General features: G+C 65.5%; 107 protein-coding genes and 1 riboswitch (2 of these 108 cut by a window edge). Of the genes, 58 read left to right on the plus strand and 49 right to left on the minus strand.

Annotated elements, in window-relative coordinates:
* From L6D89_RS08110 to L6D89_RS08125, 4 genes are all read right to left on the minus strand, one after another.
* Positions 1–2,042, minus strand: the 5' portion of a protein-coding gene (locus L6D89_RS08110; RefSeq protein WP_236199320.1) for a putative bifunctional diguanylate cyclase/phosphodiesterase. The gene continues 40 nt to the left of window position 1, outside the view; the window shows 2,042 of its 2,082 coding nt (coding positions 1–2,042); the start codon lies at positions 2,040–2,042; its stop codon lies off the left edge, out of view.
* 194 nt (positions 2,043–2,236) lie between these two features.
* Positions 2,237–2,818 carry a superoxide dismutase gene (locus L6D89_RS08115; protein WP_045211147.1) on the minus strand — a complete coding sequence of 194 codons (582 nt, stop codon included), beginning with the start codon at positions 2,816–2,818 and terminating at the stop codon, positions 2,237–2,239.
* Between the two features lie 321 nt (positions 2,819–3,139).
* Positions 3,140–3,742 (minus strand): LysE/ArgO family amino acid transporter, encoded by a 603-nt coding sequence (locus tag L6D89_RS08120; protein ID WP_236172958.1) that lies wholly within the window; start codon positions 3,740–3,742, stop codon positions 3,140–3,142.
* Positions 3,743–3,745: 3 nt separating this feature from the next.
* Positions 3,746–4,168, minus strand: a complete 423-nt coding sequence (locus L6D89_RS08125; RefSeq protein ID WP_236199321.1) for an ACT domain-containing protein — start codon at positions 4,166–4,168, stop codon at positions 3,746–3,748.
* Positions 4,169–4,260: 92 nt separating this feature from the next.
* On the opposite strand from L6D89_RS08125, the gene L6D89_RS08130 reads away from it, so the two are divergent.
* The gene (locus tag L6D89_RS08130; RefSeq protein WP_236199637.1) at positions 4,261–5,166 is read left to right on the plus strand and encodes a LysR family transcriptional regulator ArgP; all 906 of its coding nucleotides are present in this window, start codon (positions 4,261–4,263) and stop codon (positions 5,164–5,166) included.
* On the opposite strand, the gene L6D89_RS08135 is transcribed toward L6D89_RS08130, so the two are convergent.
* Positions 5,153–6,214, minus strand: coding sequence for a saccharopine dehydrogenase family protein (locus L6D89_RS08135; protein ID WP_236199322.1), 1,062 nt, complete (start codon positions 6,212–6,214; stop codon positions 5,153–5,155). The two genes, L6D89_RS08130 and L6D89_RS08135, sit on opposite strands and share 14 nt — an antisense overlap.
* 203 nt (positions 6,215–6,417) lie before the next feature.
* Between L6D89_RS08135 and L6D89_RS08140 the strand changes: the two genes are divergently transcribed.
* The gene (locus L6D89_RS08140) at positions 6,418–7,407 is read left to right on the plus strand and encodes an NAD-dependent epimerase/dehydratase family protein (RefSeq protein WP_236199323.1); all 990 of its coding nucleotides are present in this window, start codon (positions 6,418–6,420) and stop codon (positions 7,405–7,407) included.
* Between the two features lie 108 nt (positions 7,408–7,515).
* On the opposite strand, the gene L6D89_RS08145 is transcribed toward L6D89_RS08140, so the two are convergent.
* Complete coding sequence (locus tag L6D89_RS08145; protein ID WP_236199638.1) at positions 7,516–7,806, minus strand: hypothetical protein; 291 nt, start codon at positions 7,804–7,806, stop codon at positions 7,516–7,518.
* A 254-nt stretch (positions 7,807–8,060) separates the two neighbouring features.
* On the opposite strand from L6D89_RS08145, the gene L6D89_RS08150 reads away from it, so the two are divergent.
* From L6D89_RS08150 to L6D89_RS08165, 4 genes are all read left to right on the plus strand, one after another.
* On the plus strand, positions 8,061–8,900 hold the full coding sequence (locus L6D89_RS08150) for an ATPase (protein ID WP_236172954.1): 840 nt from the start codon (positions 8,061–8,063) through the stop codon (positions 8,898–8,900).
* Between the two features lie 190 nt (positions 8,901–9,090).
* Positions 9,091–9,318, plus strand: coding sequence for a ferrous iron transporter A (feoA, locus tag L6D89_RS08155; RefSeq protein ID WP_024762599.1), 228 nt, complete (start codon positions 9,091–9,093; stop codon positions 9,316–9,318).
* Positions 9,319–9,324: 6 nt separating this feature from the next.
* Positions 9,325–11,619 (plus strand): Fe(2+) transporter permease subunit FeoB, encoded by a 2,295-nt coding sequence (gene feoB, locus L6D89_RS08160; RefSeq protein WP_236199324.1) that lies wholly within the window; start codon positions 9,325–9,327, stop codon positions 11,617–11,619.
* A complete protein-coding gene (locus L6D89_RS08165; RefSeq protein ID WP_236172952.1) occupies positions 11,619–11,888 on the plus strand; it encodes a FeoC-like transcriptional regulator in 270 nt (89 codons plus the stop codon). Before feoB ends, L6D89_RS08165 begins: the two co-directional genes overlap by 1 nt.
* 326 nt (positions 11,889–12,214) lie before the next feature.
* Here L6D89_RS08165 and L6D89_RS08170 read toward each other — a convergent pair whose 3' ends face one another.
* The 3 genes from L6D89_RS08170 to L6D89_RS08180 all read right to left on the minus strand — a co-directional run bounded on the left by L6D89_RS08170 (position 12,215) and on the right by L6D89_RS08180 (position 14,981).
* On the minus strand, positions 12,215–13,264 hold the full coding sequence (locus tag L6D89_RS08170; protein WP_236199325.1) for an alkene reductase: 1,050 nt from the start codon (positions 13,262–13,264) through the stop codon (positions 12,215–12,217).
* Positions 13,265–13,297: 33 nt separating this feature from the next.
* Positions 13,298–14,461, minus strand: a complete 1,164-nt coding sequence (locus L6D89_RS08175) for an MFS transporter (RefSeq protein WP_236199326.1) — start codon at positions 14,459–14,461, stop codon at positions 13,298–13,300.
* A 190-nt stretch (positions 14,462–14,651) separates the two neighbouring features.
* Positions 14,652–14,981, minus strand: coding sequence for an ArsR/SmtB family transcription factor (locus tag L6D89_RS08180; protein ID WP_236172949.1), 330 nt, complete (start codon positions 14,979–14,981; stop codon positions 14,652–14,654).
* 265 nt (positions 14,982–15,246) lie between these two features.
* Between L6D89_RS08180 and L6D89_RS08185 the strand changes: the two genes are divergently transcribed.
* Positions 15,247–15,840: an acyl carrier protein phosphodiesterase gene (locus tag L6D89_RS08185; RefSeq protein WP_236172948.1), complete on the plus strand. Its 594-nt coding sequence runs from the start codon at positions 15,247–15,249 to the stop codon at positions 15,838–15,840.
* 78 nt (positions 15,841–15,918) lie between these two features.
* Positions 15,919–16,776: a universal stress protein gene (locus tag L6D89_RS08190; RefSeq protein WP_064979869.1), complete on the plus strand. Its 858-nt coding sequence runs from the start codon at positions 15,919–15,921 to the stop codon at positions 16,774–16,776.
* 163 nt (positions 16,777–16,939) lie between these two features.
* Here L6D89_RS08190 and L6D89_RS08195 read toward each other — a convergent pair whose 3' ends face one another.
* Both L6D89_RS08195 and olsB read right to left on the minus strand, forming a co-directional pair.
* On the minus strand, positions 16,940–17,710 hold the full coding sequence (locus L6D89_RS08195; protein WP_236199327.1) for a lysophospholipid acyltransferase family protein: 771 nt from the start codon (positions 17,708–17,710) through the stop codon (positions 16,940–16,942).
* Entirely contained in the window at positions 17,710–18,465 is a 756-nt protein-coding gene (gene olsB / locus L6D89_RS08200) for an L-ornithine N(alpha)-acyltransferase (protein ID WP_236172946.1), read from the minus strand. The genes L6D89_RS08195 and olsB overlap by 1 nt, the downstream gene beginning before the upstream one ends.
* Before the next feature lie 148 nt (positions 18,466–18,613).
* On the opposite strand from olsB, the gene L6D89_RS08205 reads away from it, so the two are divergent.
* From L6D89_RS08205 to L6D89_RS08230, 6 genes are all read left to right on the plus strand, one after another.
* Positions 18,614–19,510, plus strand: a complete 897-nt coding sequence (locus L6D89_RS08205; protein ID WP_236199328.1) for an acyl-CoA dehydrogenase middle domain-containing protein — start codon at positions 18,614–18,616, stop codon at positions 19,508–19,510.
* A gap of 105 nt (positions 19,511–19,615) precedes the next feature.
* Positions 19,616–20,401 (plus strand): oxygen-binding di-iron domain-containing protein, encoded by a 786-nt coding sequence (locus L6D89_RS08210; RefSeq protein ID WP_024762609.1) that lies wholly within the window; start codon positions 19,616–19,618, stop codon positions 20,399–20,401.
* A gap of 116 nt (positions 20,402–20,517) precedes the next feature.
* The gene (locus tag L6D89_RS08215; protein WP_236199329.1) at positions 20,518–21,645 is read left to right on the plus strand and encodes a serine hydrolase domain-containing protein; all 1,128 of its coding nucleotides are present in this window, start codon (positions 20,518–20,520) and stop codon (positions 21,643–21,645) included.
* A complete protein-coding gene (locus tag L6D89_RS08220; protein WP_236172942.1) occupies positions 21,642–21,989 on the plus strand; it encodes an amidase in 348 nt (115 codons plus the stop codon). The genes L6D89_RS08215 and L6D89_RS08220 overlap by 4 nt, the downstream gene beginning before the upstream one ends.
* A 43-nt stretch (positions 21,990–22,032) precedes the next feature.
* Positions 22,033–22,632 (plus strand): YceI family protein, encoded by a 600-nt coding sequence (locus L6D89_RS08225; RefSeq protein ID WP_236199330.1) that lies wholly within the window; start codon positions 22,033–22,035, stop codon positions 22,630–22,632.
* A 166-nt stretch (positions 22,633–22,798) separates the two neighbouring features.
* A complete protein-coding gene (locus tag L6D89_RS08230) occupies positions 22,799–23,443 on the plus strand; it encodes a hypothetical protein (protein WP_236199331.1) in 645 nt (214 codons plus the stop codon).
* A gap of 78 nt (positions 23,444–23,521) precedes the next feature.
* Here L6D89_RS08230 and L6D89_RS08235 read toward each other — a convergent pair whose 3' ends face one another.
* The gene (locus L6D89_RS08235; RefSeq protein ID WP_236199332.1) at positions 23,522–25,021 is read right to left on the minus strand and encodes an MFS transporter; all 1,500 of its coding nucleotides are present in this window, start codon (positions 25,019–25,021) and stop codon (positions 23,522–23,524) included.
* A 109-nt stretch (positions 25,022–25,130) separates the two neighbouring features.
* On the opposite strand from L6D89_RS08235, the gene L6D89_RS08240 reads away from it, so the two are divergent.
* The 10 genes from L6D89_RS08240 (at position 25,131) to L6D89_RS08285 (ending at position 35,513) form a co-directional block, all read left to right on the plus strand.
* Positions 25,131–26,036, plus strand: a complete 906-nt coding sequence (locus L6D89_RS08240; protein WP_236172938.1) for a LysR family transcriptional regulator — start codon at positions 25,131–25,133, stop codon at positions 26,034–26,036.
* 110 nt (positions 26,037–26,146) lie between these two features.
* On the plus strand, positions 26,147–26,722 hold the full coding sequence (locus L6D89_RS08245; protein ID WP_236199333.1) for a YceI family protein: 576 nt from the start codon (positions 26,147–26,149) through the stop codon (positions 26,720–26,722).
* Positions 26,719–27,876 carry a phospholipase D-like domain-containing protein gene (locus L6D89_RS08250; RefSeq protein WP_236199334.1) on the plus strand — a complete coding sequence of 386 codons (1,158 nt, stop codon included), beginning with the start codon at positions 26,719–26,721 and terminating at the stop codon, positions 27,874–27,876. The genes L6D89_RS08245 and L6D89_RS08250 overlap by 4 nt, the downstream gene beginning before the upstream one ends.
* A gap of 50 nt (positions 27,877–27,926) precedes the next feature.
* Positions 27,927–29,222 (plus strand): acyltransferase family protein, encoded by a 1,296-nt coding sequence (locus tag L6D89_RS08255; RefSeq protein ID WP_276574783.1) that lies wholly within the window; start codon positions 27,927–27,929, stop codon positions 29,220–29,222.
* A gap of 191 nt (positions 29,223–29,413) precedes the next feature.
* Positions 29,414–30,007 (plus strand): HMG-box domain-containing protein, encoded by a 594-nt coding sequence (locus L6D89_RS08260; protein WP_236199335.1) that lies wholly within the window; start codon positions 29,414–29,416, stop codon positions 30,005–30,007.
* A 149-nt stretch (positions 30,008–30,156) separates the two neighbouring features.
* Positions 30,157–30,735, plus strand: coding sequence for a DUF2846 domain-containing protein (locus L6D89_RS08265; RefSeq protein ID WP_236172934.1), 579 nt, complete (start codon positions 30,157–30,159; stop codon positions 30,733–30,735).
* A gap of 326 nt (positions 30,736–31,061) precedes the next feature.
* On the plus strand, positions 31,062–31,574 hold the full coding sequence (gene fae / locus L6D89_RS08270; RefSeq protein ID WP_236199336.1) for a formaldehyde-activating enzyme: 513 nt from the start codon (positions 31,062–31,064) through the stop codon (positions 31,572–31,574).
* A gap of 10 nt (positions 31,575–31,584) precedes the next feature.
* Positions 31,585–32,619: an aldo/keto reductase gene (locus L6D89_RS08275; RefSeq protein WP_236199337.1), complete on the plus strand. Its 1,035-nt coding sequence runs from the start codon at positions 31,585–31,587 to the stop codon at positions 32,617–32,619.
* Positions 32,616–34,055, plus strand: a complete 1,440-nt coding sequence (locus tag L6D89_RS08280) for an NAD-dependent succinate-semialdehyde dehydrogenase (protein WP_236199338.1) — start codon at positions 32,616–32,618, stop codon at positions 34,053–34,055. Before L6D89_RS08275 ends, L6D89_RS08280 begins: the two co-directional genes overlap by 4 nt.
* 96 nt (positions 34,056–34,151) lie before the next feature.
* The gene (locus L6D89_RS08285) at positions 34,152–35,513 is read left to right on the plus strand and encodes an MFS transporter (protein WP_236199339.1); all 1,362 of its coding nucleotides are present in this window, start codon (positions 34,152–34,154) and stop codon (positions 35,511–35,513) included.
* Positions 35,514–35,547: 34 nt separating this feature from the next.
* Here the strand turns inward: L6D89_RS08285 and L6D89_RS08290 are convergent, their stop codons facing one another.
* Positions 35,548–36,423 carry a LysR substrate-binding domain-containing protein gene (locus L6D89_RS08290; RefSeq protein WP_236172929.1) on the minus strand — a complete coding sequence of 292 codons (876 nt, stop codon included), beginning with the start codon at positions 36,421–36,423 and terminating at the stop codon, positions 35,548–35,550.
* Between the two features lie 337 nt (positions 36,424–36,760).
* On the opposite strand from L6D89_RS08290, the gene L6D89_RS08295 reads away from it, so the two are divergent.
* On the plus strand, positions 36,761–37,342 hold the full coding sequence (locus tag L6D89_RS08295) for a DJ-1/PfpI family protein (RefSeq protein ID WP_236199340.1): 582 nt from the start codon (positions 36,761–36,763) through the stop codon (positions 37,340–37,342).
* A 33-nt stretch (positions 37,343–37,375) separates the two neighbouring features.
* Entirely contained in the window at positions 37,376–37,678 is a 303-nt protein-coding gene (locus tag L6D89_RS08300) for a ribbon-helix-helix domain-containing protein (RefSeq protein ID WP_017519692.1), read from the plus strand.
* A gap of 436 nt (positions 37,679–38,114) precedes the next feature.
* Here the strand turns inward: L6D89_RS08300 and L6D89_RS08305 are convergent, their stop codons facing one another.
* Positions 38,115–39,638 (minus strand): fumarate hydratase, encoded by a 1,524-nt coding sequence (locus L6D89_RS08305; RefSeq protein WP_054908611.1) that lies wholly within the window; start codon positions 39,636–39,638, stop codon positions 38,115–38,117.
* A gap of 262 nt (positions 39,639–39,900) precedes the next feature.
* Here L6D89_RS08305 and L6D89_RS08310 point away from each other — a divergent pair, with 262 nt between their 5' ends.
* The 3 genes from L6D89_RS08310 to L6D89_RS08320 all read left to right on the plus strand — a co-directional run bounded on the left by L6D89_RS08310 (position 39,901) and on the right by L6D89_RS08320 (position 42,915).
* Positions 39,901–41,028, plus strand: a complete 1,128-nt coding sequence (locus L6D89_RS08310) for a GGDEF domain-containing protein (protein ID WP_236172927.1) — start codon at positions 39,901–39,903, stop codon at positions 41,026–41,028.
* Positions 41,021–41,959, plus strand: coding sequence for an iron-sulfur-binding ferredoxin reductase (locus L6D89_RS08315; RefSeq protein ID WP_236199341.1), 939 nt, complete (start codon positions 41,021–41,023; stop codon positions 41,957–41,959). Before L6D89_RS08310 ends, L6D89_RS08315 begins: the two co-directional genes overlap by 8 nt.
* A gap of 182 nt (positions 41,960–42,141) precedes the next feature.
* On the plus strand, positions 42,142–42,915 hold the full coding sequence (locus L6D89_RS08320) for an enoyl-CoA hydratase-related protein (protein ID WP_236172925.1): 774 nt from the start codon (positions 42,142–42,144) through the stop codon (positions 42,913–42,915).
* 677 nt (positions 42,916–43,592) lie between these two features.
* On the opposite strand, the gene pyk is transcribed toward L6D89_RS08320, so the two are convergent.
* The 3 genes from pyk to L6D89_RS08335 form a co-directional block, all read right to left on the minus strand.
* Positions 43,593–45,044, minus strand: a complete 1,452-nt coding sequence (gene pyk / locus L6D89_RS08325; RefSeq protein ID WP_045211036.1) for a pyruvate kinase — start codon at positions 45,042–45,044, stop codon at positions 43,593–43,595.
* Between the two features lie 106 nt (positions 45,045–45,150).
* Positions 45,151–46,059, minus strand: coding sequence for a universal stress protein (locus tag L6D89_RS08330; protein WP_236199342.1), 909 nt, complete (start codon positions 46,057–46,059; stop codon positions 45,151–45,153).
* Between the two features lie 102 nt (positions 46,060–46,161).
* Complete coding sequence (locus tag L6D89_RS08335) at positions 46,162–46,974, minus strand: outer membrane protein assembly factor BamD (RefSeq protein WP_236172923.1); 813 nt, start codon at positions 46,972–46,974, stop codon at positions 46,162–46,164.
* A 99-nt stretch (positions 46,975–47,073) separates the two neighbouring features.
* Between L6D89_RS08335 and L6D89_RS08340 the strand changes: the two genes are divergently transcribed.
* The 3 genes from L6D89_RS08340 (at position 47,074) to L6D89_RS08350 (ending at position 48,360) form a co-directional block, all read left to right on the plus strand.
* Positions 47,074–47,442, plus strand: a complete 369-nt coding sequence (locus L6D89_RS08340) for a hypothetical protein (protein ID WP_236199343.1) — start codon at positions 47,074–47,076, stop codon at positions 47,440–47,442.
* Between the two features lie 75 nt (positions 47,443–47,517).
* Positions 47,518–47,940 (plus strand): DUF4124 domain-containing protein, encoded by a 423-nt coding sequence (locus tag L6D89_RS08345; RefSeq protein ID WP_236172921.1) that lies wholly within the window; start codon positions 47,518–47,520, stop codon positions 47,938–47,940.
* Positions 47,941–48,000: 60 nt separating this feature from the next.
* Complete coding sequence (locus tag L6D89_RS08350) at positions 48,001–48,360, plus strand: PilZ domain-containing protein (RefSeq protein WP_024762632.1); 360 nt, start codon at positions 48,001–48,003, stop codon at positions 48,358–48,360.
* Positions 48,361–48,499: 139 nt separating this feature from the next.
* On the opposite strand, the gene L6D89_RS08355 is transcribed toward L6D89_RS08350, so the two are convergent.
* From L6D89_RS08355 to L6D89_RS08390, 8 genes are all read right to left on the minus strand, one after another.
* The gene (locus tag L6D89_RS08355; RefSeq protein ID WP_236172919.1) at positions 48,500–49,828 is read right to left on the minus strand and encodes a DUF58 domain-containing protein; all 1,329 of its coding nucleotides are present in this window, start codon (positions 49,826–49,828) and stop codon (positions 48,500–48,502) included.
* A complete protein-coding gene (locus L6D89_RS08360) occupies positions 49,825–50,835 on the minus strand; it encodes an AAA family ATPase (RefSeq protein WP_236199344.1) in 1,011 nt (336 codons plus the stop codon). The genes L6D89_RS08355 and L6D89_RS08360 overlap by 4 nt, the downstream gene beginning before the upstream one ends.
* On the minus strand, positions 50,832–52,121 hold the full coding sequence (locus L6D89_RS08365) for a DUF4350 domain-containing protein (protein WP_236199345.1): 1,290 nt from the start codon (positions 52,119–52,121) through the stop codon (positions 50,832–50,834). Before L6D89_RS08365 ends, L6D89_RS08360 begins: the two co-directional genes overlap by 4 nt.
* Positions 52,118–53,713 (minus strand): DUF4129 domain-containing protein, encoded by a 1,596-nt coding sequence (locus L6D89_RS08370; protein WP_236199346.1) that lies wholly within the window; start codon positions 53,711–53,713, stop codon positions 52,118–52,120. The genes L6D89_RS08365 and L6D89_RS08370 overlap by 4 nt, the downstream gene beginning before the upstream one ends.
* Positions 53,700–54,686 carry a stage II sporulation protein M gene (locus L6D89_RS08375; protein WP_236172915.1) on the minus strand — a complete coding sequence of 329 codons (987 nt, stop codon included), beginning with the start codon at positions 54,684–54,686 and terminating at the stop codon, positions 53,700–53,702. Before L6D89_RS08375 ends, L6D89_RS08370 begins: the two co-directional genes overlap by 14 nt.
* Positions 54,683–55,354, minus strand: coding sequence for an RDD family protein (locus L6D89_RS08380; protein WP_373874942.1), 672 nt, complete (start codon positions 55,352–55,354; stop codon positions 54,683–54,685). The genes L6D89_RS08375 and L6D89_RS08380 overlap by 4 nt, the downstream gene beginning before the upstream one ends.
* 141 nt (positions 55,355–55,495) lie before the next feature.
* Entirely contained in the window at positions 55,496–56,263 is a 768-nt protein-coding gene (locus tag L6D89_RS08385) for a hypothetical protein (protein ID WP_236199348.1), read from the minus strand.
* A 149-nt stretch (positions 56,264–56,412) separates the two neighbouring features.
* Positions 56,413–57,228 (minus strand): DUF975 family protein, encoded by an 816-nt coding sequence (locus L6D89_RS08390; RefSeq protein ID WP_236199349.1) that lies wholly within the window; start codon positions 57,226–57,228, stop codon positions 56,413–56,415.
* A gap of 142 nt (positions 57,229–57,370) precedes the next feature.
* Between L6D89_RS08390 and sbcB the strand changes: the two genes are divergently transcribed.
* A complete protein-coding gene (sbcB, locus tag L6D89_RS08395) occupies positions 57,371–58,801 on the plus strand; it encodes an exodeoxyribonuclease I (protein ID WP_236199350.1) in 1,431 nt (476 codons plus the stop codon).
* A 69-nt stretch (positions 58,802–58,870) separates the two neighbouring features.
* Here sbcB and mvaT read toward each other — a convergent pair whose 3' ends face one another.
* Positions 58,871–59,245 (minus strand): histone-like nucleoid-structuring protein MvaT, encoded by a 375-nt coding sequence (gene mvaT, locus L6D89_RS08400; protein ID WP_236172910.1) that lies wholly within the window; start codon positions 59,243–59,245, stop codon positions 58,871–58,873.
* Positions 59,246–59,504: 259 nt separating this feature from the next.
* Between mvaT and purU the strand changes: the two genes are divergently transcribed.
* Both purU and L6D89_RS08410 read left to right on the plus strand, forming a co-directional pair.
* A complete protein-coding gene (purU, locus tag L6D89_RS08405) occupies positions 59,505–60,356 on the plus strand; it encodes a formyltetrahydrofolate deformylase (protein ID WP_017519713.1) in 852 nt (283 codons plus the stop codon).
* An 88-nt stretch (positions 60,357–60,444) separates the two neighbouring features.
* A complete protein-coding gene (locus L6D89_RS08410; protein WP_236199351.1) occupies positions 60,445–60,624 on the plus strand; it encodes a hypothetical protein in 180 nt (59 codons plus the stop codon).
* Between the two features lie 3 nt (positions 60,625–60,627).
* Here the strand turns inward: L6D89_RS08410 and L6D89_RS08415 are convergent, their stop codons facing one another.
* From L6D89_RS08415 to upp, 3 genes are all read right to left on the minus strand, one after another.
* Positions 60,628–61,626, minus strand: a complete 999-nt coding sequence (locus L6D89_RS08415) for a glucosaminyl phosphatidylglycerol flippase (RefSeq protein WP_236199352.1) — start codon at positions 61,624–61,626, stop codon at positions 60,628–60,630.
* A 162-nt stretch (positions 61,627–61,788) separates the two neighbouring features.
* A complete protein-coding gene (locus tag L6D89_RS08420) occupies positions 61,789–63,081 on the minus strand; it encodes a uracil-xanthine permease family protein (protein WP_236199353.1) in 1,293 nt (430 codons plus the stop codon).
* A gap of 3 nt (positions 63,082–63,084) precedes the next feature.
* Entirely contained in the window at positions 63,085–63,723 is a 639-nt protein-coding gene (upp, locus tag L6D89_RS08425; protein ID WP_236172906.1) for a uracil phosphoribosyltransferase, read from the minus strand.
* Between the two features lie 155 nt (positions 63,724–63,878).
* Between upp and L6D89_RS08430 the strand changes: the two genes are divergently transcribed.
* The 3 genes from L6D89_RS08430 to L6D89_RS08440 all read left to right on the plus strand — a co-directional run bounded on the left by L6D89_RS08430 (position 63,879) and on the right by L6D89_RS08440 (position 66,555).
* The gene (locus L6D89_RS08430) at positions 63,879–64,436 is read left to right on the plus strand and encodes a hypoxanthine-guanine phosphoribosyltransferase (RefSeq protein WP_236172905.1); all 558 of its coding nucleotides are present in this window, start codon (positions 63,879–63,881) and stop codon (positions 64,434–64,436) included.
* A gap of 2 nt (positions 64,437–64,438) precedes the next feature.
* On the plus strand, positions 64,439–64,915 hold the full coding sequence (locus L6D89_RS08435; RefSeq protein ID WP_236199354.1) for a WbuC family cupin fold metalloprotein: 477 nt from the start codon (positions 64,439–64,441) through the stop codon (positions 64,913–64,915).
* A 215-nt stretch (positions 64,916–65,130) separates the two neighbouring features.
* On the plus strand, positions 65,131–66,555 hold the full coding sequence (locus L6D89_RS08440; protein WP_236199355.1) for an aldehyde dehydrogenase family protein: 1,425 nt from the start codon (positions 65,131–65,133) through the stop codon (positions 66,553–66,555).
* Here L6D89_RS08440 and L6D89_RS08445 read toward each other — a convergent pair.
* Positions 66,539–67,456, minus strand: a complete 918-nt coding sequence (locus L6D89_RS08445) for a LysR family transcriptional regulator (RefSeq protein WP_236199356.1) — start codon at positions 67,454–67,456, stop codon at positions 66,539–66,541. The two genes, L6D89_RS08440 and L6D89_RS08445, sit on opposite strands and share 17 nt — an antisense overlap.
* A gap of 141 nt (positions 67,457–67,597) precedes the next feature.
* On the opposite strand from L6D89_RS08445, the gene L6D89_RS08450 reads away from it, so the two are divergent.
* The 3 genes from L6D89_RS08450 (at position 67,598) to L6D89_RS08460 (ending at position 69,104) form a co-directional block, all read left to right on the plus strand.
* A complete protein-coding gene (locus L6D89_RS08450) occupies positions 67,598–68,080 on the plus strand; it encodes a hypothetical protein (protein WP_373873580.1) in 483 nt (160 codons plus the stop codon).
* A gap of 98 nt (positions 68,081–68,178) precedes the next feature.
* Positions 68,179–68,466, plus strand: coding sequence for a PA4642 family protein (locus tag L6D89_RS08455; protein WP_236199357.1), 288 nt, complete (start codon positions 68,179–68,181; stop codon positions 68,464–68,466).
* A gap of 233 nt (positions 68,467–68,699) precedes the next feature.
* Positions 68,700–69,104 (plus strand): VOC family protein, encoded by a 405-nt coding sequence (locus L6D89_RS08460; RefSeq protein ID WP_236172900.1) that lies wholly within the window; start codon positions 68,700–68,702, stop codon positions 69,102–69,104.
* Between the two features lie 54 nt (positions 69,105–69,158).
* Here L6D89_RS08460 and mqo read toward each other — a convergent pair whose 3' ends face one another.
* A complete protein-coding gene (gene mqo / locus L6D89_RS08465; protein WP_236199358.1) occupies positions 69,159–70,652 on the minus strand; it encodes a malate dehydrogenase (quinone) in 1,494 nt (497 codons plus the stop codon).
* A gap of 802 nt (positions 70,653–71,454) precedes the next feature.
* Here mqo and L6D89_RS08470 point away from each other — a divergent pair.
* Entirely contained in the window at positions 71,455–72,042 is a 588-nt protein-coding gene (locus tag L6D89_RS08470; RefSeq protein ID WP_054908637.1) for a YajG family lipoprotein, read from the plus strand.
* A gap of 63 nt (positions 72,043–72,105) precedes the next feature.
* Here L6D89_RS08470 and L6D89_RS08475 read toward each other — a convergent pair whose 3' ends face one another.
* The gene (locus L6D89_RS08475) at positions 72,106–72,312 is read right to left on the minus strand and encodes a hypothetical protein (RefSeq protein ID WP_236172898.1); all 207 of its coding nucleotides are present in this window, start codon (positions 72,310–72,312) and stop codon (positions 72,106–72,108) included.
* A gap of 263 nt (positions 72,313–72,575) precedes the next feature.
* Here L6D89_RS08475 and L6D89_RS08480 point away from each other — a divergent pair, with 263 nt between their 5' ends.
* Positions 72,576–72,860 (plus strand): hypothetical protein, encoded by a 285-nt coding sequence (locus tag L6D89_RS08480; RefSeq protein WP_236172897.1) that lies wholly within the window; start codon positions 72,576–72,578, stop codon positions 72,858–72,860.
* A 37-nt stretch (positions 72,861–72,897) separates the two neighbouring features.
* Here the strand turns inward: L6D89_RS08480 and L6D89_RS08485 are convergent, their stop codons facing one another.
* On the minus strand, positions 72,898–74,058 hold the full coding sequence (locus L6D89_RS08485; RefSeq protein WP_236172896.1) for a 1-acyl-sn-glycerol-3-phosphate acyltransferase: 1,161 nt from the start codon (positions 74,056–74,058) through the stop codon (positions 72,898–72,900).
* A gap of 137 nt (positions 74,059–74,195) precedes the next feature.
* Here L6D89_RS08485 and L6D89_RS08490 point away from each other — a divergent pair, with 137 nt between their 5' ends.
* Genes L6D89_RS08490 through L6D89_RS08500 form a run of 3 tightly spaced genes read left to right on the plus strand, consistent with a single transcriptional unit; the run spans position 74,196 to position 75,275 of the window.
* A complete protein-coding gene (locus L6D89_RS08490; RefSeq protein ID WP_236199359.1) occupies positions 74,196–74,378 on the plus strand; it encodes a CPXCG motif-containing cysteine-rich protein in 183 nt (60 codons plus the stop codon).
* Positions 74,378–74,644: a putative signal transducing protein gene (locus L6D89_RS08495; protein WP_236172895.1), complete on the plus strand. Its 267-nt coding sequence runs from the start codon at positions 74,378–74,380 to the stop codon at positions 74,642–74,644. Before L6D89_RS08490 ends, L6D89_RS08495 begins: the two co-directional genes overlap by 1 nt.
* 19 nt (positions 74,645–74,663) lie before the next feature.
* Positions 74,664–75,275, plus strand: coding sequence for an SOS response-associated peptidase (locus L6D89_RS08500; protein WP_236199360.1), 612 nt, complete (start codon positions 74,664–74,666; stop codon positions 75,273–75,275).
* Positions 75,276–75,589: 314 nt separating this feature from the next.
* Here L6D89_RS08500 and L6D89_RS08505 read toward each other — a convergent pair whose 3' ends face one another.
* The gene (locus L6D89_RS08505) at positions 75,590–77,722 is read right to left on the minus strand and encodes a methyl-accepting chemotaxis protein (protein WP_236199361.1); all 2,133 of its coding nucleotides are present in this window, start codon (positions 77,720–77,722) and stop codon (positions 75,590–75,592) included.
* A 427-nt stretch (positions 77,723–78,149) separates the two neighbouring features.
* Between L6D89_RS08505 and L6D89_RS08510 the strand changes: the two genes are divergently transcribed.
* Together L6D89_RS08510 and L6D89_RS08515 are read left to right on the plus strand one after the other, a co-directional pair.
* Positions 78,150–78,968: a M48 family metallopeptidase gene (locus tag L6D89_RS08510; protein WP_236172892.1), complete on the plus strand. Its 819-nt coding sequence runs from the start codon at positions 78,150–78,152 to the stop codon at positions 78,966–78,968.
* A 91-nt stretch (positions 78,969–79,059) separates the two neighbouring features.
* On the plus strand, positions 79,060–80,043 hold the full coding sequence (locus L6D89_RS08515; RefSeq protein WP_236199362.1) for an NAD-dependent epimerase/dehydratase family protein: 984 nt from the start codon (positions 79,060–79,062) through the stop codon (positions 80,041–80,043).
* A 166-nt stretch (positions 80,044–80,209) separates the two neighbouring features.
* On the opposite strand, the gene L6D89_RS08520 is transcribed toward L6D89_RS08515, so the two are convergent.
* The 6 genes from L6D89_RS08520 to L6D89_RS08545 all read right to left on the minus strand — a co-directional run bounded on the left by L6D89_RS08520 (position 80,210) and on the right by L6D89_RS08545 (position 85,947).
* Entirely contained in the window at positions 80,210–80,653 is a 444-nt protein-coding gene (locus tag L6D89_RS08520) for a ketosteroid isomerase-related protein (RefSeq protein ID WP_138522167.1), read from the minus strand.
* Between the two features lie 100 nt (positions 80,654–80,753).
* The gene (locus L6D89_RS08525; protein ID WP_236172890.1) at positions 80,754–81,335 is read right to left on the minus strand and encodes a TMEM165/GDT1 family protein; all 582 of its coding nucleotides are present in this window, start codon (positions 81,333–81,335) and stop codon (positions 80,754–80,756) included.
* 89 nt (positions 81,336–81,424) lie between these two features.
* A riboswitch (yybP-ykoY riboswitch) is annotated at positions 81,425–81,544 on the minus strand.
* 44 nt (positions 81,545–81,588) lie between these two features.
* Positions 81,589–83,046 carry an amino acid permease gene (locus L6D89_RS08530; RefSeq protein ID WP_236173005.1) on the minus strand — a complete coding sequence of 486 codons (1,458 nt, stop codon included), beginning with the start codon at positions 83,044–83,046 and terminating at the stop codon, positions 81,589–81,591.
* 120 nt (positions 83,047–83,166) lie between these two features.
* Complete coding sequence (locus tag L6D89_RS08535) at positions 83,167–84,168, minus strand: class I SAM-dependent methyltransferase (protein ID WP_236199363.1); 1,002 nt, start codon at positions 84,166–84,168, stop codon at positions 83,167–83,169.
* A gap of 52 nt (positions 84,169–84,220) precedes the next feature.
* Entirely contained in the window at positions 84,221–84,985 is a 765-nt protein-coding gene (locus L6D89_RS08540) for a DUF1835 domain-containing protein (protein WP_236199364.1), read from the minus strand.
* On the minus strand, positions 84,982–85,947 hold the full coding sequence (locus tag L6D89_RS08545; protein ID WP_236199365.1) for a 2-hydroxyacid dehydrogenase: 966 nt from the start codon (positions 85,945–85,947) through the stop codon (positions 84,982–84,984). The genes L6D89_RS08540 and L6D89_RS08545 overlap by 4 nt, the downstream gene beginning before the upstream one ends.
* A gap of 222 nt (positions 85,948–86,169) precedes the next feature.
* On the opposite strand from L6D89_RS08545, the gene L6D89_RS08550 reads away from it, so the two are divergent.
* Positions 86,170–87,615: a DUF1266 domain-containing protein gene (locus L6D89_RS08550; protein ID WP_236199366.1), complete on the plus strand. Its 1,446-nt coding sequence runs from the start codon at positions 86,170–86,172 to the stop codon at positions 87,613–87,615.
* Between the two features lie 28 nt (positions 87,616–87,643).
* Positions 87,644–88,273, plus strand: coding sequence for a LysE family transporter (locus L6D89_RS08555; RefSeq protein WP_236199367.1), 630 nt, complete (start codon positions 87,644–87,646; stop codon positions 88,271–88,273).
* Positions 88,274–88,426: 153 nt separating this feature from the next.
* Here the strand turns inward: L6D89_RS08555 and L6D89_RS08560 are convergent, their stop codons facing one another.
* Positions 88,427–89,602 (minus strand): thiolase family protein, encoded by a 1,176-nt coding sequence (locus L6D89_RS08560; protein WP_236199368.1) that lies wholly within the window; start codon positions 89,600–89,602, stop codon positions 88,427–88,429.
* A 336-nt stretch (positions 89,603–89,938) separates the two neighbouring features.
* On the opposite strand from L6D89_RS08560, the gene L6D89_RS08565 reads away from it, so the two are divergent.
* The 4 genes from L6D89_RS08565 to L6D89_RS08580 all read left to right on the plus strand — a co-directional run bounded on the left by L6D89_RS08565 (position 89,939) and on the right by L6D89_RS08580 (position 98,232).
* Positions 89,939–91,621: a fatty acid--CoA ligase gene (locus tag L6D89_RS08565; RefSeq protein WP_236199369.1), complete on the plus strand. Its 1,683-nt coding sequence runs from the start codon at positions 89,939–89,941 to the stop codon at positions 91,619–91,621.
* 208 nt (positions 91,622–91,829) lie between these two features.
* Positions 91,830–93,752, plus strand: a complete 1,923-nt coding sequence (locus L6D89_RS08570; RefSeq protein WP_236199370.1) for a DUF1302 domain-containing protein — start codon at positions 91,830–91,832, stop codon at positions 93,750–93,752.
* Positions 93,753–93,905: 153 nt separating this feature from the next.
* Positions 93,906–95,273 carry a DUF1329 domain-containing protein gene (locus L6D89_RS08575; protein WP_236172881.1) on the plus strand — a complete coding sequence of 456 codons (1,368 nt, stop codon included), beginning with the start codon at positions 93,906–93,908 and terminating at the stop codon, positions 95,271–95,273.
* A gap of 232 nt (positions 95,274–95,505) precedes the next feature.
* Positions 95,506–98,232 (plus strand): winged helix-turn-helix domain-containing protein, encoded by a 2,727-nt coding sequence (locus tag L6D89_RS08580; protein WP_236199371.1) that lies wholly within the window; start codon positions 95,506–95,508, stop codon positions 98,230–98,232.
* Between the two features lie 322 nt (positions 98,233–98,554).
* Here L6D89_RS08580 and L6D89_RS08585 read toward each other — a convergent pair whose 3' ends face one another.
* The gene (locus L6D89_RS08585; protein WP_236199372.1) at positions 98,555–99,424 is read right to left on the minus strand and encodes a hypothetical protein; all 870 of its coding nucleotides are present in this window, start codon (positions 99,422–99,424) and stop codon (positions 98,555–98,557) included.
* A gap of 162 nt (positions 99,425–99,586) precedes the next feature.
* Between L6D89_RS08585 and L6D89_RS08590 the strand changes: the two genes are divergently transcribed.
* A complete protein-coding gene (locus L6D89_RS08590; RefSeq protein ID WP_236199373.1) occupies positions 99,587–100,525 on the plus strand; it encodes an alpha/beta fold hydrolase in 939 nt (312 codons plus the stop codon).
* Between the two features lie 319 nt (positions 100,526–100,844).
* Here the strand turns inward: L6D89_RS08590 and L6D89_RS08595 are convergent, their stop codons facing one another.
* Complete coding sequence (locus tag L6D89_RS08595; RefSeq protein ID WP_236173004.1) at positions 100,845–101,684, minus strand: metal-dependent hydrolase; 840 nt, start codon at positions 101,682–101,684, stop codon at positions 100,845–100,847.
* Positions 101,685–101,805: 121 nt separating this feature from the next.
* On the opposite strand from L6D89_RS08595, the gene L6D89_RS08600 reads away from it, so the two are divergent.
* Entirely contained in the window at positions 101,806–102,822 is a 1,017-nt protein-coding gene (locus L6D89_RS08600; RefSeq protein WP_236172877.1) for an AraC family transcriptional regulator, read from the plus strand.
* A gap of 61 nt (positions 102,823–102,883) precedes the next feature.
* On the opposite strand, the gene L6D89_RS08605 is transcribed toward L6D89_RS08600, so the two are convergent.
* From L6D89_RS08605 to L6D89_RS08625, 5 genes are all read right to left on the minus strand, one after another.
* The gene (locus tag L6D89_RS08605; protein WP_236199374.1) at positions 102,884–104,206 is read right to left on the minus strand and encodes an alginate export family protein; all 1,323 of its coding nucleotides are present in this window, start codon (positions 104,204–104,206) and stop codon (positions 102,884–102,886) included.
* Between the two features lie 109 nt (positions 104,207–104,315).
* Entirely contained in the window at positions 104,316–105,302 is a 987-nt protein-coding gene (locus L6D89_RS08610; protein ID WP_236199375.1) for an MFS transporter, read from the minus strand.
* A complete protein-coding gene (locus L6D89_RS08615) occupies positions 105,233–105,493 on the minus strand; it encodes a hypothetical protein (RefSeq protein ID WP_236199376.1) in 261 nt (86 codons plus the stop codon). Before L6D89_RS08615 ends, L6D89_RS08610 begins: the two co-directional genes overlap by 70 nt.
* Positions 105,490–106,620 (minus strand): class II histone deacetylase, encoded by a 1,131-nt coding sequence (locus tag L6D89_RS08620; protein ID WP_236199377.1) that lies wholly within the window; start codon positions 106,618–106,620, stop codon positions 105,490–105,492. The genes L6D89_RS08615 and L6D89_RS08620 overlap by 4 nt, the downstream gene beginning before the upstream one ends.
* A 181-nt stretch (positions 106,621–106,801) precedes the next feature.
* Complete coding sequence (locus L6D89_RS08625; protein WP_236199378.1) at positions 106,802–107,614, minus strand: helix-turn-helix transcriptional regulator; 813 nt, start codon at positions 107,612–107,614, stop codon at positions 106,802–106,804.
* Positions 107,615–107,733: 119 nt separating this feature from the next.
* Between L6D89_RS08625 and L6D89_RS08630 the strand changes: the two genes are divergently transcribed.
* Positions 107,734–108,375: an MBL fold metallo-hydrolase gene (locus L6D89_RS08630; protein WP_236199379.1), complete on the plus strand. Its 642-nt coding sequence runs from the start codon at positions 107,734–107,736 to the stop codon at positions 108,373–108,375.
* An 85-nt stretch (positions 108,376–108,460) separates the two neighbouring features.
* Positions 108,461–109,171, plus strand: a complete 711-nt coding sequence (locus L6D89_RS08635; RefSeq protein ID WP_236172871.1) for a YiaD family glycine zipper/OmpA-like lipoprotein — start codon at positions 108,461–108,463, stop codon at positions 109,169–109,171.
* A 140-nt stretch (positions 109,172–109,311) separates the two neighbouring features.
* Here L6D89_RS08635 and L6D89_RS08640 read toward each other — a convergent pair whose 3' ends face one another.
* Positions 109,312–110,205 carry the 3' portion of an acyltransferase gene (locus L6D89_RS08640; protein ID WP_236199380.1) on the minus strand. It continues 15 nt past the right edge of the window, so the window shows 894 of its 909 coding nt (coding positions 16–909); its start codon lies off the right edge, out of view — the gene reads right to left on this strand; its stop codon occupies positions 109,312–109,314.

The raw sequence follows: 110,205 nt of genomic DNA on the forward strand, positions 1-110,205 counted from the left end.
GCTTCGGCCAGACGCCGTGCCTGCTTGAGGTAGAGCGTCAGCTCGCGCGCCGGCAGCGGCTTGCTGTAGAGGTAGCCCTGACCTTCATGGCAGCCCTGGGCGATGATGTAGGCCTCCTGCTCGACGGTCTCCACGCCCTCGGCGATCACCTGCATGCCCAGGCTCTTGCCCAGCTGGATGATGGCGCGAACGATGGTGGCGTCATCGTCGTCCAGCAGCAGGTCCTGGACGAAGCTCTTGTCGATCTTGATCTTGTCCAGCGGCAGGCTCTTCAGGTAGCTCAGCGACGAGTAGCCGGTGCCGAAGTCGTCGATGGCGATCAGCGCGCCGGCGCGACGCAGGCTGAGCAGGTGCTGGGCGGCGGTGGAAATGTCTTCCATCAGGCCGGTCTCGGTGACCTCCAGTTCCAGCGAACGCGGCGGCAGGCGGTGCATCTGCAACAGGTTGCTGACCACTCGCGGCAGGGCGTTGTGGCGCAACTGCACGGTGGACAGGTTGACCGCCAGGCGCAGGTCGTCGAAGCCCTGGTCGTGCCATTCGCGCAGTTGGCGGCAGGACTGGTCGAGCACCCATTCGCCGATGCTGAAGATGCTGCCGTTCTGCTCCGCCAGCGGGATGAACAGGTCCGGCGCGACCCAGCCCTGGGTCGGGTGCTGCCAGCGCAGCAGCGCCTCGACGCCGACCACGCGGTGATCGCGGTAGTCCACCTGTGGTTGATACACGAGGTGCAGTTCGTTGCGTGCCAGGGCTTCGCGCAGGTCCTTCTCCAATTCGCGGCGGCGGCGCATCTCGCTGTCGACGCTGGCGATGTAGAACTGGTAGCGGTTGCGCGAGCGACTCTTGGCCAGGGTCATGGTCTGCTCGGCTTTCTGCAGCAGCTTCTCGGTGGTCTCGCCGTCCTCGGGGAACAGGGTGATGCCGATGGTGGCGCGCAGGTGTACCAGGTGCTGGTCCAGTTCGAAGGGCGCTTCCAGGTCGTCGAGGATCTGCTGGGCCAGTTCCGCCGCTTCGTAAGGCTGCTCGATGTCGGCCTGGACCAGGGCGAACTGGTCGCTACCCAGCCGCGCCAGGGCGCCGAGGTGCGCGCTGCGGGTGCGCAGGCGGTCGGCGAGGGCGATCAGCAACTGGTCGCCGAACTGGTAGCTGTACTGCTCGTTGATGCCCTTGAAGTCATCCAGGCCCAGGCAGAGCACGGCGACGCGGCGCTGCAGACGCGAGGCGCCCTCGAGAATCTGGTCCAGGCGTTGTTGCAGCAGCTTGCGGTTGGGCAGGCCGGTGAGGAAGTCGTACTGGGAGATGCGCAGCAGGCTGTCTTCGGCCTCCCTGCGCAAATGGCCGTTGCGCTCGATGGAGGCCAGCAACTGGTTGGCGGTGTTCACCCACAGGCCCAGTTCGTCCTTCTCGTGGCCGTCGGGCATCGGCAGCTTGTGCTGGCTGGGGCGGTCCGGGTTGATCGAGGCCAGGTGCTCGATGATCTTCGACAGCGGCTTGGTCAGCAGCCAGTGGTAGACCATGAACAGCACCAGGCTCAGGGCCATGGCGCGGAGGATGCCGGAGATGAAGATGATCACCGAGGTGGCGACGAAGTCGTCGCCGTAGGGCGCGGTGTCGAGGGTGATCTTCAGGTCGCCGTAGTACTCGTTGGAGCCGCCACGGCCGGCAAGGCGGATGGAGTAGTTCTGCTCGGCGCCGAGGATCGGGTCGGTCAGCCAGCGGGTGGAGGAGTCCAGCAGCGGGCGGGATTTCTCCGCCAGCATGGGTTCGTCGGGGTGGCCGATGGCGGCGTAGCGCACGGCTTCGTGCTGGAACAGGCCTTCGAGGACCTGCATCGCCATGTCGCGGTCCAGGCTGTAGACGGCCTGGGTAGAAGGGTCGCGGACCATCGCCAGGATGCGCTGGGCATCGTTGTGCACGTTCTGGCGGGCCTTGTGGGCGTCGTAGACGATCTGGGCACAGCTGAGTACCACCCCGACCACGAGGGCCGCGAGCAATACCATACGCAGCAGCTTGAGGGAGAGGCTGTGCCGGGGATCCAGTTTCAAGGTCTTTCCTTGTTTCTCGCCAGGGGCGAACGACTGGGGCTGAGTATTGGCAATTGGCGCAATGACGTCAAAGGGCCATCGTTGTGTTTCGTGACTGTACCGGCCTTTCAGGTTAGCCGACACGAAGGTGTTACGCGCCCCTAACGAAAAAACCCGGCACGAGGCCGGGTTCTTTCAGATCATGTGGGGTGCGATCAGGCAGCGAACTGCTCGGCCACGAAGTCCCAGTTGACCAGGTTCCAGAACGCCTCGACGTACTTCGGACGCAGGTTGCGGTAGTCGATGTAGTAGGCGTGTTCCCAGACGTCGCAGGTCAGCAGCGGGGTGTCGCCGCTGGTCAGCGGGCAGCCGGCGCCGATGGTGCTGGCCAGGGCCAGGGAGCCGTCGGCTTTCTTCACCAGCCAGCCCCAGCCGGAGCCGAAGGTGCCGATGGAGGTCTTGCTGAACTCTTCCTTGAACTTGTCGAAGGAACCGAAGGCAGCGTTGATGGCGTCAGCCAGGGCGCCGGTGGGCTGGCCACCGCCGTTGGGGCTCAGGCAGTTCCAGTAGAAGGTGTGGTTCCACACCTGGGCTGCGTTGTTGAAGATGCCGCCGGAAGAGGTCTTGACGATGTCTTCCAGGCTTTTGCCTTCGAACTCGGTACCCGGAACCAGGTTGTTCAGGTTCACGACGTAGGTGTTGTGGTGCTTGTCGTGGTGGAATTCCAGAGTCTCCGCGGAAATGTGCGGCTCAAGGGCATTCTTCGCGTAGGGCAGCGGAGGCAATTCGAAAGCCATGGTGTCTCTCCTATCTCACTCAGTCTGGGCTAGCGCGGCGAACGCGCGACCGGTACACGGGGCCGGTATCGTAGGTGTCGCGGCATCCGGGCGTAGCTGCAAGGCGTCCCGCAAGGGGACAGGCAGCGCGCCAGTTGCGTCTGACAGCCTTGGCCGTCAGCGCCGCGAAGGTCGGATCATAGCACCCGACCTGTGGCATATCCACGCAGCAACTGTAGGGGCAAAGGCCCTGCCAGGCGGCTTGCGTCGGCGCCCGGCCCTCACTCTATACCGACCGGGATGACGGAACGTGGTTCGGACTGATTTCCCGCACGGCCTGAATCAGTTGGCGAACACCAGTTGCGCCGCCATCCCCAGCATCATCACGGCGACCATCAGGTCCACCAGGCGCCACGTCGCCGGCCTTGCCAGCCAGGGCGCGAGCCACGCGGCGCCGAAGGCCAGGGTGAAGAACCAGATCAGCGAGGCACTGGCCGCGCCCATGGCGTAGGCGCCGGGGGCAGCCTGCTGGGCACCGAGGGAGCCGATCAGCAGCACGGTGTCGAGGTAGACGTGGGGGTTGAGCAGGGTCACCGCCAGCGCAGCCATCAGAACGGTGCGGCGCGAACGCGGGCCGGTTTCCCCTGCGTCTGCCATGGCCTCGGGTGCGACTGCACGACGCAGCGCCTTGAGGCCGTACCAGACCAGGAAGGTGACGCCGCCCCAGCGGGCGATGGCCAGCAGCGTCGGGTTCTCGGCAAGGATCTTCGCCAGGCCGAACACCCCGGCGCTGACCAGGATGGCGTCACAGGCCACGCACAGCGCGGCCACCGACAGGTGATGCTCGCGGCGCAGGCTCTGGGCGAGGACGAAGGCGTTCTGCGCGCCGATGGCGATGATCAGCCCGGCGGCCACCAGGATGCCATTGAGATAGCTTTGCCACATGATTCAGACCCCCTCTTTATCGAGGGCGGGGGGATCGAGCGCGAGCGCGCGCAGGACATCCAGCGCGCGCGGGCCGTCGGCGTGGGCGACGAACAGATGGTCGTGGTACCAGGCGGCGACCACGTTGCAGCTGATCCCGGCCCTGGCCAGCGCAGTCGCCACGGCGGCGGTGAGGCCGACGGCCTGCAGCGCCGAGTGCACTTCGAGGGTCAGCCAGGCGGCAACGTAATCGAAGCTCAGCCCGGCTTGTTCGGCTTCGGCGCGCGGCAGGATCAGCGTCAGCCCTTCGCTTTCGCGGAAGGTGCCCAGTGGCTGCAGGCCGGCGGGCAGCTTTCCGTCGGGCAGGGTGCAGTAGACATATTCGCCGTCATTGAGCACCGGGGTCATGCCGCGCAGCAGCGCGGCCAGGGAAGTTTCGCCAGCCATGGGTAGATTCGTCCGAAGTGGGGAATGCTGGCGATTGTCCGGCTTTGGCCTGTATAAGAAAAACCAATACTGCTGATATCTCATTAGGGAAACTGATCATGTTCGACTACAAGCTGCTCGCCGCCCTGGCCGCCGTGGTGGAGCAGGGCGGTTTCGAGCGTGGCGCCCAGGTACTGGGGCTGTCGCAGTCGGCGATTTCCCAGCGCATCAAGCTGCTCGAGGCGCGGGTCGGCCAACCGGTGCTGGTGCGCGCGGCGCGGCCGCAGCCGACCGATCTCGGCCAGCGCCTGCTCAACCACGTGCAGCAGGTGCGCCTGCTGGAGGGCGACCTGCAGCAATGGGTGCCCGCGCTGGACGATGGCGCCGCGCCCGAGCGCCTGCGCCTGGCGCTCAACGCCGACAGCCTGGCGACCTGGTGGGCTCACGCAGTCGGTGACTTCTGCGGCGAGCGCCACGTGCTGCTGGACCTGGTGGTGGAAGATCAGGAGGTCGGCCTCAAGCGCATGCGCGCCGGTGAGGTGGCCGGCTGCGTCTGCGCCAGTCCGCGCCCGGTGGCCGGCGGGCGCTGCGAGCCATTGGGCGCGATGCGCTATCGCGGGCTGGCCAGCCCGGAGTTCATCGCCCGGCATTTTCCCAAGGGCGTCACGCCGGCGGGATTGGTGCGCGCGCCGGCGATCGTCTACGGCCCCGACGATCAACTGCAGCATCGCTACCTGAAGGACCTGGGCGTCGACGGCCACTTCAGCTACCACCTGTGCCCGTCTTCCGAGGGCTTCGTACGCATGACCAGCGGCGGCCTGGGCTGGGGCCTGGTGCCTGAGCAGCAGGTGCGCGGCGAACTGCAGCGCGGTGAGCTGGTGGACATGTTGCCGGGGCGGGTGATCGACGTGCCGCTGTATTGGCACCACTGGCGCAACGGCGGCGAACTGCTCGCCGCGCTGACCCGGCACCTGCTGGCGAAGGCGCCGGGGCTGATGGTGCCGATCAGCCGCGAATGACGATGCTGCCGCTGCCCGGCAACTGCTCGATGCAGCGCGCGCCGAAGAGTTTCGACGGCGTGAAGTAGCCGACGCTGTTCGGGTTGGCCAGCAGATGGCGCACGGCGAACAGCACGCCGTGGATGGTCACGTCGTAGCCGTTGGCGGTTTCCAGGCGCGCCGTGCGGCGCTCGCCACGGGCGTTGCGCACTTCACCCCAGACCCAGGTGCGCAGCTTGCTGCGGGCCAGCTCGTCAGGGCCCTGGACGCGCTTGTCCACCTGTTCCTTGAGCCAGTCCTGCACGCGCTCGCGGCCCAGCAGCGGGCGCAAGGAATCCATCACCCGCATGCCGATGGCGGCGGCCGGCGGCACCGGCAGGTAGACCTCGATGTCGCCGATGCCGGTGGAGTAGTAAGCGGTCGCCACGTCGCCCCAGGGAATGGTCACGGCGTGCTTGAGGCCGCGGCCGAAGTCGATGTCGCGGCGCTTGTAGCCCAGCGGCACGTCGCGCAGGCGCCCGGCTTCGCGCACCTTGCCGCCCAGCTTGATGCCTTCCACGGTGGTCTTGGCGGTGCCCGGTGAGAGCCCGCTGCCACTGTCGAAACCCAGCGCCAGGTGCGCGGCGTCAGGCATGGCTTCCTTGAGGCAGGCGGCGACGCAGTCGGTGGGAATCACGTCGAAACCGACGCCGGGGCAGAGCACCACGCCCGCCGTGCGTGCCACGTCGTCGAGGCCGTGGGCGTACTCGAAGACGGAAATTTCCCCGGTGATATCGACGTAGTGCGCGCCGCTGGCGATGCAGGCCTCGATCATCGGCGCGGCGGTGGCGGAGAACGGCCCGGCGCAGTTGGCGACCACCGCGACATCCTCCAGGGCGGCCAGGGCGGCGGCGCTGTCGTTCAGGTCGAATACCCGGCATTCCAGTCCCAGTGAACTGCCCAGCGCATGCAGGCTGGCCGGGTTGCGAGCGCCGAGGATCGGTGTCAGGCCCTCGCGCTGCGCCTGCTCGGCCACCAGCCGGCCGGTGTAGCCGTTGGCGCCGTAGATCATCCAGTGGGGCTTGCTCATGCTGTGGCCTCGCGCGGTTCAGAGAGGATCGATGGAATGCCTCTAGGGTAGTCGCAACTGCCGTGTACCTGTCGCCGATCGCAAGTCGTGCAACCCTGGTGGGCGGCTGCGGTCTGCAAGGATTCGTTTCTGGCGTGCAAGGCCAGAGTGGTAGCGTGCGGTGGCTGGTAGAGTCGCCGGAAATAAAAACAGGAGTGGCGTGCATGAAGATTCTGGTCACCGGAGCCAGCGGGTTCATTGGCGGGCGTTTCGCTCGCTTCGCCCTGGAGCAGGGCCTGGCGGTACGGGTGAACGGACGCCGCGAGGAGGCGCTGCAACCGTTGGTGGCGCGCGGCGCCGAGTTCATGGCCGGCGACCTGGCGGACCCGGCGCTGGTGCGCGCGCTGTGCAGCGGCGTCGATGCCGTGGTGCATTGCGCCGGCGCGGTGGGTGTGTGGGGCAGCCATGAGTACTTCCACCAGGCCAACGTGGTGATGACCGAGTCCATCGTCGAGGCGTGCCTGAAACAGAAGGTGCGGCGCCTGGTGCACCTGTCGTCGCCGTCGATCTACTTCGATGGCCAGTCCCATGTGTGCATCAGCGAGCAGCAGGTGCCCAAGCGCTTCGCCAACCACTACGGCTCGACCAAGTACCAGTCCGAACTGGTTGCCCTCGGCGCGCAGGAATTCGGCCTGGAGGTGCTGGCGCTGCGCCCGCGCTTCGTCACCGGCGCCGGCGACACCAGCATCTTCCCGCGGATGATCGCCGCACACCGCAAGGGCCGCCTGCGCATCATCGGCAAGGGCCTGAACAAGGTGGACTTCACCAGCATCCAGAACCTCAACGATGCCCTGTTCGCCAGCCTGATGGCCGGCGACGAGGCGCTCGGCCACGCCTACAACATCAGCAACGGCCAGCCGCTGCCGCTGTGGGACGTGGTGAACTACGTGCTGCGTCGGCTCGACATGCAGCCGGTGGAGCGGCACATGCCCTACGGATTGGCCTACAACCTGGCGCTGCTCAACGAGGGCGTGTGCAAGGTGCTGCCCGGCCGGCCGGAGCCGACCTTGCATCGCCTGGGCATGGCGGTGATGGCCAAGGATTTCTCCCTGGATATCTCCCGCGCCCGCGAGTACCTCCACTACGACCCGCAGAACAGCCTGTGGGATGCGCTGGATGAGTTTTGCGACTGGTGGAGATTGCGCGGCGTGTAAAGGCTCGCTCCGACGCTGAACTGTAGGAGCGGACTTCGTCCGCGATATCGTCCAGCGCGATGCGGATCAATCGCGGACGGAGTCCGCTCCTACGAGAGCATTCTCTGCCTAGCGTGGTGCGCGAGCACCGCCCCGCAGCGGGCCGGAGTACTGCTGGTCGCCTCCGCCCTGCATCGGCAGGAAGCTCGGCTCCTGTACCACGCGCGGCAGTTGCACGCCGCTCAACTGGCTGAGGCGTTCGCCCATCTGGCGCGTCTCCTCGCAGATGGAGGCGGCGCAGGCGCGCAGCATCCGCTCGATGGCGTCGCTCTGCTGGTACTGGATTTCCACGGCCTGTTCTTCACGCAGACGACGGCGCAATTCGCGCATGCAATCCAGGATGGCCTTGTTGAGTTCGATCACCCGACTTCCTCCCCCGCGAAGGGCGCCAAAGCGGCGCCAAGTAACGGGAGCGGGAGCAAGGGGCGTGCCACGATGTCGCAAAGCCACTATTGGCGGCCTGTCTGGGGAACTGTGACCTCCGGCACGGGTCTTCTATGCGCCGACGAGGTGCGTGACGCCCTGTGATGGCACGCTGCTCTGAAGTGTCACGCGAACGGATATACTGCGCCCTGCGCAGGCAACACGCCGCTTTATCCCCACAGGTTCATTCCATGCGTAACGACACGTTCGACGAATTCGATGATGTGCCCCACCTGTCCACCGACGCCGCCGACCGCGACGAGTTCGGTCATCACCCGCGCCGCGTGGTCGAGCCCAACGGCCGCCCGCTGCCGCAGCCGGTGAAGCGTGGCGGCGGTACCGGTGCGCTGTGGGCGCTGGTCGCGGCCATGGCCATCGCCCTGGCCGGCGTCGGCTGGTGGAGCCACCAGCAGTTGTTGCTGATGGAACAGCAACTGATCGCCACCCAGGAAAGCTTCGCCAAGATCAGCGAGGAGGCCGCCGGTCGCCTGGACGACATTCGCGGCAAGTTCGTTGCCAACGAATCCAACGGCATGAGCGACCGCGAAGCGCTGAAGCTGCAGGTCAAGCAGTTGCAGGGCCGCCTGGCCGAACAGGCCAAGGCCCAGCAGACTTCCCTGTCGGAGTTCGATGGCGCCCAGGGCAAGCGCCTGGCGCAGATCAGCGACGACCTCAAGGCGCAACAGGAAAATGCCGCGCAACTGGTGGCCCAGCTGGATGGCAAGCTCAAGACCATTTCCGATGAACAGGCCAAGTTCAAGAACGTGCAGGCCGACCTCGCCACTGCCAACCAGCAGATCCAGGCGCTGAACACCGAGATCGCCAACCTGAAGAAGCAGGGCAACCAGAGCCAGGCGATCAAGAGCATCCAGGATGACCTGATGCTGCTGCGCGCCGAGGTCGATGGCCGCCAGGGCCAGGCCAGCAGCGATACCAAGGAGTTCGACGTGTTCCGCATCCAGGTGATGCGCAACATCAACACCCTGCAACAGCAGATGCAGAACCTCCAGCAGCAGATCAGCACCCGCTGATCGGCCTGCAACCGCAAAGCCCCCGCACCGAAAGGTCCGGGGGCTTTTTATTAGCCATCCCTCTTTGGGGGTAGTGACGGTAATTCTTGTCTTGAATCAGTTTCAGCGCCGGCTTCGAGGCGAATAATCGCTAACAAATGAGAGTCATTCTGATTCTCCCCTTGTTCGATCTTTCGCCCGGAGGCTTCCCATGCACGATCTTCAAGCGCAACGCCGGTACCGCATCGCCGGCTACCGGCCCGGGATCGGCGCCGCCTTCCGCCAGCGGCTGTTCTCCATGGGGCTGCTGCCGGGCGCCGAACTGAAGGTACGCCGCGTGGCGCCGCTGGGCGACCCGGTGCAGGTGGACACCCGCCAGTGCAGCCTGGTGCTGCGCCGTCGCGACCTGGCCTTTCTCCAGCTCGAAGCGCAGGACTGATCCAGCATGGACGAACTGCGCATCGGCCTGATCGGCAACCCCAATGCGGGCAAGACCACCCTGTTCAACCAGCTCACCGGCTCGCGCCAGCGCGTCGGCAACTGGGCCGGCGTTACCGTGGAGCGCAAGGAAGGCAACTTCCGCACCGCGCGCCATAACGTGCGCCTGGTGGACCTGCCCGGCACCTACTCGCTGACCACGCTGTCGACCCAGGCTTCGCTGGACGAACAGATCGCCCGGCGCTGCATCGTCGATGGCGAAGTGGACGTGCTGGTCAACGTGGTGGACGCCACCAACCTGGAACGCAACCTCTACCTCACTGTGCAACTGCGCGAGATGGGGCTGCCCTGCGTGGTGGCGCTGAACATGCTCGATATCGCCCGCAGCCAGGGCTTGAACATCGACCGTGAGGCGCTGGCGCGGGAATTGGGTTGCCCGGTGGTGCCGCTGGTATCGACCCGCGGCGAAGGCATCGATGCGCTGAAGGACGCCATCGATGGCGTGACGGCACAGCCGCCGCTGCAAGTGCCCTATCCCGCTGCACTGCGCAACGCCATCAGCCAATTGCTGCCCGCCGACGCGCCACCGGCCCACGCCTGGATGGTCCTGCTGGCGCTGGAAGGCGACCTGCACAGCGCCCGGCAGCTCAAGCTCGACCCGGCGAGCCTGCTGGCTGCCCGGGACGCGATCCGCTGCGCCTGCGGCGAAGACCCGGAACTGCTGTTGGTGGACGCGCGCTACCGGCTGATCGGCGAACTCTGCGAGCGCGCCAGCAACCATCGCGAGGCAGCACCGCATCGCCTGACACAGATGCTCGACCGTATCGCGCTGAACCGCTGGCTGGGTATCCCGGTGTTCCTCTTCGTGATGTACCTGATGTTCTTCTTCGCCATTACCCTGGGGGGAGCGCTGCAGCCGATCTTCGATCAGGGTTCCTCGGCGCTGTTCATCGACGGCATCCAGTGGCTGGGCGCTCGCACGGGCGCACCGGACTGGCTGACTGCGCTGCTGGCGCAGGGCCTGGGCGGCGGTATCAACGCGGTGCTGCCGCTGATCCCGCAGATCGGCCTGATGTACCTGTTCCTCGCGTTGCTGGAAGACTCCGGCTACATGGCCCGCGCGGCCTTCGTCATGGACCGCCTGATGCAGGCCCTCGGCCTGCCGGGCAAGTCCTTCGTGCCGCTGATCGTCGGCTTCGGCTGCAACGTGCCGTCGATCATGGGCACCCGCACCCTGGACAACCCGCGCGAGCGCCTGATGACTTCGATGATGGCGCCGTTCATGTCGTGCGGCGCGCGACTGGCGATCTTCGCCGTGTTCGCCGCGGCCTTCTTCGGCCAGAACGGCGCGCTGGCGATCTTCTCGCTGTACCTGCTGGGTATCGTCGTCGCGGTGCTCACCGGGCTGCTGCTAAAGCACACGCTGATGCGCGGCGAAGCCTCGCCCTTCGTCATGGAACTGCCGCTGTACCACGTGCCGCACCTGCGCAGCCTGCTGCTGCAGACCTGGATGCGCCTGCGCGCCTTCATCGTCCGCGCCGGCACCGTGATCATCCTGGTCAGCCTGGTGATCGGCGGCCTCAACAGCGTCACCCTCGACGGCCGCCCGGTACAGGGCGACATCGCCGATTCGGCGCTCTCCAGCCTCAGCCACAAGGTCACGCCACTGCTCAAACCCATGGGCGTGCATGAGGACAACTGGCAGGCCACGGTCGGCCTGGTTACCGGCGCGCTGGCCAAGGAAGTGGTGGTCGGTACGCTGAATACCCTGTACACCGCCGAGCACATCCAGGGCGAAGCCTTCGACGCCGACGGCTATGACCTCTGGGGCCAACTGAAGCAGGCCGGGGCGGATACGCTGGATGGCCTGCGTGACTCCTTCAGCCTCAGTGTGCTGGCCAACCCGGTTGCCGCGAGCATGGCCGACGGCGAGATGGAGCAGGGCTCCATGGGCACCTTCGCCGCCAAGTTCGGCAGCCCGCTGGCCGCTTACAGCTACCTCGTCTTCGTGCTGCTCTACGTGCCCTGTGTAGCGACCCTCGGCGCGCTGACCCGGGAAAGCGGCCGTGGCTGGATGACCTTCGCGGTGTTCTGGGGCCTCAACGTCGCCTACTCGCTGGCGACCCTCTGCTACCAGGTGTTCAGCTTCGCCGAACATCCGCAGTACAGCGCGGTGGCGATCGGTGTGGTGCTGGTGTTCAACCTCGTACTGTTCCTGATCCTGCGCTGGATTGGTCGGCGTGGGCTGGAACTGGATGGCGAGCGCGAGTTGCGCGCGGCCCCGGCGGGGAGCTGCCACTGATGGCCACGGCAATCGCGCTGCGCAACCTGCTGGGCGAGTTGGGCGAGGCCGATGTACCGACCCTCGCGCAGCGCCTCGGCGCTTCCAGGGCGTTGCTCGAGGCGCTGCTGGAGCGGCTGCTGGCGCTGGGCGTGGTGGAAAAAGTCGCGCCCGAACCGGCGGCCTGCGGGAGTTGCAAGGGTTGCGCGGAGGCGACGCGGTGCGCGACCACGGGGTATCGCCTTTCCAGTCGCAACGATCCCGCCCCCTTGCGCTGGATCACCCCCTGACTCCGGACCGTAGGATGGTGTGGGGCGAAGCGATACCCATCACGCATCGCGCCGGCAGCATGGGTATCGCTGCGCTCCACCCATCCTACGAAGCGCTCCGACGCAGAATCTGGCGCGTTTGTGTAGGAGCGAGCTTGCTCGCGAACAGCCCCGGGTGGACCAGCGTAGGAGCGGACTCTGTCCGCGATGTGAGAAAGGCGTACTCGGAGTCGCCGGTAATCGATCGCGGACGGAGTCCGCTCCTACGCAGGGTTGTTGCCTTGCGCAGAAATGAAAAGGGCGCCTTCGCAGGAAGGCGCCCTTTTCGTTGGCGCTGGAGCCGGCCCTTACAGGCGCGGGTAGTCCAGGTAGCCGACCGGGCCCTTGGCGTAGAAGGTTTCCGGGTGCGGCTCGTTCCAGGCGGCGCCTTTCTGCAGGCGGGCCACCAGGTCCGGGTTGGCGATGAACGGGATGCCGAAGGCGACCGCGTCGGCCTTGCCGCTTTGCAGCCACTCGGTCGCGGTTTCCTTGGTGAAGCGCTCATTGGCGATGTACACGCCACCGAAGATTTCCTTCAGTTTCGGGCCGATGCTGTCGTCAGCAGCCTTCTCGCGGGTGCAGATGAACGCCACGCCGCGCTGGCCCAGCTCGCGGGCCACGTAGCCGAAGGTGGCCAGCGGGTCGGCATCGCCCATGTCGTGGGAGTCCATGCGCGGCGCCAGGTGTACGCCGACGCGGCCGGCACCCCACACACCGATCACCGCGTCAGTGACTTCCAGCAGCAGGCGTGCGCGGTTCTCCACCGAGCCGCCGTACTGGTCGGTGCGCTGGTTGGTGCTGCTCTGCAGGAACTGGTCGAGCAGGTAGCCGTTGGCACCGTGCACTTCCACGCCGTCGAAGCCGGCGGCCTTGGCGTTCTCGGCACCGATGCGGTAGGCCTCGACGATGTCGGCGATCTCTTCGGTTTCCAGGGCGCGCGGGGTGACGAACTCCTTGATCGGACGCACCAGGCTGACGTGGCCGGCGGGCTTGATGGCGCTCGGTGCCACCGGGGTATCACCGTTCAGGTACAGCGGGTCGGAGATGCGGCCCACGTGCCACAGTTGCAGGAAGATGCGACCGCCGTTGGCATGCACGGCCTTGGTGATGTTGGTCCAGCCGCGGACCTGGTCGTCGGACCAGATGCCGGGGGTATCCGGGTAACCCACGCCCATCGGGGTCACCGAGGTGGCTTCGCTGAGGATCAGGCCGGCGTCGGCGCGTTGGGTGTAGTACTCGGCCATCAGGGCGTTGGGCACACGGCCTTCGTCGGCGCGGCAGCGGGTCAGCGGGGCCATGATGATGCGATTGGGCAGTTCCAGGTCACCGATGACGATGGGATCGAAAAGCGTGGTCATTGCGTTACTCCAATACGGGGTGAGGGTGGAGGATCAATCGAGGACGGTTTGGGTCTGGTTGGGCTTGCCGCTGAACGCGATCATCACCGCGATCAGGGCGAGTACGGAGAGCACGGCGCCGGCCAGGGGCACGCGGGTCAGGCCCAGGCCGTGGTCGATGACGCTGCCGCCGACCCAGGCGCCGATGGCGTTGCCGACGTTGAAGGCGCCGATGTTCAGGGTGGCGACGAGGTTCGGTGCGGCGCCGCCGACGCGGACCACGTTGACCTGCAGGGCGGGCACTGCGGCGAAGGCGGCAGCGGCCCAGATGAACAGGGTGATTTCGGCCGGGATCAGCGCAGCGCTGGTCCAGCTCAGCACGGTGGAAACCACCGCCATGGTGGCGAACACGCCGGCCAGGGTCGTGCCCAGGCGCCAGTCGGCCAGGCGGCCGCCGATGATGTTGCCCAGGGTCAGGCCGAGGCCGATCAGTACCAGGCTCCAGGTGATGCCGCGCGGCGAGACCCGGGTGACTTCGCCCAGCAGCGGCGCGACATAGGTGAACAGTGCGAAGACCGCGGCGGAGAACAGCACGGTGGTGCCCAGCGCCAGCCACAGCGGGCCGTTGCGCAGCGCGGAGACTTCCTTGCGCATGTCCACCGCTTCTTCATCGTGTTGCTTGGGCAGAACTCGCCACAGGCTGATCAGTGCGAAGACGCCGATCAGGGTCACCGCCCAGAACGGCGAGCGCCAGCCAGCGACCTGGCCCAGCGCGGTGCCGGCCGGAACGCCGAGCACGTTGGCCAGGGTCAGGCCGGTGAACATCAGGGCTACGGCTGAAGCCTTGCGGTTGGCCGGTACCAGGCTGGCGGCGACCACCGAGCCGATGCCGAAGAAGGCGCCGTGGCACAGCGCGGTGATGATCCGCGCCAGCATCAGCAGGCCGTAATTGGCAGCCACCGCGCAGAGCAGATTACCGAGGATGAAGATGCCCATGAGCATCAGCAGGGCAGTCTTGCGCGGCAGTCGGGCTGTCAGCAGGGCCATGATCGGCGCGCCGATGGCGACGCTGAAGGCGTAGCCGCTGACCAGCCAGCCGGCGGCCGGAATGGTTACGGACAAGTCGCTCGCAACCTCGGGCAACAGGCCCATGATCACGAATTCCGTGGTGCCGATGGCAAACGCGGACAAAGCGAGGACGAGAAGCGAAGTGGGCATGCGCCTGCTCCTGGAGAGTTGAAATTGTCTTGGCTGGCAGTAGCCGGTCAAACCCGTCCTGAATCTGCTGCGCGTCGGCATAGCTGCGTTGAAAACAGACTCGGAATGCTCATTTACCGCTTGTAAACTGCGCTTCCTCGTCTGTTTTCGCCTTGCTCTGCTCTAGCTCGCAAGATTCTGAACGGGTTTGTTACAGCGCTTCGCTCAGGTGGCGAACAAAGGCCTGGATGGTTTCTTCATTACGTTTGAAGAAATTCCACTGGCCGACTTTTCGACTGGTCACCAGTCCCGCGCGCTGGAGGGTGGCCAGATGCGCGGAAACGGTGGATTGCGACAGACCGGTGCGCTGGTCGAACTTGCCGGCGCAGACGCCGATCTCGAAGGATTGGTGTTCCTGCTCGACGAAGAATTGCTCCGGGTCCTTGAGCCAGTGCAGCATGTCGCGCCGCACCGGGTGGGCCAGGGCCTTGAAGATTTCGTCGAGGTCGATACCAGGATCGAGAGGGAGTTGTTCAGTCATGGGGCACATCGGTATATCGCGTTGAGACGAACTATATATCGGTCAAAAACGATATGAATTCGTTTGGCGCGATAGTAATGATCAACACCGATGATATTACCCAGCTGACGCAGGAGCGGACTCGGTCCACGATGATTCCGCCTCCGCTCCGAGCCTGCTCTTCGTAGGAACGAGCTTGCTCGCGAACCCCTTGGCTCCGAGCTTTCTCGGTTCGCGAGCAAGCTTGCTCCTACAGAAGAGCATCGGTCCGCGCTAAGCTCAGCTCATGAACTACCTCGCGCATCTCCACCTGGGCGGCGACCGGCCCGCCCAACTGCTCGGCAGCCTGTATGGCGATTTCGTCAAAGGCCCGCTCGCCGGGCAATGGCCCGCCGAGATCGAGGCGGGTATCCGCCTGCACCGGCGCATCGACGCCTTCACCGACAGTCATCCCTTGATACACAGTGCCAAGTCGCGCTTCCCCAGTGAGCGCCGGCGCATGGCTGGCGTGCTGTTGGACGTGTTCTACGACCACTGCCTGGCGCGTGACTGGGAGCGTTTCTCCGGTGAGCCGCTGGAGCACTTCACCCAACGGGTCTACGGTGTACTGGGCCGCACGCCCGGCCTGCCCGAGCGTCTGGCGCGCATTGCACCGCGCATGGCCGCGCAGGACTGGCTCGGCAGCTATCGGCAGTTCGAGGTATTGCAGGATGTGGTCGCCGGCATGTCCCGGCGCCTGTCGCGGCCGTCCCTGCTGGATGGCGCCTGGGAGGAGCTGGATCGTCTTTACCAGCCGCTGAGCGAGGACTTCCGTGAGTTCTATCCCGAACTTCAGGAGTTCGTCAGAAATCCGCCGAAATCGATGGACGGTCCGGCCTGACTTGATATGCGTCAACCGCCCGGCGGCCCATAGCGTGTGCAATAGACACATCTGAAGGACGACGAGAGGAGCAGCATGATGAAGTCGCTAATGGTCGCAACGGATCTGTCCGGCCGTTCCGAAAAGGCTTTGCACCGTGCGGCAGCGCTGGCCAAGCGCTACGCCTGCCCCTGGACCGTGCTTTACGTGGTCGATGAGGACCAGCCGTCGGCGCTGGTCGAGCAGGAAGTTACCCAGGTGCGCATGATGCTCGAAGCGCGTCTGGTCGAACTCACCGAAATGGGTGGCACCTGTCCGAAACTGCTGGTGGAGCGCGGCGATCCGAACCAGAAGATCCTCGCCGCAGCGAAGAACCTGAACTGCGAAATGCTGGTGATGGGTGCGCACCGCAAGAGCGTGCTGCGCGACATCTTCGTTGGTACCACCGTCGAGCGAGTGCTGCGCGCCGGGCAATTGCCGGTGCTGGTGGTCAACCAGCCGGCCGGCGGCCAGTACCGCGACCTGCTGATCGCCCTGGACACCTCGCCGGCCTCGGCCCACGCGGTGGAAGTGGCCAATGACCTGGGCCTGCTGGAAGGCGCCGTGCGCCGCGGCGTCTACGCCTTCAGCCCGCTGGCCAAGGGCATGATGCAGTACTCCGGAGTCAGCGAGGAGCGCATCGACGAATTTGTCAGCAGCGAATCGCGCCAGGCGGTGGAGGAGTTGAAGACGTTCCTCCACGACCAGCACCTGGAAGAGCGCATCGATGAACAACTGGTGGCCGTCGGGCTGCCGGGCAACGTGTTGCAGCGGATGGTCGACAAGCATCGGCCGGATCTGCTGGTCATGGGTACTCGGGGTATGGGGGGGATCAAGCGTGCCCTGATCGGCAGTGTTGCCGACTACGCTCTGCGCGAACTGGATTGTGACATCCTGGTCGTGCCGCCGGAGGCTTGAGCCTGCGGCGTCTGGAGACTGTTTTCAGGCTTCACCGGGCTGCTCGAGGGTGCCGCCCGGCGCAGTTTGAAAGCTGTTTCGTCAGAGTGGGAACCCGCCGGCCGTAGGTTACGGCGGGCTCCAAACCCTTCTTCGCTTTCTTCCGCTGCCTTGCCAGCGGGCCTCAGGCCGCGATGGCCGATTCTCCCTGACGCTCGCACACCACCGCGTGGATCGCGGCGTGAGCCTGCCTGGCCAGCAGGTTGCGGTCCTGGTGGGCACTGGAGAGTGCCGGCAGCAGATGGACTTCCACGATTCCCCGATCATTGTCGAACAGGCGCTTCAGGTGACTGACCAGATCATCGTCGCCGATGAAGGGCGCCAGCTCGCACGCCTGCCCGTTGCGCCGGTAGCGCAGCGCCACTGGCTGCACCGGCACGCCGGCCTCGATGGCGCTGGCCATCAGCCGGCCGTGGAAGGTGCGCAGGCCCTGGCCGTCGGTGGTGGTGCCTTCGGGGAAAACCAGGAGTGAACGGCCGCGCGACAGTTGGGTGGCGAGCTGTGCATTGATCATTCGCGAATCGCCAGAACCCCGGCGGATGAACAATGTGCCGGCCTTTTCCGCCAGCCAGCCGGCGACGGGCCATTGGCGCACTTCGGCTTTGGACAGGAAGGTCAGCGGCAGCAGGCCGCCCAGCAGCGGGATATCGACCCAGGACACATGATTCGACACCCACAGCATCGGTTGCTCGGGCATCTCGCCGTGCACCTGTAGCTCAAAGGGCAGGGCGCCGGACAAGCGCGCCAGGAACCAGCGCGTCAGGCGCTGGCGCAAGGGCATCCGGTCACCGCCGGGCAGGCGCTCCAGCAGGCTGACGAAGCTGGCCAGCGCAAGGCCTACCAGCAACAGCATCAGCAAGCGGGAGACGCGCAGCCAGGCACGCAGGCGGCGCATCAGACCGCCGCCTTGAAGTGGCGGGCGTAGCGCGGGCAGAGCTCGTCGCGCTTGAGCAGGATGAACACGTCGGCGACGCCGAAGTCCGGGTCCCAGCAGGGCTCGCCGCAGATCTTCGCGCCCAGGCGCATGTAGGCCTTGAGCAGCGGCGGCAGCTCGGCGGTGAGGTTGTCCGGCACGTCCAGTTGCGGCAACGGGGTTTTCGGCTCGGCGCGCAGGTTCTGCTGGCACAGGTAGCGGTCACGCAGGCGCTGCATCACCGCGCGGGCCTGGATGCCGCCGTCGCGCATCGGGATGCTGGCGCAGCCCATCAGGTAGCGGTAGCCGCCTTCATTCAGCACTTCGGCCAGCTCGCTCCAGAGCACGGCGATGGTGCCGCCATTGCGGTAGTCCGGGTCGACGCAGGTACGGCCGATTTCCAGCACCGGGCCCTGCAGGTTGTCCAGGCCGTCGAGGGCGAACTCCTCTTCGCTGTAGAAGCGCCCCAGGCGCTGGGCGGCGCGGTGGTCGAGCAGGCGGGTGGTGGCCACCAGCGCTCCAGTGTTGAGGTCGCGCACGCCGATGTGGGCGCAGTGACGGTCGTAGTCGTCCATGTCCAGCCCCTGGTCCGCACCTTTGAGCTGGGCATCGAACTCGCTGCTGAACACGCGGTAACGCAGGGCCTGGGCTTCGCGCAGGGCGCGGGCGCCGCGCAGACGCACGGCCTTGAGACGGCGTTCTGCCGGGGTGTCACAGGAGAGGGCGATCTGACTCATGCGAGTGCCTCCGTGAACCGGCCATGCGGGTTGCGGCCGGTCGGCTTTGTTGTGCAAGCTCAGGCTAGGAATGACCGGTGTCACGCCCATGACGGTGCGGTGATGCTTGTATGACAAGAACAACGACCTCGAAGGAAGGAGCGCCGCGATGACCTGGAAATGCCTGCTCGGCCCACAGGACCGGCTGCCGCCGGGCCTTGCCCTGGAGGACTGGTACGCCGAACTCCTGGAGCGCGCCGCTCATGCCGGCAGCTTTGAGCTGGCAGTGCTCGGCGGCCGCATGGCGACTTCGCCGGGGCTGGCCTTCCTCGCCGGTTACCAGGCCGCCCTGCGCGCGCTCTGGCCAGCGGCCCCGCGCAGCCTCGGCGCGCTCTGCGTGACCGAGAAGAAGAGCGTGCGCCCCGCCGACCTGCAGACCCGCCTCGACGGTCTGGTGCTGCACGGTCGCAAGGACTTCGCCACCGCTGCCGACAGCGCCGCCTGGTGGCTGGTCGCCGCGCGTGACGAGGACGAGGGACAGCCTCCGCGCATCGCCATGACCGTCGTCCAGTCCGGTTCTCCGGGCGCGAAGCTCGAGGCGTTGCCGGCCCTGCCGCTGATGCCGGACATCCCCCACGCTCGCCTGCTGCTCGACGGCGCCCACTGCGAGCGCTTGCCCGGTGATGGCTGGGAGGCCTACAGCAAGCCCTTCCGCACCCTGGAGGACACCCATGTGCTGGCGGCGGTCTGCGCCTGGCTTTATGGCCTGGCGCTGGAGCACCAGTGGCCGGCGGAGCTGGCGTTGCGCCTGACCGGTGTACTGGCCGGCTGTGCGGAAGTCAGCCGGCAGCCGGCTTCTCAGCCGGAAACCCACCTGCTGCTGGCCGGTGTGTTCAGCCAGTTCGAAGGCCTCGCCGCGACACTGGATGCCGCCTTCGCCTCGGGCGACCCGGAGCTGGCGGCGGTCTGGAGACGCGACAAGGGCGTGCTCGCCATCGCCGGCGCCGCACGGGCCAAGCGCCTGGAGAAAGCGAGGGTGGCAATAGGCCTTGACCCACGTCAGTGAGGGCTGGGGGAGGGGACGTTAGCCTTACAGAGGTTTCTGAATACCTAGAAATTTCCGCAGGGCTACCCACTGTTTTCCCTCCCACTGCTTTAGGAAATCCCCCTCATGCGACGCGAACCCATCGTGCTGTTCGACGACGGTAAACACCAATGCCTGTGTTTCGACGATCTGGTCAGCGGCGACGGTGTGCAATCCAACCAGTTCCTCATCGTCGACCACGACAAGCGCCTGCTGCTCGATCCGGGCGGTGACCTGACCTATACGCCGTTGTCCCTGGAACTCTCGAAACTGTTCTCGCTGCAGGACCTGGACTACATCTTCGCCTCGCACCAGGACCCGGACATCATCGCCGCGCTGGACAAATGGCTGCTGCACACACGCGCCAAGGTCATCTGCTCCAAGCTCTGGGCGCGCTTCCTGCCGCACCTGACGGCCAACTACCTGGCGGTCAGCCATGGCATCTCCACCTATGACCGTGTCATTCCGCTGCCGGACCGGGGCGAATCGGTACAACTGGGTCGCTGCCAACTGAAGATGATCCCTGCGCACTTCCTGCACTCGGTGGGCAACTTCCAGATCTACGATCCGGTCAGCAAGATCCTCTTCTCCGGCGACATGGGCGCCTCCCTGGTGGACGACGCCAGCCCGGTGCAGGACTTCGCAGCGCACGTACCGCACATGGAAGGCTTCCACCGCCGCTACATGGCGTCGAACAAGGTCGCGCGCCTCTGGGCATCGATGGTGCGCGGCATGGACATCGAGATGATCGTCCCGCAACACGGCCGCCCCTTCGTGGGCAAGGCCATGATCGGAGCCTTCCTCGACTGGATCAGTGACCTGCAATGCGGCATGGACCTCATGGGGCCGGAGGATTACCAGGTGCCACGCTGACAGGCCCCATGCTGACCGATTGCGCCAATCGTCCTTGATTACGGCACGATCGGCGCTTAATCCGTCATCTTCACCGTGCTAGGGTGCGGGCCGACCTGATAACAAGAGGCCCGCCGATGCCCTTTGCCCCCTTCCGCCCAGCGCTGCGTGCGCTGACGCTGGCCACCTGCCTGCTCAGCAGCCACGCTCACGGTAGCGAAACCTGGCCCGAGGCCGACTGGCCCCACGGTGCCACGCCCAGCGGCGCCGCCGTGCAGGAGTTCGAGAGCTACGCCTTCCCCGCCCGCGACGACGGCACCCGCAAGGGCGTACGTACCGATGCAGTGGTGGTGATCCGCGACGGCCAGCTGATCTACGAACGCTACGCCGGCCCGACCAGCGCGCAGACGCCGCACCTGGCCTGGTCGATGAGCAAGAGCGTGATGGCCAGCGTGCTCGGCGTGGCCTTCGGCGAGGGCAAGTTCCAGCTCGACGACCCGGTCGCCCGGCATTACCCGGCCTTCGCCGACCATCCCGATATCAAAATGCGCGACCTGCTGCACTGGGCCTCCGGCCTGGCCTGGCAGGAGGAGTACGAATACGCGCCGGTGCGTTCCTCGGTGGTGGCGATGCTCTACACCCGTGGTCGTGACGACATGGCTAAATTCACCGCCGGCTTCCCCGCCGATGCCGAGCCGGGCAAGCGCTTCCGCTACTCCAGCGGCGACAGCAACGTGCTCTCGGCCACGCTCAAGCAGATGGTCGGCAAGGACTACGCGAACTACCCATGGACCGCGCTGTTCGAGCCGCTGGGTATCCAGTCCGCCGTCTGGGAGCGTGATGCCAGCGGTACCTTCGTCGGTTCTTCCTACGCCTACATGACTGCCCGCGACATGGCGCGCATCGGCCTGCTGATGGAACGCGACGGGCGCTGGAAGGATCGCCAGTTGTTGCCGCAGGACTGGATGAAATTCGTCCTCGCGCCGTTCCCCGAGTACCAGCCCGATCCGAAGAAGCCCAACGAGGCGGTACCCGGCGGCCAGTGGTGGCTCAACCGCCCGGTGGCCGGCGCGCTCGCGCCCTGGCCGGATGCCCCCGAGGACACCTTCGCGGCGCTCGGCCACTGGGGCCAGGCGCTCTACGTGATTCCCGAACAGAAGCTGGTGATCGTCCGCTATGCCGACGACCGTGACGGCAGCTACCAGCACGATACCTTCCTCAAGCTTGCCCAGGCGGCCTTCGCCCACGGGGAGGTGCAGCCATGATCCGCCGCCATCCGATCCTCACTGCCCTGGTCCTGCTGCTGCTCGCACTGGTGACCACGGCCTGGCAGAACCGCGTCCACCTCGCCGCCTTCCCTGGCATCATCGGCGCCTACACCGCCAAGGAGTACTGCTCCTGCCGCTACGTTATGGGGAACTCGGCGGACTATTGCCGGGCCTATACCAAGCAGTACGTGCCGACCAGCGGCTTCCTCGACGACGAAGCGCGCAAGCGGGTGACCGCCCGCGGCCTTGGCAGTACGCAGACAGCCGCCTGGCTCGGTGCGCGCGAAGGATGCCAACTGATGCCCCAGGCGGATGAATTGCCCGAATCGGGCAACCACTGACGGGCGCGTTCCACGGAGCGGGACGACCCGCTTCGGAGGATCGATGCATTCTTTTGTAACAGGCGCTGTGTGCGCGTTGCTGGTACTGGCCAGCCCGCTGGCCCTGGCCGAATGGCAACTGGACGGTGACACCTCGCGGATCAGCTTTGTCTCGGTCAAACGCGGCAAGATGGCGGAAGTGCAGCGCTTCGACCGCCTCTCCGGGCAGATCGACGACCAGGGCGCGGTGCGCGTCGTGGTGCCGCTGGAGTCCATCGACAGCGGCCTGGCGCTGCGCGACGAGCGCATGCGCAATTCCTTCTTCGAGATCGAGCGCTTCCCCGAGGCGATCGTCAGCAGCCAGCTGGACCTGAGCCGTTACGACGACCTGCAGGTCGGCCAGTCGCGCCAGGAAACCGTGGACTTCAACCTCGACCTGCATGGCCAGCAGCGCCGGCTCAAGTCCGAGGTACTGGTCAGCCGCCCCAGCGAGACGCGTATCGAAGTGACGACCCTGGAGCCGCTGGTACTCAAGCTGATCGACTTCGACCTGGAGGAAAAGCTCGAGCCGCTCAAGGAAGTCGCCAACGTGCCTTCGATCACTCCCGAAGTGCCAGTGTTCGCGGTGCTGGGGTTCAGCCAGGTGATCAAGCAGAGCCCCTGATAGTGCGGGAATGGGAACGGGCTGGCGCAGGGCTGCGGCGGGTATGACGTTGCGAGGCCAGTCGGCGCCAGCCAACAGCGGCTAGACTTCGGCGCTGACAGCTTGCCGATGCCCGACTTGGCGTGCCCGGCAACTCCGCAGCTCAATAACAAGGACAGTTGAGAATATGTGCAAGGCGACTGAACTCCAGACTTTCCGAGGATATGCGATCAAAAATGCCTTCAGGCTGGCATGGGAAATGAATTTCACCGGCGATAGTTCAATTGAGGAGGCTGGGCAGGTGGCCGCGCAGGAAATGAACTTCACGGTTCTATTGTCGATCATCGAGTCCTTGGGCCTGGCACATCTAACGCCGGAGGACGCGCTTGCTACGCTGAACGATGCAGTCAAGTCCCATGGCCAGTCATTCACTCTCTCGAAACCGGCTCATTTCGATCAGGCGGTACTGGATATAAAAGACCTCAGGGGTAGTGCGTCCCATGTAAGTCTCATGGAAGGCAACGTAACCGTTTACCTGGATAACGATCAGCTAAAGCATCAGCACAAGAGCCATCCGATTGGCACCCGGGTAACTCACGGCGGTAACAAGTTCAACAGCACCTGCGACGTGGCGTGGCACCGTGCGAACACGTTGCCGGAGATGCTGGAGTGGGCCAAGGGCCTCCCTTATGTTGAAGGGAGCAAGCAACCAACCGGTCAGGCGGAACCACGCAACGGTATTCACTACGAGGGGCATTGTCTGATGGCCAACAGCGGGAAGTATGTCCTTTTCCACTGTTACCCGAGTGATGGCTCCAAGTTGCTAGGTTGACGGAGAGTGCTTCCGATGCGGGTTCCCAGTCGGTGCGGATCACGATGAGCCCGGCCTGCCGGTTGGATTTCGGGCAGTTCAGGAGCGTGTAGTTTCCATTTCAGGCCGAGTCGTCCGGCCTGCTCCGAATGCCGTGAAGCTGCCCGCCGCGAACAGCCAGGCGCTGATCCCGCCGTAGCCCAGCACCCAGCCGAAGCCTTGCACCAGTGCCGCGCGGGCGCCCTCCGGATCGTCCGTGCCCGGCCGGCCGCTGGCGATGCTCGCCGCTTGTTGCAGCTTCTCGCTGCCATCCACGCCGTGGAGTGCGGCGGCGACACCGGAAAGCAGGATCAGCCCCATCACCGCGATGTTGATTGCCAGGGAGATCATCCGCGCGCTCATGTCGATGCCCGAGGCCATGCCAGCGCGGGCAGCGGGCACGGCAGCGGTGGAGGTGTTGGTCACCGTGGTGTTGGTCATGCCCAGGCCGATGCCGGCCAGCACGCAGCCGGGCAGCAGGGTCAGCCAGCTGGCGTGGTCGACGGCGCTGCCCCAGAGCATCAGGAAGAAGCCGGCGCCGATCACGAACATCCCGCCGGGGATCACCCAGCCGGGGTGGAAGCGGTGCGCCAGGCGCTCGGCGATCGGCGGCACCAGCAGCGTTGGCAGGGTGTAGGCGAGCAGCGACCAGCCGGCCTTCACGTCGTCGTAGCCGAGCACGCCGTGGTAGTAGACCGGCAGGTAGATCATCAGCGGCCAGAAGCTCGCGTTCATCCCCGCCGAGGCGAACATCGCTCCGGAGAATGCGCGGATGCGCAAGACCGAGAAGTCGAACAGCGGGTGGGCGACGTGGCGCTCGATCAGGATGAACGCCGCCAGGCAGGCGACGCTGAGCAGCAGGATCGCCAGCGCGGCCGGGCTGGCAAAGCCCAGGTCGGCACCCTGGGTGATGTAGAACACCGTGCCGAGGACGGCCAGCGACAGCGTCAGCATGCCGCCCATATCCAGCCGCTCGGCATCCGGGTCGCGCGACTCCACCGCGCCGTACTGCGCCAGTGCCAGGGTGAGCAGGGCGAGCGGCCCGTGCACCAGGAACACCCATTGCCAACTGGCCAGGGCGACGATGGCGCTGCCGATGATCGGCCCGAAACCCAGGCCGATGCCGAATACCACGCCCCAGGCGGCGAAGGCGCGTACGCGCTGCGCCGGGTCGCTGAACTGGCTGGTGAGGACCGCCACCTGGCAGATCAGCATGACCCCGCCGGCCGCGCCTTGCAGGAAGCGCCCGGCGATCATTGCCGGCATGCTGGTCGCCAGCCCGCAGAGCAGCGAAGTGACGCCGAACAGCGCGAGACTGATGACGAACACGCGCTTGCGGCCGAAGCGGTCGGCCAGGGTGCCGGCGGCCATCAGTACGCTGGTGACGGCGATGGTGTAGGCGTTCATCACCCATTGCAGGTCCTGGAAGTCGCCGTGCAGTACCCGCTCCAGGGCTGGAAGGCTGGCCGGAACGCTGGAGATTTCCAGGCCGAACATCATCGAGGACAGGCACACCGCGGCCAGGGCGATGAGGTTTCTGGGGTTTTGGTGGGCAGTCATGAGGATGGCTCCGGGGGACGAACCTCTATTCTGAAAAAGAACAGGGTTCCCCATTGGCTCCATTTCGTCCCATCATTGGGTCTCTTGAGGATTCAAAAGGGGCTGCCTGATGGATGACCGACTTGATGGCATCGCCACCTTCGTTCAGGTGGTGGATGCCGGCAGCTTTGCCGTGGCCGCCGAGCGTCTGAATCTCACTCGCTCGGCGGTGGGCAAGGCCATCGCCCGGCTGGAGGCGCGCTTGGGTGTGCGCCTGCTGCAACGCACCACGCGCAGCCAGAACCTCACCGACGACGGCCAGGTGTTCTACGACAGCTGCGTGCGTGCCCTGGCCGAACTGGACGCCGCGCACACCGCGCTGGAAGGCGGGCGGATGGAGCCGCGCGGGCGCCTGCGGGTCAGCGTGCCGATCTCCTTTGGCCACCTCTGCGTGGTGCCGCTGATGCTGGCGCTGGCGCGGCAGTACCCGTCGCTGAAGATCGACCTGTCGTTCACCGACCGCCGCGTCGACCTGGTGGAAGAGGGCTTCGACCTCGCCGTGCGCATTGGCCCGCTGGGCGACAGTGCCACGCTCGCCGCGCGCAAGCTGGGTGTGCAGTACACCAGTATCGGCGCGGCACCCGCCTATATCGCCGAGCGCGGCATGCCCGAGGGCCTGGACGATCTCGCCGGTCACGCCGCCATCAGCTACTCGGTCGCCGGCGTCACCTCGCCCTGGGACCTGCGCGACGACGACGGCCACGCGCAACGCATCGACATCGATCCACAGCTGAGCATGGACGACCTGCAGGCCATCACCGCTGCCGCCGTGGCCGGTTTCGGCCTGGCGCGCCTGCCGTCCTGGCTGCTGGCGCGGCATGTGAAGCTGGGCGAGCTGGTAGTGGTGAAGGGCCGCTGCAACCTGCCGCCGCTGGAGATCCACGCGGTGTGGCCGAAGACCCGCTACATGCCATCGAAGATCCGCTGCGCGATCGATGCGCTGGTGGCCGGGATTCCCGCCCTGCTGGCGGACTGAACCAATGACCGCGATGCCTGCCCAATGGCTCGCCGGTCGGGCGGTTTGCAAGCCGACGGCGGGCCGCTATCGTTGGCCTTTGATCCATCCGTTTTCATGTAAGGGATTCCATGCGCTCGCTGTTCGCCTTCCTCTTCGCGGCCTGCTTCGCCGCCTCCGCCCAGGCTGCCTGGTACCTCGACTACGAGTCCTCGCGGCTGACCTTCGTTACCACCAAGAATGCCGACATCGCCGAGGTGAATCGCTTCCTGGTGATGCATGGCAAGGTGGAGGAGCAGGGTCAGGTTGAGTTGCGCATCGAGATGGATTCGCTCAGTACGGGCATTCCGCTGCGCGACGAGCGCCTGCGCGAGCAACTCTTCGATACCGAAAAGCATCCGGATGCGCGCGTCACCGCGAAGCTCGACCTGCGCCCCATCACCGAACTGGCCAGTGGCGTGCAACTGGAGATGCGCCTGCCGCTGCGCCTGGAACTCAACGGCCAGGCGAAGGACTATCGTACCGACGTGCTGATCACCCGCCTGGACGAGCACCGCTTCCAGGTCGTGACCCTGCAGCCGCTGGTGATCACCGCCGCTGACTTCGGCCTCGCGCCGGGCGTGGCACAGCTGCGCAAACTGGCCGGGCTGAAGAGCATTGGCCTGTCGGTGCCGGTGGGCGCCGTGCTGATCTTCGCCTCGCGGTGAGCGGCCCGATCTTCCCCTGGCGGACGGGCAACCGTTTCGCCCTGCTCTGCGATGGCGAGCGCTTCTTCCCGCGCATGTTCGCTGCCATCGACAGCGCCGAGCGGCAGATCGAACTGGAACTCTACCTGGTGGAAAGCGGCAGCTGCGCCGAGGCGCTGCTCGACCGCCTGCTGGCTGCGCTCGGGCGTGGCGTGAAGGTGCGCTGCCTGTTCGATGCCTTCGGCAGCCTGAAGCTTTCCAGCGCCTGGTCACAGCAATTGCTGGAAGCGGGTGGCGAGCTGCGCCAGTACAACCCGCTGAACTGGAAGGCCGGCCTGCGCAACCTGTACCGCGATCACCGCAAACTGCTGCTGGTGGACGAGCGCATCGCCTACGTCGGTGGCACCGGCGCCACCGATGAGTTCTGGTCCGCGCGAGAGAACCGCAGCGACTGGCACGAGGTCATGGTGGAGATGACCGGCCACATCGTCGCCGACTGGCAGCGCCTGTTCGAGCGGCAGTGGAATGCCTGCCTCGGCGTGCGCGCCTGGAAACCCCGCGAGGAAGTCCTGCTCACCCGCCTGCCGCCAATCCCCAACTATGGCGAGGGCCTGGCGCGGGTGGCCTACGCCGACGCCGGCCAGCACCGCGATATCCTCCAGGCGCTGGTGCGTTCGCTGCGTGGCGCGCACCAGCGCGTGTGGCTGGCGACGCCATACTTCCTGCCGACCTGGAAGGTCCGCCGCGCCCTGCGCAAGGCTGCGCAGCGCGGGGTCGACGTGCGCCTGCTGCTCACCGGCCGCCTCACCGACCATGCGCCCGTGCGCTACGCCGGCCAGCGCTACTATCCGAGCCTGTTGCGCGCCGGCGTGAAGATCTTCGAATACCAACCGCGTTTCCTTCATCTGAAGATGGTACTGGTCGATGACTGGGTCAGCGTCGGTTCATGCAACTTCGATCATTGGAACCTTCGGTTCAATCTGGAGGCCAATGTAGAAGCGTTCGATCCGTCATTTACCGCGACGGTGGCCGAGTGCCTGGGCGCCGACTTCGCCCAGAGCCGCGAGATCGACCTGGGTTCCTGGCGTGCGCGCCCCTGGTGGAAGCGCATGCGCGAGCGGCTGTGGGGTTCGCTGGACCGGCTGGTGGTGAACTTCCTTGACCGTCGCCGCTGACGTTGTTGCCATGCGTTCAGCTGTCGTTCGTCGAGTAGGAGGAGAGAGGCGTGGAAACAGTACAAAAAAAGGAACGCTTCATCGGTCTGGAATGGCTGCGCTTCCTGATGGGGCTTTACGTGGTGATCTACCACACCCTGCACAGCTACCCGGCGGAGCAGAAATTCGCCGGCCTGGATGACCTCACTGCCCTGGGCTTCTTCGCCACCAGTACCTTCTTCGTGCTCTCCGGCTTCCTTCTCTGCCACGTCTACGTCACCGACGGACAACTGCGCGAGAGCCCGCGCAGCTTCTTCACCAAGCGCCTGTCCAACCTCTACCCGCTGCACATCTTCTCGATCCTGCTGACCATCAGCGTGCTGCTGGTGGTGAGCGGGCTGGGCATCGGCCCGGACCTGGACCAGGCCACGCCGCGCTTCGTCATCTACGACACCAACGAGGCCATCGGCCGCTTGCAGCCGGAACTCTTCCACCACTGGATGAGCGACCGCGAGTTGCTGTTCAACAGCATCCTCCAGCTCACCATGCTGCAGGCCTGGAACCCTTACTACCTGACCTTCAACGCGCCGCTCTGGTCGCTCTCGACGCTGTTCTTCTTCTACCTCTGCTTCCCCTTTGTCGCGCCGCGCCTGGCGCGTCTGCAGAACAAGTGGAGATGGCTGCTGGCGCTGTGGCTGCTCTACCTGATTCCGCCGCTACTGGTGGTCGCCAGTGAGCAGTACGGCATGCCCTGGACCGGCCTGCTGCACCGCAATCCGCTGCTGCGTTTGCCGGAGTTTCTCAGTGGCATCCTCGCCTATGGGCTGTTCCGCGAATACAAGGACGCCGGACGCCTGCCGGGGCGCGGAGTGCTGTTGGCGATGGGGGCTTTCGTGCTGGGCAATTTCCTCGTCGCCGATTACCTCTACACCCACGGCGCCAAGTTCTGGTACTTCCTGCTGCACAACGGCCTGCTGCTGCCGGCGCAGTTGATGCTGGTCTACATGAGTGCGCTGCCGCGCGATCCGCAGAGCAGCCTGATCCGCCACTGGTCTCCGCGCCTGGGCGCGGCCTCACTGTCGCTGTTCGCCCTGCATGTGCCGTTGTTCACGCTGTTCTCGCGCACCGAGAAACTGATCCGCGCGCCGGGCGATTGCCTGGCCGACTGGGCCTTCTGCGTCGAGTCGGCGACTCATCAGCAGCTATCGATCTGGCTGTATCCGCTGTTCCTGCTGTTCATGGTCACCAGTTGCGTACTGGTGCAGGAGCGCTGCGTGGTGCCGGTGCGCAAATGGCTGGTGCGGCACCTGTTGCCGGCCCCGCCTGCACCACCGGGCGCGCGGCGGCGAGTGGTTACCGAGTCGTAATCCATCGTTGGGCTGTTCGCGAGCAAGGACTCGGCGTCCCCCTCGGTCCTACAGGTTGCGCTCTTCGTAGGAGCGAGCTTGCTCGCGAACCCGATACTGCGCCGTCCCTCACCCGCTTCTGCCGACCTGCGCTGCCCGTGCTAGGTTTTCTGCAGCGCCGCCGCTGCGGCCCTTTGCGGAAGAAAACCACCATGCCCGTCGAGTTCCGCCTGCTCAGCGGCGAAGCCATCCGCCCGTTCATCGATGATCTGGCGCGTCTGCGGATTACGGTGTTCAAGGAGTACCCGTATCTCTACGACGGTAGTCCGGAGTACGAAGCCGGTTACCTCGACAGCCACGTGCGCTCGGCGTGGAGCCTGTGCGTCCTGTTGCTCGACGAAGGCCGGGTGGTGGGAGCTTCGACCGGGCTGCCGCTGCAGGACGAAGCCGAGGCACTTCAGCGACCGTTTCTGCAGCAGGGCTGGAACCCTGAGCGGATCTTCTATTTCGGCGAGTCGGTGGTGCTGCCCGAATATCGCAGCACCGTTCTCGACCTGCGTTTCTTCGAGGAACGCGAGCGCTTCACCCGTGACCTGAAGCGTTTTGACTGGTGTGCCTTCTGCGCACTGCAACGGTCGCCGGGGCATCCGGCCAAACCTGCCGGCTACCGAACCCACGATGCCTTCTGGCTGCAGCGTGGCTTCACGCCGCAACCGGGGCTGCGAGCCGAGTATCGTTGGCGTGACCAGGGAGAGTCGTCGGAAACCGCCAAGTCAATGGTGTTCTGGCTCAAGCAACTGACCTGACGGACATCGCTGTGCGGGGCGCTCGCTCAAGCGGCGGCTTGCTCCGCTGGCCTGGGCGTGGCCGAGAAGTACTCGACCCGGACTTTCGACGGGTGGCAAGCCCGGGTGCGGTGGTTATGCTCCGGGCATAACCATAAGAGGGACTGTCCATGCTCCGAGTGGCCCTGTGCGCCTTTCTCCTGATGCTCGCTGGTTGCAGTTCGCCCGGTGCGTTCTTCGGTGCGCTGGACGGGCCGCCGTTCGGCGCGTTGCCAGCGAATTCGCAGCAGGCCACGGTGTACCTCTACCGACCGCAGAACCAGTGGTCTGACGAGGAGCTGGAAGCGCCCGGTCTGTTCATCAACAACGAACTGATCGGCAGCTTGCCTAGCAACGGCTACTTAGCCCTGAGTTTTGCCCCCGGCAGTTATCCACTGCAGATGCGTCGTCCGCTGCTGGGCAGTTTCTGGACCTTCTTCGCCGGCGGCAGCCTGGACTTCACCCTGATTGCCGGGTTTACCCTGGAAGCTCGTGCCGGCGAGGTGTACTACCTGCGCTACGACGAGACCCACACGCCACCCAAGTACGAGCACACCGCCGGCCAGGGCGCCGGCCCGCTGCAACTGGTGGGCAAGGAGCTGGGCTCGCGGGAAATCCCCGCCACGCGCCAGGTACAGGAGCCGGTGAGCATCGCCGCCAGCGGCAAGGAAGTCGAAGGGCCGGGCTTCTTCGAGCGTATCGGTCTGTGAGATTCACGTCCCTCTGGAGTTATGAGGGCAACTCATAGCTCCTTGAGTTTTTGTGGTTACCGGGCCGCGCGGGCCCGGTGCTAAAAATCGTCGCACCAGCTCATCGACAACAACAAAGAGCGACGCGACATGACTTCCTTCCTGCTTTCCCCGCCCTTGATCCGTCCGCTGCACTCCGGCCTGTCCGGTGCTTTCGCGCACCCGTCCGATACGCCCATCGACAGCTGATCCCAATCTTTCTCCCCCGGCGCCCTCCGCCGGTTTTGCCACGGGCCGCCCGAGCGTGCCCGGGCTTTCCTGCACCCCACGTTTGCATGAGGTACCCCATGAAAAAGCTCGACCTGTACATCGGTGAAGGTTTCGAAGGCCCCGGCGTCAACGCCGCGCACATCAACATCCTGCTCGGCCCGCGCAGCGGCCCGGCCGGCCAGGCGTTCTCCAACAGCCTGGCATCGCCCAGCCAGGGGCACTGCCCGTTCATGGTGATCGCCCAGCCGAACGTCCCGGTCAAGCCGATGACCCTCTACGTGAACAAGGCGGAGATCAACGGCGACCTGCATGCCAACGCCACCTGGGGCGCGTCCCAGGCCGGCATCGCCAAGGCCGTCACCGAGGCGCTGCTGGATGGCACCCTGCCGCCCGAAGCCGAGGACGAGTGGGCCATCGTCACCGCCAACTGGGTCAACCCGGGCTGCGACGACCTGGATGCCGTCTACCTGAACAACTACAACGCTTGCCGCACCGCGATCCGCGCCGCGCTGGCCTGCAAGCCCGAGCGGGCGCAGCTGGCCGACGTGGTCAACGCCATCGCCAACCCCTTCTACACCCCCAAGGCCTGAGGTAAGCGCCATGCAATACATCCGTCTCGGCAACTCCGGCCTGCAGGTTTCCAAGCTGTGCCTGGGCACCATGAACATGGGTACCCCGGACTGGAAGCCGTGGATCTTCGATGAACAGAAAAGCGAGCCGATCGTGAAGCACGCGCTGGATGCCGGCGTGAACTTCATCGACCTCGCCGACTTCTATTCCGCCGGCGTCGGCGAGGAAGTGGTCTGTCGCATCCTCAAGCGCCTGGTGCGCCGCGAGGACGTGGTGATCACCACCAAGGTCGGCTACGGCACACGCCCTGGCATCAATGCCAGCGGCCATTCGCGCAAGCACATCATGGATGGCATCGACGCCTCCCTGAAGCGCATGGGCATGGATTACGTCGATATCTACATGCTGCACTTCTACGACGTGAACACCCCGGTGGAAGAGGTCATGGGCGCGCTGAACGATATCGTTCGCGCCGGCAAGGCCCGCTACATCGGCGTCTCCACCATGCTTACCGGCCAACTGGCGAAGATCCTCATGGCCTGCGAACGCAATGGCTGGGTCAAGCCGATCAACATGCAGCTGCAGCTCAACTGCGCCTACCGCGAGGAAGAGCGCGAGATGATCCCGTTCTGCCGCGACCAGGGCCTCGGCGTCTCGGTGTTCAGCCCGCTGGCGCGTGGCCTGCTGACCGGCGACGCGAGCTCGACGCGCAACCAGACCGACTTCTTCACCCAGCAGATGTACGCCGACGAGGCGTCCTTCGAGATCGCCCGCTCCGTGCAGCGCGTGGCGCAACGCCGTGACGTGTCCAACGCGCAGATCGCCCAGGCCTGGGTCCTGCAGCATTCGGGGGTGGACTGCATGCTGGTCGGTGCCGACACCACCGCGCAGTTCGACAGCGCCCTGGCTGCGCTGGAAACCCGTCTGGATGACGAGGAAATCCACGAGCTGGAGCGCAACTACACGCCGTGCGACGTGATCAACGACTACTCCGCCGGCAAGCGCATCCTGCGTGTCGCCCGGCCCATGCGTGAAGCCTTCGCGCTGACGGAGGCGGTGGCATGAGCGCGCTGCTGAAGACCGGTCACTACATCGATGGCCAGTGGGTGACAGGCGCTGTGACCTACCCGGTGCGCAACCCGGCCAGCGGCGCGCTGATCGTCGACGTGGCGCGTGGCGGCGTCGAGGAAACCGATGCCGCCATCGCCGCCGCCGAACGTGCGCTACCAGCCTGGCGCGCGCTGACCGCCAAGGAGCGCAGTGCGCGCATCCGCCGCTGGGGCGAGCTGATGCTGCAGCGCCAGGACGACCTGGCGCGCCTGCTCAGCACCGAGCAGGGCAAGCCGCTGGCGGAGGCCAAAGGTGAGGTCGCCTATGCGGCGAGCTTCCTCGAATGGTTCGCCGAGGAGGCCAAGCGGGTGTACGGCGACGTGATCCCCTCGCCCAGGGGCGACGCGCGCATCGTGGTGATCAAGCAGGCGATCGGCGTGGTCGCCGCGATCACGCCGTGGAACTTCCCGCTGGCGATGGTCACCCGCAAGGTCGGCCCGGCCCTGGCCGCCGGCTGCACCATGATCCTCAAGCCTTCGGAAGAAACCCCGCTGTCGGCCTTCGCTCTTGCGGTGCTGGCGGAAGAGGCGGGCATTCCGGCGGGCGTGTTCAACATCGTCTCCGGCGACGCTCCTGCCATTGGTGCTGCTATCCAGGCGTCTGGCGCGGTGCGCAAGCTGTCCTTCACCGGCTCGACCCGCACCGGCAAACTGCTGATGCGCCAGGCGGCGGAGACGTTGAAGAAAGTCTCGCTGGAACTGGGCGGCAACGCTCCCTTCATCGTCTTCGATGACGCCGACATCGACGCCGCCGTACGCGGTGCCATGGCCTCGAAGTTCCGCAACACCGGGCAGACCTGCGTGTGCGTCAACCGCTTCTATATCCAGGACAGCGTCTACGACACCTTCGTCTCGCGGCTGGCCGACGCCGTGCGCGCCATGCGCGTGGGCAACGCGCTGGAGGGCGAAACCGAGCAGGGGCCGCTGATCAACGCGGCGGCGCTGGCCAAGGTCGAGCAGCATGTCGGCGACGCCCTGGAGAACGGCGCGAAGCTGCTGTGCGGCGGCCGTCGTCATGCGCTGGGCGGCACCTTCTATGAGCCCACCGTGCTGGCCGAAGCGAACCCGCGGATGCTGATCGCCAGTGAAGAGACCTTCGGCCCGGTGGCCGCGTGCTTCCGCTTCCGCGACGAGGCTGAAGTCCTGAGTCTGGCAAACGATACGCCCTACGGGCTCTCCGCCTATTTCTACAGCCGCGATATCGGCCGCGTCTGGCGCATGGCCGAAGGCCTGGAAGCGGGCATGGTCGGCATCAACGAAGGAATCATCTCCACCGAGGTCGCGCCCTTTGGCGGTATCAAGGAGTCGGGCCTGGGCCGCGAAGGCTCGAAGTACGGCATCGAGGACTACGTGGAGATCAAGTACCTGCTCATGGGCGGCCTGTCCGCCTGACGCCCCGCCAGGGAGTTCTGCCTCGGCCGCCGCGCCTTCCCGGGCGCGGTGGCCCAACCTCGCTGTGTTTCCTATAACAACAAGTCGGAGACGATCATGTCGGGTCAAACAGTCAAAATCGATGACCTGCCCATCGGCAGGTTCCACATCAAGATCGCCGGACTCACTTTCGGCGCCCACTTCACCGATGGCTACATCCTCGGCCTCATCGGCATCGCCTTCACCCTGATCAACCCGCAGATGGCGCTGACGCCCTTCTGGCAAGGGCTGATCGGCAGCTCGGCACTGCTCGGCCTGTTCCTCGGCAGCCTGTTCTTCGGCTGGATTTCCGATCACCTCGGCCGGCAGAAGATCTTCCTCATCAGCTTCGTGCTGATCACCATAGCCTCGGTGATGCAGTTCTATGTCGAATCCGCGATGCAGCTGTTTCTCTGCCGGGTGCTGATCGGCATCGGGCTGGGCGGCGACTTCAGCGTCGGCCACGCGATGCTCGCGGAATTCGCACCGCGCAAGCATCGCGGTGTGCTGCTGGGCTCGTTCAGCGTGATCTGGACCTTCGGCTATGTCGCCGCCACCTTTGTCGGCACCGCCATGCTGCCGCTGGGCGACGACGCCTGGCGCTGGATGCTGGCGTCCTCGGCGATCCCCGCCGCGATGATCCTGATCGCCCGCATCGGCACGCCTGAGTCACCCCGCTGGCTGGTTTACAAGGGCCGCATCGAGGAAGCCCGCGCCATCGTGCACAAGCACCTGGGCGCCAACGTGGAGATCGACGAAGAGGTCATCAACCGCAAGCACAGCGGCTACAAGGCGCTGTTCAGCCGCGAGTACCGCAAGCGCACCGCCTTCAACTGCCTGTTCTTCATCTGCATTGTCATGCCGTATTTCGCCATCTACACCTTCCTGCCGTCGATTCTGCAGAAGATGGGGCTGGCCGAAGGCTTCGGCACCGAGATGATGCTCAACGCGCTGCTGATCGTCGGCGCAGTGCTGGGCATCTGGTGCACCGTCAAGTTCAGCCGCCGCGGCTTCCTCATCAACTCGTTCCTGATCCTCGCCGCCTCGCTGTTCCTGCTGGTGCTGCTGCCCGGCAGCCTGGCCTGGCTGATGGTGGCGTGCTTTGGCCTGTTCACCCTGGTGCTGTCGGCGGTGAGCAATCTGGTCGGTGTCTACCCGGCGGAAAGCTTCCCCACCGAAGTGCGCGCTGGCGGTATCGGCCTGGCCACGGCGGCCAGCCGCCTGGGCTCGGCGCTGAGCACCTTCCTGCTGCCGGTGAGCGTGGCGGGCATCGGGCTCAACCCGACCATGGCGATCCTCGCCGGGGTCCTGCTGTTCGGCGCGATCATCTCCATCGCCTGGGCGCCGGAAACCAAGCACCTGACCCTCGCTGATTGCGGGCGCGGGGAGTCCGGTGGCGAACCATCGTCCGCACCGGTCAAGGTGGCCAGCGTCGCCTGAGATTGCCGACCCGGTCCCTGGGCGCGGACTGCGCTCAGGGATTGCTGACCAGCCCCAGCCAGTCCTGGAAGCGCTGCACCTTTGACAATCCCTTCTTCTCCGTTGCGATGTCCAGCCAGTAGCCATAGGGGCCGATCACCTCGACCGGGGTGATCGGCAGCAGGCTGCCGGCGGCCAGTTCGCGCTCGATCATCTGCCGGTCGATCACTGCCAGGCCGCCGCCGGCCAGGGCGGTGTGGATCACCTGATCGAGCGTGCTGAACTCGATCCCGCTGCTGGCGTCGACGTCCGTCCGGTCCATCGCCGCCAGCCAGTTTTCCCAGACCCTCAGGCGCTTGCCTTCGTGGAGGATATGCAGCAGCGGGAAGGCGTTGAGCTCCGGCGGCTGGCCGTCGTCGAACAACTCAGGGCTGGCGACGGCGATATGACGCTCCATGACCAGCAGTTCGCTGTGGCATTGCGTGGCCTGTTGCAGGCCGAAGCGAATGCGGCAGTCCAGTTCACCGGCATTCTCGGTTTCCAGGTGGTTGGTAACGCTGAGGCTGATATCCGGGTAGCGCCGCAGGAAGTCGCGCAACCGCGGCGACAGCCAGCGGGTACCCCAGGTGGGTGGCGCAAGGATGCGCAGGCGCTGGCGCAGGTTGGGCACGCGTACCGCTTGCAGCGCGCGTTCCATCTGGTCGAAGGCTTCGCCCAGGTGCGGGGCGAGGGCGCTGCCGGCTTCGGTCAGGGTCAGGCCTCGGGGCGTGCGCAGGAACAGGCTGATTCCGAGGTATTCCTCCAGTTGCTTGATCTGCCGGCTGACAGCTCCCTGGGTGACGTTCAATGCATCGGCCGCACGATTGAAACTGCGATGGTGGGCCACTTCTTCAAAGACGCGGAGCATGGTCAGGGGCGGCAGGTTACGCATGGCGGGGCCATCCGAAAGTACGCTCGAGGCGCGGGCATTTTTCGCCGATTCTAGCGATGGCGGAGCCTATGGAATATGCGTTTTTCTCCGCTTCGGCCTGCGCTTTCGCTGATTGTCGGATGCCTTCGCCAGGGGCTGACACGGGGCCTGCGGGCACACCGTGCGCAGGGAAGGTCAGCGCGATGACACCGCGCCTTTTTCTTCTGCCCAGAACAGACGGCCACCGCGGCGCGCGGTGGTGTAGTAGCGGCGTATTACCCTGCTGCCGTCGCGACTGTCTAAGCTCTCCCGCATGCCCGGCCGCCACGGCCGGGCCCTGCCGGGAGGATGCCCCCAGATGGCCGCGAAGAAGATCCTGATGCTGGTCGGCGATTACGCCGAAGATTACGAAACCATGGTGCCGTTCCAGGCACTGTTGATGGTCGGGCATAGCGTCCATGCCGTCTGCCCGGACAAGAAGGCCGGCCAGAGCATCCGCACCGCCATCCACGATTTCGAAGGCGACCAGACCTACAGCGAAAAGCCGGGTCACAACTTCGCCCTCAACGCCACCTTCGCCGATGTGCGCGCCGAGGACTACGACGCGCTGCTGATTCCCGGGGGCCGCGCGCCGGAATACCTGCGCCTGAACGCCAGGGTGATCGAGCTGGTGAAAGCCTTCGACGCCGCGAAGAAACCCATCGCCGCCGTCTGCCACGGCGCCCAGCTGCTGGCCGCCGCCGGAGTGCTCAAGGGCCGCGCGTGCAGTGCCTACCCGGCCTGCGGCCCGGAAGTGACGCTGGCCGGTGGCGAGTACGTGGACATCCCGGTGGATGCCGCGCATGTCGATGGCAACCTGGTCACCGCGCCCGCGTGGCCGGCGCACCCGGCGTGGCTGGCGAAGTTCCTCGACGTGCTGGGTACGAAGATCAGCCTGTAAACTGGTCCGTCATCGAAGCTGGAGAAGCCGTCCATGTGCGAACTCTATGTAAAGGCCGATCCGATTCTCTATGAGTCGCGCTCCCGCTCGCTGCGCATCCGTGGCGTGGTCACCACGCTGCGCCTGGAGAACCAGTTCTGGGACATCCTGCGCGAGATCGCCGAGGTGGACGGCATGACCACCAACCAACTGATCGCCAAGCTCTATGACGAGGTGATGGACTACCGCGGGGAGGTGGTGAATTTCGCCTCCTTCCTGCGAGTGAGCTGCACGCGCTTCCTCGCCCAGCGCCGTGACAATGTCGTCGAGCTGAACCGGGTGCCGCGCAGCGCCTGACTGCTTTTAGTAGGACCGAGGGGGACGCCCAGTCCTTGCTCGCGAACAGGTTTCCCGGCAGCACCTGAGCTGGGCGGTTCGCGAGCAAGCTCGCTCCTACAGGAGAACGCCGGTGCTGCCGGTTGTTGTAGGAGCAACGGTCTTTTCCTGGGGAGTCCGTACCTATGCATGCCCCTCACCCCAGCCCTGGCTGCGCGCCCCGCTCCTCAGGGAGAGGGGCAGCCCGAGCCGGCTGACACTGAGGTTTCATCCTGCACCGAAGGGTCCCCTCTCCCCTTGGGAGAGGGCTAGGGTGAGGGATGGCCCAAGCGCAGAGGTATCTCGTAGGAGCGGATTCATCCGCGATTGACCTGCCCCTGCGCCGAAGTCACAGACATTCACCCATGAAAAAGCCCGGCACATGGCCGGGCTTTTTCATGGGGCGGTCATGCAGTGATTACTGCACTTCCACCGCCAGGTTCTCGGCGATCTTCTTCTGCCAGATGGCCGGGCCGGTGATGTGCACCGACTCGCCATTGGTGTCGACCGCTACGGTCACCGGCATGTCCTTCACTTCGAACTCGTAGATCGCTTCCATGCCCAGTTCGGCGAAGGCCAGGACCTTGGACTTCTTGATCGCCTGGGCGACCAGGTAGGCGGCGCCGCCTACGGCCATCAGGTAGACGGCCTTGTTGTCCTTGATCGCCTCGATGGCGATGGGGCCGCGCTCGGACTTGCCGATCATGCCCAGCAGACCGGTCTGCTCGAGGATCTGGCGGGTGAACTTGTCCATCCGCGTCGCGGTGGTCGGGCCAGCCGGGCCAACCACTTCGTCACCGACCGGATCGACCGGGCCGACGTAGTAGATGAAGCGGCCTTTCAGGTCCACCGGCAGCTCTTCGCCCTTGTTCAGCATGTCGACCATGCGCTTGTGCGCGGCGTCGCGGCCGGTAAGCATCTTGCCGTTGAGCAGGATGGTCTCGCCCGGCTTCCAGCTCTGCACTTCTTCCGGGGTGATGCTGTCGAGGTTGACGCGGCGCGCGGACGGGCCGGCTTCCCAGACGATTTCCGGGTAGGCGTCCAGCGACGGCGCTTCCAGTTCGGCCGGGCCGGAGCCGTCGAGCACGAAGTGCGCGTGGCGGGTGGCGGCGCAGTTGGGGATCATGCACACCGGCAGCGAGGCGGCGTGGGTCGGGTAGTCCATGATCTTCACGTCGAGCACGGTGGTCAGGCCGCCCAGGCCCTGGGCACCGATGCCCAGCTGGTTGACCTTCTCGAACAGCTCGAGGCGCATTTCCTCGATCTTGTTCTGCGGGCCACGGGCTTTCAGTTCGTGGATGTCGATCTCGTCCATCAGGACTTCCTTCGCCATCACCGCGGCCTTCTCGGCGGTACCGCCGATGCCGATGCCGAGCATGCCCGGCGGGCACCAGCCGGCGCCCATGGTCGGAACGGTCTTCAGCACCCAGTCGACGATGGAGTCGGACGGGTTGAGCATGGCCATCTTCGACTTGTTCTCGGAGCCGCCGCCCTTGGCCGCGACGTCCACTTCCACGGTGTTGCCCGGGACGATGGAGTAGTGGATCACCGCCGGGGTGTTGTCCTTGGTGTTCTTACGCGCACCGGCCGGGTCGGCCAGGATGGAGGCGCGCAGGACGTTCTCCGGCAGGTTGTAGGCGCGACGCACGCCTTCGTTGATCATGTCGTCGACGCTCATGGTGGCGCCGGCCCAGCTCACATCCATGCCGACGCGGACGAACACGGTGACGATACCGGTGTCCTGGCAGATCGGGCGGTGACCAGTGGCACACATGCGCGAGTTGATCAGGATCTGCGCCATCGAGTCCCGGGCGGCCGGCGATTCTTCGCGCAGGTAGGCCTCATGCATGGCCTGGATGAAATCAACCGGGTGGTAGTAGGAGATGAACTGCAGGGCATCGGCGACGCTCTGGATCAGGTCGTCTTGCTTGATCACGGCCATGGAGCACGGTCCTCTTCAGGCGGGTAGTACAGGCTTGGGGCCTGTCACAACGGGAATTCGCCGACACGGCTGCGGCGAAAAAAGGCGCCGTAGTATACCGCTGCGGCCCCTTGCCGCGCACCCGCCAGCGATCCGACCTTGGTCCCAGATCACCCCCGCTCCTTATCAAGCAGCCCTTCGGTCGCCCACATTCCGATCGGCTAGGCACTGGGGCGCTTTGATAGTAGAGTGAAGGCCAGGTGCCATTACGGGACGGAGCCCCATGAGCACGCTGAAACCACCTCTGAAGCAGCACGCCTTACAAAAACTACTCATCAGGCGATTCGGCATGGCCCTCGGGACCTATGCGCTGGCGCTTCTTTTGTTGTGGTTGGCCGTGTTCGGCGAGTTCTACCGCGCGCCCGTCAGCTTCGCCCTGACCTGCACCCTGCTGGTTGCGGGCAGCCAACTGGTTTTTGCCTGGCTGTTCATCACCGGGCGCAACCAGCGTTTCACCGACCCGAGCATGACCGAGCCGCAGGTGCTGGTGGCAGTGGTCTGGAACACCCTGTTCCTGGCCAACGTCGACACCGCGCGTGGCACGCTGATGGTGCTCTACGTGCTGATCCTGCTGTTCGGCGTGTTCCAGTTGCAGCCCAGGGTGTTCGCCCGCTGCGCTGCGCTGGCCTTCATTGCCTTCGCCGGGCTCAACCTCCACGAAGCCTTCCAGCAACGCCTGCAACTGCCGGCGCAGGCCGTGCTGCAACTGTTGGTGCTGTTCATCGTGCTCACCTGGCTGAGCCTGTTTGCCAGCTATGTGCAGTCCTTGCGCCAGCGCATGCGCCAGCGCCGCTACGCCCTGCAGGCTCACCAGGACACGTTGCGCGGCATGATGCGCCAGCTCGAAGACCTGGTGGCCACCGATGAACTCACCGGGCTGTTCAACCGCCGCCACTTCCTCCGCCTGGCCGGCCGTGCGCTGGAGGAAATGCGCCCCGGCCAGCGCCACGGCCTGGCGCTGATCGACCTGGATCACTTCAAGCGGATCAACGATGTCCACGGGCATGCCGCCGGCGATCGCGTGCTGCAGACCTTCGCCGCTGTGGCGCGGGCCTGCCTGCGCGAGGGCGATGTGCTGGCGCGCTATGGTGGCGAGGAATTCGTCCTGCTGTTGCCCAACGCCGATGCCGACCGCCTGACCAGTTGCTGCGAACGCCTGCGGCTGGCCTATTCGGCGGCGGAGCCGGTGGGGGTGAATATCGAAACCCTGAGCCTGTCGGCGGGGATGACCCTGCTCGACGCCAATGACGATCTCGACGAGGCCTTGCAACGGGCCGACCAGGCGCTCTACCGTGCGAAACGCAGCGGACGCAACCGCTGCGATGCCGCATGGGAGTGGACGCGTGCCTGAGATACAGGCCGGATCGCAATGCTTTTCGGTAGCCCCCGGAGTCAACCTGCTCGATGCCCTGCGCGGCGCCGGTATCGCCGTGCCATACAGTTGCCGGGCCGGCAGCTGCCATGCCTGCCTGGTGCGCTGTACCCGCGGCGCGGTGCTGGATGCCTTGCCCGAGGCGCTGGATAGCGCACGACGCGACGAGGGCTGGCGCCTGTCCTGCCAGTGCCGGGTTATCGAAGACCTGACGGTGGAGGCGTTCGATCCGCAACGCGACGGCCTGCCCGCCACGGTGACTGAACTGGACTGGCCAGCGCCGGACGTGCTGCGCCTGCGCCTGGCACCCCAGCGGCCATTGCGTTACCGCGCCGGGCAGCACCTGATTCTCTGGAGCGCTGCTGGCGTCGCACGGCCATATTCCCTGGCCAGTGTGCCGGGGCTCGATGCCTGGCTGGAGTTCCACATCGACTGCCGCGAGCGCGGCGCCTTTGCCGATTTCGCCCGTGGCCTGAAGGTCGGCGACACCCTCCGCCTGGGCGAGCTGCGGGGCGGCGCGCTGCACTACGATCCGGAGTGGCACGAACGACCCTTGCTGCTGATGGCCTCCGGCACCGGCCTGGCGCCGCTCTGGGGCGTGTTGCGCGAGGCGCTGCGGCAGCATCACAGCGGGCCGATCCGCGTCATTCACCAGGCCCATGATCGCGCAGGGCATTATCTGGCCGAGCCCCTGCAAACCCTGGCCGCCAGCCATCCGAAGCTGGACGTGACGCTGATGACCACGGCCGAGTCGGCCGAGGTTTTGGCGCAACTCCGGCTTGTTTCGCGGCGAACCCTCGCCTTACTCTGCGGCCATCCCGCCAGCGTCGATGCCTTCGCTCGCCGCCTCTACCTCTGCGGTGTGCCTCGCGGCCAGACGCTGGCCGACTTGTACCTGCCCCACGCCTGAAAGCCAGTTCAACACCTGCTGCGCGTCGGCATAACTGCGTTGGAATCAGGCTGAAAAATGCTCATTTACACGATGTAAACTCCGCTTTATCAGCCTGCTCCCGCCTTGTTCTGCTCTAGCTCGCGAGGTGTTGAAAAGGTTCTGAACCGGTCCTCTCACTTCAATAAGAACAAGGAATTGCCATGAGTGAACAGATTCTCGTCGAGCGCGAAGAGGGCCTGCTGACCCTGCGCCTGAACCGTCCGGACAAGATGAACGCGCTGACCCGCACCATGTACGCGGGGCTGGCCGACGCCCTGGAAGCGGCGCAGGAGGATCGTTCGGTGCGCGTGGTGCTGATTACCGGCAACGCCGAGTGTTTCACCAGCGGCAACGATATTGTCGACTTCCTCCAAGAGCCGCCGAGCGGCCCGGACAGCGCGGTATTCCGCTTCATGCGCGCACTGATGGAGTTCACCAAGCCGGTGGTCGCTGCCGTCGCCGGCCCGGCCGTGGGCATCGGCACCACGCTGCTGCTGCATTGCGACCAGGTGTTCATCGCCAGGGGCGCCAAGCTGAAGATGCCCTTCGTCAACCTGGGCCTGTGCCCGGAATTCGGCTCCAGTTTCCTGGTGCCGCGTCTGGTCGGCCCGGTGAAGGCTTCCAGCCTGCTGCTGCGCGGCGAAGGTTTTACCGGTGAGCAGGCCGTGGCCTATGGCATCGCCAACGAGGCGCTGGAAGATGGCGCGGCGGCGCTGCAGCGCGCCCGCGAGGTCTGCCAGGCCTTCCAGCAGCTGCCGCCGGCCGCTGTGGCGCTGAGCAAGCGCCTGCTGAAAGCGCCCTTCATCGAAGAGCTGCGCCGTGTCGTGGCGGAAGAGGGCCAGCATTTCGTCCAGCGCCTGCATTCGCCGGAAGCCCATGAAGCACTGAGTGCGTTCACCCAGCGCCGCCAGCCGGACTTCTCGAAGTTCCTGTAAGCGCTACCGGTCGGCGTACAACCGCGAACGGTTGTACGCCCTACGGATTGGCATCGGTGCCCCTGGGCAGGATGTTCGCGAGCAAGCACTGGGCGTGCCCCTCGGTCCTGCAGGGAACACCAAGCGGCTCACCGCTGGCGTAGGTGCGGACTTTGTCCGCGATTGGCTGATCCACACGCCAAGGCCAACAACAGGGCGGCGATTAGTCATCGCGGACAGAGTCCGCTCCTGCACAAATCTCACGCCTTGCGTGGGGTGGGCTTTGTCCGCGATAGGTCTGAATCGCCGGGAAAGTTTGCCCACACAATCTGTGGAGCGTGCTGTGGATAAGCTCTGGGGCAACCCGGCCAGCCCGCGCCAGCTGTGGCTTGCAGGGGATTGAGCGGTATTTGAGCGATGCCCGGCAGGTTGCCCACATAAGGTGTGGAAGGCGCTGTGGATAAGCTCTGATGCAACCGCTGCAAGCCAGGCGCCACAGGGCTTGGCGTAGATTGAGCAGGAATTGAGCAGCGCGGGTTCCTGCTCTTTGTAGGACCGAGGGGCACGCCCAGTGCTTGCTCGCGAACCAGCTCCCGCTGCCTTCTTGGTTCGCGAGCAAGCTCGCTCCAACAAGGTCCCCGGCAACGCAAATGAAAAGGCCGCCCCGAGGGGCGGCCTTTTTTGCTCCGAACGCGGGGTCAGGCCAGCAGGTCGCCCACGTGCAGCACCTTCATGGTGTTGGTGCCGCCCTGGGTGGTGTAGCTGTCGCCCTTGGTCAGGATCACCCAGTCACCCTTGGTCACCACGCCTCGCTGCAGCAGCGCGTCGACGGCTTCCTGGCTGACACGCTCCGGCGGCAGGGCCGCCGGGTCGAACGGAATGGTCTCCACGCCACGGAACAGCGCCACGCGGGCCTGGGTCTCGCGGTGCGGGGAGTAGGCGAAGATCGGCACCGAGGAACGGATGCGCGACATGATCAGCGGGGTGTAACCGCTTTCGGTCAGGCAGATGATCGCCTTGATGCCGGGGAAGTGGTTGGCGGTGTACATGGTGGCCAGGGCGATGCTCTCGTCGCAGCGCTCGAAGGTCTGGCCGATACGGTGGCTGGACTTCTTGGTGGTCGGGTGCTTCTCGGCGCCGGCGCAGATGCGCGCCATGGCCTTGACCGCTTCCACCGGATATTCGCCGGCGGCGGACTCGGCGGAGAGCATCACGGCGTCGGTGTAGTCGAGCACGGCGTTGGCCACGTCGGAGACTTCCGCGCGGGTTGGCATCGGGTTGTGGATCATCGACTCCATCATCTGGGTCGCGGTGATCACGGCCTTGTTGTAGCGGCGTGCGTGCAGAATGATCTTCTTCTGGATGCCTACCAGCTCGGCGTCGCCGATTTCCACGCCGAGGTCGCCACGGGCCACCATCACCGCGTCGCTGGCGCGGATCAGGCCGTCCAGGGCTTCGTCGTCGGCCACCGCTTCGGCACGCTCGATCTTGGCCACCAGCCAGGCGGTGCCGCCGGCTTCGGTGAGCAGGCTGCGGGCGTATTCCATATCCTTGGCGTCACGCGGGAAGGACACGGCGACGTAGTCCAGGTCCATGCTTGCGGCCAGCTTGATGTCGGCCTTGTCCTTCTCGGTCAGGGCCGGCGCGGTGAGGCCGCCGCCACGGCGGTTGATGCCCTTGTGGTCGGACAGCGGGCCGCCGATCAGCACTTCGCAGACCAGTTCGTCTGCCTTCACTTCCTTCACCACCATGACCACGCGGCCGTCGTCCAGCAGCAACTCGTCGCCGATGCCGCAGTCCTTCACCAGGTCCGGATAGTCGATGCCGACCACTTGCTGGTTGCCTTCGGTGCGCGGGTGGCTGGTGGAAAAGCGGAAGGTGTCGCCGACGGCCAGTTCGATGCGCTTGTTGGCGAACTTGGCGATGCGGATCTTCGGCCCCTGCAGGTCGCCCAGCAGTGCCACGAAGCGACCGTGCTTGGCGGCAATGTCGCGCACCAGTTGGGCGCGGGCGCGGTGTTCGTCGGGAGTACCGTGGGAGAAGTTCAGGCGGGCGACGTCGATCCCGGCGAGGATCAGCTGCTCCAGGACTTCGGGAGAGTTGCTGGCTGGGCCGAGGGTGGCGACGATCTTGGTGCGGCGAAGGGACATGCGGGACTCCTAGGGGAAAGCAGCGGTCAGGTTGCCCCGCGAGCGGGTCCGAGGCAGCCAGGGCGCCATCTTACTCTCTTTCAGATGACTCTTTCAGGTGGCTCTCTCAGACGCCGGGTCTGATCACCAGCAGATCGCATTCGACCTCCTCGAAGACCCGCTCGGCGGTCTGGCCGATCAGCGCGTTGTCCAGCTGCCCGCGGGCAACGGCGCCCATCAGCAGCAGGTCGATGCCGTGCTCCTTCACATAGGTGGGGATGACTTCCTCGGCAAACCCCTGGCCCAGATGAGTATGCGTGCGGTCGATCTGTGGATAACCCGCCAGCAGGGCGTCGAAGGCTTCACGGTGATGCGCCTCGGTGCGCAGTACGTAGTTGTCGTAGTCGGCCAGCAGTTCGGCGTTGAACGCCAGGGTGTGCGGCAGCGCCATATAGGCGTGCAGGTAATGGGCGTCGAGCTGCAGGCGCTGTTCCAGTTCGCGGGCGACCGTGATGAGCCGGTGATCCAGCGCGGCCGGAGTGTCCCCGGCGTGCAGGGGATCGACGGCGGCGCACAGATTCTTCCCGACCCATTCGCCATGCTGCACCAGCCAGAGCGGCTGCGGGCAATGGCGGATCAGTTGCCAGTCGTTGTTGGTGAGGAACAGGCGCTTGAGCAGACCGTGGTGGTGTGCCGACTTGAGGACCAGGTCGGGCCTGGTCTGCTCGCAGTGGAGGACGACCTGATGGTGCAGGGCCTTGCCCCAGCGCACCTGGCAGTGCACATCGAGGCCGCCCGCGCGCAGCGGCTCGGCCAGCGCCTGCAGCCAGGCCAGGCGTTCGTCCAGCAGGTTGCGCTGGGCGGCGTCCAGGTCGCCACGTTCCAGCAGCAGGGCATTGTCCAGCGCCGGGTTGTACTCGCAGGCCAACAGCTCCAGGCGCGCGCCGCAGCGCTGGGCGATCCAGCGGGCGCGGGTGAGGGCGGGCTGGTCCTTGCGGGTCGGGTCGATGATGACAAGCAGGTGCTGCAGCTTCATGGCGGAGTCCTCGCGTGCTCTGCGCTCATTGCAGAGCAAGCGTAGACATTGCCGCCGGCCGCGTGCCTTGACGTGGCTCAGCGGCGCGCGCCGGGCCTGCCGTCAGCTGCGCGGCGAGGTCTGGTTCAGCGCGCGGTCGAGATGGCGGGCGCCCTTGTCGGCCAGTTCGCCGTTGGGGAATTCGGCGAGCTGGCGGCGCAGGTAGGCGATGGCTTTTTCGCGATCCGGGTGCGGGTTGTCCGGCGCCATGTACATCAGCCCCAACTGGTACAGCGCCTTCTCGCGGATGTCCGGCGGGATGGCCGGATCGTTGGCGCCCAGCAGGTAGAGCTGCGCGGCCTCGTCGACGCGGTCCTTGAGCACGGCGCGGCGCGACAGCAGGGTCATGTCCGGGTCGAGGGTCGGCTTGTTGAGGTCGAGGTTGTACTGCGGTTGCCAGTCGGCCAGCAGTTGCTTGGCGGTCTTCTGCACCGGGTCCTTGGCACGCTGCTGGATGACCAGCTCACGGGCATCGGCATGCTGCGCGGCCTGAGTGCCGGGGAATTCGCGGTCGATGCGCTGGAAGTAGTCCATCGCCTTCCGGTCATCGCGCTGGTCGTTGTAGCGGCTCATGTAGATCAGGCCGATCTGGTACAGCGCGATGGCGCGCACCTCCGGGCCGTAGCGGGTGTTGTCGTAGCCGGTGAGGTAGAGCTGCTCGGCTTCGCTGCTCTTGCCATCGCGGATGGCCTGGGCGCTGTAGGTGAGCAGATCACCTTCCTCCTCGACGGCGGCAGTCATGCGCTTGTTCTTGAGCTGCTTGTACTCGGCCACTTCGCCGGTAGTGATCTGGGCGACGAACAGCGGCGTGGTGGGGGCGCAGGCGGCGAGCCAGGGCAGCAGCATGACGAGGGGTAGGGCATGGACGAAACGCATGGCAGCTCCTTTGCGCCAGGGCGAAGTCCACGTGAGTCTAGTGGCGGGCTACAGTACGGCCAAGACGGGCCGATACACTTCCCAACGGAGGATATGCCCATGCGAACCCTTTTCCTCGCGCTATTGGCGCTGAGTGTTACCGGCTGCACCAGTTGGTCGATGAACTATCACCTGAACAACGCCTACCGCGCCTACAAGAGCGGGGACTGCCAGCGGGTGCAACTGGAGCTCTCGGAAACCGAGCGCAAGGCCCGCGCCCGGCCGTGGATCCAGCCGGAAATCTCCATGCTGCGCGGGCAGTGCCTGGAGCGTGAGAAGTTCTACCTCGATGCGGCGCAGACCTACCAGTTCATCATCGCCCGCTACCCCACCAGCGAGTATGCTTACCGGGCCAAGGCGCGGCTGGAAACGCTGCGTCTGAATGGCCGGCTACCCGCCGATTCGCGCAGCTACCCCGTCACGCCCTGACCGGCGGTCGCGGGCCGACTTGAGCGGTGCCGATAGCTGGCTAATCTCTTGGGTGACTTCACGGAGGAGGTTCGAATGCGTGCCCTGTGGCTCTGCGCCTGGTGTTTCCCCCTGCTCGCCTCGGCGGATATCTACCGCTGGACCGACGCTCAGGGAAAGGTGCACTTCAGCGAAACACCACCGCCCGGGGCGCAACGTGTCGAGGTCAAGCCGCAGGTTGTCGAGCGTGACGCGGCTACCCGCGAGCGGGAGGAACGTACCCGCCGCTTCTACGACGCGCGTCGAGACGAAAGCAGCGCCGCCCAGAGCCGGGCGGCGGAGCAGCAGGCCAAGCTGGACCAGCAGTGCGCGAAGTGGCGCCATGACCTCGAGTCGATCAGTCATGGCGGGCGTTACTTCACGCAGGACGGCAGTGGTGAAAGGACTTACTACAGCGATGCACAGCTCGACGCCGCTCGTCAGGCGCTTGGCGCACGACTGGCGGAAGGTTGTCGTTAGGACTGGCCCTGCGGGGGCGGCATCGTCATACTGGACGATATTTCATAGCGAAACGCCATTATGCGTCATCAACGACATATCGAGCGCCATCAGCTGCCCTACTACCTGAAGGTGTTCAACAGCATCACCGACAAACCGATGGGTTACCTGGGCAACGTGTCGCTGGATGGGCTGCTCCTGATCAGCCAGCTGCCGATGCTGGTGGGTGGCCGCTTCGAAATGCGCCTGAAGATTCCCGGGCATGACGGCAAGTTGCAACTGATCGAGTTCGCCGCCACCTGCCAGTGGTGCCGCGAGGACGTCAATCCGGGCAACTACGACTCGGGCTTCAGCCTGGCGGCGGCGCCGACGGAGTACGTCGAACTGGTCGACGCGCTGCGCCGTTATTTCAGTTTTCGCCGGCAGGTGGAGTCGGTCTGAAGCGCAGGACGCGCTGACCGATCTGACCGGTAGAGCAGGACAGGATTCCCGCTGAAGCGACTGCAAGGCGTATACCGATGAGCCAGGCTTGCCACCTGCGCTGCGCTGCGCTGCGCTGCGCGCGTGCGGCAGCGCTGGCTTACAGCGCGCCGGCCTTTTTCCAGCCCAGGTAGCGACTGATCAGTTCCGGCCCCAGCTGGCTCGGCCGCGTATCGAGCACCGGCACGCCGTGGGCGGCGAGTTTCTCGTGGAGACCGGCGCGGGCATTCAGGTAATCCACCGCGCCGCAGTAGGCCAGGGCGTCTTCGAAACCTTCCACCGGCGCCTGGCGCAGGCGATCGAGCACCTCCTCGCGCAGGCTCGCGACGAGTACCCGGTGCTGGCGTCCGAGGCGTTTCACCGCGGCCACCAGTTCCTCGTCATCCTCGTCGCGCAGGTTGGTCACTATCACCACCAGTGCGCGGCGGCGCTGACGCGTGAGTACGGCTTGCACGGCGGCGGGGAAGTCCGCTGGACGCTGGCTGCTGCGCAGGTCGTAGACGCTGTTGAGCAGGGCGGTGAGCTGGGCGCTGCCCTTGGCCGGTGGCAGGTGGCGTGGCTGGTCGCCGGCGAAGGTCATCAGGCCCACCGCGTCGCCCTGGCGCAGGGCGACATAGGCCAGCAGCAGGCTGGCGTTGAGCGAGTGGTCGAAGTGCGAGAGGTCGCCATCGTGGCTGCGCATGCGCCGACCGCAGTCGAGCAGGAAGAGAATCTGCTGGTCGCGCTCGTCCTGGTATTCGCGGGCGATGGGCGTGCGCTTGCGCGCGGTGGCCTTCCAGTCGATCTGCCGCAGGGTGTCGCCATCGCGGAATTCTCGCAGCTGGTGGAAATCCAGGCCCAGGCCTCGGCGCTGCCCGGAGCGCACGCCGATGCGGTTGAGCCAGTGGTCCACGGCCATCAGTTCGGCGCCGTAGATGCGCGCGAAGTCCGGATAGACCCGGGTTTCGTCACGCTGCTCCAGGTAACGCCGGCCCTTCCACAGGCGCAACGGGCTGGATAGCTCGATCTCGCAGCGCGGGAAGACGAAATGCCCGCGGGACAGTGGGCGCACGCGATAACCCAGTTCGGTCTGTTCGCCCGGGTGCAGTTCGACGGTCTGCGGCAGGTATTCGAATGCCATGCCGGCGGGCAGGTGATCGAACACCGTGATGCGTTGCGGCTGGGCGTAGCGATGATGGAACTGCAGGCGCACTTCGCTCCAGCGGCCCAGCGGCAGGTTGCCGCTCAACTGGCGCTGCAGCTCCGGCGACGGCGTGCGGCGCAGCCAGAGGGCGTCGGCCAGCGCCAGCAGGATCAGCGCGCAGAGCGCCCCCCACCAGAGGCGGGCGAGCAGCTCCGACCCCGAGTCCAGAGCCGCGGCAGCGCCCAGGGCGATGGCGATCGCCAGCAGGACGCCGAGCAACGCGAGGAGCGCGCGCGATGGCTTCATACGCGCGGCGCCGGTACCTGGTCGAGCAGCTGTTGCAGCACCTGGTCCACCGACAGACCTTCGATCTCCAGTTCCGGCGACAGCCGCACGCGATGGCGCAGCACGGCCAGGGCGCTGCCCTTGACGTCATCCGGGATCACGAAGTCGCCGCTGCGCAGCAGCGCGCGTGCACGCGCGCAACGTACCAGGGCGATGGACGCACGCGGCCCGGCGCCCAGTGCCAGGCCCGGCCAGTTGCGGGTGGTGCGGGCAATGCGTACGGCATAGTCGAGCACCTGGTCGTCGATGGGCAGGTCGGCGGCGATCTTCTGCAGCGCCAGCACGTCCTTGTCCTTGAGCAGGGCGCGCATCGGCGCCACGTCGAGCATGTCGCTGCGCGCCGAGCGGGTGACCTGGCGCACCAGGGTCTGCTCCTCGGCCTCGAGCGGGTAGTCGATGCGCAGCTTGAGCATGAAGCGGTCGAGCTCGGCCTCGGGCAGCGGGTAGGTGCCTTCCTGCTCGATGGGGTTCTGCGTCGCCAGCACCATGAACGGCTGCGGCACCGGCAGGGCGCGGCCTTCGAGGGTGACCTGGCGCTCCTGCATCACCTCCAGCAGCGCGGCCTGGGTCTTGGCCGGGGCGCGGTTGATTTCGTCGGCCAGCAGCAGGTGGGTGAACACCGGGCCCTTGCGCAGCTTGAACTGCTCGGTGGCGAGGTCGTACACGGCGTGGCCGGTGACATCGCTGGGCATCAGGTCGGGAGTGAACTGGATGCGCGCGAAGCCACCGTCGAAGCAGCGGGCGAGGGCGCGCACCAGCAGGGTCTTGCCCAGGCCGGGAACGCCTTCGATGAGTACGTGGCCGCCGGCGAGCAGGGCCGTCAGCACGTCGTCGATCACGCTCTGCTGGCCGATCAGGGCCTTCTGCAGTTCGTGGCGCAACGCCTGGGCCAACTGGCTGGCGCGCTGGCGCTGGGCGGCGGCATTGGGGGCGGTGGTGCTGGAGGGTTCAGGCGTCTGTTCGCTCATAGGGCATTCCTGAGGCTTTGCAGGTGCGCGACCTGGCGGGTGAATTCGGCGACGGCCATGCGCTGTTGCGGATAGGGGCGCATGGCCTGGCTGATGGCGCTGACCGACATGCGCGTCATGCGGCCCAGAGCTTGCCATTGTTCGGCGACCGGCAGGCGGTCGAAGCCGGGCTGGCGCTGCCGCGCCCGGCGCATCACGTCACGTTGCAGGCCCTGCAACAGGGCGAGTTGGCCGCGCTGGCGGAGGATGAAGTCGGCACCGGCGCGCAGGTGTTCTTCCAGCTGGCGGCGGCTGCGATCCGGGTTGGGCTGTAGCGGGCCCTGACGCAGGCCGTTGCGCCAGAGCACCAGTACCAGCAGCAGGACGGCGGCCAGCAAGGCCTGTGGGAAGTAGCGCAGCAACAGGGTCATCAGGCTGGTGCCGTCGGCCCGGTAGACCATCGTGACCGCGCTGTCCTGGGCCAGGTACCAGAGCAGCCAGGCATTGTCGTAGGCGTCGAGCTCGCCGTTCTGCCAGATCCAGTTGTCGGTGAGCACGGTGATCAAACCCTGGCCCTGCTGCAGTTGCAGCAGGTGGGTGGAGTCGCTGCTGTTGGCCCAGGCGTAGGCGAGGTTCTTCGAGTCGAACAGGTGGTAGTCGGTGTCGAAGTCGATGTAGGCGGGGGCCTTCTCGTTTTCCAGGTAGAGCTTGGTCAGGTTCGGGTAGGGATCCGCTTCCGCGGCCTCGTTGTCGTGGGCGCCGCCAGCCTGGTCCGGATGTTCTTCTTCCACTTCCGGCTTGGCGGTGTCGCCCTGCGGCTGGTCGGCGGACGAACCTGCCGACTGGCCGTCGGACGCAGCGGCTTTTTCCCCGTCCTTGTCCTTCAGGTCGGCGCTGAGGAACTGCTGCACGCCCAACTGATCCAGCAGCTGATCACCGCTCTTGCCTTCGTCCTCGTCCCACAGGCTTTCCGCGGTGACGATCAGGTGACCACCGCGATTGGCCCAGTCGAGCAGGCGGGCGTTCTGCGCTGGCGTGACGTTTTCGCGGGTGCCCAGCAGGATCAGGGTCTGGCCTTTGCTCGGCAACTGGTCCAGCACTTCCATGCCGCGGGCACTGCTGACGCGGATACCGCGGCCACGCAGGTACATCTCGGCGGCGAGATAGGGATTGGCGCGAGCCTCCGGGGCGGCACCGTGCTCGATGGTCTCGGTGTAGGGCTCGAGGTTGCGGTACAGGTAATAGCCGATGCCACCCAGCACCAGCAGGACGAGCAGCACCAGCAGGGCAAGATTGCTGCGCTTCATGCCCGCACCTCGTGGCCGAACAGGTGGCGCCACTCATCGCACAACTGCTGCTTGAGCTCGGCTTGCGGTGTGCGGTGACCATAGGCGAGCGCCTGCCACTGCTGGGTCAGGCTGCGGGCAAAGTTGTCCAGCGGCGGGTCGTTGAGGTCGCTCACACGCTCGAGCACTTCGCCTTCGGTGGTCGATTCCCGCAGCGGCACGCGGAAGTCGTGCAGCAGGCGGCTGAGCAGGGCGCGATAGAGCAGGCCGAGCGCGGCGCGGGGCTGTTCGTCCCACAGGCGCTCGGCTTCGCTGGCGACATCGCTGGGCAGGGTTTCCGGCGCCAGTTCCAGCCCGAACAGCACGCTGGGCGCTTCGCGGCGCGGCTTCTGCGGCAGGCCGATGCGCCCGACGAACAGACGCAGCCATTCGCGGTAGCGCCAGATGACCAGGGCGATGACGGTGAACAGCAGGCCCCAGAGCAGCACTTCGATACCTTGTGCGGCGAACTTGAAGGCCTTCCAGTTGCCCAGCGCCTCGAAGAAGCTCTTCAGGCGCCTGGCCTCGTCCGGGTCTGTCGGCTTCTGCTCTTTCTGGTCTTCGTGCAGGCGCCAACGGGTGACCTTCTCGCTGTTCGTGAAGGGCGGCGCGGCGAGGATCTTTTCCGCTGCGCTGCGTGAGTCCTCGCTGTTGAGCTTCTGCTGGGTCAGGCGCGCACCCTGCGGGCCGTCCGGGTTCTGATCGGGCAGTGGGCAGCTTTGACTGGCCTTGCTCGCGGGGGCCGGCTCGGCTGCCAGCGCGTCGCTGCCGGGCAATAGGGCGAAGGCCCCGGCCACGACCAGCAGCAAGGCATAGGCGCTGCCGATCAGGCGCTGGCGCAGGCGGCGGAACACCAGTTCGATGTCCCAGGCTTCCAGCTCGGTGCGGCGGTTGAGGTAGAGGGTGAAACCACAGGCGACGTACACCGGTTCCCAGACGATCAGCAGCAGCGCGTAGATCAGGTTGCTGACGTGCTCCAGCCAGGCCCAGCCGCCCTGGGCAACACTGATCAGCGACTGCCATTTCCAGTCGTCCACCCATTGTTGCGGCAGCATCAGGTACATCAGTGCAGAGAAGCCCAGCCACAGCGCCAGTTCGAAATGCATGCCGACGATGGTCAGCCAGGTGGCGCCGCCGGCATTGCGCTGGCCGAGCACCACCAGACGCTGGCTGCGCGCCTGGCCCTTGAGGCCTTCGAGCTGCAGCACCGGCAGGTCGAAGCTGCGCGTCGGGCTCAGGCGGCGCCACAGCAGGCTGGGCAGCAGTTGCGTCTTCAGCAGGCCGGGGAAGGCCCGGAGCGCTTCCTTGAGTGTCGGTGTATCGCCGAACAGCGAGCGCGACAGGATGTACAGCGGCAGTCGCTCGAAGGCGGGCTTGAACCACCAGAAGATCAGCACCGCCCAGCTGGAGTAGTTCCACAGCAGCACGGAGAGCAGCACGAACACCGGCAGGGTGACGATCGCCCAACTGGCCATCAGCACACCGGCGTGCCGGCGTGCGAGCAGGATGCCCAGGTCCAGCGCCTCCCAGGCGCTGCGCGGACGGATGGCGACGCTGGCGTCAGTCAGGCGCATGACGGCTCCGTCCGGCAAACAGGAAATAGCTGCCCACCAGCAGCCAAAGGCAAGCGCCGACAAGGTACTTCACGGTCGCCGAGAACTGCGTCATGGAGGACCAGTAGCCTTCGACGAAGGCGGCGATCAGCAGCATCAGGATCACCCCGCCAATCAGCTGTACGGCGCGGGCGGCGGCCTGGCGCAGGGCCTCGAGGCGGCTCAGGCGGCCGGGCGAGAGCAGCGCCCAGCCGAGCTTGAGGCCGGCGCCACCGGAGAAAGTGATGGCGGTCAGCTCGAAGGCACCGTGGCCGATGACGAAGGACCAGAACGTCTCGATGTAGCCGACCTGGGTCAGATGGCCGGCGACGGTGCCGATCACTACGCCGTTGAACAGCAGGAAGAACAGGCTGCCGACGCACAGGAGCAGACCGCTGGCGAAGGTCTGAAAGGCGATGCCGATGTTGTTCATGATGTAGTGGCCGAACATCTGCCAGTCGTCGCCGGCGTCGCGCGTGCTCATGGGGCCCAGCCGCGTGGTGTCCGGCGAGTACATCGATTCCATCTCGGCAACCCGCTCCGGTGCCATGACGCTGTAGACCAGGTCGGGGAAGTGGTAGACCAGCACGCCCATCAGCAGCAGGCTGCCATAGAACAGTAGGCTGGCGATGGCAATGCAGCGCCACTCCTCGCGCACCAGGCGCGGGAAGCCGGCGACCAGGAAGCCGAGGATGCGTGCCCCCAGGTGGCTGCGATGGCGGTAGAACTGCTGGTGCCCGCGCATGGCGAGTTGCTGCAACTGGTCGATCAGGTGGCTGCTGTAGCCGCGTTCCTGGGCCAGGGCGAGTTGCTGGCAGATGCGCCGGTAGTCGGCAGCGAACTCCTCGGGCTTCTCGTTGGGTTCCTGGCGCTTGCCGCCTTCCAGTTGCTCCAGGCGCTTGGCGAAGCGTTTCCAGCTGCCCTGGTGGCGTTGTTCGAAGAAGGCCTGCTTCATGGGTGGCCCGTCCCGTTGCCCAGCAAACCGCTGGCGATCCGATTCAGGCGTGCCTCGGCTTGTTCAGGAGCGATGCCCAGTGGTTGCGCGAGGATTCCGGCCAGTTCCTCTCGGCGTGCGGCGGAAAGCTGCGTGCCGCGTTCGGCGAAGCTCATCAGGGCGCGCTGTTCTTCCAGGCTCAAGGGCCAGGGCGCAAGCTCGGGCGTGGTCTCCGGCACCTGCGGACGGCTCGGCGGCGGATCACGGTAGATCACCAGGGTTCCCGCGGCGAGATCGCCCAGGCGCTTGAACCCGGAGTTGGAAAGGCAGCTGAGCAGCCCGAGCGTGTAGCCGAACGGCAGGATATCGGCGAAGCGCAGCAGGTTGCGCAGCAGCGAGGCGGACCAGCCGATTGGCGTGCCGTCATCGTGCACCACGCGCAGGCCCATCATCTGCTTGCCGGGAGAGCGGCCCTGGTTGAGCACTTCGAAGAGCACCATGTACCACCAGGTCATGATGAAGGTGAGGATCAGCCCAAGGCCTGTGCCCAGCTCGCCAAGGAAGGCCAGCAGCATGAACAGCGCCACCATCAGCAGCACGCGAATACCCAGGTCGATCAGGTAGGCGAGGGCGCGGGGGACGACACCGGCAGGACGCAGCAGCAGGTCGATGCCTTCCGGGGTTTCCACGTGGTAGCGGGTATCCAGGACGGGCGCGTGGGAGGGGAAGTCTGCTGGGCTCAAGGGAAACCGCTGTCAATGGCTGAGGGCCAGATGCTAGCCAGCGCGGTGCGACGAGGCAACCGCGCTGGCAGGCTCAGGCCGATTTGATCATTTGGCCGGCGGCAGTACGCCGAAAATGCTGCGGTAGAGCACGCCGACGGAAATGATCGCCAGCGGCAGGGTCCAGACCATGCCGATGCCCAGCGGGATGGCACTTACCAGCATGATCAGAGCCAGCAGGAGGAACAGGCCGAAGATCTTGAACCAGTGCTGGGTGATGGCCTTTCGCGAGGCTTCCAGCGCCTGCCAGGGGCTCAGCTTGCGTTCCACCACCAGCGGAATCGCCAGGACGTAGGCGATGCTCAGGTAGATGCCAGGCAATACCAGCAGCAACATGCCGATATAGATCAGGACGGTCATGAGCAGGCCGGTGATCAGCAGCGGAACGAACTGGCCGAAATGGCTGAACATCTCGTTGAAGGAGATCGGCTGGCCGGCTGCGCGGCGGATGCCAAGCATGTTGATGCCGGCGAGGAAGGGATAGCCCACGGTGCCGGCGAGAATACCCACGACCATCTGCAGGGCGACAGCCCCGGTGCTGGGCTCGGCACCGGAAGTCGCATAGCCCACGCCAAACAGCATGCCCAGAACGAAGCTGACGGCCTGGACGACGACGCCATAGATGATGAAGCCGGCGATGATCAGGCCCTTGCTGCCGCTGACGCGCTGCCAGGCATCCTTGATCAGGCCATCGATGGAAAAGTCATAACCGCGGGCCAGGGCTTCCTCGATGCTTGGCACCGTGCCACTGGCAATTGGGTCCTGCAGGGAACTGGCAGGTGGTGCGAATGGATTGGGAGAGGTCTCGGTGCTCATCTGATTGCTCCAGTGGCGCTGGGTTGGGGCGCAGGAGTTTGCGGGGGCAGGCTAATGCTGCTTATAGGGACGCTTCTCGAATAATTCGTGGAAATTTCCGTAAAACCAGTCCTGGAGGCGGCGGTGCCTGGCCGCCTCCAGGCCCGTTCTCAGGCGTCGATGGGCAGCACGCCGAAAATGGTGCGGTAGAGCACGCCGATGGCGACGATCAGCCACGGCATCACCCAGATCAGCGCAATACCCAGGGTCAGAGTGCTGAGCATGAACAGCAGGCCGAACACCAGCAGCAGGCCGAAGACCTTGAACCAGTGCTGGGTGATGGCCTTGCGCGAGACTTCCAGGGCGGCCCACGGCGACAGGCCGCGCTCGACCACCAGCGGAATGGCGAGCATGTAGGCGATGCTCAGGTAGATGCCCGGCAGCACGAAGAGGAAATAGCCGATGCAGATCAGCACAGTGCTCAGCAGCACGCAGACCACTACCTGGAAGGTGCGGCCGAAGTGGCTGAAGACTTCGTTGAAGCGCAGCGGCTGGTCGGCCGCGCGGCGGATGCCGAGCATGTTCACCCCGGCCAGCAGCGGGTAGCACACGGCCGTGGCGACGAAGCTCAGGGCGATCGAGCCGATGAAGAACGCAACCAGCGCGCCCATCGCCATGCCGCCGGCGGCTTCGCTGTCACCGAGCAGGCCGATGCCGGCGATTCCGGCGACGCCGACCACGGTGAGGAACAGGCTGAGCACGTTGACCAGGGCGAAGATCGCCGCATAGAAGACCACGAAACCGCCGATGATCAGGCCCTTGGTGCCTTTGGTGCGGCGCCAGGATTCGCCCAGCAGGTCGCCGATGCTGAAGTTGTAGCCGCGCGTCAGCGCCTCGGCGATGGAGGGCACCGAGCCCTGGGCTGCGCCGGGTTCGAGATTGCTCAGCGGAGCGCTGTGGGGATTTTGTGCAGCGATGTCTTGCATGAGGAAAGTCCTTTCCAGTGTGGGGTCCTTGCGACATCCATCATAAAGGCGGGGGCTGGCTAGGTGCCAGCGAGGCGTTTTGGAAGTGTGGTCGGCAGCACTGTTAGACTGCGACGCACTCGCTTGCAGGCAAGGAAAAACAATGAACGCCAGCATCTTCTGGTACGACTATGAAACCACCGGCATCGACCCGCGCCGTGACCGCCCACTGCAGGTGGCTGGCATTCGCACGGACGAAGCACTCAACGAGATCGGTGAGTCGCTGAACCTCTATTGCCGGCCCAGTGACGACATCCTGCCGCACCCGGCCGCCTGCCTGATCACCGGCATTACCCCGGGACGCCTGGAAGAGCACGGCCTCGGCGAAGCCGAATTCATGACCCGACTGCACGCCGAACTGGCACAGCCGGGTACCTGCGTGGCGGGCTACAACACTCTGCGTTTCGACGACGAGGTCACGCGCTACAGCCTCTACCGCAACTTCTTCGATCCCTACGCCCGCGAGTGGCAGGGCGGCAACAGCCGCTGGGACCTCATCGACATGGTGCGCACCGCCTATGCCCTGCGCCCGGAAGGCATCGTCTGGCCCGAGCAGGAGGGCGTCGTCAGTCTCAAGCTCGAACGCCTCACTGCGGCCAACGGCATCGACCATGGGCAGGCGCACGATGCGCTGTCCGACGTGCGCGCCACCATCGCCCTGGCGCGGCTGGTGCGCGACCGCCAGCCCAAACTCTACGACTACCTGTATCGCCTGCGCGGCAAGCAGGGCGTGCTGGATCAGGTGCGCCTGCTGCAGCCGATGGTGCACATCTCCGGCATGTTTTCCGCTGCGCGACACTACCTGTCCGTGGTGCTGCCGCTGGCGTGGCATCCGCGCAATCGCAACGCCTTGATCGTCTGCGACCTGGGAGCCGATGTTTCGCCCTTGCTCGAACTGGATGCGGAAACCTTGCGCAAGCGCCTTTATACGCGTCGCGATGAGTTGGCCGAGGGTGAGTTGCCGGTGCCGCTGAAGCTGCTGCACATCAACAAGTGCCCGGTGGTGGCGCCGTTGTCCGTCTTGCGCCCGCAGGATCGTCAACGTACAGGCCTGGACCTCGACGCCTGCCTGGCGGCGGCGCGAAGACTGAATGAGGAGAAAGCGCTCTGGCAGGACAAACTCGCGCCCTTGTATGCCGAGGAAAGTTTCGCCGGCAGTGAAGATCCCGAGCAGCAGTTGTATGACGGATTTATCGGTGACCGTGATCGCAGATTGTGCGAACAGGTGCGCCAGGCTGATCCCGCACGTTTGGCGAAAGAGCAATGGCCATTCGATGATGTGCGACTTCCCGAACTGCTCTTCCGTTATCGGGCGCGCAATTTCCCGGAAACTTTGAGTGCCACGGAACAGCAACAATGGCTGGACTTTTGCCGTGCGCGCCTGAGTCAGGCCGAGTGCGGCGCGCCGAATACTCTGGATAACTTTGCCGCAGCAATGAGCGAGCAGCTGGTCAATGCCACGGCAGCCGGTCGTCTGGTGCTGCAAGAGTGGGATAAGTATGCGCAGGTGTTGCGCGCGCGCTATAGCCTGTAGCGCCGCGCGCTTTTCGCCAGGCAATAAAAAACGCCAGCGCGAAGCTGGCGTTTTTCATGTCCGCAAGGCTCAGCCCAGCAGTGTGGCCCAGCCTTCAACGGCCTCGGCGCCCCACTTGGCTTTCCATTCCTTGAGGGTCTTGTGGTTGCCGCCCTTGGTTTCGATGACTTCGCCAGTGTGCGGGTTCTTGTACTGCTTGACCTTGCGCGCGCGCTTGCTCCCGGTGGCTTTTGCGGCACGCGGCGATTTGCTCAGCTTCGCGTCCGGATCGAGCAGGGCGATAACGTCACGCAGGGACTTGCCATAGCTGGCCATCAGCGCGCGAAGTTTCTCTTCGAACTCAAGCTCTTTCTTCAGCTTGTCGTCCTGCTCCAAAGATTTCAGGCGCTCCTGAAGTTCCTTGATGGCTTCTTCGGTGGCGCGGTACTCGTTGATCAGCGACATGTTGGGTACCTTGTTCTGGGTCCAGCGGTGGCGGAAAGTTTGTAGCAGACATAATAGTCAGCGAAGTTGTTCAAGTAAATGCTCGGGTAAAGTTTTGTGAGTAATTGCCAAAGTATTTAAATAGTTCACTCGTCAGTATTAAACGGATGAACTCGCCAAGGTGCGCATCTGACTGTCGTCGGTGCCCCGCGGCAATGGCTGAACTTTTCCCCCCAAGCCGCTAGAATGGCGGCCTTCGCGATGTATCTGGAGTACACCCATGCGCACTTTCCGACTGGTGATCGCCTGCCCCGACGGGGTCGGCATCGTCGCCAAGGTGAGTAATTTCCTGGCCACTTACAACGGCTGGATCACCGAGGCCAGTCACCATTCCGACAACGACAACGGCTGGTTCTTCATGCGGCACGAGATTCGTGCCGATTCCCTGCCGTTCGACATCGACGGTTTCCGCCAGGCCTTCGCCCCGATTGCCCGCGAGTTCTCCATGGAGTGGCGGATCACCGACTCCTCGGTGAAGAAGCGCGTCGTGCTGATGGCCAGCCGCGAGTCGCACTGCCTGGCCGACCTGCTGCACCGCTGGCACAGTGGCGAGCTGGACTGCGAGATTCCCTGCGTGATTGCCAACCACGATGACCTGCGCAGCATGGTGGAGTGGCACGGCATTCCGTACTTCCATGTACCGGTGGACCCGAAGAACAAGCAGCCGGCCTTCGAGCAGGTCTCGCGCCTGATCGACGAGCACCAGGCCGACAACGTGGTGCTGGCGCGCTACATGCAGATCCTGCCACCGGACCTGTGCCAGAAGTATCGCCATCAGGTGATCAACATCCACCACAGCTTCCTGCCGTCCTTCGTCGGCGCCAAGCCCTACCACCAGGCCTCGCTGCGCGGTGTGAAGCTGATCGGCGCGACCTGCCACTACGTGACCGAGGAGCTGGACGCCGGCCCGATCATCGAGCAGGACGTGGTGCGCATCAGCCACCGCGACAACATCGAAGACCTGGTGCGCCTGGGCAAGGACGTGGAGAAGCTGGTGCTGGCCCGCGGCCTGCGCTACCACCTGGAAGACCGCGTGCTGGTGCACGACAACAAGACCGTGGTGTTCGACTGATCCACTGCGTCTGGTTCCAGACTGGGTACTCCGCATGCTCCCGCCGCCATTCCCGGCGGCGGGCGCTGCGCCCAACGGAGATGCTGCCATGAGCGACCCGAAGAACCCCGGCACGGCCACCCCGCCGCCCACCCTGGGCGAAGGCTGTACCAGCCGCTACGATCCCGAAGCGCTGAGCGAAGAGGATGGCACCGAGTTCCCTGGCGCCGCCGAGCTCTGGGATTCGCTCAAGCCTGAGCAGAAAGAAGACAAGCCTGCCAGCGACTGAGCCTCAGGCGCGTTCGCGCATGCCTATCAGCTTGCGCAGCAGAGGGCGTCCCGCCATGAGGGCGAACACCGGTGCGCCCATCACCAGGTAGAAGTAATAGGTCACCACGCGCCAGATCAGGATGGCCGCGGCCGCCGTGGACTTGCCCACCAGCGGGGCGAGCAGCGCAGCGCTGGTCAGCTCGGTACCACCAGCGCCACCCGGCAGTAGCGTGGCGAGGCCCGCCGCCAGTGATAGCAGCTGGATCAGGAAGGCCCAGGCCCAGTGCAGGTCCACGCCCAGCGCCTTGAGGGTGATGTAGAGCACCGAGAAGCGCAGGATCCAGTGGCAGCAGGTGAAGAAGAAGATCAACAGCAGCCGGCGCTTGGGTTGGCGCAGGCAGCTCACCAGAGTGTCGCGGAAGTGCAGGCATTTGCGGGCCCAGTGCAGGCGCGTACGCCGTTTCATCCCCAGGCGCTTGAGCAACCGGCCGTTGGCCTTGATCACCCGACGCTGGAAGCGGGCCAGCAGGACTACGCCGAAGAAAATTCCGCCCAACAGCACACCGCTGGTGATCAGCGAGGTTTCCAGGTTCGGGCTGACACTGTGCGACAGCGCCCAGACCAGTACGGCCGCCAAGGCGCAAAGAAAGAACAGCAGATCGCTCAACTGGTCCACGGCAAATATCGCGCTGCTGTGCGCCGGGCGCATGCCGTGGCGCGCCAGCAGCGCCATCAGCGTCAGCGGGCCGCCGGTGCCGCCGGGGGTCGCATAGAAAGCGAACTCCGAGGCCATGATGATGCCCACCGAGCGCACCTTGCCGATCTCGCCGGCGCGGCCATTGAGCAGCACGCGCAACTTCTGCGCGTTGATCAGCCAGCACAGGCAGATCATGCCGAACATGATTAGCAGCTTGTCGAGGGGGAAGGCCAGGACGTGCTCGAGCATTTCCCGGCCACCAATGGCGAGCGGGATCAGCGAGGCGCCGATGAGGCCGAGCAACAGCCACCAGGCGCGACTCAAGAGTGCGCCTCAGGTGGGTGGAGCAGAGCGAGCGAGGCGCGGCGGATAACCAGGGCCTCCTGTGGGAATCGAACTGTCATGCTGAGTGGACCGTCATCGGCATGCTGCGTTCGCCGAACTTTGCGTGGGCAGGGGCGCCGCGCTAAAAACGGCGCCCCGGTCTCACTCGGCGGAGTTCTTGTCGCTGGCGCCTTCTTCCAGCGCCTTGTTTTCCCAGCCTTCCTCACCCGGCAGGATCAGGTTCAGCAGGATTGCAACGATCGCGCACAGGGCGATGCCCTTCAGGCCGAAGTCGTCGGGGCCGGTGCCGGTGCCGATCAGCACGCCACCGATGCCGAACACCAGCGTCACCGAGACGATGCACAGGTTGCGCGCCTGGGACAGGTCGACCTTGTGGCGGATCAGGGTGTTCATGCCCACCGAGGCGATGGTGCCGAACAGCAGGCAGAGGATGCCGCCCATTACTGGTACCGGGATGCTCTGCAGGATCGCACCGAACTTGCCGACGAAGGCCAGGCTGATGGCGAACACCGCAGCCCAGGTCATGATCTTCGGGTTGTAGTTCTTGGTCAGCATCACCGCGCCGGTCACTTCCGCGTAGGTGGTGTTCGGCGGGCCGCCGAACAGGCCGGCGGCGGAGGTGGCGATGCCGTCGCCCAGCAGGGTGCGGTGCAGGCCCGGCGTCTTCAGGTAGTTCTTGCCGGTCACGCCGCCCACGGCGATGACCCCGCCGATGTGCTCGATGGCCGGAGCCAGCGCCACGGGCACGATGAACAGGATGGCCTGCCAGTTGAATTCCGGCGCGGTGAACTTCGGCAGCTCCAGCCAGGGCGCGGCGACGATCTTGGCGACGTCGACCACGCCGAAGGCGAAGGACAGGCCGTAACCCACCAGCACACCGGCGATGATCGGCACCAGGCGCAGCATGCCCTTGCCGAATACCGCGACGATCAGCGTGGTCAGCAGCGCTGGCATGGAAATGAACATGGCGGTCTTGTAGGGGATCAGCTCGGTGCCGTCACCGGCCTTGCCCATCGCCATGTTGGCGGCGATCGGCGCCATCGCCAGGCCGATGGAAATGATGACCGGGCCGATGACTACCGGCGGCAGCAGACGGTCGATGAATCCAGTGCCCTTGATCTTCACGGCCAGGCCCAGGAAGGTGTAGACGAAGCCGGCCGCCACCACGCCGCCCATGGTCGCGGCCAGGCCGAACTGGCCCTTGGCGAGGATGATCGGGGTAATGAAGGCAAAGCTCGAGGCCAGGAACACCGGGACCTGGCGCCCAGTGACGATCTGGAACATCAGGGTGCCGAAACCGGCGGTGAACAGTGCCACGTTCGGGTCCAGCCCGGTGATCAGCGGCATCAGTACCAGCGCGCCGAAGGCCACGAAGAGCATCTGCGCGCCAGAGATGATCTGGCGCCACAGCGGTTCGTTGAATTCATCGGCCATCGATCAGGTGTCCTTCTGCTTGGTGCCGAAGATCTTGTCACCGGCATCGCCCAGGCCCGGCATGATGTACCCGTGCTCGTTCAGGCACTGGTCGATGGAGGCGGTATAGATGAGCACGTCCGGATGCGCATCGTTGACTGCCTTGATCCCTTCGGGCGCCGCCACCAGCACCATGGCGCGGATGTCCTTGCTGCCGGCCTTCTTCAGCAGGTTGATGGTGGCGACCATGGAGCCGCCGGTGGCGAGCATCGGGTCGATGATCAGCGAACGGCGTTCGGCGATGTCCGGCGCGAGCTTTTCCAGGTAGGTGTGCGCTTCGAGGGTTTCCTCGTTGCGGGCCACGCCCACGGCGCTGACCTTGGCGCCCGGAATCAGGCTGAGTACGCCTTCGAGCATGCCGATGCCGGCGCGCAGGATCGGCACCACGGTGATCTTCTTGCCGGCAATCTTCTCGACCTGCACGGGGCCGGCCCAACCTTCGATCTCGTAGTTCTCCAGCGGCAGGTCCTTGGTCGCCTCGTAGGTCAGCAGGGCGCCCACTTCCTGGGCCAGCTCGCGGAAATTCTTGGTACTGATATCGTGACGGCGCATCAGTCCGATCTTGTGGCGGATCAGGGGATGGCGAATCTCGAGGACGGGCATGGATGGGTTCTCCGGACGGGCTGGCAAAAAAATTGCGGTAGCGTAATGCATCCTAGCTACGTTGGGCCACGATTGTCGGCGACATTCGTCCGCTGACCCTTGCTCCATGGCACGCCGATAGGTACCTTTGCGCACTTTTTCACGGGAGAACCCCCATGTCCGTCGATCTCGCGCACATCCGCCAAGTCATGGCCGAAGCCGACTGCCTGTACACCAACGCCGAGGTAGAGGCCGCCATCGCCCGTGTGGCGGAGGCCATCAACGGCTCTCTGGCCGACTCCAACCCGGTGGTGTTCTGCGTGATGAACGGTGGCCTGATCTTCTCCGGCAAGCTGCTGCCGCTGCTGAATTTCCCGCTGGAAGCCTCCTACCTGCATGCGACCCGTTACCGCAACGAGACCACCGGTGGCGAGCTGTTCTGGAAGGCCAAGCCGGAAATCTCCTTCATCGACCGTGAAGTGCTGATCATCGACGACATCCTCGACGAAGGGCACACCCTCTCGGCGATCATGGACTTCTGCAGGCATGCCGGCGCCAAGCGCGTGCATACCGCCGTGCTGATCGACAAGGACCACGACCGCAAGGCCCGTCCGGACCTGAAGGCCGACTACGTGGGGCTGTCCTGCATCGATCGCTACATCTTCGGCTACGGCATGGACTACAAGGGCTACTGGCGCAACGCCGCCGGCATCTTCGCCGTCAAGGGACTGTGACGATGAGCGGGCCGCGTTTCCTCGACAGCACGCTGTTCGACGAGGTCGCGGCCCTTGCCGCCGCCAGCCCCCGGCGTCGACAGAACCACAATTTCCATGAGCAGAGCGAGCCTTGCCATCGCCTGCTCAATGCGTTGCAGCCCGACAGCTATATTCCGCCGCACTGCCATCGCCATCCGGACAAGGCCGAAAGCCTGCTGGTGGTGAAGGGCGCGCTGGGCCTGCTGATCTTCTCAGGCAACGGCGAACTGCTGACTACCCGCGTACTCCGCGCAGGCGGCGAGTGTGTTGGCGCGGATCTGCCGCCGGGCACCTTCCACGCCATCGTCGCGCTGGAGCCGGACAGCATCATGTTCGAGGCCAAGGCCGGCCCCTTCGTCCCGCTGGGCGAGGACGAGCGCGGGCAGTGGGCGCCGCGTGAAGGTGAGCCCGGTGCCGCCGAGTACCTGGCCTGGATGCGCTCTCAGTTCCCGCACTGAATCCTGCACGTGCGTAGGAGCGGACTTTGTCCGCGATCGATTTCCCGCCGCTCCGATCGGTCGGGGAGTCAGGCGAACCTATCGCGGACGGAGTCCGCTCCTACGCACAATCAAACATCGAGCTGTATCGATGCATGCATGGTTAAGCGTGCATTTTTGCCAATGAATGCCCCGCCTATCCTGCGTCCCTCACAAGACAACCGTCCGAGGTTCGCATGTCCCGTCTCCTTTATATCGATGGCCAATGGCAGGCCGCCGACAGCGGCGCCGTCCTGCGCCCGATCGCTCCCGCTACCCGTGCAGCGCTGCCGGAAGTCGCTTGCGCCGGGGTGTCCGACGTGGAGCGCGCCGTGGCTGCCGCCAAGCGTGCCTTCGCCGGCTGGCGCCAGACCACGGCCGCCCAGCGCGCCGGCTACCTGCGGGCTTTCGCCGAGCAGCTCGAAGCCCGCAGCGAAGCGCTGATCACCCTGCAGATGCAGGCCAGCGGCAAGCCGCGCCTGGAAGCGGAAATCGATATCGGCGACGCCATCGCTACCTTCGCCTATTACGCCGAACTGGCCGAGCAGCTGGACGCCCGGCAGAACGCCGAAGTGGCCCTGCCGGACGCCGGCTACCGCTCGCAGACCCGCTTCGAGCCCATCGGCGTGGTCGGCCTGATCGTGCCGTGGAACTTCCCGCTGGTGACCAGCGCCTGGAAGGTCGCGCCGGCCCTGGCGGCAGGCTGCACCGTGGTGCTCAAACCCTCGGAAATCACCCCGCTGATCGAACTGGTGCTGGGCGAGATCGCCGACGCCATCGGCCTGCCGGCGGGTGTGCTGAACCTGGTGCCGGGCCTGGCCGATGCCGGCGCTGCACTGTGCAGTCATCCGGGCATCGCCAAGCTGTCCTTCACCGGCAGCAACGTCGTCGGCCGCAAGGTCATGGAAGCGGCCGCCGCGCGCACCCTGCCGGTGGGCCTGGAGCTGGGCGGCAAGTCGCCGATCCTGGTGTTCGAGGACTGCGACCTGGACGAAGCGGTGCAGTGGATCATCGCCGGCGTCTACTGGAACGCCGGGCAGATGTGCTCCGCCACCTCGCGCCTGCTGGTGCAGGAATCCATCGCCGCGCCGCTGCTGGCGAAGTTGAAAGTGGCAGTGGAAGGCCTGCGCGTTGGCGACTCGCTGCTGGGCGAGACCGACATGGGGCCGATGACCAGCGAAGCGCAGTACCGCAAGGTGCTCGACTACTTCGCCGTGGCCCGCGACGAAGGCCTGGCCTGCCTGACCGGTGGCGAAGCGGCAGAGGGCTGGTTCATCCAGCCGACCGTGTACACCGACGTGCCGGCGGACAGCCGCCTGTGGCGCGAGGAAATCTTCGGCCCGGTACTGTGCGTGCGTACCTTCAGTGATGAAGCGGATGCCGTGCGTCAGGCCAACGACAGTGATTTCGCCCTGGCCGCCACGGTGTGCAGCGCCGATCTCGAGCGCGCCCGGCGCGTCGCCGAGAACCTGGAAGCCGGCAACGTCTGGCTGAACTCGCCGCAAGTCGTTTTCCCGCAGACTTCCTGGGGCGGCGGCAAGCGCAGCGGTATCGGTCGGGAGCTGGGGCCGTGGGGTCTGTCGGCGTTCTTCGACATCAAGCACATCACCGCGCCGCGCTGACCGGCGTCACCCCGTGCTCCAGACGCAGGTCCTCGACCAGCGCCTGGAGCGCTTCGTTGTGCCCCGGCTCGTCGCGCACCACCAGGCTGTGGGTGATGCCGTAGCCGAGGCTGTCCGGCAGCAGGGCGCGCATCTCGCCCTGTTCCACCCAGCGCTCGGCATAGTGGGTGGGCAGGTAGCCCAGGTGCGTGCCGGCGCGCACGGCATGGAGCACGGCTTCCATATGCTGGGCAAAGGCCGTGCTGCGCTGTGGATCGGCCGGCAGTTGCACGTCGGCCACCGCGTAGCCGTGCTGGATCCAGTCGCAGCTCTGCAGTTCTCCTGCGTCCTTCACCGGCTTGTCGAACAACGGGTGCTCGCGCCCGCAGAACACTGCCACGCGCTCGTGGTACAGCGGCTCATAGCGCAGGTTCGGCAGGCGCCGGCTGAAGCAGGCGATGGCCAGGTGCAGGCGGCCGCCGAGTACCAGGCGCTCCAGTTCGCTGGAAGACTCGATGAGGAAATGCAGTCGCACATCCTGGTCGCGGCGGTTGAAGCGCGCCAGGGTCTGGTGGATGCGCGCCTCGGCGAGGGTGGCGATATTGTCGGCCAGGCCCAGGTGCAGTTCGCCGACCAGGCGCCCGGCCAGGGATTGCACCTGGTCGCGGAAGTCGCCCAGCGCGGCGAACAGGCTCTGCGCGTAGTCCAGCACCCGTTCGCCCTTCTCGGTCAGGCGGAAGCCGCTCTTGCCGCGCTCGCACAGGCGGTAACCCAGGCGTGTTTCGAGGCTGGCGATGTGTGTGCTGATGGTCGACTGGCCCATGCCCAGTTCGCCCTGGGCGGCAGAGAATCCGCCGCAGCGCACCACACAGGCGAAGATGCGCAGCAGGCGCAGGTCGAGGTCGGAGACGTTGTGCAGCATGGCGGTTTCGATCTGTGGCTGGCGATGTATTGGGTTGATGACTTCGAAGGCTATCAATGTATCGCCGGGCTTGCCATGTGTGCCTGTCGTGGCGCTTCGGGCGCGTGCTAGAGTGCCCGGCCCTGTCCCGCGGAGGTGATGATGTCCGTTCGCATGCCGGGCGCCGTGCTGGCGCTGCTGTTCTGCCTACCTTTGGTCGCTGGTGCCGCGCCGATGCACAGCCAGTTCCTGCCGCCTGACGATGCCGGCTTGCGCCAGGGCGCGCCGGAGCAGCAGCAACTGCTGCAGGTCACCGAATACAGCGTGGTGCTGGGCAACCAGCGTCAGTCCAACCAGCAGCCGATCCCGATTACCACGCCGTCGCTGCTGCGCCTCAAGGGCAAGCCGCTGAACAAGGGCGCGCAGATCAGCCAGGTGGTCATCAGTTTCGATGCCGAAGGCAAGAGCCTGAAGAAACCGGCCTACGACGAGAAGACCCGCGTACTCAGCCTGTACTACCCGCAGGCGGCTTATCCACAGCTGCTCGACCTGCTGCGCAACGGTACTGTCTATGTGCAGTTCCTCACCTACGGCAACGGCCATATCTGGGCCGACCTGCATACCGGTGCGGTGCGTGCGCGTTGAGCCGCGCCCGGCGCAGGGGTAAACTGCCCGACCCCTGGTGCCCGGCCTGAACCGTTGCCGGCCGCGATCCCCGAGACAGCCGTAGAGAGAAGCGAGCGATGCGTAAAGACAAGAAGCAGGTGATTGGCGAAGAGATCAACGACGACGCCATCAAGCTGTTCCTCGACGTGGAACCGGCCGACGACACCCCGGCATCCCTGCACAAGCTGGTCAAGGCCTACCGTGGCCTGCGCATCGACGACTTCGAGCGCTTCGTCGGCTTCTTCGTCGAAGCCGGTTACGACCTGTCTGCCAAGGACGCCCAGGGCCACGACTTCATCGCCCTGATCCAGGACCAGCGCCAGGCCGAGCCGTACATCGCAGTGATCAAGGCCGCCCGCGGCTGATCGCATCGAGTCGCTGAAAAGCCCGCCTTGTGCGGGCTTTTTCGTTTGAGGGCGAGCAGGAAGCATGCCTTGTAGGATGGCGTGGAGCGCAGCGATACCCATCGATCCCATGCAGCGCACAGCATGGGTATCGCTGCGCTCCACCCATCCTACGAAGAGGTACGTCGGACACCTCGTCGAATCCCCGCCTAGACTTCTCCGAAGAACGATAACGACAAGGCGAGGACGAAGCCGTGCAAGTACAGCCCTATCTGTTTTTCCATGGTCGTGCCGATGAGGCCATTGCCTTCTACCAACGTGCGGTGGGTGCCCAGCTCGGCGCGCTGATGCGCTTTGAAGAGGCGCCGGGGCCCTCGCCGGTGCCCGACGGCTGGCTGGACAAGGTGATGCACGCCAGCCTGCAGATCGGCGAGACAGAAGTTTTCCTGTCCGACGGTCGCGGTGAGCACAACGCCGCGTTCAATGGCTTCTCCCTGCACCTGACGCTGCGCAGCGTGGTGGCGGCGGAGCAGGCATTCGCTGCCCTGGCGGAGGAGGGGCGGGTAGAGATGCCGCTGGAAAAGACCTTCTGGGCGCAACGCTTCGGCATGCTCACCGATCGCTTCGGGGTGGGCTGGATGGTCAGCTGCCACGGCTAGGCTGCGGAAACGAAAAAGCCCGCCGGATGGCGGGCTTTTTCATGAGCGCGAGGCTCAGGACGCGGCGACGATCTGCAGGCGGTCGGCGGTCATCTGGTTGACTTCGCGGTACACCGCGGCGTCGGTTTCCAGTTGCTTCTCGCGGGCCGGGAAGATCTCCTTGAGCTTCGTGGTCCACTCGGCCGACTGGTAGCGCTCGGGGAAGCAGCGCTCCAGCAGGCCCAGCATGATCGACACGGTCACCGAGGCGCCCGGCGAGGCGCCGAGCAGGGCGGCGATGCTGCCGTCCTGGGCCGCCACCAGTTCGGTGCCGAACTGCAGGATGCCGCCTTTCTTCGGGTCTTTCTTGATGATCTGCACGCGCTGGCCGGCGGTTTCGAGGCGCCAGTCGGCCGGGTTCAGTTCCGGGTAGAACTTGCGCAGGGCTTCGATACGTTGGTCCATGGACTGCATGACTTCCTTCACCAGGTAGCGGGTGAGGTCCATGTTGTCGCGGGCCACGGCAAGCATCGGCAGCAGGTTGCTGGTGCGCACCGAGAGCGGCAGGTCGAGGAACGAGCCGTGGCGCAGGAACTTGGTGGAGAAGCCGGCGTACGGGCCGAACAGCAGGGAGGTCTTGCCCTCGACTACGCGGGTGTCCAGGTGCGGCACGGACATCGGCGGGGCGCCCACTTCGGCCTGGCTGTAGACCTTGGCCTGGTGCTGCTTGACCACTTCCGGGTTGTCGCAACGCAGCCACTGGCCGCTTACCGGGAAGCCGCCGAAGCCTTTGCTTTCCGGGATGCCGGACATCTGCAGCAGCGGCAGCGCGCCGCCGCCGGCGCCGAGGAAGACGAACTTCGCCTTGACCTTGCGGGCGTCGCCGGTCTGGGTGTTCTTGATGTCCACCAGCCAGCCGTCGCCGCTGCGCTCGAGGCCGACCACTTTCTGGAAGTAGCGGACGTCGCTGCCTTCGCGGCTGGAGAGATAGCCCAGCAGCTGGTTGGTCAGGGCGCCGAAGTTGACGTCGGTGCCGCTTTCCACACGGGTCATCGCGACCTGCTCGTCGGCCGGGCGGCCGGGAATGGTCAGCGGGGCCCAGTCGGCGATCTTCGCGCGGTCCTCGGTGTATTCCATCGAGGCGAAGGCATGGTGCTGGCTGAGCAGCTCATGGCGCTTCTTCAGGAAGGGAATGTCCTTGCCACGCACGAAGCTCATGTGCGGAACGGGATTGATGAAGTTGCGCGGCGCGCCGAAGGCGTCCTTCCCGGTCAGGTAGGCCCAGAATTGCTTGGACACCTCGAACTGGGCGTTGATGTTCACCGCCTTCTTGATGTCGATCGAGCCGTCGGCGGCCTGCGGGGTGTAGTTCAGCTCGCAGAGGCCGGCGTGACCGGTGCCGGCGTTGTTCCACGGGTTGGAACTCTCGATGGCTCCGGATTCCTGCAGTTCGACGATCTCGAGCTTGACGCCCGGGTCGACTTCCTTGAGCAGGACAGCCAGGGTTGCGCTCATGATGCCGGCGCCGACCAGCAGCACGTCCATCGATTCGATTTCGTTCTGCGCCATTAACGCGTCTCCAAAACTATCAGCAGCCAGTTGTGACAGGGGCCTTGCGCTCGTTGCGCGAAAGCCGCATGTCCGAATTCTTCTCAGGTCGCCAGGGACCTATCGCGGAATGTCTCGGGCCGGGATCGGAGGAGGGGAAAAGCGCACCTTCTCGGCAATCCACGGATAGACGAAGTCTCCGCAAGTGCATCCGGGAGTGGCGCTCAGGCGCGGCTTCCGGTGCCGAAAAAGCGATTCAGTGCTGCGGGGTCAGACGTCAATGGTGCTACCAACGCAAAACTCTTCATTGCTCGCCACACTCTCGTGAAGTAGTGAAAAACCTTCGATCACGCTCTTTTGGAGGCGTGAAGCTCAAAGGGGATCGTCGTCGCGGGCCGGTCCGGTCTCCGTGCGGAGGGGGCGGCTGCATCCTTGCCAAGTTCTGCGCAACGAACGTACAAAGCGCGACGGCCAGTGACCGAGGCGAGTGGCGACTCTCTTTGAGGGGTGGCAGAGGCGAGACACGGTGTGTCGGCATCGTGCGGGGCCCGACCAGGAGGCGTCCTTATAATCGGGGGGCGATTATAACGGCGAAACACAAAAAAAAGCTCTGCACCTTAGACTTTTTTCCTAGTGTGTACCCCTTGATTTGCCATTTGTGCCCCCTCCCGGTGCGTCTTGCCTGGAGACGGGTCAAGGCGGCCGATCGACGCGTGGCGAGGGAACCCTGAGAACGGGTTCCGCGTCCAATGGCCAAGCGCTATCTGCCCGCGCTGCCCGCCGGTATACTGCCGGCCATCGCTTACCCCATGGAGAGATGAGCATGCTGCCTCGCCTGTTGCTCGGCTTTATTGCTGCCGCCAGCCTGACCTTGACCGGCTGCGCCCTCAGCCCGCAACAACTCAACCCGACCCCCGAGTTCAAGGGGCCGGTCGCTGCCGTTGGCCAGGGCCAGCCGGTAGTGGTGAAAGTCGTCGACGGTCGCCCGAGCACCGCGCTGGGTACCCGTGGTGGCCTGTATTCGGAAACCAGCCAGCTGACCGTGCGCAGCGAGGACGTGATTCCCAAGCTGCAGCTGCAGGCTGAAACCGCCGTGCGCCTGCTGGGCTTCACCCCGTCGGCCAATGCCTATAACGCGCCGCAACTGACCCTGACCCTGGCCGAGCTGAAGTACCAGTCGCCCAAGGAAGGCATGTACGTGACCGAGGCGGACATCGGCGCCACCTTCCGCGCTGACGTGCAGAGCGGCACCCGTCGCTACAGCGGTCGTTATGGCGCCTCGACCAACCAGCGCTTCGGCATGGCGCCCAACGAGGCAACCAATACCAAGCTGGTGAGCGAAGTGCTCAGCGATGCGCTGACCCGCGTGTTCAAGGACCCGACCATCGGCCAGACGCTGAACCAGCGCTGATTGAGGCGGCAATGAAAAAGCCCGGCATCTGCCGGGCTTTTTCGTGGGCGGCCGAGCGGCGGATCAGGCGGCCTGGTGGTACGGGTCGACCTCGACCAGGCGCACGCGCTCGTCGGCTTCCGGCAGGTCCAGGTGCTCGTGGCCACAGGCCTGGGTGTAGACCAGCCAGTGGTCATCCTGGACGTTGAACGAGAGTTCGGTGACGACAGCTTCGATTTCTTCCAGGTGTTCGATCAGGTACGCGTTTTCGTGGGGGACGATTTCGAGCATGGCGAATCTCCTTGGCGAAAGACTTCGATTGGCAGAATTCAATAAAGCCAGCAACGTGCCAAAGCGCGGGAGAGGTCTTAGACCATTTCTCGATAACTTTTACGCTCGTCGTAAATAAGCGTTACGTGCTGGCTGCGATACAGGGCCAGGGGATAAAATGCGCGACGATTGTTTCTCATCCATGACGGGCCATGCCCGTTCGTCCAGACTGACCCCGCTTTGCTTCGAAGTCGTTGGCGTGCAGTTCTGAAGCGGAGGTTGTGATGTCGCTGCAGGCGCTCTGGAGTCTCTTCCAGGCCCATCCCGGTCGTATCGTGAACGACCTGGCCCTGTTCTTCGCCCTGGCCGGAGGCTGGCTGCTGCTGGCGACCCGTCGCCGTGAACGCCTCGCCCTGGCGCGCCTGGCCGCCGAGAGCGAAATTGCCCCGGTGCCGCTGGACAGTGTCGAGCCCACTGCGCGGATGAACCGTTTCTTCTACCGTTTCGGCTTTGCCTGCATGACCTTGGCGCTGGCCGTGAGCTGGTACAGCACGCAGCTCGGTCAGTAATGGCTGGAACGAAAAAGGCGCCCGAGGGCGCCTTTTTTCATGCCTGTTGCTTGAGCCGATACTGGTTCAGCACCGGGTTGGCGTATTGCAGGATCAAGTGGCCGCGCTGCTCCACGGGGCATTCGCCGAGGCGACGCTCCCATTCGGTGCGCGCACGCTGCAGTTCCTCGGCCTTGAACAGGGTCTCGGCACGCGGCACGTTCAGTGCGGCGTCGCGCAGCTCGGAGGCCTCGTAGGCCAGGTAATGCACCGGGAACAGCCGGTAGTTGCCGAGGATCTGCCGGTCCAGCTCGGCGGCGAGCTGCTTGGCGTCGGCGAAGTCGCCGCTGATCTCCTCGCCGAAGTTGATGTGCACCCGGCCCTTGTAGCCGGTGATGCCCTGCACGATGCTGCGGTCGTCCTCGCCTGGTGCCTTGCGGTACTCGCCGGTGGTGGCGCGGGTGAACAGCTCGCGGGCCTTGGCGGCGTCGCAGGGGTCGTATTCGTAGCTGATGGACACCGGGATCAGGTGCAACTGGCGGATCACCTCGGCGAACGGCTCATCCTTGCGGCTCATGTGGAACATCTTGAGGATCGCCGAATCGGTGCGGTCGTTACCGTCCTTGGCGCGGCCTTCGGCCTGGGCGATCCAGATCGACTGGACGTCCTGGCAGATCGAGTGATTGATGTAGGCCGAGAGGTTCTGGTACGCCGCCAGCTTCTCGCGTCGGCCGCTGATGGAGCGGTGCACGATGAAGCTCTTGTTCAGGCGCATCAGGTCGCTGACGAAGGGCTTCTGCAGCAGGTTGTCGCCGATGGCGATGCGCGGCGTCGGCAGCTTTGCATGGAAGATCGCATAGTTGCAGAAGGCCGGATCCATCACGATGTCGCGGTGGTTGGCGATGAACAGGTAGGCGCGGCCGGACTTCAGGCGCTCGACGCCCGAATAGGTGACGCCGTCGGTGGCGTGCTCGATGGTCCGGTCGACGTAGGGCTCGAACTTGTCCTGCAGCGCGACGACGCTGCGGATGCCGGTCACTTCGCGGGCCAGCCGATGGGCTATAAGTGGTCTGAGCAGCCAGCCGAACGGACCGGACAGACGCGGGAAACGGTAACGCGCCAGCGCGCCGAGGAAGGCGTCATCGCTCAGCAGGCGCTGCAGGACAGCCGGGACTTCGGCGTCGTTGTACGGTCGGATGGCTTCGAACTCGCCCATCATGCTCTCTATGAATGCTTGGGGTATCACGGGGCGGGCCGCGAATAGACGGCCCGGAAGGGTATGCCGCCGACTCACCGGCCAGGCGGGCACCCAAAAAGACCGCGCGATTATAAACGGAAGTCACGGGGGAACCAGCGATGCTCGAAAGTCAGGCGTATTCCTGCCCCTATTGCGGCGAGCCGGCCGAGGCCGTGCTCGACCTCTTCGGGGGCGACCAGAGCTACTATGAAGATTGCCCGGTGTGTTGCCGGCCGATCCTGTTCCAGCTCCATACCGACGGTGTGGACTGGACCCTGGAAGTCCAGCGCGAGGACGATTGATGCAGCGAATCTACGAACCCGCCGACCTGATCGAAGCCGAATTGCTGGGCGGCATGCTGGCCAACGAGGGCATTTCGTCGCACCTGGGCGGGCGCCACCTGGTCGGCGGCATCGGCGAGTTGCCGGGCATGGGCCTGCTGCACCTGTGGGTGGAGGACGAGATGGCCGAGCGGGCGCGCGAGCTGATCGCCGCGTACAATGCCGCGCAACCCCTGCCGGGTTCCTTCGACGATCACGAGGGCGGCCCTGGCGTCCTGCTTTGCTGAATCCCGCCAACGAGTCCCGATGACCAGCCGCTACGCCCTGTTCCGCTGGAACCGCGAGCTTGCCGACAGCGCCGGCTTTCCGGCTGACCTGCAGCCAAACTGGAACCTCGCACCCGGTGCGCGGGTGCTGATGCTGCGCGAGGAGAACGGCACGCGCCATGCCGACCTTGCACGCTGGGGCCTGACGCCGGCCTGGCTGAAGGACCTGTCGCGCACTCCCGCCCATGCGCGTACCGAAACCATTGCTGAACAGCCGATGTTCTGCGACGCCTTCGCCCAGCGCCGCTGCCTGCTGCCGGCCAACGGCTTCTACGAGTGGCGCGGTGTGCGCAAGCGCCCGCATTGGGTTTCCGGCGGCGGACTGATCTGTTTCGCGGGCGTGTGGGAGGCCTACCCGGTGGAAGGCCACACCTATTACAGCGTCGCGATGCTGACCCAGGAGGCTGGCGGGATGCGGCGTCCGCTGATCCTCGATGTCGCCGAGCAGGCGCAGTGGCTGTCGAACGAGACCGGGACGGCGCGGCTGATGGAATTGCTGTTGCTGCCCCAGGCGCGGTTGCGCGAGCAGGCGCTGGCGCACTTCGTCAACGACCCAACCTGCAATGGGCCGGAGTGCCTGACGCCTGCTTGAGAGCATTCCCGTAGGCGCGGATTCTTCCGCGATGTTTCCGCGCGAACTGGGGGACATCGCGGACAGAGTCCGCTCCTGCGAGATGCTTCTGTGCTTGGGTCGGCCCTAACCTTCTCCCGCAAACGGGAGAGGGGACCCTTCGGTGCAGGATGAAACGTCGGCATCAGCCGGCACGGACGGCTCCCTCTCCCCTTGGGAGAGGGCAGGGGTGAGGGGAAAGCATCGGCACGGGCTTCCCGAGAAAGACAGTTGCTCCTACGAAACCCATGTCGCCACGGGTGACCGGCTGACACCGTGGCGTCAGCCGGCATCCCTCACACCTTGAACTGATTCACCAGCCTACGCTGCTGCTCGGCCAGCTTGGTCAGCTCGGCGCTGGCCTGGGAGGCTTCGTCGGCGCCGCCGGCCACCTGGTTGGCGACCATGCCGATGTTGCTGACGTTGCGGTTGATATCCTCGGCCACCGCGCTCTGCTCCTCGGCGGCGCTGGCGATCTGGGTGTTCATGTCGTTGATTACCGACACCGCCTGGGTGATCGACTCCAGCGCCTGGGCTGCTTCGCCGGCGTGGCGCACGCTGTCCTCGGTCTTGTCCTGGCTCTGCTGCATCACCTGCACCACTTCGCGGGTGCCGTTCTGCAACTGCTGGATCATCGACTGGATTTCCTCGGTGGCCTGCTGGGTCTTCTGCGCCAGGTTGCGTACCTCGTCGGCGACCACGGCAAAACCACGGCCCTGTTCGCCGGCACGTGCGGCCTCGATGGCGGCGTTGAGCGCCAGCAGGTTGGTCTGCTCGGCGATGCCGCGGATGGCCACCAGGATGGCGTTGATGTTCTCGCTGTCGCGGGCCAGCGACTGCACCACTCCTACCGCGCGACCGATCTCGCTGGCCAGCGCCTGGATCGCCGTGGAGCTGCTCTCGACGATGCGCTTGCCATGGTGTGCGGCCTGGTCGGCGTGGTTGGCCGCTTCGGCTGCGTGGGTGGCGTTGCGCGCCACGTCCTGGGCGGTGGCGGTCATCTCGTGGACTGCAGTGGCCACCAGTTCGATTTCCGCCAATTGCTTCTGCACGCCCTGGTTGGTGCGGATGGCGATATCGGCGGTGTGCTCGGACGAATCACTGACGTGCTGTACCGAGGTCACTACCTGGCCGATCATGCCCTGCAGCTTGCCGAGGAAGGTGTTGAAGCCCTTGGCGATGGAGCCCAGTTCGTCGGCGCGGTCGCTGCTCAGGCGGCGGGTCAGGTCGCCTTCGCCCTGGGCGATGTCGTCGAGCATACCGACCAGCTGGCGCAGCGGGCGGGCGATGCCGTGGCCGACCAGCCAGATCACGGCCAGGCCGATGGCGGCGATCAGCAGGCCGACCAGGGTCATGCCCAGGGTATCGTTGTCGCGCTGGGACTTCAGGTCGCTCTGCAGCTGGTTCAGATCACCCAGCACGGCTTCCTGCGGCAGTTGCAGCATCAGGGTCCAGCGGGCGCCGGAGTCGGCGATGGTGAACGGCAGGAACAGCTCGATGTGGCCGTGCTCCTTGTCCACGGAGGTCAGCGGCTGGTCGAGGGTGAGCTTGGCCAGGTTGGCCACTTCGTTGGCGTCCAGCACGCTGCTGGCGGACTCGCCGAGCTTGGACGGGTCCTTGGTATAGGCAACCAGACGGCCGTTGGTGGAGATCAGCGCCATCTCGCCGGCGCCATCGTAGAGCTGGCTGTCGGCGTTCTTCAGCAGGTCCTGGATGAAGTCCAGCGACAGGTCCACGCCGACGGTGCCCTTGAACTGGCCCTTGACCATGATCGGCGCGTTGAACGAGGACATCAGCACCATCTTGCCGGCCATCTCATAGGGCGCCGGGTCGATGATGCACGGTTGGTGCTTCTCTTTCGGGCACAGGTAGTACTCGCCTTCGCGCACGCCGGTGGGCTGCATCTTCTGGCTTTCCAGGGTGTCGCCCATGGCTTCCACGGTCAGGCCGCCGTCCTTGCGGTACCACCAGGGCATGAAGCGGCCGCTGGCGTCGTAGCCGGGCAGGCCGGAGTACTGGCTGTCGTTGCCGGCAAAGGCGTTGGGTTCCCAGCCGGCGAAAGCGTCGAGCAGCTTGGGGTTCTGCGCCACGGTCTGGCGCAGCAGGTTGGACATGCCGGCGCGGCCGATGCCCAGCAGCGGCTGGCCGTTGGCGTCGGTCTCGTCGAGCAGGGCGTTGGTATTGGCGAGGTCGCGGGCGACGGTGAGCGGATATTCCAGCTCGCGCTGGATCTGCGCGACCTGGCCGCGCGCCATGGCCACCAGGCGTTCGTTGATCACCTGCTCGAGCAACGCCTGGGTGCGCTCCTGCACCAGTGCCTGGGTCCGCGAGCCGGCGAACAGTGCGTACAGCACCAGCGCCGCGACCACTGCCAGAACGCTGGCACCAGCCAGCGCCACCACGGAAAACTGGATCGACTTGAATTTCATACGGGTACCCGGAATGCGCCAGAGGACTGCGTGTCTATCTGTATCGGCAGGGGCGGGGGAATTCCTTAGGCGGCCGTTGTAATGGCTTGTAACGCGGCTGTTCCGCGCTTGTCGCAGGATTGTCGGCATTGACCGGGAGGTCTAGCATGTGATGTCAAAATGAAATTATCTGCTCGCTGGCGAGTCCTCGATCGCCCTGTTCGCAGGGCTGGATCCGCCACTCGGGCGACTTTTTCGCGGAGATGGGTCGCAGCGGCGACGCCGTGCACCGCGTACGCCACGACAGGCGCCCCGGCACCCGCCAATGAGCCGGTGCAGTTTCGTAAGTCACTGCTGTGCCGGCTGTTTCCTGCCAGTTGCCGGGCATCGGGGGTGGGCCTACCATGCGCGCTGTCCGTGGGAGATTGCATTGTTTCGGGAGAGCAACATGCCCAGAGTTTTCCGTATCGCCGGCCTGGCCGCCGCGCTGATGCTGACCGCCTGCCAGCAGGTGAATACCACCAGCGGCGGTGTCGTCGGCGTCGAGCGCAAGCAGAGCATGTTCAGCATGTTGTCCAGTGCGCAGGTCGACCAGATGTATGCGCAGTCCTACCAGCAGACCCTCAGCGAGGCCTCCCAGGCCGGCAAGCTGGATGCCGGCAGCAGCGACGCCAAGCGCGTGAAGGCCATCGCCGACCGGCTGATTCCGCAGACCGGCGCCTTCCGCCCGGACGCGCCGTCGTGGAAGTGGGAAGTCAACGTGATCAAGAGCGACGAGCTCAACGCCAACTGCGGCCCGGGCGGCAAGATCATCGTCTACACCGGGCTGATCGATAAGCTCAAGCTGAGCGACGATGAACTCGCCGCGGTGATGGGCCACGAGATCGCCCACGCCCTGCGCGAGCACGGCCGCGAGGCCATGTCCCGTGCCTACGCCGAACAGGTCGGCCTGGGCCTGGGCGGCCAGTTGCTGGGCCTGGGCCAGAGCAGCGTCGACCTCGCCCACCAGGTGGTCGAGTACAGCCTGACCCTGCCCAACAGCCGGCAGAACGAGAACGAGGCCGATCTCATAGGCCTGGAATTGGCGGCGCGAGCCGGCTATAACCCCAACGCCGCGATCAGCTTGTGGCAGAAAATGGGCCAGGCCGGGGGCGATGCCCCGCCGGAAATCCTCAGCACCCACCCAGCGGACAGTACACGGATGGCCAACCTGCAGGCCGCCATCCCGAAGGTCATGCCGCTCTACGAGCAGGCCAAGACGCGCTGAGCGTGGTTTTGCAGCAGTGGTTCGTGATTCTCTCGAACGGCAAGGAGCGGCGTAGGGTTGCGCCGCTTTATCCAGTGAACAGGGAGCACCCGTGAAAATCGCTGTACTCGGAGCCACCGGGCTCCTGGGCCACCACGCCGCCCGCGCGATCAAGGCGGCCGGCCACCAACTGGTGCTGATCCACCGACCCTCGTCGCAGATCCAGCGCCTGGCCTACCTCGATCCTGAGTGCCGGGTAGCCGAACTGTTCGATCACCAGGGCATGGCCCGTGCGCTCGGCGGGCTCGATGCGGTGATCTTCAGCGCCGGTTACTACCCGGTGCGGCCGCGTCGCTGGCAGGAGGAAGTGGCCAGTGCGCTGGACTTGACCAACCACTTCTATGCCGCCTGCCTGCAGGCAAAAGTGCCGCGCATCCTCTACGTCGGCTCGGCCTTCGCCATGCCGTCGCACCCGCAAGGGCTGCCGGGGCATGAGGGGTTGTTCTACGAAGGGCTGCCCACCGGCAAGAGTGCCTACGTGATGTGCAAATGGGCGCTGGACGAACAGGCCCGCGAACAGGCTCGCGGCGGGCTGCCGGTGGTGATCGGGATTCCGGGCATGGTGCTGGGCGAGCTGGACATCGGCCCGACCACCGGGCGCCTGATCACCGCCATCGGCCGTGACGAAATGCTGCATTACGTGCCGGGGCGGCGCAATGTCATCGACGCCTCCGAAGCCGGGCGCGGCCTGCTCAAGGCTCTGGAGCGTGGCCGGGTAGGCGAGCGTTACCTGCTCACCGGGCACAACATCGAAATGGGCGAGCTGACAGCCACCATTGCCAAACTGCTGGGCAAGCCGGCGCCGACTCCGATGCCGCTGCACCGCGCCCGCGCGCTGGCAACGCTGGGTCGCTGGCGCTACCGCCTGACCGGCAAGATGCCGCTGCTGGACGATACCGCCATCGAGGTGATGGCCGGCGGGCAGTTCCTCGACGGCCGCAAGGCGCGCGAGGAGCTGGGCTTCGAGTCGCACGTGCCGCTGGAGGACACGCTGGAGCGGGCCATTTCCTGGTTCCACGCCAACGATTACCTCTGATTGGCAACTCGTAGGATGGGTATCGCTGCGCTCCACCCATCCTACAAAGCTTGCTCGCGAACCGCATAACACCGAGCGGTTCCTGTTCGCGAGCAAGCTCGCTCCTACAAGGGCTGTACCGGGAGCGAGAAAAGCAAAAGCCCGGCGGATGCCGGGCTTTTCTCTGTCAGGGCAGCGCCTTCTCGGCAAACGGCCGGTTGGGCAAGCCCATCTGCGCGCGGAAGCTCTCCATGTCGAACAGCGTGCACAATTCCTGCACCTGGTCCTGGCTGTTGAACACCCAGAAGCCCATGGCCGAGATGCTGACGATGCGGTCGCTGACCGGGTAACCCAGCACCGGTCGGGCGATGCTGCCCATCAGGGTGCTCCAGGTGAAGACCTTGTTGCCCTCGCGGATGCATTCCTCCACGGCCACTTCCAGGTCCTCCATGCCACTGCGGATCTCCTCCACCAGAGCCCGGTAGCCGGCGTTGTCCAGCGGCTGGGCGGTAAAGGCGCTCTTGTAGATGAAGTCCGGGCTGTGCAGTTGCTCCACCAACGCCAGGTGTCCCTTGTTCCAGGCCAGGTCGATGTGGTGGCGGGCAACTTTCTTCAGGTCTTTTTCCGGCATGGCGACGTCCTTTGCCGTGGGAGGCGGAAGCGCCACTTTGTATCGCGGGCGATACACAGGCATTGGCCGGCGCGCCAGCCTCCCGACGAAAAGCGGCCGCTTAGAACATCCCGGAAAGCTTCAGCGCGTGGTAGATGGCGGCCAGACCGAGGATGGCGAAGGCCGCGGCGGCCAGGCGGCGGATCAGGTTCAGCGGCAGGCGTTCGGCGGCGAAGTTGCCAGCCAGTACCACCGGCACGTTGGCGATCAGCATGCCCAGCGTGGTGCCGATGACCACCAGCCAGAAGTGCGGGTACTGCGCGGCCAGCATCACGGTGGCGACCTGGGTCTTGTCGCCCATCTCGGCGAGGAAGAAGGCGATCAGGGTGGTGAGGAACGGGCCGAATTTCTTCAGCGAACCTTCTTCGTCGTCATCCAGCTTGTCCGGAATCAGGGTCCAGCCAGCGACGGCCAGGAAGGACACAGCCAGCACCCAGCTCAGCGTGGCTTCGGAGAAGAAGCTGGCGACCCAGCTGCCGACGGCGCCGGCGGCGAAGTGGTTGGCCAGGGTGGCGGCGATGATCCCGGCGATGATCGGCCAGGGCTTGCGGAAACGCGCGGCGAGGACGAGCGCGAGCAGTTGCGTCTTGTCGCCGATTTCCGCGAGAGCAACGATCAGGGTGGGGACGAAGAGGGATTCCATCAGGCTTCCTAAGGGGCGGGTCGACTAATCACCATGACACGCGCCACCTGCCCGCCCCGGGTCAGGTTGCTCGTGTCATAGGTCTTGTCAAACCCCGGCCTGATCGCTGCAGGCCTGGATCGTACGCGCCATGGTCTGCGGACCAAGTGTGTTGACGCGTACCGGGCGAGCGGAGCGCTCGCGGGAGACTACTCCCCTAGGACGGGGCGCATTCTGCCCAAGTCCTAGGACTTGGGCAAGCCTGCGCGTCGGATCATTCGCGGGTGGGGCGAATGTCCATGTCCTCGTAGCGGATGAAGCGGGTCTTGTTCTTGAAGCGGTAGCCCAGCCAGATCGCCAGGAACAGCGGGATGGTGATGTAGGTAGCAACCAGCCCGGCCCAGTCCACGTGTTCGCCGACGAAGGCCTGGTAGTTCTGCCCCAGGGTGATGATCAGGCAGAGGACGAAGGCGAACAGCGGGCCGAAGGGGAACCATTTGGCGCGATAGGGCAGGTCGTCGAGGTTGCCGCCCTGCAGGACGAAGCCCTTGCGGAAGCGGTAGTGCGATACGGCGATGCCCAGCCAGACGATGAAGCCGCACATGCCCGAGGCGTTGAGCAGCCAGGTGTAAACGGTCTTGTCGCCGATGAAGCTGGTGAGGAAGCACAGCGCGCCGATCAGCGTGGTGGCGTAGAGGGCGTAGCGCGGCACGCCGCTCTCGGACACCTGGGTGAACAGGCGCGGCGCCTTGCCCTGGGTGGCCATGGTGTAGAGCATCCGGGTGGAGGCATACATGCCCGAGTTGCCAGCGGAGAGGATCGCCGAGAGGATCACTGCGTTCATCACGCCGGCCGCGGCGGCGAGCCCCGCGCGTTCGAACAGCAGGGTGAAGGGCGAGGTGCTGATGTCGCTGCTGTCGGTCTTGAGCAGGTTCGGATCGGTGTAGGGGATGAGCATGCCGATGACGAAGATCGACAGGATGTAGAACATCAGGATTCGCCAGAACACCTGGCGGATGGCAATCGGAATGGACTTCTGCGGATTCTCCGATTCACCGGCGGCAACGCCGATCAGCTCGGTGCCCTGGAACGAGAAGCCGGCGATCATCGCTACCCCGATCATCGCCTGCAGGCCGCCGACGAAGGGCGCGTCACCGGTGGTGAAGTTGCTGAAGCCGGGGCTGTCGATGCCGTGCATGATGCCGATGATGCTGGCCAGGCCGATGCCGATGAAGACCACCACGGCGACCACCTTGATCAGCGCGAACCAGAATTCGCTCTCGCCGAAGCCTTTCACCGAGAAGAAGTTGAGCATGAACATGATGCCGAGGAAGCCGGCGCTCCAGTACATGCCCGAGACTTCCGGGAACCAGAACTTCATCACCAGCTGCGCCGCCACCAGCTCGGCGGCAATGGTCACCGCCCAGTTGTACCAGTAGTTCCAGCCCATGGCGAAACCGAAGCCATCGTCGATGAAACGGCTGCCATAAGTGCAGAACGAGCCGGAATCGGGGATGTAGGCCGCCAGTTCGCCGAGGCTGGTCATGAGGAAGAACACCATCAGCCCGATCAGCGCGTAGGCCAGCAGCGCACCGCCAGGGCCGGCGGTGGCGATGGTGCTGCCGGAGGCGACGAACAACCCGGTGCCGATGGAGCCGCCGATGGCGATCATGTTCAGGTGGCGCGGTTTCAGAGAGCGCTTGAGGTGATGCGGCTTCTCTTTCGGCCCCATGGCGAAAGTCAGTTCGACGTCATCTTTGATTCTGCGATTCACGGGTGTCCTCGATAGTTCAGGGCGAGCGGCGGTGCGCCGATCCGGGCAGGCTCGGTGGAGTGTAGTGCGAGCCTGGGATCAGCGCCGGGCGCTGTAGATACGGAAGCCGTCGGCCTCCGCCAGGGTGCGGCAGGAGCCCAGGTGCTGTTCGATCAGCGGCGGGTATTTCAGGAAACTGTTGGCCACCAGGCGCAGCTCGCCGCCGGGTGCCAGATGGCGGGCCGACTGGCGCAGCAGGTGTTCAGTGGCGGCGTAGCTGGTGTGTACGCCCTGGTGGAAGGGCGGGTTGCTGACGATGGCGGCCAGGTTGTCCGGCGCGGCATCGATGCCATCGCCGGCGATTACCTCGCCTTCCAGGCCATTGGCGGCGAGGGTCAGGCGGCTGCTTTCGACGGCGAAGGCGTCGACGTCCAGCAGGGTCAGCCGGTTCTGTGGATAACGTCGCTTGAGCGTGGCGCCGAGCACCCCGGCGCCGCAGCCGAAGTCCAGCAGATGGCCGGCCGGCAGCTTGTCGAGGTGCTCCAGCAACAGGGCGCTGCCGCGATCCAGGCGGCCGTGGCTGAACACGCCGGGCAGGGTGATGACCTGTAGCGGGCCGTCGGCCAGCGGCAGCTCATAGCGTTGTGCGAGGGCGTGCAGGTCGGGCGCTGTTGGGGCGCCGTCGATGTGTGTGTGCCAAAGCTGGCAGTGGCGGGCGCTATCCAGCTTGCTGGCGCGGCCGAACTCGCCGAGCTGCTTGCTGGCGCGTTCGACGCCGGCGCGCTTCTCGCCGACCAGGTACAGCTCGCCATCCGGCACGCAGCTGGCCAGCGCGGCCAGCAGGTAGTCGGTCAGTTCGCGGGACTTGGGCAGGAACAGCACAGCGGCGTCGAACTGGCCCTCGGGCGGTGTCGCACCGAAGTGGCAACGGCCGGCAAAGCGGGCTTCGAGCTGCCGGGCCTCGCCGGCATGCCAGCTCCAGCCTTGCGCCTGCGGCAGGTCGCCGAGCAGGGCGTCGGCGGGCAGGCCGGCGAGCAGGACGCGGCCCTGGAAGCGCTCGATCTGGCGCAGCAGCACTTCACTGGTGGGGGCGTTGGACATGCGGCCTCCTCGAAAAAAGGGCGCGAGTTTAGCAGGGCTGCCGCGGCCGAGCCTAGGCGAGCCGCACCTCGCCATTGCTCCAGAAGTCGTCGCCACGCAGCTCCAGGGTGCCGGCCGCGACTTGTGCGCGCAGGCGCCAGGCGGCGAGCAGGTCGCTGACGAACAGACCGTCGACATAGGCCATGGTCGGACCGATCAATGACTGCACTGGACGCCAGGCTTCGCTGGCGCTGTCCAGCAGGATGCGGTCGATGTGCGCGTAGCCGGTGCCACTCAGTCGGCCGTCGAGCCACAGGCGCAGCTCGGTGTTCTCGGTCAGGGCGTGCTGCCAGTCCGTGCCCAGGCGCTGGCGCTCGGCGGCGTCCAGTTCGTGGCTGGCGGCCAGGGCGTTGGCCAGTTCTTCGGGTTTGAGCATGGCGATGGCGTGGCGATCTTCGCTGCGGCACTGACCGCTGCCAGCACCGACGCTGCGCAGCGTGACCTGCGCCGGCAGCAGCGCACAGACGCGGCGCAGCAGCAGTTGTTCGCTGGCGCTGTCGCCATGCCAGAGCGTGACGGAGCGGGCGTCCGGGCTGCGTAGCCAGTTCGCATCGGTGGCCAGCTCAACGGCGATTTCGCGTTCGCGCAGGGCGTCGCCACCCAGCTCATGCCAGAACGCGGCGCGCTGCTGGCAGGGTGGGTTGTCCACATCGCTCAGCGGGCCGACCGCGAGGTCGTCCGGCATCACACGGATTTTTTTCTCGGTCAGCACGCCGGCTTCGACTGCCCGGCGCAGGGCATCGGCGGCGCCGTCGCCGCAAACCAGATGCAGGCTCATGCCGTCACCACGCGGCGTGCTTCGCCGGCGAAAAAGCCGGCGGCGTTTTCGCTCAACTGGCCGACGATGCGTTGTCGGGCCTCGCGACTGCCCCAGGCGCTGTGCGGGGTGAGGATGAAGCGTGGAAGGTCGCCGGCCAGCAGCGGATTGCCGTCTTTCGGTGGCTCGACGCTGAGTACGTCGAAGGCCGCACCGCCCAGGTGACCGCGACGTAGGGTATCGGCCAACGCCTGCTCGTCGACCAGCCCGCCGCGGGCGGTATTGATCAGGAAGGCGTTGGGTTTCATCAGGTCCAGCTCGCGCTGGCCGATCAGGTTGCGCGTGGCGTCGGTCAGTGGGCAGTGCAGGGTGAGGGCGTCGACCAGCGGCAGCAGTTCCTCCAGCGCCAGTCGGTCAGCGCGCGCGGGGCGGCCGGGCAGGGCGCCGAGCAGTACGCGCATGCCGAAGGCCTCGGCCAGTTTCGCCACCGCCCCGCCCAGCTCGCCGTGGCCGAGCAGGCCGAGGGTCTTGCCCTCCAGTTCGACGATGGGGAAGTCCAGCAGGCAGAACTGCGGCGCCTGCTGCCAGCGCCCAGCGCGGATCGCCGTCTGGTAATCCGGCAGGCGGGTGGCCAGGGCGAGCAGCAGCATCAGCGTGTGCTGCGCCACCGAGGGCGTGCCGTAGCCCTGGCAGTTGCTCACGGTTACGCCGTGCTGGCGCGCGGCTTCGAGGTCGACGTTGTTGGTACCGGTGGCGGCCACCAGGATCAGCTTGAGCTCCGGGCACTGCGCGAACACCTCGGCGCCGATGCGCACCTTGTTGCTGATTGCCACCTGCGCGCCTTGCAGGCGCTCGGCCACCTGCTGCGTGTCGCTGCGCCCGTGCAGGACAAGTTCGCCGAACGGTGCGCGCAGCGGCGCGAGATCGAGGTCACCGAGGTCGAGGGAGGCATGGTCGAGGAAGACGGCGCGAGCAGGATTCATGAGCGATGACACCTTGATCGAAGGGGCGGGATGAAGGGGATTCTCGGCACAACCGCCGCCGTGGACAACCCCGGCTTCCCGCGAGTGCAAGGCCAGATGGCCTCAGGCTGGATGGTAGTTGTCTGAGTGAAAAGTCTGACAGGTGTTTCGGTTTTCCCTCATCTGCCGCCCGCAGCCGGCCTTTTAGAGTGCACCCATCGAATCTCGAGGTGACTTGCGATGATGGCTTGGATTCTCTCCGGCCTTACGGCCATCCGCGCGCTTGGCGCGCGTGTTGGGCAGCGTGATGGCTCGACGACCTTGTATTCCCGTTGCCGGCGGAGAAAGATGCCACGTGGCACAGGGCATGAGTCCTTGCTGTGCTTCGGTGCGTTGCTGGAGTGCTGCGATGCGGCGGCAGATGTGGTGCAGGCCAGTGAGCAGGTCGAACTCTGGGGCGTCACTGATGCGGCATCGGCCCGCCGGACGCTGCAGGACCTGATGCTCGAGGCACGGAGCCAGACGCTGGACGAGGAATTCCGCCGGCTGCAGCGCAACGAGTCGAGCGCCTTCGACGGTGAGCAGCGGCTGCGCTTCAAGCAGGCCCAGCGCGCCTGGCGCAAGGCGGGCCTGGCGCTGCCTGTGGATATCTCCATGGCCGCGCATGATCTGGAAGGCATTGCCTGGTTGACCCGGCAATGCCATGCCTGTGGTTATCTCACCGAATCGGAGGCCTGGCTGAGCCTGGCCTGGGTAGCCGAGATCGCCATTCGAGCATTCTCCGACTGGCAGGCCTATGCCGCGTCGTTCGTATTGGGGCGTGCGATTCTGTTGCATGACGGGGCGTCCGGCGCGATGGCGATCCGGACGTACAAGGAACTGATGGGCAGCCGCGACGACAACACGCCACTGGCCGGCTTGTGGCGTGCCCATCCGCTGGCAGGTATCCGGGTGAGCAAGGTGGTGCTGCAGGAAGAGCACATCGTCGAGCCGCCAGCGCATCCTTCGCGCAGTGCACTCCTGGCCTTTGGCTGCGTGATTGCCGCTAGCGCGGGTGTGCGCGCCGATGATCTGGCCATCGCCCCGCAGGAGCGCGAGTATCAACGGCTGTGGCTGGCCGAGCATTGGCGGGCCGCGGCGCCGGACGAGGTTCTCGCACGCCTGAACTGGTTGCTGGAGGTCGGCAGCCGCGACAGGCTCGACCCGCTGTTGCAGCAGGAGACCGGCGGGCACACCGACTTGACGGAGCGCCGCGGAAATCCCCTGGCGCGCTTCGACCGGGCGCAACGGGCGCTGGTGAAGGCGGGTTTTGATCCGGCCCGGGTTGCGCACTGCCAGAGCGTGCTGGCCTACGATCTGGAACGCGCGGCGTTCGGTGCGCGCCTGGCGTTCACGGCCGGCCTGCTGGACGAGGAGCGCCTGTGGAATGCGTTGCGCCACATGGCCCGGCAGGCCCGCGCGGCTTTCGAAGACTGGGAGGACTATCTGGTTTCGGTCATCCTCGGCCATGCCCTGGCGAACGAGGACTGGCTGGCCGGCAAGCGCCTGATTCGCGGCGGGATGGCCTTGCTGGACGGCATCACCCCGTTCGCCGAGTACCCCTCGCCATGGCAGGCCTGCCCGCTGGAGAGGTTGCCGGTTCTGCACAGTGTGGCTTGTCGGCGGCCCGGCGATTCGTATAGAACCTAGGACTTTCCTGGCGTTTTTCGGAGGCGCGATGTACTGGGCGGAGTTTCTCACGGTGGCGTTCATTCACCTGCTGGCGGTGGCCAGCCCTGGCCCGGATTTCGCCGTGGTGGTGCGCGAGAGCGTGGCCCACGGGCGCCGCGCGGGCACCTGGACGGCCCTGGGCGTGGGCAGTGCGATTTTCCTGCACGTGACCTATTCGCTGCTGGGGATCGGCCTGATCGTGTCGCAGTCCATCGTGCTGTTCAATGCGCTGAAATGGCTGGCGGCGGCCTACCTGCTGTACATCGGCTTCAAGGCTTTGCGGGCGCGCCCGGCTGATCCGGCGGCGGCAGAGACGATGGCCGCTCCGCTCGCCCGTACGGCTCGCGGTGCCTATGTCGCCGGTTTCATCACCAATGGCCTGAACCCCAAGGCCACGCTGTTCTTCCTTTCGCTGTTCACCGTCGTGATCAACCCGCATACGCCATTGCTGGTCCAGGCTGGTTATGGTGTGTACCTGGCCTGCGCCACCGCCGCCTGGTTCTGCCTGGTGGCGCTGCTGTTCAGCCAGCAGCGGGTGCGTGCCGGCTTCGCCCGCATGGGCCACTGGTTCGACCGGATGATGGGCGTGGTGCTGATCGGCCTGGGGATCAAGCTGGCCTTCACCGAACTGCGCTGAGCCCGGCTTTTCGTAGGAGCGAGCTTGCTCGCGAATCTCTTGCCGACGGCTCAAGAGCTGGGCGGTTCGCGAGCAGGCTCGCTGCTACAGGAATGCTTTGTTCCGAATGAAAAAGGGGCGCCTCGGCGCCCCTTTTTCATTTCGCAGCGAAGATCAGACCAGCTCGATCGCCACCGCAGTGGCTTCGCCGCCGCCGATGCACAGCGAGGCTACCCCGCGCTTGCCGCCCTTCTTCTGCAGGGCGTTGATCAGGGTGATGATGATCCGCGAGCCGGTGGAGCCGACCGGGTGGCCCTGGGCGCAGGCACCGCCGTAGACGTTGACCTTGGCGTGGTCCAGGCCGTGTTCGCGCATGGCAAGCATGGTGACCATGGCGAAGGCTTCGTTGATCTCGAACAGATCGACGTCATCCTTGCTCCAGCCGGCTTTCTTGAACAGGTTGGTCATGGCGCCGATCGGGGCCAGGGTGAACTCGGCCGGGTCCTGGCTCTGGGTGGCGTGGGCGACGATCTTCGCCAGGGGCTTCAGGCCACGGCGCGCGGCTTCTTCGGCGGTCATCAGGACCAGCGCGGAGGCGCCGTCGGAGATCGAGCTGGCGTTGGCCGCGGTGATGGTGCCGTCCTTGCGGAAGGCCGGGCGCAGGCCGGGAATCTTCTCCAGGTTGGCGGTCAGCGGCTGCTCGTCGTCCTTCACCACGGTCTCGCCCTTGCGGGTGGTGACGGTGACCGGGACGATTTCCGAATCCAGCGAGCCGTCCTTGATGGCAGCCTGGGCGCGCTTCAGCGATTCGATGGCGTAGGCGTCCATTTCTTCGCGGGTGACGTTGTACTTGTCGGCGGTTTCCTGGGCAAAGGAGCCCATCAGGCGGCCGGTGCGGGCATCTTCCAGGCCGTCGAGGAACATGTGGTCCTTGATCTCGCCGTGGCCCATGCGCAGGCCGGTGCGGGCCTTCTCGATGACATAGGGGGCGTTGGACATGCTTTCCATGCCGCCGGCGACCATCACGCTGTTGCTGCCGGCCTTGAGCAGGTCGTGGGCCAGCATCACCGCCTTCATGCCCGAGCCGCAGAGCTTGTTGATGGTGGTGCAGCCGGTGGCGGCGGGCAGGCCGGCGTTGAGCGACGCCTGGCGGGCCGGGCCCTGTTTCAGGCCGGCGGGCAGCACGTTGCCCATGATCACTTCCTGCACGTCGGCGGGCTGGATGCCGGCACGGGAAATGGCTTCGCGGATGGCGATGGCGCCCAGGTCGACGGCGGAAACGCCGGACAGGCTGCCCTGGAAGCCGCCCATGGGAGTACGGGCGCCGCTGACGATGACGATCTCGGACATGACTCTTAACCTCTTCGCTCTTGTTGTAGGAGTCCGCGCATGGCCGGCTGCGCGTCGGCAGAACCGTGTTGGAAGCTGGCGTCGGAGGCTCATTTACAAGGCGTAAACTCCGCTCCCTCGCCTGCTTCCACCTGGCGCTGCTGCAACTCGCGGGCCTTTCGCGGACTCCGGGTAAAGGTACCGGGCGTGAACGACCGGGCGTCAGGATTCTACCGCGTGACCGGATGCGGCCATAGAGTCATCGGCAAATCACTCTTTTGACTGATGAATGGACACTCCGAGCGCTCTAGAGTCGGTCTCATCCTGATGAGATCCAGCCTTGAGAGTGCGCACGCCATGCTGAAAACCCGCGTCATCCCCGCTGCACAGAACGCCTACCAGTACCCGCTGTTGATCAAGAGCCTGCTGCTGTCGGGCAGCCGTTACGAGAAAGGCCGGGAAATCGTCTACCGCGACACCGTGCGTTACAGCTATGCCACCTTCAACGAGCGTGTTGCGCGATTGGCCAACGTGCTCACCGAGGCCGGCGTGAAGGCCGGTGACACCGTGGCGGTAATGGACTGGGACAGCCACCGTTACCTCGAGTGCATGTTCGCCATCCCGATGATCGGTGCGGTGCTGCACACCATCAACATCCGCCTTTCGCCGGACCAGATCCTCTACACCATGAACCACGCCGATGACCGCTTCGTGCTGGTCAACAGCGAGTTCGCCGCGCTCTACCAGGGCATCGCCGGGCAATTGACCACGGTGGAAAAGACCCTGCTGATCACCGACGGCGCGGACAAGACCAGCACGCTGCCCAACTGTGTCGGCGAGTACGAGACCCTGCTGGCGGCTGCCAGCCCGCGTTATGCCTTCCCCGATTTCGACGAGAACTCGGTGGCGACCACCTTCTACACCACCGGTACCACCGGTAACCCCAAGGGTGTGTACTTCACCCACCGGCAACTGGTGCTGCACACCCTGGCGATGGCCGCAACCATCGGCAGCCTGGACAGCATCCGCCTGATGGGCACCGACGATGTGTACATGCCGATCACCCCGATGTTCCACGTTCACGCCTGGGGCGTGCCCTACGTGGCGACTATGCTGGGGGTGAAGCAGGTGTACCCGGGCCGTTACGAGCCGGAGCTGCTGTGCAAGCTGATCCGTGAGGAGAAGGTGACCTTCTCCCACTGCGTGCCGACCATCCTGCAGATGATGCTCAATGCCGCGGGCGCCAAGGACCACGACTTCGGCGGGCTGAAGATCATCATTGGCGGCAGCGCCCTGAACCATGCCCTGTACGACGCCGCCAAGGCACGCGGCATCCAGCTCACCGCTGCGTATGGCATGTCCGAGACCTGCCCGCTGATTTCCTGTGGCTACCTCAACCAGGAACTGTGCGCCGGCAGCGAGGACGAGCGCACCACCTACCGCATCAAGGCCGGCGTGCCGGTGCCACTGGTGGAGGCGGCGATCATGGATGAGCACGGCGAGTTCCTCCCGGCGGACGGCGAGTCCCAGGGCGAGCTGGTGCTGCGTGCGCCCTGGCTGACCCAGGGCTACTTCCGTGAGCCGGAAAAGGGCGAGGACCTCTGGGCTGGTGGCTGGATGCATACCGGCGACGTGGCGACCCTGGACGGCATGGGCTTCATCGACATCCGCGACCGTATCAAGGATGTCATCAAGACCGGCGGCGAGTGGCTGTCTTCCCTGGAGCTGGAGGACCTCATCAGCCGCCACCCGGCGGTGCGCGAGGTGGCGGTGGTCGGCGTGCCCGATCCGCAGTGGGGCGAGCGCCCGTTCGCCCTGCTGGTGCTGCGCGATGGCCAGGCGCTGGATGCCAGGGCGCTGCGCGAGCACCTCAAGCCTTTCGTCGAGCAGGGCAACATCAACAAGTGGGCAATTCCCTCGCAGATCGCCGTTGTTACTGAAGTTCCCAAGACCAGCGTCGGCAAGCTCGACAAGAAGCGTATCCGGGTAGACATCGCCCAATGGCAGGAGGCTGGCAGCGCCTTCCTCTCCACGGTGTGACCGACGACCGGCAAGTCACGGTTGGCGGGCGGTCGTGCCAAGCAAGCGCTTGGCACGGCGCAGCCCAGTGACCACGCCACCTCGGCACCTGCGCAAGCGTCTAGTCAGGGCCTTTCTAAGACAAATCACACTTTCGAGCGATCAAGCACCCTGGGGCGGTGGATATAGTCGCCACTACTCATAACAAAAAACACATGGAGTAGCGTCGATGAAAACCATGCAACATATCTGGCGCCTGGCGCGGTTGCCGCTGGCAGTCAGCCTGGCTTCCTCGCTGGCGGCTCCGGCTTCCGCCGTCAGCTTCAACATTGGGGAAATCGAAGGTTCGTTCGACTCGACGCTGTCCGTGGGGGCCAGCTGGTCGACGCAGAATCCGAACGACAACCTCATCGGCATCAACAACGGCGGCAAGGGCCTGTCCCAGACCTCCGACGATGGCCACCTGAACTACAAGGCCGGCAAGACCTTCTCGAAGATCTTCAAGGGCATCCACGACCTCGAACTCAAGTACGGCGACACCGGCGTCTTCGTGCGCGGCAAGTACTGGTACGACTTCGAGCAGAAGGACGAGAACACCGAGTTCAAGCCCCTGTCCGACCATAACCGCAAGGAAGCCGCCCAGGCCTCCGGCGGTGAAATCCTCGACGCCTTCATCTACCACAACTACAACATCGCCGACCTGCCGGGCACCGTGCGCCTGGGCAAGCAGGTGGTGAACTGGGGCGAGAGCACCTTCATCCAGAACGGCATCAGCGTGATCAACCCGTTCGACGTCACCGCCTTCCGCCGCCCGGGCTCCGAGATCAAGGAAGCCCTGGTGCCGGTGAACATGTTCTACCTGTCGCAGAACCTCACCGAGAACCTGTCCGCCGAAGGCTTCTACCAGCTGGAGTGGGACCAGACGGTGGTCGACAACTGCGGCACCTTCTTCTCCCAGCCGGACGTGGTGGCTGACGGCTGCACCCAGAACCTCGCGGTGCTGACCAACAATGCCGCTTCGATCCGCACCCTGAACGGCCTGCTCGGCCCGAACCTGGCGGTGACCCCGTCGCCGTGGAACGAAGGCCTGGTAGTGCAGCGCGGCCCGGACCGTGACGCCCGTGACAGCGGCCAGTACGGCTTCTCGATGAAGTACTTCGCCGACAGCCTGAACACCGAGTTCGGCGGCTACTACATGAACTACCACAGCCGCCTGCCGATCTTCAGCGGGCGTGGCGCGGACGCCTCCAAGGTCGCGCAGATCAACCAGTTGATCACCAACATCGCGGCGATCAGCCCGTCCCTGGCGGCCCAGGCCGGCGCGGCGGCGATGGCGGGCAACTCCAGCTACTTCATCGAATACCCCGAAGACATCCGCCTGTACGGCCTGAGCTTCTCCACCACGCTGCCCACCGGCACCGCCTGGCAGGGCGAGATCAGCTACCGCCCGAATGCTCCGGTACAGCTGAACACCACCGACATCCTGTATTCCGGCCTCGACCCGGTGTCCATTGGTGGCAACCACGTCTACGACAACGCTTCCGTGCTGACTGGCACCGCTGGCCAGGACCTGCATGGTTACACCCGCAAGGAAGTCACCCAGCTGCAGACTACCTTCACCCACTTCTTCGACCAGGTCATGGGCGCCGAGCGTCTGACCCTGGTGGGCGAGGTAGGCTGGACCCACGTCGGCGGCCTGGAAAGCCAGAACAAGGCGCGCTATGGCCGTGACCCGGTGTTCGGCCCCGGCCCGCTGAACGGCACCCTCAACGGCCTGGCTACCTGCGAGGCGCTGAACGCTTCCACCCTGGGCACCGCCAACGCCAACAACGTCAGCCGCAACTGCGAAAGCGATGGCTTCACCACGGCCGACTCCTGGGGCTACCGCGCTCGCGCGATCTGGGACTACAACGACGTGTTTGCCGGCGTGAACCTCAAGCCCAACGTGGCCTGGTCCCACGACGTCGACGGCTACTCCCCCGGCCCCGGCGGCAACTTCGAGGAAGGCCGCAAGGCGGTCAGCCTGGGTATCGACGCCGACTACCTGAACACCTACACCGCCAGCTTGGCCTATACCAACTACTTCGACGGCAAATACTCCACCGTCGACGACCGTGACTTCGTCAGCCTGAGCTTCGGTGTGACCTTCTAAGCCGGCTGTTCAACCGGCAAGCGGCCCGCCTTCGCGGCGGGCCATCCGTGCAGTCGGGTGACCGGCTGCACGGGGCAGCAGACAAGACCCGCGATTCGCTCCTGCAAAGGTGGCCAGCGCGGTGGGCAAAGACTCAACGAGGACGATAAACGAATGAGAACAACAAAGATCCTGCTGCACACGGGCGCACTGGCGCTCAGCCTCATCGCCTCCCAGGTGATGGCGGCCGTCTCTGCCGATGAAGCGGCCAAGCTCGGCACCACCCTGACCCCGATGGGCGCGGAAAAGGCCGGCAACGCCGACGGCAGCATCCCAGCCTGGACCGGTGGCCTGCCGAAGAACGCCGGCACCGCCGACAGCAAGGGCTTCCTCAGCGATCCGTTCGCCAGCGAGAAGCCGCTGTTCACCATCACCGCGCAGAACATGGACCAGTACAAGGACAAGCTGACCCCAGGCCAGCAGGCCATGTTCAAGCGCTACCCCGACACCTACAAGATGCCGGTGTACCCGTCGCACCGTACCGCCACCGTGCCGGCCAACGTGCTCGAGGCGACCAAGAAGAACGCCACCAGCACCAAGCTGCTGCAGGGCGGCAACGGCCTGGAGAACTTCCAGGTGGCCAACCCCTTCCCGATTCCGAAAGACGGCCTGGAAGTCATCTGGAACCACATCACCCGCTACCGCGGCGGCCATGTGCGTCGCCTGGTGACCCAGGCCACGCCGCAGGTCAACGGCTCCTACTCGCTGGTGTACTTCCAGGACGAATTCGTCTTCCGCACCGACCTGAAGGACTACGACGCCAGCAAGCCGAGCAACGTGCTGTTCTACTTCAAGCAACGCGTGACCGCGCCGGCACGTCTGGCCGGTAACGTGCTGCTGGTGCACGAGACCCTCGACCAGGTCAAGGAACCGCGTCTGGCCTGGCTCTACAACGCCGGCCAGCGCCGTGTGCGCCGTGCCCCGCAGGTCTCCTACGATGGCCCGGGTACCGCCGCCGACGGCCTGCGTACTTCCGACAACCTGGACATGTACAACGGTGCGCCGGACCGCTACGACTGGAAACTGGTGGGCAAGCAGGAACTGTACATCCCGTACAACAACTACAAGATGGACGATCCGAAGCTGAAGTATTCGGACATCATCAAGCCCGGCCACCTCAACCAGGACCTGTCCCGCTACGAACTGCACCGTGTGTGGCACGTAGTTGCCACCCTGAAGCCGGGCGAGCGCCACATCTACGCCAAGCGTGACTTCTACATCGACGAGGACACCTGGCAGGCCGTGGCCATCGACCACTACGACGGTCGTGGCACCCTGTGGCGCGTTGCCGAGGCGTTCAACCAGTACTACTACAACTACCAGGTACCGTGGTACACCGCGGAAACCCTGTATGACCTGCTGTCCGGTCGTTACCTGGTGCTGGGTCTGAAGAACGAGGAGAAATCCGCCTACGACTTCAACTACAGCGCTTCGGAAAGCGACTTCACCCCGGCAGCGCTTCGCCAGGAAGGCGTGCGCTGATCCCCCGATCCCCACGGGTGGTTCCGCGGTGAGAAAAGACCGGCCTTCGGGCCGGTTTTTTTATGGGAAATCATCCATCGGCTGAATGGAGGGTGGAATGTCGGGTGCCTTCCAGTCACGTTGTGAGCAAAGGTAACAAAATCGACTTCAAATCCCGCCCGCAAGGGGCTAGGCTCCGTCCACAGTGTGACCTTCGTCGATAGCTATAAGAGCTAGAGCAAGAGCCAGGCCAATGACCGACTTCTCGACTCTGCCAAGACTGACCGATGTTCCCCCCAGTACGGCTGGCAGCCGCTTCTTCCGGCCGCCGCTGCCGCATGGCCACGTTGCCCGTTCGCGCCTCTGCGAGCGCATGGCCGCGGGCCTGGAGGGACGGCTGATACTGGTGTCTGCACCGGCGGGGTTCGGCAAGAGCTCCCTCGCCATCGAGTTCTGCCAGACGCTGGAAGGCCAATGGCGCAGTCTGTGGCTGGGGCTCAGTGCAAGGGACAGCGACCCCGGGCGTTTCCTCGAACGCCTGCTCGAAGGCCTGCGCCTGCATTTCCCCACGCTCGGCGAAGAAGCCCTGGCCCTGCTGAAGATGCGCCAACGCCACCAGCCCTTCGCCTTCGAGGCCTGGCTCGACGACCTGCTCGATGAGCTGGTGGACAGCCTGTCGGTCGACCGCCCGTTGCTGCTGGTGCTGGACGACTACCACCTGGCCCAGGGCGCGGTGCTCGACCGCTGCCTGCAGTTCCTCCTCAATCACCAGCCCGCCGGTCTGGTCGTGCTGGTCACCAGCCGCCAACGGCCGGACTGGCACCTCGCACGCCTGCGCCTGTCGCGGCAGTTGCTGGAATTCACCGAGCAGGACCTGCGCCTGACCGTCGAGGAAACCGCGCAGCTGGTCAGCGCCAACGGCGCGCAACTCGACGACAACGCCCTTGATAACCTGGTCGAACGCAGCGAAGGCTGGATCGCCGGTCTGCGCCTGTGGCTGCTGGCCCATGGCGACGAACTGGCGGCCAACGTGCCGGATCTCTCCGTCCATGGCGCCGAGGAGCTGATTCGCGACTACCTGCTGGAAGAGGTGATCGACAAGCAGTCGCCGGAGGTTCAGGTATTCCTGGCCCAGACCGCGCGCTTCGAGCGCTTTTCTGCCGAGCTCTGCGATGCGCTGCGTGATTCCCACGACAGCGCCGCCATCCTGCGCCATCTGCAGCAGCATCAGGTGTTCCTGGTGCCGTTGGACGAGCAGGGGCAATGGTTCCGCTATCACCACCTGTTCTCCGACCTGCTGCTGGCGCGTCCGCTGCCTGGCTCCGGGCCTTCGGCCGCCGCGTTGCACCTGCGCGCGTGCCGCTGGTTCAGTGCCCTGGGGCTGTTCGACGATGCCGTGGAGCAGGCCTTGCGCGCCGGCCACCCGGAAGTCGCGGCGAGCCTGGTACAGAGTCTGTCCGAGGAGCAACTGCTGGCCGAGCAGAACGTCGCCACGCTGTTGCGCTGGAAGATGGACCTGCCCGACAGCCTGCTGGCCAGCACGCCGCGCCTCATCGTGCTGTACAGCTGGGCCCTGGCGCTGGCCTGCCAGCTGGATGCGGCGGAGGAGCTGGCAGCGCAATTGGCGCGCTTCCTGCCGGCCGCCGATCACGCCACCCAGCGCGATCTGCTGGCGCAATGGCAGGCGCTGGCGGGTGTGATTGCCCGTGGCCGCGGCGAGATCGAAGCAGCCGAGCGGCACTGCGAGGAGGCCATGCTCGGGCTCGGCCCGGAACGCTTCGGCCCGCGCCTGCTGTGCCTGTCGACCCTGAGCAACCTGGCCATCGTGCGTGACGACCTGTGGCGCGCCCGCGGGCTCAATCGGGAAGCCCTGGAGCTTGCGCAACGTTTCGGCAACCCGCTGTTCGAGGCCATGGTGCACTACGACCGTGCCCGCGTATTGCAGGCACGCGGCGAGGTGCTGCGGGCCGAGGAAGAGGTGCGTCAGGGCCTGGCGCGGCTATCCGGTCTGTCCTCCCAGCGCCGTTATGCGGTGCGTGGCCGGCTGATGCTGTACCAGGGGTACCTGAGCAGCCTTGCGCTGCAGCCGGACGAGGCGCGCAAATACCTCAAGGCCGGTATCGAGGAGGCCCGTGCCTGCCGCGATATCAGCCTGGTGATCGGTTTCTGCGTGCTGGCCAGCCTGGAAGGGCGGCTGGGCAATTACACCCGTGCCTTCGGCCACCTCGCCGAGGTCGAGCGGATGATGCATGTGTGGGACGTGCCGCCGGTGTACTACCTGTCGGCCATCACCCTGATCAAGTGCGAGCTCTGGCTGGGCCAGGGCCAGATCGAGCTGGCCAGCGCCTGGCTGGAGCGCCTGCGCGACACCTACACCGGTGACGAACCGGCCACCCCGCCGGAATGCTCGCCGCAACTGCCGCGCAACGTGGAGATGCTCCAGGCCCAACTGGAGCGCCGCGAAGGCCGCATGGCCGATGCCCAAGCGCGACTGCGCGCCGTGGCCAGCGGCGCCCTGCAAGGCGGTGCGCAGTTGCAGGCGCGCTTCGCCCAGGGCCAGTTGGTCGCTCTGTTGCTGCAGGACGGCCGCGAGCGCGAGGCGTCCTTCGAGTTGGGCGAATGCCTGAGCGGCCTGGCGGTCGGCTTGTTGATCCCCTTGCACGAAGTACTGCTGCAGCACCCGGAATGGTTGCGCGAACAACTGGCGGTAAGGGCTTCCGCGCCGGCGATCGATGCGCTGCGCGAGCGCCTGCCGGCCCTGCCGGAGCGTGGCGCGGTGCTCACCGACTGCCTGAGTGGTCGCGAGCTGGCGGTGCTGGAGCTGATCGCCCAGGGTTGTTCGAACCAGGAAATCAGCGAGCGCCTGTTCATCTCCCTGCACACCGTGAAGAGCCATGCCCGGCATATCAACGACAAGCTTGGCGTTGAGCGCCGCACCCAGGCGGTGGCGCGGGCGAAGGAGATGGGGCTGTTGCGCTAGGGCGCTGGCCAAACCTTCCGACGTCAACGGCTGGTGTAGGAGCGGACTCTGTCCGCGATTGGCCTGAGACGCCACAGCGGGTGGGAAGCGATCGCGGGCATGGCCCGCTCCTGCGAGATACATCTGCACTCGTGGCGGCCCTCACCCTAACCCTCTCCCAGGGGGAGAGGGGACCGTTCGGCGCAGAATCAAACCAAGGTGTCAGCCGGCACGGACGGCTCCCTCTCCCTCCGGGAGAGGGCTGGGGTGAGGGTGCCGAGCCGTGGGCTCCGATGCTGGGCTGATCTTCAGCTATCTAAACAGCGATCCGCTGGCTCCAGGCTCACATCCCCTTCTTCTCCACCTCTTCCGGCGCACTCAGATCCAGCCCCTTGGGCACTGCCTGCCCCTTGGCCGGCGCAGCCAACTGTCTTTGCACATCCGCCTGGATCGCCTGCAGCACCGGCAGCAGGTCGCGCATGTTCTCGCGCACTTCCGGATAAGCATGTTTCTGCGCCAGTTCGTCCACGCGCATCAGCAGTTGCACGCGCACTTCCGGTGGCAGGTGGATGAACAGCTCGGGCAATTGCTTGGCCAGTTCGGCGCTGTAGAGCACCAGGTCCTGGCGATCGAACTGCGCGGTCAGGCCGAGGTAGTCCAGCGCGCTGCTGGTCAGCATCGAGGCGGCGGCCTTGGCTTCCTGCATGCCCTGCAGGCGCACCGGATTGCGCTGCTCGCTCTGCGCCAGGGTCATCCAGAACTCCACCGTCAGGTTGAACAGGATCGCCTGTTCGCGCAGCGAGTAGCTCATCAGGCCCAGCGCCTCGGCGCCGTAGGGCTGCTTGGCGGCGCGGAAGTTGAAGTACAGGCGCATCAGCTCCTTGAGCTTGAACAGCACCTCGCGCGCCTCGTTCTGCCTCAGCTCCAGCGGGGCATAGATGTTCAGCTGCGGGCGGAAGTTCTCCTCGCTGACCATGCGCTGGTAGATCGGCCCGGTGAACTCGCCGCTGCGCCGGGGCAGGCCGTTGACCTGGGTTTCGTCGATCTTCTTCAGCGCGTCGATCAGCGCCTGGTAGTCGGCGCTGGTCCAGGTGCGCTGGATGTCGGGAATCTTCTGGCCCAGGTAATAGAGGTCGGCGGACAGGGCAGGGCGGCACAGGAACAGCAACAGGACGGCCAGCGGCCACAGCGAACGGCGAGTGAGGATCGGCACGAACGGGCTTTCCTTGCGCGAGGGCGGGTCGGGCTAGGTTAGCGGGGTGCAAGGCCTGCGTCATCCCGTGGCGTGCCTCGACACTACCTAGGTTGGGCGCGGTGGCATGGGCGCTGTGGTGTGATTGGGCTTTAGAACAACAAGCACGGGAGTCACTCGTCCATGACCGCCACATTGTCTGTGCAACCGCCGCTGGCCGAGGGCCTGGCCCGCTACGGTTTCGGCCCGCTGCCGCTGGCTGCGCTGAAGGCACGCTACGCCTCGCCCGAATCCGGTTCGAAGTTCATCCACGTCGACGGCTTCGACATCCACTACCGCGACGAAGGCCACCCGGACAAGCCGGTGCTGGTGATGGTCCACGGCGTGATGGCCTCGCTGCACACCTGGGACGGTTGGGTAGCCGAGCTGTCCGGGCACTTCCGCATCATCCGCCTCGACGTGCCCGGCTTCGGCCTTACCGGCGGTGGCCAGGACCGCGAGTACGACGGCGAGCGCCTGGTCAAGGTGTTCGGCCTGTTCCTCGACCGCCTGGACCTCAAGCAGGTGTCCATCGCCGGCAACTCGCTGGGCGGCTACATCGCCTGGAACTACGCGCTGGCCAATGCACACCGCGTCGAGCGGCTGATCCTCATCGACCCGGCCGGCTACTACATGCAGAAGGTCCCGCTGATGATCGCCAGCGCGGTGTTGCCCGGCGCCGGCATCATGATGCCGATGTGGATGCCGCGCGCCCTGGTGGCCCAGGGCATCAAGGAAGTCTACGGCGATGCGCGCAAGATCAAGCCGGGGGTGATCGACCGCTATTACGACATCAGCCGCCGGCCGGGCAATCGCCGCGCGATGATCGACATCTTCCGCGTGCTGGTGAAGGCCAACCGCGAGGAACTGCCCACCACTCCCAATCGCGTGGCTGCACTGAAGGTGCCGACCCTGCTGATGTGGGGCGAGCGCGACCGCTGGATCTCGCCGCGCCATGTACCGATGTGGCAGCGCGACGTGCCGGGCATCGAGGTGAAGGTCTATCCGGGCGTGGGGCATATCCCGATGGAGGAAATCCCCGAGGAATCGGCAGCGGATGCGCTGCGCTTCCTGCATGCCTGACTGTTGATCGCCCCAAGAAAAAGCCCGGCCAAGTGCCGGGCTTTTCGTTCTGCCGAATTGCTTTTCGAAGGGTGAATAACGCGTCAGCGTTATCCGCCATGCAACGGCCGGCGGATAACCTGTTCCAGGTTATGCGCCCTACGGTCCTGTCCAAGTGCTTTTCGTAGGATGGTGTGGAGCGAAGCGATACCCATCAGTTCCCGCGCGCCGACAGCATGGGTATCGCTACGCTCCACCCATCCTACGGGGAAGTTCGCAGTCAGTACTGGAAACAAAACCGCCCCGACAGGGCGGGGCGGTGTTCGAAGCGCGGCGCGGATCAGCCGGCGTGTGCCAGCGGCTGCGGGTCGTATTCCTTGCGCACCTCGTACAGCACGTCGAGGTTGTTGTGCTGCCAGGGGTGGAAGTCCGACTTGAAGAAGTCCAGGTACTCGCGCAGCAGCGGGCGGAACACGCCGTGCTTGCCCCAGGTCCACTTGATGCCGTCGCGCCAGACACGCCAGTTCCACAGCAGGCCGTCGACCTTGAGCATGTGCACCAGGCCACGGAAGGTATCCAGCACGAAGAAGAAGGTCGCCATGCGCATCGCCCGGCGCAGCAGCTTGCGGCTGCCACAGACCTGGTTGTAGACGTCGAAGGCCACCGCCTTGTGCTCGGTTTCCTCCAGTGCGTGCCAGCGCCACAGGCGCTGCATCACCGGGTCGGCGCCGTCCATGGTGCGCGGATCGGTCAGCAGCCCGTTGGCCATGATCGCGGTGATGTGCTCCAGCGCCGCGGTCGCGGCCAGTTGGCGGCGTGCCGGGAACTTCTTCTGGGTGAAGCGGATACGTGCCTGGGCGCGTTTCTCGATGGCGGTGACGTCGTAGCCCAGGTCGCGCAGGCGCTGGCTATAGGTCAGGTGCTCGCGGCTGTGATGGCCTTCCTGGCCGATAAAGCCACGGATCTGCTCCTTGAGCACCGGGTCGGTGATCTGGTCGCGGAACTGCCGCACCGAGTCGATGAAGAAGCGTTCGCCGTCGGGGAACAGCACCGACATGGCGTCGAACAGGTGGGACTTGAAGGCGTCTCCGCCGTGCCAGTGACGCGGCAGCGGATCAGGCAGATCGAAGTCCATGTGCCGGGGCTTGATCTCCAGTCCTGCGGGGGTGGTGCTGGCCATGGCGGCTCCAGTGTGGTGGTTGTCCATGGTCATTACTCTGGGCTTGTAGGGAAAGCGTCACAAGGTTATTGTCTGCCAACTTTCCGGTCATATCCGGCCAGCGGTCAACATAAGAAGAACGATGAAACAACCGCTCAATTTCACCGCCGAACTGGTGCCGGTCGCCTATGCGCAGGCGCTCCTCGATCTCGCCGAAGAGCTTGGCGTGCCGCGTGCGCGTCTGTTCGAGCTGGCCCGCGTGCGCCCCGAGGTACTGCAGAGCCCCAACGGTCGGTTGTCCTTCGTCGATTTCCACCAGCTGTCCAGCGCCGCCCTGGCGCACTGCAACGAACCCGCCTTCGGCCTGCTGCTGGGGCAGCGGCTGAACGTCTCCACCCACGGCATCCTCGGCTACGCGGTGCTGTCCAGCGCCAACCTCGAGCGCGCCATCGCCTTCGCCCTGAAGTACTACCGCGTGCTCGGCCTGGCCTACGATCTGGAGATGGTGGAAGACGGCGGCGTGTCCTACCTGCGTGCCAGCGAGTCGATCCCCCTCGGCCCGACCAGCCGCTTCGCCGCCGAGGGCCTGATGACCAGCCTGCACACCATCGCCCGCTTCCTGGTCGGCGAGCCGCTGCAGGGCGTCAGCGTTGGCTTTGCCTACGCCGAACCGGACTACGCCGAGCGCTACGCCGAGGTATTCGGCGGCGAGGTGCTGTTCGATCAACCGTTTCACTTCATCGGCCTGCCCAGCGAGTACCTGGCGCGGCCCATGGCGCTGGCCAACCCGGCCACGGTGCAGATGTGCGAGCAGCAGTGCGAGGCGCTGCTGGCCACGCTGGACGTGCAGGAAGGCCTGCTGACGCGCATCCGCCGCCTGCTGCTGGCGCGCCCCGGCGAGTTTCCCGACCTGGAGGCCGTGGCCGCCGACCTGCACACCAGCGGCCGCAGCCTGCGTCGACATCTTTCCAACCTGGGCACCACCTACCAGGAAGTGCTCGACGACGTGCGCAAGCGCCTGGCCCTGCAGTACCTCACCACCACGCACCTGCCGCTCTACGAAATCGCCCTGCTGCTGGGCTTCAACGACCCGTCGAACTTCCGCCGGGCGTTCCGCAAATGGACCGGCAAGCTGCCCACCGACTACCGCGAAGACTGAGCCCGAGCTGGGCACGGCTGCCAAGGGGCCGCCGTGCTGATGGCTGGGCTTCGCGGTGATCTCAGAAGCGATAGCCGACGTAGAGTTGCAGTGCATCGAAGGTGTCGTTGCCAAACACTTCGCGCGCCGCGGCCTTGGGTTTCACCCAGTTGTACGAGAGCGTGGCGAACAGCTGGGTACTCGCCGCCCAGTCCAGGTACAACGCGGCTTCATCGGCGAAGCGCCGGTCGCTGACGGGCTGACCGTAGTAGTTCTTTTCGTCCAGGGAGAACTGGTAGTACGCCGTGCCCGCGCTCAGGCCTGGGGCGATCTGGCCGGCCAGGCGCCACATGTGCACGCGCTCGTTGCTGTCGTTGAGCAGGTAGTTACCGACCACATCACCGATCACCCAGGAGCCGCGCTCGGTGTAGGCCTTGCTCAGCGGGTCCCAGCTCTTGCGGCGATTGTCACTCGGGTCGTCGTCGCCGGAGAACAGCGCATAGCGGTAAGTCAGCTGCGGCTGCAGGGGCAGGCTGGCGAAGCCGTAGTCCAGGCGCACGTACCAGGCGTGGGCGGAAAAATTCACCTGTTCGCCCTCGCCGGTCTGCAGGCCGTACTCGGCGCTGATCGCCAGTTCAGGCAGGGCATCGAAGCCGCCGTCGAGCCAGCGCAGGTTGTACACCTGCATGCCGTTGCGCGGGGCTATCTGGTTGGCCTGGCTGCTGACGTCGCTGACTTTCAGGGCCATCAGGCCGAGCTGGCCACGCAGGAAGGGGTAGTCGAGGTTGGCGCCGCTGAAGCGGGCTCCACCCAGGTCATCGTCGTTGCGCAGGCTGAAGGCCTGGCCGGATAGCGCGCCGCCACGATAGGCAAGGATGGCGCCATCGCGAAAGGCGGTGCGTGGGCCGGACCAGTACGCTCCTTCGCCGAGCAGGTCAAGGTTGCCGTCGGCGAGGATGAAGCCGGTACCAACGCGGAAGTTCTGGTTACCCAGGGTCAGGCGCCAGGGGCCGCGCTCGATGCCGATATAGAGTTCTTCCAGCGACGTCTTGCCGTCCGAGTTGCGGGTGTAACCGCCGGCGTCGCCGTCGCCGAAGGTATGCGCGGCGACCAGTGAGGCGCCGCCGACCAGGCGCAGGTCCTGGTCCAGCGTGTAGCGGAAGCTCGCTTCGGGTTTGAGGAAGGCTTCCTGCCAGACGGCCCGTTCGCCCTTCACCTCGCCGCTGCGATAGTCGCGCTGGCCGGCGCCGAAGTTGACGTTGTGGCTGTCGATGAAGGTGGCGCCGCTGCTCAGGCCGAAGTCCGCCTGCAGGTCGCCATTCTCGTAGTGGCTGTCGGCGTGGGCGAGGCTCGCCAGGGAGGCGAGCAGGAAGGTGGAGAAAGAACCCAGGTGTTGGTTGTTCATGAAGGAGCTCTGCGCTGTTGTTATTGGGATGGCAGGAGTTCAGGGCGCACTCGCTCGCGACGTGCCCGAAGGCACGCCGGAGACAGGTGCGAAGTTGTTATGCGAAGGGTCAGGCGCGGCGACGGGCCAGTGGCAGGATCGCCAGGAACGACAGTGCGCAGATGGCCGCGGAGACCTGCAGCAACAGGCTGAAGTTCTCCGTCTCGCCCAACAGCCAGGCCGCCAGCGAGGGGCCCACGGCGAGGCCGCCGCAGATCGCCAGGTTGGCCAGCACCACCAGCTTGCCGCCCTGGCGGTCGTAGTCGCTGATGGCCGCGAGGAGGAAGGGCAGGGCGAAGGTCCAGGCGAACTTGAAGGCGCAGGCCGCCAGCACGTAGCGCAGCAGCGAGACGTCACCGAGCAGGCCGATCAGGCTCGACGCCATCGCCAGGTAGCCCAGTGCGAGCAGCCATTGGCGCTGGCCACGGATGCCGATCCAGCTGGCCAGCGAGGCGCCCACCACTCCCAGCAGGGAGGCGCTGGCCAGCGCGCTGGAGCTGTCGGCGGCACTGATGCCCTGGGTCCGCGCGAGCTCGCCGACGAAGGTCCAGATGCCGGCGAGGCTGAGGTAGAACAGGAAGATCGCAGTCATGCCCAGGGCGATTTTCCCCAGCGCGGCGCGTGCCTGGCTGGGCGGCAGGGCTTCGGCCTGATGGTCGCTGCCCGCCGGCAGGGAGCGGATCAATGGCAGGCAGGCGGCGGTGAACAGGGCGATCAGCAGGAAGAAGCTGGCGACCCGCCAATGGCTGAACAGCCACGGCATGAATTGCAGGCTCAGCGCTGCCAGTACCAGTTGGCCGGTGACCCACAGGCCGAAGGCCCGCGCCGCGTTTGGCAAGGTGCCTGCGGTGCCCAGGCAAACCAGCACCAGCGCCGCTTCGGAGAACGCGGTGAGGAAACGCAGTGCCACCAGCAGTGGATAGGACGGTGCCGGGGTATTCATCAGCACGGCGCTGAGCAGGTTGCCGAGGAGGAACAAGGCGGCGGCTACCGCGGCGATCCGGCGCCAGTTGTAGCGGCGCATCCAGAAGTAGGTGGGGATGGTGGAGATCGCCATGGCCCCAGTTCCATGCTGAACAGGAAGCCGACCTGGCGATTGTCCAGGCCCAGTTCAGCGATGTACCGGCTGGCCAGGGCCGGTGCAGTGAGCAGAACCAGCGGGCCGATGGCGGAAAACAGCACCACCGCCAGCAGGCGCAGGCGCTGCTGCACCGGACTGAGCAGCAGGGGCGCGGTCAGGGTGCTCATGCTTCCACCTTTTGCTGGCGAGTGGGGAGCAATGGGCTGTCGTAGCGAGCACGCAGGTTGGCGATCCACTGCCGCTGGTGCTCGGCCAGTGCCTGCCCGGGCAAGGCGCGCATCGCCGCCAGGTGCGGGTCCTGGATGTCGCTGGCAATACCGCTGAGCGTCTCGATCACGGCCAGGCCGAAGTAGGGCACCGAGTTGGGCTCGTAGCCGCCTTCGTGGCACAGCACCAGGCGTCCGTCGCAGAGCTCGTCGGCCAGCGTCATCAGCTTCGCGGTCATGGCCCGGTAGGCATCGCTGTGGAGCATCATGCGTCCCAGCGGGTCGTGGGCACCGGCGTCGAAGCCGCAGGGCACCAGAATCAGTTGCGGGCGATGGGCGCGCAGGGCGGGCAGCACGATCTCGTCGAAGGCATGCAGGTAGGCTCCTTCGCCGCAGCCGGGCGGCAGTGGCACGTTGAGGTTGAAGCCGGTGCCGGCGCCGCCGCCCTGCTCGTCGACGAAGCCCGAGTCCTGTGGGTAGTTGCCGTCCTGATGCAGGGAGAGGGTCAGGACCCGTGGGTCTTCCCAGAAAATACTCTGCGCGCCGTTGCCGTGGTGCACGTCCCAATCGACCACGGCGATGCGTTCCAGGCCGTGCTCGACCATCGCCACCTGAGCGGCCAGCGCGGCATTGGCCAGCAGGCAGAAGCCGCGGCCGCGATCCGCTTCGGCGTGGTGGCCCGGCGGGCGTACCAGTGCGTAGGCATTGCGCGCGTCACCGCGCAGCACGTGTTTGACGGCCTGGATCACGCCACCGGCGGACAGCCGCGCGATGTCGTAGCTGCCGTGGCCAAAGGGCGTGTTGTCGCCGGCGTCGCCGCCGCGTCCCGCGCTGAGCTCCTGCAGGCGGGCGAGGTAGCGGGCGGTGTGCACCCGCAGCAGCTGCTCCTCGGTTGCGGCCACTGGCTTGACCGCCAGCAACTGTTCGGCCAGGCCGCTGACGTCCAGCAGGTTCCTCAGCCGGCGCTTGGTTTCCGCGTTTTCGAAATGCAGGCCGGGCTGGATGCCCAGGCCGGGGGCGAACAGGCCGGCATAATTGCCGGTGTCGTGCCACATGTAGTGTTCATGCCAGACGAATGCCGTGGTCATTGGCGTAATCCTTGTTGTTGTTTGGAATGCCGCACCGTGCGCAGGCGGATTGGGCAAGGCAGGGCGAGAGTAGGAAGGCGCCGGAGCAGGGTAAATACACCCGTGGGGGTAGAGCCCCGTCGGGCAACAGGCGGCCGTGTTCCCTGCGGGAACAGTGCTGAGGAAGGTGGGTAGGCGCGGATCAGCGCGGCAAGGGCAGCAGGCCGCTGGCGGAGTGGCGGAGGAACAGGTCGCAGAGTTGCAGCTCGGAGCGCACGCCGAGGCGCGTATAGAGGTTGCGCCGATGCACCTTGACGGTTGCCTGGCTGATGTTCAGCTGGCGAGCGATCAGCTTGCTGGAGTTGCCCTGCAACATCAGCCGGGCTATTTCCTGCTCGCGCGGCGTCAGCAGGCCGTCGGCGAAGGACGCCAAGGCCCGCGACAGACTGTCGTCGTCCGGCGGCTGGACGAGGTTATCGCAGTTCTGTGCAAAGCCGCCCAACAGGTGCTGCAGCAGCGGGTAAAGGTTGCGCAGGGCGCGCAGCTCGGCGGTGCTGGCCAGGTTGCGCTGGCGCCGGCCGATGGACATCACCAGCACGGTGTTGTCGCAGTCGTTGAAGAGAATGTCGATCTCATCGTCCAGGTGCAGTTCGCGGTAGTAGTGCTTGTAGTAATCGCTGCCGTGCAACTGGCTGGTGCGCTGGTTGACGCGCAGGATGCCGCTGCTCATGCCCTGGCGGATCGAGTTCGATACCGGGTCCAGGCGATACATGCCGTCGAGGTAGCGCTCGATGTATTCGGCATGGTGCTGGTCCGGGTAGTCCTCGTAGAGAATGCGCGGGCAGCCGTCGCCGCTGTACGCCTTGATGATCACATTGTCATGGGCGAGGACGGGTTGCAGGCTGTGCGAGAGCAGCACGGGGAAGTCCGGATGGCCCTTGTGCTCCAGCAACCGCGCAAGGTTCTGGTTCCAGTCGGCGCTGGCCTGGGTTGCCAGCAGGTTGCTCAGTTGCATCGGCGTGTTCTCTGCATTCGATCTTGTTCTTTTTCAGGGGAGTTGCTGCAATATGGGTGCCATTCGGCCGCCGATAGCCATGCCGGCTTCGCTGGTCGCTCACCGCTCCGGAGTAATCGATGACCGATCAGCTTTCTCTCATCCGCGAAACCTTCCCCGTCGGCCCCTTGCAGTGCAACTGCACCATCATCGGCGATCCGCTGACGAAGAAGGCCATTGTCGTCGACCCGGGCGGCGACCACGAACTCATCCTGCAGCGTCTCGACGCGCTGGGGCTGAAAGTGGTCAGCATCATCCACACCCACGCGCACCTGGACCACTTCCTCGCCTCCGGGCAGATGAAGGAGAAGACCGGCGCGACCCTGCACCTGCACAAGGACGACCAGTTCCTCTGGGACAACCTGGAAATGCAGTGTCGCATGTTCGGCGTGCCCTACAAGCCGGTGCCTGCGCCGGACCAGTGGTTGGCCGATGACGAGGAGCTGGCCTGCGGCTGTGGCGTGGCGCTGCACACGCCGGGACACACGCCGGGTTCGATGAGCTTCTGGTTCCCCAGGGACAAGCTGCTGATCGCCGGCGACACCCTGTTCCGCCGCAGCATCGGCCGCACCGACCTGTGGGGCGGCGACTACGCCACCATCGAGCGCTCGATCCGCGATCGCCTGTATTCGCTGGACGAAGAGGCGACCGTGGTCACGGGGCACGGTCCGGACACCTGCCTGGGTGACGAGATGCGCGAGAATCCCTTCATCCGTGCTTAAGGTTGCTACGGAATTATTTGCACGACCTAAGCTCTAATCTGCCGCCCGCTAATGGGTGTTTCGCTATTTCGAGGAGTCATCCGACATGTTCACCGCACGTAGTCTGTCCATGGTTGCGGCTGCCACCGCCTTTGCTCTCATGGCCGGTTGCGCCTCCCAGAATCCCTATGATCCCAATACCCAGGTTCCTGCCGAGGGCGGCGTGAGCAAGACCGCCAAGTATGGTGGCCTGGGCGCACTGGCGGGTGCCGTCGCTGGCGCCGCGATCAACCACAACAACCGCGGCAAGGGCGCGCTGATCGGCGCCGCCGCCGTGGGCGCCGCGGCTGCGGGCTATGGCTACTACGCCGACAAGCAGGAAGCCAAGCTGCGCCAGCAGATGCAGGGCACCGGTGTGCAGGTCGAGCGCCAGGGTGACGATATCAAGCTGATCATGCCGGGCAACATCACCTTCGCCACCGACTCGGCGAACATCGCGCCGTCCTTCTACACCCCGCTGAACAACCTGGCCAACTCCTTCAAGGAGTTCAACCAGAACAGCATCGAGATCGTCGGCTACACCGACAGCACCGGCAGCCGCCAGCACAACATGGACCTGTCCCAGCGTCGTGCGCAGTCGGTGGCCAGCTACCTGACCTCGCAGGGAGTCGATGCTTCCCGCGTCAGCACCCGTGGCATGGGGCCGGACCAGCCGGTTGCTTCCAACGCCGACGTCAACGGCCGCGCGCAGAACCGCCGCGTGGAAGTGAACCTGAAGGCGCTGCCGGGCGCGCAGACCCAGCAGTACCAGCAGTAAGCGCTGCCCATGAAAAAGCCCGCCGATTGGCGGGCTTTTTTGTGCCTGGCGGGAAGGGCGTAGGAGCGGACTCCGTCCGCGATCGGTTTCCGGCGCGATGCGGGGCCTATCGCGGACGGAGTCCGCTCCTACAAGATCCGTCAGGCCTTGGCGGGGAATTCGCGGTGCAACTGGGCCAGCAACTGGTCCTTGCGCTCCCACAACTGGTTCACCCACAGCTGGAATTCGGCGCGGTAACCCTCGTCCTGGTCATAGCTCTTGCCGATGAACTGGCGTGGGATTTCCAGCTCCTCGAAACGCACTACCACCGAGCGCAGCTTGCCCGAGAGCAGGCACCAGAAGGTCGGGCGACCATCGGGGTAGTGAATGGTGACATTCACCAGGGTGCGCAGTTGCTCGCCCATGGCGTCGAGAACGAAGGCGATGCCGCCGGCCTTGGGCTTGAGCAGGTGCTGGAAGGGCGAGGCCTGCTCGTCATGCTTCTCCTGGGTGAAACGCGTGCCTTCGAGGAAGTTGAAGATCGCCACCGGAATACGGCTGAACTTGGCGCACGCCTTGCGCGTGGTTTCCAGGTCCTTGCCTTTCTTTTCCGGGTGCTTGGCCAGGTACGCCTTGGTGTAGCGCTTCATGAAGGGGAAATCGAGCGCCCACCAGCACAGGCCGATCACCGGAACCCAGATCAGCTCCTGCTTGAGGAAGAAGCGCAGCAACGGGAGGCGGCGATTGAGCTGGTACTGCAGGACCAGGATGTCCACCCAGCTCTGGTGATTGCTGGTGACCAGGTAGGAGTGGTCGTAGTGCAGCCCCTGCAGGCCTTCGACGTTCCAGCGCGTCTTGCCCACCAGGTTCATCCAGCCCTTGTTGCAGGTGATCCAGCTTTCGGCGATCACGCTCATGACTTTGCTCAGCAGCAACTGGGCGGCGTTGAACGGCAGCAGCAACTTGATGATCGACATGCCCAGCAGCGGGATACACCAGCACAGCGTGCTGACCACCAGGATCAGGGTGGCGAGGATGCCGCGCAGAGTGTGCGG

The sequence above is a fragment of the Pseudomonas pseudonitroreducens genome (assembly GCF_021603645.1).
Taxonomy (GTDB): Bacteria; Pseudomonadota; Gammaproteobacteria; order Pseudomonadales; family Pseudomonadaceae; genus Pseudomonas; species Pseudomonas pseudonitroreducens.

What these genes read in the sequence shown, in the direction of transcription:
- L6D89_RS08495 (WP_236172895.1), top strand. Translation starts at nt 74,378, where the DNA reads ATGCAGCGAATCTACGAACCCGCCGACCTGATCGAAGCCGAATTGCTG.
- L6D89_RS08115 (WP_045211147.1), bottom strand. Translation starts at nt 2,818, where the DNA reads ATGGCTTTCGAATTGCCTCCGCTGCCCTACGCGAAGAATGCCCTTGAG.
- L6D89_RS08195 (WP_236199327.1), bottom strand. Translation starts at nt 17,710, where the DNA reads ATGCGCCGCCTGCGTGCCTGGCTGCGCGTCTCCCGCTTGCTGATGCTG.
- L6D89_RS08190 (WP_064979869.1), top strand. Translation starts at nt 15,919, where the DNA reads ATGAAGTCGCTAATGGTCGCAACGGATCTGTCCGGCCGTTCCGAAAAG.
- purU (WP_017519713.1), top strand. Translation starts at nt 59,505, where the DNA reads ATGCGCACTTTCCGACTGGTGATCGCCTGCCCCGACGGGGTCGGCATC.
- L6D89_RS08510 (WP_236172892.1), top strand. Translation starts at nt 78,150, where the DNA reads ATGCCCAGAGTTTTCCGTATCGCCGGCCTGGCCGCCGCGCTGATGCTG.
- L6D89_RS08570 (WP_236199370.1), top strand. Translation starts at nt 91,830, where the DNA reads ATGAAAACCATGCAACATATCTGGCGCCTGGCGCGGTTGCCGCTGGCA.
- L6D89_RS08285 (WP_236199339.1), top strand. Translation starts at nt 34,152, where the DNA reads ATGTCGGGTCAAACAGTCAAAATCGATGACCTGCCCATCGGCAGGTTC.
- L6D89_RS08290 (WP_236172929.1), bottom strand. Translation starts at nt 36,423, where the DNA reads ATGCGTAACCTGCCGCCCCTGACCATGCTCCGCGTCTTTGAAGAAGTG.
- L6D89_RS08350 (WP_024762632.1), top strand. Translation starts at nt 48,001, where the DNA reads ATGCGTCATCAACGACATATCGAGCGCCATCAGCTGCCCTACTACCTG.
- L6D89_RS08480 (WP_236172897.1), top strand. Translation starts at nt 72,576, where the DNA reads ATGTCGCTGCAGGCGCTCTGGAGTCTCTTCCAGGCCCATCCCGGTCGT.
- L6D89_RS08370 (WP_236199346.1), bottom strand. Translation starts at nt 53,713, where the DNA reads ATGCGCCTGACTGACGCCAGCGTCGCCATCCGTCCGCGCAGCGCCTGG.
- L6D89_RS08260 (WP_236199335.1), top strand. Translation starts at nt 29,414, where the DNA reads ATGCCCGTCGAGTTCCGCCTGCTCAGCGGCGAAGCCATCCGCCCGTTC.
- L6D89_RS08440 (WP_236199355.1), top strand. Translation starts at nt 65,131, where the DNA reads ATGTCCCGTCTCCTTTATATCGATGGCCAATGGCAGGCCGCCGACAGC.
- L6D89_RS08185 (WP_236172948.1), top strand. Translation starts at nt 15,247, where the DNA reads ATGAACTACCTCGCGCATCTCCACCTGGGCGGCGACCGGCCCGCCCAA.
- L6D89_RS08615 (WP_236199376.1), bottom strand. Translation starts at nt 105,493, where the DNA reads ATGAGCACCCTGACCGCGCCCCTGCTGCTCAGTCCGGTGCAGCAGCGC.
- L6D89_RS08320 (WP_236172925.1), top strand. Translation starts at nt 42,142, where the DNA reads ATGAGTGAACAGATTCTCGTCGAGCGCGAAGAGGGCCTGCTGACCCTG.
- L6D89_RS08205 (WP_236199328.1), top strand. Translation starts at nt 18,614, where the DNA reads ATGACCTGGAAATGCCTGCTCGGCCCACAGGACCGGCTGCCGCCGGGC.
- L6D89_RS08470 (WP_054908637.1), top strand. Translation starts at nt 71,455, where the DNA reads ATGCTGCCTCGCCTGTTGCTCGGCTTTATTGCTGCCGCCAGCCTGACC.
- L6D89_RS08635 (WP_236172871.1), top strand. Translation starts at nt 108,461, where the DNA reads ATGTTCACCGCACGTAGTCTGTCCATGGTTGCGGCTGCCACCGCCTTT.
- L6D89_RS08125 (WP_236199321.1), bottom strand. Translation starts at nt 4,168, where the DNA reads ATGGCTGGCGAAACTTCCCTGGCCGCGCTGCTGCGCGGCATGACCCCG.
- L6D89_RS08575 (WP_236172881.1), top strand. Translation starts at nt 93,906, where the DNA reads ATGAGAACAACAAAGATCCTGCTGCACACGGGCGCACTGGCGCTCAGC.
- L6D89_RS08535 (WP_236199363.1), bottom strand. Translation starts at nt 84,168, where the DNA reads ATGTCCAACGCCCCCACCAGTGAAGTGCTGCTGCGCCAGATCGAGCGC.
- L6D89_RS08590 (WP_236199373.1), top strand. Translation starts at nt 99,587, where the DNA reads ATGACCGCCACATTGTCTGTGCAACCGCCGCTGGCCGAGGGCCTGGCC.
- fae (WP_236199336.1), top strand. Translation starts at nt 31,062, where the DNA reads ATGAAAAAGCTCGACCTGTACATCGGTGAAGGTTTCGAAGGCCCCGGC.
- L6D89_RS08410 (WP_236199351.1), top strand. Translation starts at nt 60,445, where the DNA reads ATGAGCGACCCGAAGAACCCCGGCACGGCCACCCCGCCGCCCACCCTG.
- L6D89_RS08455 (WP_236199357.1), top strand. Translation starts at nt 68,179, where the DNA reads ATGCGTAAAGACAAGAAGCAGGTGATTGGCGAAGAGATCAACGACGAC.
- L6D89_RS08550 (WP_236199366.1), top strand. Translation starts at nt 86,170, where the DNA reads ATGGCTTGGATTCTCTCCGGCCTTACGGCCATCCGCGCGCTTGGCGCG.
- L6D89_RS08605 (WP_236199374.1), bottom strand. Translation starts at nt 104,206, where the DNA reads ATGAACAACCAACACCTGGGTTCTTTCTCCACCTTCCTGCTCGCCTCC.
- L6D89_RS08335 (WP_236172923.1), bottom strand. Translation starts at nt 46,974, where the DNA reads ATGCGTTTCGTCCATGCCCTACCCCTCGTCATGCTGCTGCCCTGGCTC.
- L6D89_RS08390 (WP_236199349.1), bottom strand. Translation starts at nt 57,228, where the DNA reads ATGCAAGACATCGCTGCACAAAATCCCCACAGCGCTCCGCTGAGCAAT.
- L6D89_RS08140 (WP_236199323.1), top strand. Translation starts at nt 6,418, where the DNA reads ATGAAGATTCTGGTCACCGGAGCCAGCGGGTTCATTGGCGGGCGTTTC.
- L6D89_RS08360 (WP_236199344.1), bottom strand. Translation starts at nt 50,835, where the DNA reads ATGAGCGAACAGACGCCTGAACCCTCCAGCACCACCGCCCCCAATGCC.
- L6D89_RS08330 (WP_236199342.1), bottom strand. Translation starts at nt 46,059, where the DNA reads ATGAAGCTGCAGCACCTGCTTGTCATCATCGACCCGACCCGCAAGGAC.
- sbcB (WP_236199350.1), top strand. Translation starts at nt 57,371, where the DNA reads ATGAACGCCAGCATCTTCTGGTACGACTATGAAACCACCGGCATCGAC.
- L6D89_RS08450 (WP_373873580.1), top strand. Translation starts at nt 67,598, where the DNA reads ATGTCCGTTCGCATGCCGGGCGCCGTGCTGGCGCTGCTGTTCTGCCTA.
- L6D89_RS08235 (WP_236199332.1), bottom strand. Translation starts at nt 25,021, where the DNA reads ATGACTGCCCACCAAAACCCCAGAAACCTCATCGCCCTGGCCGCGGTG.
- L6D89_RS08345 (WP_236172921.1), top strand. Translation starts at nt 47,518, where the DNA reads ATGCGTGCCCTGTGGCTCTGCGCCTGGTGTTTCCCCCTGCTCGCCTCG.
- L6D89_RS08435 (WP_236199354.1), top strand. Translation starts at nt 64,439, where the DNA reads ATGAGCGGGCCGCGTTTCCTCGACAGCACGCTGTTCGACGAGGTCGCG.
- L6D89_RS08620 (WP_236199377.1), bottom strand. Translation starts at nt 106,620, where the DNA reads ATGACCACGGCATTCGTCTGGCATGAACACTACATGTGGCACGACACC.
- L6D89_RS08230 (WP_236199331.1), top strand. Translation starts at nt 22,799, where the DNA reads ATGTGCAAGGCGACTGAACTCCAGACTTTCCGAGGATATGCGATCAAA.
- L6D89_RS08150 (WP_236172954.1), top strand. Translation starts at nt 8,061, where the DNA reads ATGCGTAACGACACGTTCGACGAATTCGATGATGTGCCCCACCTGTCC.
- L6D89_RS08445 (WP_236199356.1), bottom strand. Translation starts at nt 67,456, where the DNA reads ATGCTGCACAACGTCTCCGACCTCGACCTGCGCCTGCTGCGCATCTTC.
- L6D89_RS08300 (WP_017519692.1), top strand. Translation starts at nt 37,376, where the DNA reads ATGTGCGAACTCTATGTAAAGGCCGATCCGATTCTCTATGAGTCGCGC.
- L6D89_RS08310 (WP_236172927.1), top strand. Translation starts at nt 39,901, where the DNA reads ATGAGCACGCTGAAACCACCTCTGAAGCAGCACGCCTTACAAAAACTA.
- L6D89_RS08505 (WP_236199361.1), bottom strand. Translation starts at nt 77,722, where the DNA reads ATGAAATTCAAGTCGATCCAGTTTTCCGTGGTGGCGCTGGCTGGTGCC.
- L6D89_RS08135 (WP_236199322.1), bottom strand. Translation starts at nt 6,214, where the DNA reads ATGAGCAAGCCCCACTGGATGATCTACGGCGCCAACGGCTACACCGGC.
- L6D89_RS08305 (WP_054908611.1), bottom strand. Translation starts at nt 39,638, where the DNA reads ATGGCCGTGATCAAGCAAGACGACCTGATCCAGAGCGTCGCCGATGCC.
- L6D89_RS08225 (WP_236199330.1), top strand. Translation starts at nt 22,033, where the DNA reads ATGCATTCTTTTGTAACAGGCGCTGTGTGCGCGTTGCTGGTACTGGCC.
- L6D89_RS08340 (WP_236199343.1), top strand. Translation starts at nt 47,074, where the DNA reads ATGCGAACCCTTTTCCTCGCGCTATTGGCGCTGAGTGTTACCGGCTGC.
- L6D89_RS08560 (WP_236199368.1), bottom strand. Translation starts at nt 89,602, where the DNA reads ATGTCCGAGATCGTCATCGTCAGCGGCGCCCGTACTCCCATGGGCGGC.
- L6D89_RS08240 (WP_236172938.1), top strand. Translation starts at nt 25,131, where the DNA reads ATGGATGACCGACTTGATGGCATCGCCACCTTCGTTCAGGTGGTGGAT.
- L6D89_RS08530 (WP_236173005.1), bottom strand. Translation starts at nt 83,046, where the DNA reads ATGGGGCCGAAAGAGAAGCCGCATCACCTCAAGCGCTCTCTGAAACCG.
- L6D89_RS08385 (WP_236199348.1), bottom strand. Translation starts at nt 56,263, where the DNA reads ATGAGCACCGAGACCTCTCCCAATCCATTCGCACCACCTGCCAGTTCC.
- L6D89_RS08520 (WP_138522167.1), bottom strand. Translation starts at nt 80,653, where the DNA reads ATGCCGGAAAAAGACCTGAAGAAAGTTGCCCGCCACCACATCGACCTG.
- L6D89_RS08555 (WP_236199367.1), top strand. Translation starts at nt 87,644, where the DNA reads ATGTACTGGGCGGAGTTTCTCACGGTGGCGTTCATTCACCTGCTGGCG.
- L6D89_RS08275 (WP_236199337.1), top strand. Translation starts at nt 31,585, where the DNA reads ATGCAATACATCCGTCTCGGCAACTCCGGCCTGCAGGTTTCCAAGCTG.
- feoA (WP_024762599.1), top strand. Translation starts at nt 9,091, where the DNA reads ATGCACGATCTTCAAGCGCAACGCCGGTACCGCATCGCCGGCTACCGG.
- L6D89_RS08120 (WP_236172958.1), bottom strand. Translation starts at nt 3,742, where the DNA reads ATGTGGCAAAGCTATCTCAATGGCATCCTGGTGGCCGCCGGGCTGATC.
- L6D89_RS08490 (WP_236199359.1), top strand. Translation starts at nt 74,196, where the DNA reads ATGCTCGAAAGTCAGGCGTATTCCTGCCCCTATTGCGGCGAGCCGGCC.
- L6D89_RS08355 (WP_236172919.1), bottom strand. Translation starts at nt 49,828, where the DNA reads ATGAAGCCATCGCGCGCGCTCCTCGCGTTGCTCGGCGTCCTGCTGGCG.
- L6D89_RS08215 (WP_236199329.1), top strand. Translation starts at nt 20,518, where the DNA reads ATGCCCTTTGCCCCCTTCCGCCCAGCGCTGCGTGCGCTGACGCTGGCC.
- L6D89_RS08210 (WP_024762609.1), top strand. Translation starts at nt 19,616, where the DNA reads ATGCGACGCGAACCCATCGTGCTGTTCGACGACGGTAAACACCAATGC.
- L6D89_RS08565 (WP_236199369.1), top strand. Translation starts at nt 89,939, where the DNA reads ATGCTGAAAACCCGCGTCATCCCCGCTGCACAGAACGCCTACCAGTAC.
- L6D89_RS08265 (WP_236172934.1), top strand. Translation starts at nt 30,157, where the DNA reads ATGCTCCGAGTGGCCCTGTGCGCCTTTCTCCTGATGCTCGCTGGTTGC.
- L6D89_RS08580 (WP_236199371.1), top strand. Translation starts at nt 95,506, where the DNA reads ATGACCGACTTCTCGACTCTGCCAAGACTGACCGATGTTCCCCCCAGT.
- L6D89_RS08500 (WP_236199360.1), top strand. Translation starts at nt 74,664, where the DNA reads ATGACCAGCCGCTACGCCCTGTTCCGCTGGAACCGCGAGCTTGCCGAC.
- L6D89_RS08595 (WP_236173004.1), bottom strand. Translation starts at nt 101,684, where the DNA reads ATGGCCAGCACCACCCCCGCAGGACTGGAGATCAAGCCCCGGCACATG.
- L6D89_RS08165 (WP_236172952.1), top strand. Translation starts at nt 11,619, where the DNA reads ATGGCCACGGCAATCGCGCTGCGCAACCTGCTGGGCGAGTTGGGCGAG.
- mqo (WP_236199358.1), bottom strand. Translation starts at nt 70,652, where the DNA reads ATGGCGCAGAACGAAATCGAATCGATGGACGTGCTGCTGGTCGGCGCC.
- L6D89_RS08220 (WP_236172942.1), top strand. Translation starts at nt 21,642, where the DNA reads ATGATCCGCCGCCATCCGATCCTCACTGCCCTGGTCCTGCTGCTGCTC.
- L6D89_RS08365 (WP_236199345.1), bottom strand. Translation starts at nt 52,121, where the DNA reads ATGAAGCGCAGCAATCTTGCCCTGCTGGTGCTGCTCGTCCTGCTGGTG.
- L6D89_RS08420 (WP_236199353.1), bottom strand. Translation starts at nt 63,081, where the DNA reads ATGGCCGATGAATTCAACGAACCGCTGTGGCGCCAGATCATCTCTGGC.
- pyk (WP_045211036.1), bottom strand. Translation starts at nt 45,044, where the DNA reads ATGTCCCTTCGCCGCACCAAGATCGTCGCCACCCTCGGCCCAGCCAGC.
- L6D89_RS08600 (WP_236172877.1), top strand. Translation starts at nt 101,806, where the DNA reads ATGAAACAACCGCTCAATTTCACCGCCGAACTGGTGCCGGTCGCCTAT.
- feoB (WP_236199324.1), top strand. Translation starts at nt 9,325, where the DNA reads ATGGACGAACTGCGCATCGGCCTGATCGGCAACCCCAATGCGGGCAAG.
- mvaT (WP_236172910.1), bottom strand. Translation starts at nt 59,245, where the DNA reads ATGTCGCTGATCAACGAGTACCGCGCCACCGAAGAAGCCATCAAGGAA.
- L6D89_RS08545 (WP_236199365.1), bottom strand. Translation starts at nt 85,947, where the DNA reads ATGAATCCTGCTCGCGCCGTCTTCCTCGACCATGCCTCCCTCGACCTC.
- olsB (WP_236172946.1), bottom strand. Translation starts at nt 18,465, where the DNA reads ATGAGTCAGATCGCCCTCTCCTGTGACACCCCGGCAGAACGCCGTCTC.
- L6D89_RS08475 (WP_236172898.1), bottom strand. Translation starts at nt 72,312, where the DNA reads ATGCTCGAAATCGTCCCCCACGAAAACGCGTACCTGATCGAACACCTG.
- L6D89_RS08175 (WP_236199326.1), bottom strand. Translation starts at nt 14,461, where the DNA reads ATGCCCACTTCGCTTCTCGTCCTCGCTTTGTCCGCGTTTGCCATCGGC.
- L6D89_RS08485 (WP_236172896.1), bottom strand. Translation starts at nt 74,058, where the DNA reads ATGATGGGCGAGTTCGAAGCCATCCGACCGTACAACGACGCCGAAGTC.
- L6D89_RS08280 (WP_236199338.1), top strand. Translation starts at nt 32,616, where the DNA reads ATGAGCGCGCTGCTGAAGACCGGTCACTACATCGATGGCCAGTGGGTG.
- L6D89_RS08295 (WP_236199340.1), top strand. Translation starts at nt 36,761, where the DNA reads ATGGCCGCGAAGAAGATCCTGATGCTGGTCGGCGATTACGCCGAAGAT.
- L6D89_RS08525 (WP_236172890.1), bottom strand. Translation starts at nt 81,335, where the DNA reads ATGGAATCCCTCTTCGTCCCCACCCTGATCGTTGCTCTCGCGGAAATC.
- L6D89_RS08430 (WP_236172905.1), top strand. Translation starts at nt 63,879, where the DNA reads ATGTCCGTCGATCTCGCGCACATCCGCCAAGTCATGGCCGAAGCCGAC.
- L6D89_RS08540 (WP_236199364.1), bottom strand. Translation starts at nt 84,985, where the DNA reads ATGAGCCTGCATCTGGTTTGCGGCGACGGCGCCGCCGATGCCCTGCGC.
- L6D89_RS08375 (WP_236172915.1), bottom strand. Translation starts at nt 54,686, where the DNA reads ATGAAGCAGGCCTTCTTCGAACAACGCCACCAGGGCAGCTGGAAACGC.
- L6D89_RS08610 (WP_236199375.1), bottom strand. Translation starts at nt 105,302, where the DNA reads ATGGCGATCTCCACCATCCCCACCTACTTCTGGATGCGCCGCTACAAC.
- L6D89_RS08245 (WP_236199333.1), top strand. Translation starts at nt 26,147, where the DNA reads ATGCGCTCGCTGTTCGCCTTCCTCTTCGCGGCCTGCTTCGCCGCCTCC.
- upp (WP_236172906.1), bottom strand. Translation starts at nt 63,723, where the DNA reads ATGCCCGTCCTCGAGATTCGCCATCCCCTGATCCGCCACAAGATCGGA.
- L6D89_RS08625 (WP_236199378.1), bottom strand. Translation starts at nt 107,614, where the DNA reads ATGCAACTGAGCAACCTGCTGGCAACCCAGGCCAGCGCCGACTGGAAC.
- L6D89_RS08180 (WP_236172949.1), bottom strand. Translation starts at nt 14,981, where the DNA reads ATGACTGAACAACTCCCTCTCGATCCTGGTATCGACCTCGACGAAATC.
- L6D89_RS08630 (WP_236199379.1), top strand. Translation starts at nt 107,734, where the DNA reads ATGACCGATCAGCTTTCTCTCATCCGCGAAACCTTCCCCGTCGGCCCC.
- L6D89_RS08170 (WP_236199325.1), bottom strand. Translation starts at nt 13,264, where the DNA reads ATGACCACGCTTTTCGATCCCATCGTCATCGGTGACCTGGAACTGCCC.